General features: G+C 72.7%; 103 protein-coding genes, 1 tRNA gene and 1 pseudogene (2 of these 105 cut by a window edge). 41 read left to right on the top strand and 64 right to left on the bottom strand.

Translation table 11 applies throughout. The annotated features are described in order from the left end of the window. The 5 genes from ACIPN7_RS16220 to ACIPN7_RS16200 all read left to right on the top strand — a co-directional run. Positions 1-123 carry the end of an ABC transporter ATP-binding protein gene (locus tag ACIPN7_RS16220; protein WP_400544066.1) on the top strand. Its footprint begins 960 nt before the window's first position, so 123 of the gene's 1,083 nt are visible here — the last part of the coding sequence; its start codon lies off the left edge, out of view; the stop codon is at positions 121-123. Continuing rightward, a complete protein-coding gene (locus tag ACIPN7_RS16215; protein WP_400544063.1) occupies positions 116-1,318 on the top strand; it encodes an ABC transporter ATP-binding protein in 1,203 nt (400 codons plus the stop codon). The genes ACIPN7_RS16220 and ACIPN7_RS16215 overlap by 8 nt, the downstream gene beginning before the upstream one ends. Further along, on the top strand, positions 1,315-2,046 hold the full coding sequence (locus tag ACIPN7_RS16210) for a type 1 glutamine amidotransferase (RefSeq protein WP_400544060.1): 732 nt from the start codon (positions 1,315-1,317) through the stop codon (positions 2,044-2,046). Before ACIPN7_RS16215 ends, ACIPN7_RS16210 begins: the two co-directional genes overlap by 4 nt. A 22-nt stretch (positions 2,047-2,068) precedes the next feature. Then, positions 2,069-2,872, top strand: a complete 804-nt coding sequence (locus ACIPN7_RS16205) for a serine hydrolase (RefSeq protein ID WP_400544057.1) — start codon at positions 2,069-2,071, stop codon at positions 2,870-2,872. A 71-nt stretch (positions 2,873-2,943) separates the two neighbouring features. After that, complete coding sequence (locus tag ACIPN7_RS16200) at positions 2,944-4,581, top strand: AMP-binding protein (protein ID WP_400544054.1); 1,638 nt, start codon at positions 2,944-2,946, stop codon at positions 4,579-4,581. Between the two features lie 93 nt (positions 4,582-4,674). Here the strand turns inward: ACIPN7_RS16200 and ACIPN7_RS16195 are convergent, their stop codons facing one another. After that, on the bottom strand, positions 4,675-5,952 hold the full coding sequence (locus tag ACIPN7_RS16195; RefSeq protein WP_400544051.1) for a kynureninase: 1,278 nt from the start codon (positions 5,950-5,952) through the stop codon (positions 4,675-4,677). A 179-nt stretch (positions 5,953-6,131) separates the two neighbouring features. On the opposite strand from ACIPN7_RS16195, the gene ACIPN7_RS16190 reads away from it, so the two are divergent. Continuing rightward, on the top strand, positions 6,132-9,521 hold the full coding sequence (locus ACIPN7_RS16190; RefSeq protein WP_400544048.1) for a discoidin domain-containing protein: 3,390 nt from the start codon (positions 6,132-6,134) through the stop codon (positions 9,519-9,521). Between the two features lie 96 nt (positions 9,522-9,617). Here ACIPN7_RS16190 and ACIPN7_RS16185 read toward each other — a convergent pair whose 3' ends face one another. The 6 genes from ACIPN7_RS16185 to mfd all read right to left on the bottom strand — a co-directional run bounded on the left by ACIPN7_RS16185 (position 9,618) and on the right by mfd (position 17,838). Next, positions 9,618-10,457: a hydrolase gene (locus ACIPN7_RS16185; RefSeq protein WP_400544045.1), complete on the bottom strand. Its 840-nt coding sequence runs from the start codon at positions 10,455-10,457 to the stop codon at positions 9,618-9,620. A gap of 4 nt (positions 10,458-10,461) precedes the next feature. Further along, positions 10,462-11,322 (bottom strand): tryptophan 2,3-dioxygenase, encoded by an 861-nt coding sequence (kynA, locus tag ACIPN7_RS16180; protein WP_400544042.1) that lies wholly within the window; start codon positions 11,320-11,322, stop codon positions 10,462-10,464. A 46-nt stretch (positions 11,323-11,368) separates the two neighbouring features. Further along, positions 11,369-12,559, bottom strand: coding sequence for a type II toxin-antitoxin system HipA family toxin (locus tag ACIPN7_RS16175; RefSeq protein WP_400544039.1), 1,191 nt, complete (start codon positions 12,557-12,559; stop codon positions 11,369-11,371). A gap of 114 nt (positions 12,560-12,673) precedes the next feature. Next, the gene (locus ACIPN7_RS16170; protein WP_400544036.1) at positions 12,674-12,976 is read right to left on the bottom strand and encodes a helix-turn-helix transcriptional regulator; all 303 of its coding nucleotides are present in this window, start codon (positions 12,974-12,976) and stop codon (positions 12,674-12,676) included. 217 nt (positions 12,977-13,193) lie between these two features. Continuing rightward, positions 13,194-14,123, bottom strand: a complete 930-nt coding sequence (locus ACIPN7_RS16165) for an ABC transporter substrate-binding protein (protein WP_400544033.1) — start codon at positions 14,121-14,123, stop codon at positions 13,194-13,196. A gap of 115 nt (positions 14,124-14,238) precedes the next feature. Beyond that, positions 14,239-17,838 (bottom strand): transcription-repair coupling factor, encoded by a 3,600-nt coding sequence (gene mfd / locus ACIPN7_RS16160; protein ID WP_400544031.1) that lies wholly within the window; start codon positions 17,836-17,838, stop codon positions 14,239-14,241. 156 nt (positions 17,839-17,994) lie between these two features. Here mfd and ACIPN7_RS16155 point away from each other — a divergent pair, with 156 nt between their 5' ends. The 5 genes from ACIPN7_RS16155 to ACIPN7_RS16135 all read left to right on the top strand — a co-directional run bounded on the left by ACIPN7_RS16155 (position 17,995) and on the right by ACIPN7_RS16135 (position 24,146). Next, a complete protein-coding gene (locus ACIPN7_RS16155) occupies positions 17,995-19,071 on the top strand; it encodes an acyltransferase family protein (RefSeq protein WP_400544028.1) in 1,077 nt (358 codons plus the stop codon). A 147-nt stretch (positions 19,072-19,218) separates the two neighbouring features. After that, positions 19,219-20,877: a Coagulation factor 5/8 type domain-containing protein gene (locus ACIPN7_RS16150; protein ID WP_400544025.1), complete on the top strand. Its 1,659-nt coding sequence runs from the start codon at positions 19,219-19,221 to the stop codon at positions 20,875-20,877. A 104-nt stretch (positions 20,878-20,981) separates the two neighbouring features. Continuing rightward, entirely contained in the window at positions 20,982-22,349 is a 1,368-nt protein-coding gene (locus tag ACIPN7_RS16145; RefSeq protein WP_400544022.1) for an MFS transporter, read from the top strand. Beyond that, positions 22,346-23,371, top strand: a complete 1,026-nt coding sequence (locus tag ACIPN7_RS16140; protein WP_400544019.1) for a hypothetical protein — start codon at positions 22,346-22,348, stop codon at positions 23,369-23,371. The genes ACIPN7_RS16145 and ACIPN7_RS16140 overlap by 4 nt, the downstream gene beginning before the upstream one ends. Before the next feature lie 4 nt (positions 23,372-23,375). Continuing rightward, positions 23,376-24,146, top strand: a complete 771-nt coding sequence (locus tag ACIPN7_RS16135; RefSeq protein WP_400544016.1) for a hypothetical protein — start codon at positions 23,376-23,378, stop codon at positions 24,144-24,146. Positions 24,147-24,206: 60 nt separating this feature from the next. On the opposite strand, the gene ACIPN7_RS16130 is transcribed toward ACIPN7_RS16135, so the two are convergent. From ACIPN7_RS16130 to ACIPN7_RS16100, 7 genes are all read right to left on the bottom strand, one after another. Continuing rightward, positions 24,207-28,157: a DUF4082 domain-containing protein gene (locus tag ACIPN7_RS16130; protein WP_400544013.1), complete on the bottom strand. Its 3,951-nt coding sequence runs from the start codon at positions 28,155-28,157 to the stop codon at positions 24,207-24,209. A gap of 177 nt (positions 28,158-28,334) precedes the next feature. Next, complete coding sequence (gene pth, locus ACIPN7_RS16125) at positions 28,335-28,940, bottom strand: aminoacyl-tRNA hydrolase (RefSeq protein ID WP_400544010.1); 606 nt, start codon at positions 28,938-28,940, stop codon at positions 28,335-28,337. Between the two features lie 204 nt (positions 28,941-29,144). Then, complete coding sequence (locus ACIPN7_RS16120) at positions 29,145-29,756, bottom strand: 50S ribosomal protein L25/general stress protein Ctc (protein ID WP_400544007.1); 612 nt, start codon at positions 29,754-29,756, stop codon at positions 29,145-29,147. 220 nt (positions 29,757-29,976) lie between these two features. Further along, entirely contained in the window at positions 29,977-31,182 is a 1,206-nt protein-coding gene (locus ACIPN7_RS16115; RefSeq protein ID WP_400544004.1) for a GtrA family protein, read from the bottom strand. 78 nt (positions 31,183-31,260) lie between these two features. Continuing rightward, on the bottom strand, positions 31,261-32,244 hold the full coding sequence (locus ACIPN7_RS16110; protein WP_400544001.1) for a ribose-phosphate diphosphokinase: 984 nt from the start codon (positions 32,242-32,244) through the stop codon (positions 31,261-31,263). Next, complete coding sequence (glmU, locus tag ACIPN7_RS16105; protein ID WP_400544401.1) at positions 32,244-33,806, bottom strand: bifunctional UDP-N-acetylglucosamine diphosphorylase/glucosamine-1-phosphate N-acetyltransferase GlmU; 1,563 nt, start codon at positions 33,804-33,806, stop codon at positions 32,244-32,246. The genes ACIPN7_RS16110 and glmU overlap by 1 nt, the downstream gene beginning before the upstream one ends. 94 nt (positions 33,807-33,900) lie before the next feature. Further along, positions 33,901-33,975, bottom strand: a tRNA-Gln gene (locus tag ACIPN7_RS16100). 222 nt (positions 33,976-34,197) lie between these two features. On the opposite strand from ACIPN7_RS16100, the gene ACIPN7_RS16095 reads away from it, so the two are divergent. The 3 genes from ACIPN7_RS16095 (at position 34,198) to ACIPN7_RS16085 (ending at position 36,629) form a co-directional block, all read left to right on the top strand. Continuing rightward, entirely contained in the window at positions 34,198-34,800 is a 603-nt protein-coding gene (locus ACIPN7_RS16095; RefSeq protein WP_285105724.1) for a TetR/AcrR family transcriptional regulator, read from the top strand. A 697-nt stretch (positions 34,801-35,497) separates the two neighbouring features. Continuing rightward, positions 35,498-35,806: a hypothetical protein gene (locus ACIPN7_RS16090; protein WP_400543997.1), complete on the top strand. Its 309-nt coding sequence runs from the start codon at positions 35,498-35,500 to the stop codon at positions 35,804-35,806. A gap of 148 nt (positions 35,807-35,954) precedes the next feature. Beyond that, the gene (locus ACIPN7_RS16085) at positions 35,955-36,629 is read left to right on the top strand and encodes a class I SAM-dependent DNA methyltransferase (RefSeq protein WP_400543994.1); all 675 of its coding nucleotides are present in this window, start codon (positions 35,955-35,957) and stop codon (positions 36,627-36,629) included. A gap of 24 nt (positions 36,630-36,653) precedes the next feature. Here ACIPN7_RS16085 and ACIPN7_RS16080 read toward each other — a convergent pair whose 3' ends face one another. Then, positions 36,654-37,697, bottom strand: coding sequence for a maleylacetate reductase (locus tag ACIPN7_RS16080; protein ID WP_400543991.1), 1,044 nt, complete (start codon positions 37,695-37,697; stop codon positions 36,654-36,656). A 101-nt stretch (positions 37,698-37,798) separates the two neighbouring features. Between ACIPN7_RS16080 and ACIPN7_RS16075 the strand changes: the two genes are divergently transcribed. Next, complete coding sequence (locus ACIPN7_RS16075) at positions 37,799-38,302, top strand: MarR family winged helix-turn-helix transcriptional regulator (protein WP_400543988.1); 504 nt, start codon at positions 37,799-37,801, stop codon at positions 38,300-38,302. 28 nt (positions 38,303-38,330) lie between these two features. On the opposite strand, the gene ACIPN7_RS16070 is transcribed toward ACIPN7_RS16075, so the two are convergent. After that, entirely contained in the window at positions 38,331-38,747 is a 417-nt protein-coding gene (locus tag ACIPN7_RS16070) for a hypothetical protein (protein ID WP_397398325.1), read from the bottom strand. A 158-nt stretch (positions 38,748-38,905) separates the two neighbouring features. Between ACIPN7_RS16070 and ACIPN7_RS16065 the strand changes: the two genes are divergently transcribed. Then, on the top strand, positions 38,906-40,120 hold the full coding sequence (locus tag ACIPN7_RS16065) for a CynX/NimT family MFS transporter (RefSeq protein ID WP_400543985.1): 1,215 nt from the start codon (positions 38,906-38,908) through the stop codon (positions 40,118-40,120). 56 nt (positions 40,121-40,176) lie between these two features. Beyond that, positions 40,177-41,484 (top strand): L-lysine 6-transaminase, encoded by a 1,308-nt coding sequence (lat, locus tag ACIPN7_RS16060; protein ID WP_400543982.1) that lies wholly within the window; start codon positions 40,177-40,179, stop codon positions 41,482-41,484. A gap of 84 nt (positions 41,485-41,568) precedes the next feature. On the opposite strand, the gene ACIPN7_RS16055 is transcribed toward lat, so the two are convergent. The 3 genes from ACIPN7_RS16055 to ACIPN7_RS16045 form a co-directional block, all read right to left on the bottom strand. Continuing rightward, positions 41,569-42,252 (bottom strand): hypothetical protein, encoded by a 684-nt coding sequence (locus ACIPN7_RS16055; protein ID WP_400543979.1) that lies wholly within the window; start codon positions 42,250-42,252, stop codon positions 41,569-41,571. Position 42,253: 1 nt separating this feature from the next. Continuing rightward, a complete protein-coding gene (locus ACIPN7_RS16050) occupies positions 42,254-42,784 on the bottom strand; it encodes a peptidoglycan-binding domain-containing protein (protein ID WP_357486118.1) in 531 nt (176 codons plus the stop codon). Between the two features lie 131 nt (positions 42,785-42,915). Beyond that, on the bottom strand, positions 42,916-43,635 hold the full coding sequence (locus ACIPN7_RS16045) for an SDR family NAD(P)-dependent oxidoreductase (RefSeq protein WP_400543976.1): 720 nt from the start codon (positions 43,633-43,635) through the stop codon (positions 42,916-42,918). A 54-nt stretch (positions 43,636-43,689) separates the two neighbouring features. Here ACIPN7_RS16045 and ACIPN7_RS16040 point away from each other — a divergent pair, with 54 nt between their 5' ends. Further along, positions 43,690-44,220, top strand: a complete 531-nt coding sequence (locus tag ACIPN7_RS16040) for a MarR family winged helix-turn-helix transcriptional regulator (RefSeq protein ID WP_400543973.1) — start codon at positions 43,690-43,692, stop codon at positions 44,218-44,220. Positions 44,221-44,272: 52 nt separating this feature from the next. After that, positions 44,273-45,199, top strand: coding sequence for an LD-carboxypeptidase (locus ACIPN7_RS16035; protein ID WP_400543970.1), 927 nt, complete (start codon positions 44,273-44,275; stop codon positions 45,197-45,199). 42 nt (positions 45,200-45,241) lie between these two features. On the opposite strand, the gene ACIPN7_RS16030 is transcribed toward ACIPN7_RS16035, so the two are convergent. Beyond that, a complete protein-coding gene (locus tag ACIPN7_RS16030) occupies positions 45,242-45,709 on the bottom strand; it encodes an Lrp/AsnC family transcriptional regulator (RefSeq protein ID WP_377227827.1) in 468 nt (155 codons plus the stop codon). Then, the gene (locus tag ACIPN7_RS16025) at positions 45,706-47,565 is read right to left on the bottom strand and encodes an ABC-F family ATP-binding cassette domain-containing protein (protein WP_400543966.1); all 1,860 of its coding nucleotides are present in this window, start codon (positions 47,563-47,565) and stop codon (positions 45,706-45,708) included. The genes ACIPN7_RS16030 and ACIPN7_RS16025 overlap by 4 nt, the downstream gene beginning before the upstream one ends. Before the next feature lie 103 nt (positions 47,566-47,668). Between ACIPN7_RS16025 and ACIPN7_RS16020 the strand changes: the two genes are divergently transcribed. Together ACIPN7_RS16020 and ACIPN7_RS16015 are read left to right on the top strand one after the other, a co-directional pair. Beyond that, on the top strand, positions 47,669-48,658 hold the full coding sequence (locus tag ACIPN7_RS16020; RefSeq protein WP_400543963.1) for an acetylxylan esterase: 990 nt from the start codon (positions 47,669-47,671) through the stop codon (positions 48,656-48,658). Between the two features lie 86 nt (positions 48,659-48,744). Then, entirely contained in the window at positions 48,745-49,554 is an 810-nt protein-coding gene (locus ACIPN7_RS16015; protein WP_400543960.1) for an acetylxylan esterase, read from the top strand. 12 nt (positions 49,555-49,566) lie between these two features. Here ACIPN7_RS16015 and ACIPN7_RS16010 read toward each other — a convergent pair whose 3' ends face one another. From ACIPN7_RS16010 to ACIPN7_RS15965, 10 genes are all read right to left on the bottom strand, one after another. After that, positions 49,567-50,517, bottom strand: a complete 951-nt coding sequence (locus ACIPN7_RS16010) for a 4-(cytidine 5'-diphospho)-2-C-methyl-D-erythritol kinase (RefSeq protein ID WP_400543957.1) — start codon at positions 50,515-50,517, stop codon at positions 49,567-49,569. Continuing rightward, a complete protein-coding gene (gene rsmA / locus ACIPN7_RS16005; protein ID WP_400543954.1) occupies positions 50,514-51,431 on the bottom strand; it encodes a 16S rRNA (adenine(1518)-N(6)/adenine(1519)-N(6))-dimethyltransferase RsmA in 918 nt (305 codons plus the stop codon). The genes ACIPN7_RS16010 and rsmA overlap by 4 nt, the downstream gene beginning before the upstream one ends. Before the next feature lie 108 nt (positions 51,432-51,539). Continuing rightward, complete coding sequence (locus ACIPN7_RS16000; RefSeq protein ID WP_400543951.1) at positions 51,540-52,742, bottom strand: ubiquitin-like domain-containing protein; 1,203 nt, start codon at positions 52,740-52,742, stop codon at positions 51,540-51,542. A gap of 524 nt (positions 52,743-53,266) precedes the next feature. Then, positions 53,267-54,610: a transglycosylase family protein gene (locus ACIPN7_RS15995; RefSeq protein ID WP_400543948.1), complete on the bottom strand. Its 1,344-nt coding sequence runs from the start codon at positions 54,608-54,610 to the stop codon at positions 53,267-53,269. Positions 54,611-54,828: 218 nt separating this feature from the next. Further along, entirely contained in the window at positions 54,829-55,998 is a 1,170-nt protein-coding gene (locus ACIPN7_RS15990) for a ubiquitin-like domain-containing protein (RefSeq protein ID WP_400543945.1), read from the bottom strand. A gap of 93 nt (positions 55,999-56,091) precedes the next feature. Then, on the bottom strand, positions 56,092-57,027 hold the full coding sequence (locus ACIPN7_RS15985; protein ID WP_400543942.1) for a TatD family hydrolase: 936 nt from the start codon (positions 57,025-57,027) through the stop codon (positions 56,092-56,094). Between the two features lie 8 nt (positions 57,028-57,035). After that, positions 57,036-58,661: a methionine--tRNA ligase gene (metG, locus tag ACIPN7_RS15980; RefSeq protein WP_400543939.1), complete on the bottom strand. Its 1,626-nt coding sequence runs from the start codon at positions 58,659-58,661 to the stop codon at positions 57,036-57,038. Positions 58,662-58,723: 62 nt separating this feature from the next. Further along, positions 58,724-59,380 (bottom strand): nucleotidyl transferase AbiEii/AbiGii toxin family protein, encoded by a 657-nt coding sequence (locus ACIPN7_RS15975; protein ID WP_400543937.1) that lies wholly within the window; start codon positions 59,378-59,380, stop codon positions 58,724-58,726. Further along, positions 59,380-59,745 carry a hypothetical protein gene (locus tag ACIPN7_RS15970; RefSeq protein ID WP_400543934.1) on the bottom strand — a complete coding sequence of 122 codons (366 nt, stop codon included), beginning with the start codon at positions 59,743-59,745 and terminating at the stop codon, positions 59,380-59,382. Before ACIPN7_RS15970 ends, ACIPN7_RS15975 begins: the two co-directional genes overlap by 1 nt. A 109-nt stretch (positions 59,746-59,854) precedes the next feature. After that, entirely contained in the window at positions 59,855-61,099 is a 1,245-nt protein-coding gene (locus tag ACIPN7_RS15965) for a PQQ-dependent sugar dehydrogenase (RefSeq protein ID WP_400544398.1), read from the bottom strand. 148 nt (positions 61,100-61,247) lie between these two features. Between ACIPN7_RS15965 and ACIPN7_RS15960 the strand changes: the two genes are divergently transcribed. After that, the gene (locus ACIPN7_RS15960) at positions 61,248-61,844 is read left to right on the top strand and encodes an isochorismatase family protein (RefSeq protein WP_400543931.1); all 597 of its coding nucleotides are present in this window, start codon (positions 61,248-61,250) and stop codon (positions 61,842-61,844) included. A gap of 21 nt (positions 61,845-61,865) precedes the next feature. Here the strand turns inward: ACIPN7_RS15960 and ACIPN7_RS15955 are convergent, their stop codons facing one another. Next, positions 61,866-63,638 (bottom strand): dolichyl-phosphate-mannose--protein mannosyltransferase, encoded by a 1,773-nt coding sequence (locus ACIPN7_RS15955; RefSeq protein WP_400543928.1) that lies wholly within the window; start codon positions 63,636-63,638, stop codon positions 61,866-61,868. A gap of 33 nt (positions 63,639-63,671) precedes the next feature. On the opposite strand from ACIPN7_RS15955, the gene rsmI reads away from it, so the two are divergent. Beyond that, positions 63,672-64,547: a 16S rRNA (cytidine(1402)-2'-O)-methyltransferase gene (gene rsmI / locus ACIPN7_RS15950; RefSeq protein WP_400543925.1), complete on the top strand. Its 876-nt coding sequence runs from the start codon at positions 63,672-63,674 to the stop codon at positions 64,545-64,547. 55 nt (positions 64,548-64,602) lie between these two features. Here the strand turns inward: rsmI and ACIPN7_RS15945 are convergent, their stop codons facing one another. Together ACIPN7_RS15945 and ACIPN7_RS15940 are read right to left on the bottom strand one after the other, a co-directional pair. Beyond that, positions 64,603-66,225: a family 20 glycosylhydrolase gene (locus ACIPN7_RS15945; RefSeq protein ID WP_400543922.1), complete on the bottom strand. Its 1,623-nt coding sequence runs from the start codon at positions 66,223-66,225 to the stop codon at positions 64,603-64,605. Between the two features lie 48 nt (positions 66,226-66,273). Further along, positions 66,274-67,917: a hypothetical protein gene (locus ACIPN7_RS15940; protein ID WP_400543919.1), complete on the bottom strand. Its 1,644-nt coding sequence runs from the start codon at positions 67,915-67,917 to the stop codon at positions 66,274-66,276. Positions 67,918-68,055: 138 nt separating this feature from the next. Here ACIPN7_RS15940 and ACIPN7_RS15935 point away from each other — a divergent pair, with 138 nt between their 5' ends. The 3 genes from ACIPN7_RS15935 (at position 68,056) to ACIPN7_RS15925 (ending at position 70,517) form a co-directional block, all read left to right on the top strand. Then, positions 68,056-68,640 carry a TetR/AcrR family transcriptional regulator gene (locus tag ACIPN7_RS15935; protein WP_400543916.1) on the top strand — a complete coding sequence of 195 codons (585 nt, stop codon included), beginning with the start codon at positions 68,056-68,058 and terminating at the stop codon, positions 68,638-68,640. A 164-nt stretch (positions 68,641-68,804) separates the two neighbouring features. Continuing rightward, positions 68,805-69,233 (top strand): organic hydroperoxide resistance protein, encoded by a 429-nt coding sequence (locus tag ACIPN7_RS15930; protein WP_400543913.1) that lies wholly within the window; start codon positions 68,805-68,807, stop codon positions 69,231-69,233. Between the two features lie 171 nt (positions 69,234-69,404). Then, positions 69,405-70,517, top strand: coding sequence for a DNA alkylation repair protein (locus ACIPN7_RS15925; RefSeq protein WP_400543910.1), 1,113 nt, complete (start codon positions 69,405-69,407; stop codon positions 70,515-70,517). Between the two features lie 5 nt (positions 70,518-70,522). Here the strand turns inward: ACIPN7_RS15925 and ACIPN7_RS15920 are convergent, their stop codons facing one another. Continuing rightward, a complete protein-coding gene (locus ACIPN7_RS15920) occupies positions 70,523-71,095 on the bottom strand; it encodes a TetR/AcrR family transcriptional regulator (RefSeq protein ID WP_400543907.1) in 573 nt (190 codons plus the stop codon). Between the two features lie 81 nt (positions 71,096-71,176). Between ACIPN7_RS15920 and ACIPN7_RS15915 the strand changes: the two genes are divergently transcribed. Beyond that, positions 71,177-71,575 carry a PaaI family thioesterase gene (locus ACIPN7_RS15915; RefSeq protein WP_400543904.1) on the top strand — a complete coding sequence of 133 codons (399 nt, stop codon included), beginning with the start codon at positions 71,177-71,179 and terminating at the stop codon, positions 71,573-71,575. Positions 71,576-71,638: 63 nt separating this feature from the next. On the opposite strand, the gene ACIPN7_RS15910 is transcribed toward ACIPN7_RS15915, so the two are convergent. Then, positions 71,639-73,447, bottom strand: coding sequence for a cytochrome c biogenesis protein CcdA (locus tag ACIPN7_RS15910; RefSeq protein ID WP_400543901.1), 1,809 nt, complete (start codon positions 73,445-73,447; stop codon positions 71,639-71,641). Positions 73,448-73,622: 175 nt separating this feature from the next. Here ACIPN7_RS15910 and ACIPN7_RS15905 point away from each other — a divergent pair, with 175 nt between their 5' ends. After that, the gene (locus ACIPN7_RS15905) at positions 73,623-74,306 is read left to right on the top strand and encodes a fasciclin domain-containing protein (RefSeq protein ID WP_400543898.1); all 684 of its coding nucleotides are present in this window, start codon (positions 73,623-73,625) and stop codon (positions 74,304-74,306) included. Positions 74,307-74,387: 81 nt separating this feature from the next. On the opposite strand, the gene ACIPN7_RS15900 is transcribed toward ACIPN7_RS15905, so the two are convergent. The 12 genes from ACIPN7_RS15900 to ACIPN7_RS15845 form a co-directional block, all read right to left on the bottom strand. After that, positions 74,388-75,251 carry an anti-sigma factor domain-containing protein gene (locus ACIPN7_RS15900; RefSeq protein WP_400543895.1) on the bottom strand — a complete coding sequence of 288 codons (864 nt, stop codon included), beginning with the start codon at positions 75,249-75,251 and terminating at the stop codon, positions 74,388-74,390. Continuing rightward, entirely contained in the window at positions 75,244-75,825 is a 582-nt protein-coding gene (gene sigK / locus ACIPN7_RS15895; RefSeq protein ID WP_400543892.1) for an ECF RNA polymerase sigma factor SigK, read from the bottom strand. The genes ACIPN7_RS15900 and sigK overlap by 8 nt, the downstream gene beginning before the upstream one ends. Before the next feature lie 96 nt (positions 75,826-75,921). Further along, positions 75,922-77,136, bottom strand: a complete 1,215-nt coding sequence (gene manD, locus ACIPN7_RS15890; protein WP_400543889.1) for a D-mannonate dehydratase ManD — start codon at positions 77,134-77,136, stop codon at positions 75,922-75,924. A 44-nt stretch (positions 77,137-77,180) separates the two neighbouring features. Next, entirely contained in the window at positions 77,181-77,996 is an 816-nt protein-coding gene (locus ACIPN7_RS15885) for a carbohydrate ABC transporter permease (RefSeq protein ID WP_400543886.1), read from the bottom strand. Further along, positions 77,993-78,955, bottom strand: a complete 963-nt coding sequence (locus ACIPN7_RS15880) for a carbohydrate ABC transporter permease (protein WP_400543883.1) — start codon at positions 78,953-78,955, stop codon at positions 77,993-77,995. Before ACIPN7_RS15880 ends, ACIPN7_RS15885 begins: the two co-directional genes overlap by 4 nt. Next, positions 78,955-80,274: an extracellular solute-binding protein gene (locus ACIPN7_RS15875; RefSeq protein WP_400543880.1), complete on the bottom strand. Its 1,320-nt coding sequence runs from the start codon at positions 80,272-80,274 to the stop codon at positions 78,955-78,957. Before ACIPN7_RS15875 ends, ACIPN7_RS15880 begins: the two co-directional genes overlap by 1 nt. Before the next feature lie 308 nt (positions 80,275-80,582). Continuing rightward, the gene (locus ACIPN7_RS15870) at positions 80,583-80,963 is read right to left on the bottom strand and encodes a winged helix-turn-helix transcriptional regulator (protein WP_400543878.1); all 381 of its coding nucleotides are present in this window, start codon (positions 80,961-80,963) and stop codon (positions 80,583-80,585) included. Positions 80,964-81,067: 104 nt separating this feature from the next. Next, entirely contained in the window at positions 81,068-81,844 is a 777-nt protein-coding gene (locus ACIPN7_RS15865; protein WP_400543875.1) for a FadR/GntR family transcriptional regulator, read from the bottom strand. A gap of 30 nt (positions 81,845-81,874) precedes the next feature. Next, positions 81,875-82,711 carry an endo alpha-1,4 polygalactosaminidase gene (locus ACIPN7_RS15860; RefSeq protein ID WP_400543872.1) on the bottom strand — a complete coding sequence of 279 codons (837 nt, stop codon included), beginning with the start codon at positions 82,709-82,711 and terminating at the stop codon, positions 81,875-81,877. A 40-nt stretch (positions 82,712-82,751) separates the two neighbouring features. Beyond that, entirely contained in the window at positions 82,752-83,396 is a 645-nt protein-coding gene (locus ACIPN7_RS15855; RefSeq protein WP_400543869.1) for an SDR family oxidoreductase, read from the bottom strand. Between the two features lie 59 nt (positions 83,397-83,455). Beyond that, entirely contained in the window at positions 83,456-84,265 is an 810-nt protein-coding gene (locus ACIPN7_RS15850) for an SDR family NAD(P)-dependent oxidoreductase (protein WP_400543866.1), read from the bottom strand. 129 nt (positions 84,266-84,394) lie between these two features. Continuing rightward, positions 84,395-84,892 (bottom strand): pyridoxamine 5'-phosphate oxidase family protein, encoded by a 498-nt coding sequence (locus ACIPN7_RS15845; RefSeq protein WP_400543863.1) that lies wholly within the window; start codon positions 84,890-84,892, stop codon positions 84,395-84,397. Between the two features lie 88 nt (positions 84,893-84,980). Between ACIPN7_RS15845 and ACIPN7_RS15840 the strand changes: the two genes are divergently transcribed. The 6 genes and pseudogenes from ACIPN7_RS15840 to ACIPN7_RS15815 all read left to right on the top strand — a co-directional run bounded on the left by ACIPN7_RS15840 (position 84,981) and on the right by ACIPN7_RS15815 (position 88,408). Continuing rightward, positions 84,981-86,069 (top strand): phosphotransferase family protein, encoded by a 1,089-nt coding sequence (locus ACIPN7_RS15840; RefSeq protein WP_400543860.1) that lies wholly within the window; start codon positions 84,981-84,983, stop codon positions 86,067-86,069. A gap of 68 nt (positions 86,070-86,137) precedes the next feature. Further along, positions 86,138-86,305, top strand: coding sequence for a hypothetical protein (locus ACIPN7_RS15835; protein WP_400543857.1), 168 nt, complete (start codon positions 86,138-86,140; stop codon positions 86,303-86,305). Then, positions 86,305-87,012 (top strand): DsbA family oxidoreductase, encoded by a 708-nt coding sequence (locus ACIPN7_RS15830; protein ID WP_400543854.1) that lies wholly within the window; start codon positions 86,305-86,307, stop codon positions 87,010-87,012. Before ACIPN7_RS15835 ends, ACIPN7_RS15830 begins: the two co-directional genes overlap by 1 nt. Continuing rightward, entirely contained in the window at positions 87,009-87,584 is a 576-nt protein-coding gene (locus ACIPN7_RS15825; protein ID WP_400543851.1) for a TetR/AcrR family transcriptional regulator, read from the top strand. Before ACIPN7_RS15830 ends, ACIPN7_RS15825 begins: the two co-directional genes overlap by 4 nt. Before the next feature lie 76 nt (positions 87,585-87,660). Continuing rightward, positions 87,661-88,269 (top strand): annotated as a pseudogene (locus ACIPN7_RS15820) (HAD-IA family hydrolase); the annotation flags it as partial. Between the two features lie 13 nt (positions 88,270-88,282). Beyond that, a complete protein-coding gene (locus ACIPN7_RS15815) occupies positions 88,283-88,408 on the top strand; it encodes a hypothetical protein (protein WP_400544421.1) in 126 nt (41 codons plus the stop codon). Between the two features lie 114 nt (positions 88,409-88,522). On the opposite strand, the gene ACIPN7_RS15810 is transcribed toward ACIPN7_RS15815, so the two are convergent. Together ACIPN7_RS15810 and ACIPN7_RS15805 are read right to left on the bottom strand one after the other, a co-directional pair. After that, complete coding sequence (locus tag ACIPN7_RS15810) at positions 88,523-89,362, bottom strand: enoyl-CoA hydratase/isomerase family protein (protein WP_400543849.1); 840 nt, start codon at positions 89,360-89,362, stop codon at positions 88,523-88,525. A 22-nt stretch (positions 89,363-89,384) separates the two neighbouring features. Then, positions 89,385-90,137 carry an SDR family oxidoreductase gene (locus ACIPN7_RS15805; RefSeq protein WP_400543846.1) on the bottom strand — a complete coding sequence of 251 codons (753 nt, stop codon included), beginning with the start codon at positions 90,135-90,137 and terminating at the stop codon, positions 89,385-89,387. A gap of 129 nt (positions 90,138-90,266) precedes the next feature. Here ACIPN7_RS15805 and ACIPN7_RS15800 point away from each other — a divergent pair, with 129 nt between their 5' ends. The 4 genes from ACIPN7_RS15800 (at position 90,267) to ACIPN7_RS15785 (ending at position 95,061) form a co-directional block, all read left to right on the top strand. Next, positions 90,267-91,085 carry a hypothetical protein gene (locus tag ACIPN7_RS15800; RefSeq protein WP_400543843.1) on the top strand — a complete coding sequence of 273 codons (819 nt, stop codon included), beginning with the start codon at positions 90,267-90,269 and terminating at the stop codon, positions 91,083-91,085. 9 nt (positions 91,086-91,094) lie between these two features. Further along, positions 91,095-92,069, top strand: coding sequence for a Dyp-type peroxidase (locus ACIPN7_RS15795; protein WP_400543840.1), 975 nt, complete (start codon positions 91,095-91,097; stop codon positions 92,067-92,069). 86 nt (positions 92,070-92,155) lie between these two features. Next, positions 92,156-94,522, top strand: a complete 2,367-nt coding sequence (locus tag ACIPN7_RS15790; protein WP_400543837.1) for an arylsulfatase — start codon at positions 92,156-92,158, stop codon at positions 94,520-94,522. A gap of 11 nt (positions 94,523-94,533) precedes the next feature. Next, the gene (locus ACIPN7_RS15785) at positions 94,534-95,061 is read left to right on the top strand and encodes a hypothetical protein (RefSeq protein ID WP_400543834.1); all 528 of its coding nucleotides are present in this window, start codon (positions 94,534-94,536) and stop codon (positions 95,059-95,061) included. Here the strand turns inward: ACIPN7_RS15785 and ACIPN7_RS15780 are convergent. Beyond that, positions 95,058-95,810, bottom strand: coding sequence for a helix-turn-helix domain-containing protein (locus ACIPN7_RS15780; protein WP_400543831.1), 753 nt, complete (start codon positions 95,808-95,810; stop codon positions 95,058-95,060). The two genes, ACIPN7_RS15785 and ACIPN7_RS15780, sit on opposite strands and share 4 nt — an antisense overlap. A gap of 244 nt (positions 95,811-96,054) precedes the next feature. Between ACIPN7_RS15780 and ACIPN7_RS15775 the strand changes: the two genes are divergently transcribed. Then, a complete protein-coding gene (locus ACIPN7_RS15775) occupies positions 96,055-96,720 on the top strand; it encodes a DUF4097 family beta strand repeat-containing protein (RefSeq protein ID WP_400543828.1) in 666 nt (221 codons plus the stop codon). A gap of 135 nt (positions 96,721-96,855) precedes the next feature. Continuing rightward, positions 96,856-97,665, top strand: coding sequence for an alpha/beta fold hydrolase (locus ACIPN7_RS15770; protein ID WP_400543825.1), 810 nt, complete (start codon positions 96,856-96,858; stop codon positions 97,663-97,665). Here ACIPN7_RS15770 and ACIPN7_RS15765 read toward each other — a convergent pair whose 3' ends face one another. The 10 genes from ACIPN7_RS15765 to ACIPN7_RS15720 form a co-directional block, all read right to left on the bottom strand. Continuing rightward, positions 97,666-98,772, bottom strand: a complete 1,107-nt coding sequence (locus ACIPN7_RS15765; RefSeq protein ID WP_400543822.1) for an enolase C-terminal domain-like protein — start codon at positions 98,770-98,772, stop codon at positions 97,666-97,668. Between the two features lie 9 nt (positions 98,773-98,781). Continuing rightward, positions 98,782-99,573 (bottom strand): IclR family transcriptional regulator, encoded by a 792-nt coding sequence (locus tag ACIPN7_RS15760; protein ID WP_400543819.1) that lies wholly within the window; start codon positions 99,571-99,573, stop codon positions 98,782-98,784. A gap of 24 nt (positions 99,574-99,597) precedes the next feature. Beyond that, positions 99,598-100,515 carry a carbohydrate ABC transporter permease gene (locus ACIPN7_RS15755; RefSeq protein ID WP_400543816.1) on the bottom strand — a complete coding sequence of 306 codons (918 nt, stop codon included), beginning with the start codon at positions 100,513-100,515 and terminating at the stop codon, positions 99,598-99,600. A gap of 1 nt (position 100,516) precedes the next feature. After that, positions 100,517-101,461, bottom strand: coding sequence for a carbohydrate ABC transporter permease (locus ACIPN7_RS15750; RefSeq protein ID WP_400543813.1), 945 nt, complete (start codon positions 101,459-101,461; stop codon positions 100,517-100,519). A 1-nt stretch (position 101,462) separates the two neighbouring features. Continuing rightward, positions 101,463-102,794 carry an ABC transporter substrate-binding protein gene (locus ACIPN7_RS15745; RefSeq protein ID WP_400543810.1) on the bottom strand — a complete coding sequence of 444 codons (1,332 nt, stop codon included), beginning with the start codon at positions 102,792-102,794 and terminating at the stop codon, positions 101,463-101,465. 176 nt (positions 102,795-102,970) lie between these two features. Then, positions 102,971-104,323, bottom strand: a complete 1,353-nt coding sequence (locus ACIPN7_RS15740) for a dipeptidase (RefSeq protein ID WP_400543807.1) — start codon at positions 104,321-104,323, stop codon at positions 102,971-102,973. Continuing rightward, positions 104,320-104,769: a hypothetical protein gene (locus ACIPN7_RS15735; protein WP_400543805.1), complete on the bottom strand. Its 450-nt coding sequence runs from the start codon at positions 104,767-104,769 to the stop codon at positions 104,320-104,322. Before ACIPN7_RS15735 ends, ACIPN7_RS15740 begins: the two co-directional genes overlap by 4 nt. Then, a complete protein-coding gene (locus ACIPN7_RS15730) occupies positions 104,766-106,259 on the bottom strand; it encodes an APC family permease (RefSeq protein ID WP_400543803.1) in 1,494 nt (497 codons plus the stop codon). Before ACIPN7_RS15730 ends, ACIPN7_RS15735 begins: the two co-directional genes overlap by 4 nt. Before the next feature lie 109 nt (positions 106,260-106,368). Then, positions 106,369-106,668, bottom strand: coding sequence for an SHOCT domain-containing protein (locus ACIPN7_RS15725; RefSeq protein WP_400543801.1), 300 nt, complete (start codon positions 106,666-106,668; stop codon positions 106,369-106,371). Continuing rightward, positions 106,668-107,150 carry a DUF6325 family protein gene (locus ACIPN7_RS15720; RefSeq protein WP_400543799.1) on the bottom strand — a complete coding sequence of 161 codons (483 nt, stop codon included), beginning with the start codon at positions 107,148-107,150 and terminating at the stop codon, positions 106,668-106,670. The genes ACIPN7_RS15725 and ACIPN7_RS15720 overlap by 1 nt, the downstream gene beginning before the upstream one ends. Before the next feature lie 147 nt (positions 107,151-107,297). Here ACIPN7_RS15720 and ACIPN7_RS15715 point away from each other — a divergent pair, with 147 nt between their 5' ends. Further along, positions 107,298-108,095 (top strand): hypothetical protein, encoded by a 798-nt coding sequence (locus ACIPN7_RS15715; RefSeq protein WP_400543797.1) that lies wholly within the window; start codon positions 107,298-107,300, stop codon positions 108,093-108,095. On the opposite strand, the gene ACIPN7_RS15710 is transcribed toward ACIPN7_RS15715, so the two are convergent. The 3 genes from ACIPN7_RS15710 to ACIPN7_RS15700 form a co-directional block, all read right to left on the bottom strand. Beyond that, positions 108,092-109,729, bottom strand: a complete 1,638-nt coding sequence (locus ACIPN7_RS15710) for an MFS transporter (protein WP_400543795.1) — start codon at positions 109,727-109,729, stop codon at positions 108,092-108,094. The two genes, ACIPN7_RS15715 and ACIPN7_RS15710, sit on opposite strands and share 4 nt — an antisense overlap. 13 nt (positions 109,730-109,742) lie before the next feature. After that, positions 109,743-112,373: a LuxR C-terminal-related transcriptional regulator gene (locus tag ACIPN7_RS15705; RefSeq protein WP_400543792.1), complete on the bottom strand. Its 2,631-nt coding sequence runs from the start codon at positions 112,371-112,373 to the stop codon at positions 109,743-109,745. 154 nt (positions 112,374-112,527) lie between these two features. After that, positions 112,528-112,560, bottom strand: the 3' portion of a protein-coding gene (locus ACIPN7_RS15700; protein WP_400543789.1) for an SAM-dependent methyltransferase. 672 nt of this gene lie beyond the right edge of the window; the window shows 33 of its 705 coding nt (coding positions 673-705); its start codon lies beyond the right edge, outside the window; its stop codon occupies positions 112,528-112,530.

Genomic DNA, 112,560 nt, shown 5'->3' with positions numbered 1-112,560 from the left:
ATGTCGGCGTGCCACTTCGCGTCGGACATCATGGCCGGACGGGAGCCGGCCCCCGAGGCCGGCGTCACGACGTCGGCGTCCGGCACCTCGGTGCCCGAGCCGAAGGGAGACTCCGATGACTGAGTCGCGACCGGCGGGAGCCGGGCTCGTCGACGAGCTGCCCGCGCCCGGCGAGTCCGTGCTCGAGGTGCGCGACCTCGTCAAGCACTACCCGGTGCGCTCCGGGCTGCTGCGCCGCTCGGTGGCCGCGGTCAAGGCGGTCGACGGCGTCTCGCTCACCCTGGACCGGGGCCGCACCCTGGGCCTGGTCGGCGAGTCCGGGTCGGGCAAGTCGACGCTCGCCCGCGTGCTCGTCGGCGTCGAGACGCCGACCAGCGGGCAGGTGCTGGTGGACGGCGAGGACGTCACGGGCCGGTCCCGGGCGGGCCGCAAGCAGCTCCGCCGGGACGTGCAGATGGTCTTCCAGGACCCGTACACGTCGCTGAACCCGCGGATGTCGGTGAGCGAGATCGTCGGCGAGCCGTTCGCGATCCACGGCATCGACCCGGCGGGCGGACGGCGGGCCGCGGTGGGCGAGCTGCTGGAGCTCGTCGGCCTGGACCCCGACCACGCCAACCGGTACCCGCACCAGTTCTCGGGCGGGCAGCGGCAGCGGGTCGGGATCGCCCGCGCGCTCGCCCTGCGGCCCAAGATCCTGGTCTGCGACGAGCCGGTCTCGGCGCTCGACGTGTCCGTGCAGGGCCAGGTGATCAACCTGCTGGAGGACCTCCAGGACGAGCTGGGCCTGTCCTACCTGTTCGTGGCGCACGACCTCGGCGTGGTGCGGCACATCGCCCACGACGTCGCCGTCATGTACCTGGGCCGCATCGTCGAGCAGGGCCCCGAGGCCCAGGTGTACGACGGCGCGCAGCACCCGTACACGCAGGCGCTGCTCTCCGCGGTGCCCGTGCCCGACCCGTCGGTGCGGCTCGTCCCGGCGGGCGCGGCCGTCGGCCCGGGCTCGTCCGGCGACGCGGGGGCCGTCGCCGGGCAGCCCGGCATCGGCGGGATCGTGCTGGAGGGCGACCCGCCCTCCCCGGTGGACCCGCCGTCGGGCTGCCCGTTCCACACGCGCTGCTGGCTCGCGCCGACGCTGCCGGAGGCGGGGCGCGCGGCGGACGCCGGCCTGCGGATGGTCCCGCACGCGTGCGAGACGGACGTGCCCGCGCTGGTCGCCCGCGGTACGACGGCCACGAGACCGGCCGGCGCCGGCGCCGCGGCGCACGTCGCCGCCTGCCACTTCGCGCGCGAGCTGACCGCGCCCGGGAGCGGCGCATGACGCGCGTCCTGGTGGTCCGGAACTCGTCCACCAGCTCCATGGGCCGGCTGGAGCAGTGGCTCCCCGAGGCCGGGCTCGACCCGGTGCTCGTCCCGGGCGCGGAGCTCCCCGAGACCCTCGACGGCTTCGGGGGCGTGGTGCTGCTGGGCGGCGGCTTCATGCCGGACGACGACGTCGGCCACCCGTTCCTGGCCCGCGAGCGGGCGCTGACGCGCCAGGCCCTGGCCGACGGCGTGCCGCTGCTCGGGCTGTGCCTCGGCGGGCAGCTCCTGGCGCACGTCACGGGCGGCGGCGTGACCGCGCGGTCCGGCGAGACGGAGCGCGGCATGTGCGCGCTCACAGCGCTGCCGGCCGCGGCCGACGACCTGGTGTTCGGCGACCTGCCGGGCGTGTCCGGTGCTGCCGGCGTGCCCGACGGGCCGCTGTGGATGATCGAGAACCACGAGGACTCGGTGACCGCGCTGCCGCCGTCGGCCACGCTGCTGGTGACGAGCGCGGCCTGCCGCAACCAGGCGTTCCGGGTGGGCGAGGCGGCCTGGGGCCTGCAGTTCCACCCCGAGGCCCGGCCGGAGCGGGTCGCGACCTGGGACGAGGCCGCGCTCTCGGAACAAGGCATCGACCGGGCGGCGCTGGCCGAGGCGGCGCTGACCCGTGCGGCGGAGAACGAGGCCCAGTCGGGCGCGCTGGTGCGCGCCTGGGCCGACGTCGTGCACGCCACGGCGAAGTGACGACGAGAGGACGAGCACGCACATGGTGTCGACAGGGACGCACAGCGACGGGGTGCCGGTGGTGGCCTACCGGGTGGCGCGGGCCTCGGGCGAGGTGCTCGCCGCCCGCCAGGACGACCTGGACTTCTACGCCGCCTCGACCGTGAAGCTCGCGGTGCTGGTCGCGGCCGCGCGCGAGCTCGACGCCGGCACGGCGCGCCTCGACGAGGCCTGCACCGCGACCCGGACCTTCACGTCCCAGGTGCCCGGTGCGGGCGAGTACACGATCGAGCCCGACGACGTCGACGAGGGCCTGCCGCCCGACGGCACGCCGATGCCGCTGGGCGACGTGATCGACCGGATGGTCACGGTCTCCTCCAACGAGGCGACCAACATGGTGGCCGAGCGCGTGGGCCTGCCCGCCGTGAACAAGGTGCTGGCCGACGCCGGGGCCATGCGCTCGACGTTCGGCCGCAAGTACTCGGACCTGGCCGCCGAGCAGGCCGGCGCCTCGCACCGCACGACGGCGGCCGACCTGTGCCTGCTCATGTCCGGCGTGGTCACGGGCGCCCTTGCGAGCCCGGAGCGGACCGCCTGGATGTGCGAGCTGCTCGGCCGGCAGACGGACCGGCAGCTCACCGCCGCCGTCCCCGGCCCGGGCGAGCCGGGCGCCGTCCCCTTCGGCTCGAAGTCCGGCTGGGTGGACGGCATCCGGCACGACGTCGCGTTCGTGGGCGAACCGGGTCCGGACGCCCTGGTGATCGCGGTGTGCACGCGCGGCTACGACGAGCAGGCCGCCGAGGAGACCCTCAAGTCCCTGGGCGCGCTGGCGGTCGCGCTCAGCTGACCCGAGGGTTGCCTCCCGCACCCGTTTCCTATTGAATGCGGGTGCAATAGTGGCGAGCCACAGGGGGCGACGTGCTGACCACCAGTACCGCGGAGGTCCGCGCCGGCGGCCTCGCGCAGGTCGACCGCAAGGAGAACCTGCTCAACCAGGGCTTCTACCTCGTCAGGTCGGGCGTCCTCGCCCCAGGCCTGCGCGTCCATCGCGACGTCGGGGCGATCTGGCAGCTCGTCACGTGGGGCCCGTCGATCGCCGGCGGTTACCGCGCCAGCACGGTCCGCGCCCCGCACCAGACGGCGTTCGCCGACGAGCAGCGCAGCGTGACCTTCCGCGAGCTCGACGAGCGCGCGAACCGGCTGGCCAACGCCCTGCGCGACCACGGCGTCGGCCTGCGCACGCCCGTCGCCGTGCTGTGCCGCAACCACGGCGGCCTCATCGAGACCATGGTGGCGCTGGCCAAGCTCGGCGCGACCACGCTGCTGCTCAACTCCGGGCTCTCCCCCGCGCAGGTCACCGCCGTCGTCGCCGAGCAGGGGCCCGCGCTGCTCCTCGCCGACCAGGAGTTCCTGGACCAGGAGCCCGACCTGCCCGCCGACCTGCCGGTCGTCACCACCTGGGCCGACGACGGCGCCACCGGCCTCGCGGAGCTCGTCGCGAACGGCGACCCGGCGCGGGTGCCGATCCCCGAGAAACCGGGCCGGACCGTCGTCATGACGTCGGGCACCACGAGCACCCCGAAGGGTGCCCGCCGCCCGCAGCCGCACGGCCTGAGCGAGGCCGCGTCGCTGCTGTCGGTCATCCCGCTGCGCGCCGGCGACCGGATGATGATCACCACGCCGATCTTCCACACGTGGGGGCTCGCGGCCCTGCAGCTCGGCATGGCGCTGCACGCGGAGCTGGTGCTGCCGCGCCGGTTCGACGCCGAGCAGACGCTCCGGATGATCGCCGAGCACCGGGTGACGGCCCTGATCGCGGTGCCGGTCATGCTGCAGCGCATCCTCGACCTGCCCGCCGAGGTGCGGGCCCGGTACGACACGTCGTCCCTGCGCGTCGTCGCCTACTCCGGCTCGGCCATGCCTGCCGACCGGATCACCCAGTTCCTCGACGAGTTCGGCCCGGTCCTGTACGGCCTCTACGGTTCGACGGAGGCCTCCTGGGCCTCCATCTCCACACCCGAGGACCTGGCCGCCGAGCCGACGACGGCCGGACGACCCCCGCTCGGCACCCGCATCGGCATCCTGGACGACGCCGGCCGGCCCGTCCCGCAGGGCGACGTCGGCCAGATCTGCGTGGGCAACGGCATGCTGTTCGAGGGGTACACCAACGGCACGGGCAAGCCGATGTTCGGCGACCTGATGGCGACGGGCGACCGCGGCCGCCTCGACGCCGAGGGCCGGCTCTACGTGGTGGGCCGCGCCGACGACATGATCGTCTCGGGCGGCGAGAACGTGTTCCCGCGCCCGGTGGAGGACGCGATCACCGCCCTGCCCGAGGTCGCGGACGTCGCCGTGTTCGGCGTGCCCGACGAGCGGTTCGGCCACCGGTTCGCCGCCTACGTGGTGCTGCGCGAGGGCGCGACGCTCACCGCCGAGGCCCTGGTCGACCGCCTCCGGGACACGCTCCCGCGCTTCTCGCTCCCCCGCGACGTCCACTTCTTGCCCGAACTCCCCCGCAACCCCACGGGCAAGGTGGTCCGCCGGGAGCTCCCCTGACCTCGCCGCCTGCCGCCCACCCATCACCTTTGAGGCCCGGGTTTCTCCGCTTTCAGCCCACGCAATGCGGAGAAACCCCGGCTTCGAAGCGGATCAGGCCCCGGCCAGAAGGTCCCGGATCGTCCAGAGGCCCTCGGCCACCTCGGTGAAGCTGGTGCTCAGCGGGCTGAGGCCCACGCGGAGGCCTTGCGGCGGGCGGAAGTCCGGGATCACGCCCCGCTCCCAGGCCTGCGCGACCACGCGCTTGAAGTCCGGGTGGTCGAGCATCACGTGGCTCCCTCGGCGCTCGGGGTCACGCGGTGAGGCAACGCGCACGCCCGGCAGGTGCTCGTCGGCGACCTCGATCGCGAAGGCGGTCAGCGCGAGCGACTTCTCGCGCACGGCCGGCATGCCGGCCTCCTCGATCAGGGCGAGCATGTCGCGCATGGGCAGCATGCCGATCACGGGCGGCGTGCCGCTGATGAGCTGCCGGACGCCGACGGCGGGCTCGTACTCGGGGCCCATCGCGAACGGGTCGGCGGCGCCCATCCACCCCTGGACCGGCTGGCGCACCTCGCCCTGCAGGTCGGCCGCCAGGTACGCGAAGGCCGGCGAGCCGGGCCCGCCGTTGAGGTACTTGTACGTGCAGCCGACGGCGATGTCCACGCCGTCCGCGTCCAGGTCCAGCGGCACCGAGCCGGCCGAGTGGCACAGGTCCCACAGGACCAGCGCCCCGGCGTCGTGCACGACCCGCGTGATCGCGGGCAGGTCCGCGACGTAGCCGGACTTGTAGGCGACGTGGCTGAGCAGCACGAGCGCCGTGTCCGGGCCGACGGCGGCCGCCACCTCGTCGACCGTCACGCCCGCCTCGGCGTCGGGCGTGATCCAGCGAAGCTCCAGGCCGCGCTCGGCCGCGATGCCCTGCAGCACGAACCGGTCCGTGGGGAAGTTCTCGGTGTCGGCGACGATGACGCGGCGGCCCGGCCGCGCGTCGACGGCGGCGCGGGCCAGCTTGTAGAGCAGCACGGTCGTGGAGTCCGCGACGACGGTCTGCCCCGGCGCCGCACCCAGCGCGACCCGGCCGAGCGTGTCGCCGAGCTCTGTCGGCGCGTCCATCCAGCCCTCGTCCCAGGACCGGATCAGGCGCGCGGCCCAGGGTCCGTCCACGAACGACGCCAGCCGCTCGCGGGTGGCGGTCAGCGGCCGGCCCAGCGAGTTGCCGTCGAGGTAGGCGATCAGGCCCTCGCTCGGGGCGAAGAGGTCGCGGTAGCGCGCCAGCGGGTCGGCGGCGTCGAGCGCGGCGGCGCGGTCGCGCAGGGCTGCGGGCAGCGCTACGGACAGGGCGTCGGACGGCGGCGCGGGCAGGTCGGCGGACGGTGCGGTGTCGGTCACGGAGGCTCCAGGTCGATCGGTTCCGGCCCGAGCGTACGTCCTGTGCGCCACCGACCTGGCGGAACCCTTGACGCCCCAGCCCCGGCATCAGTAATGTCCGTGCCAATCAAACGCAAGAATTCGACAAGAATATGCGTTTTTACGTACAGAACCATGGCAAGTACCCAAGGTCAATCCTGGTGACGACGCCCGTCGACGACGACGGGAGATCGGGGACGATGATGTTCCGCTCCGCCACGCGCCATGCACCACGACGAGGGCTCGCCCCCGGGCTCCTGTCAGCACTCACCGCCGCGGCCCTCGCCGCCGTGGTCCTCGTACCGACGCCGGCCGCCGCCGCGCCCGCCGTCCTGTCCGCGGGCGCGGCCGCGGCGGCCAGCAGCGCCAATGCGCCCTACCTCGCCGACAACCTCACCGACGGCAACCCCGCCACCTACTGGGAGTCGACCAACAACAGCCTGCCGCAGTGGGCCCAGGTCGACCTCGGCTCCGGCGCCACGGTCGAGGAGGTGGTGCTCAAGCTCCCCGCCGGCTGGGAGGCCCGCACGCAGACCCTGTCGGTCCAGGCCGGCGCCGACGGCTCGGCCTTCACCACGCTGTCCGCGAGCGCCGCCCGCCGGTTCGACCCGGCGTCGGGCAACACGGTGACCATCGACGTGCCGAACACGGAGGCCCGCTACGTGCGGGTCGCCATCACGGCGAACACGGGCTGGCCGGCCGGGCAGCTCTCCGAGCTGGAGGTACGCGGCACGCGGGACGCCCCCGACCCGGAGGAGCCGGTGGACGGCACGGATCTCGCGGCGGGCCGTGCCATCGCGGCGTCGTCGACGGAGTGGACGTACGTCGCGGCCAACGCCAACGACGGCAACACCGCCACCTACTGGGAGGGTGCGGGCGGGCAGTACCCGAGCACCCTGGCGGTGACGCTGGAGTCCGCGGCGGAGCTGAGCGACGTCGTCGTGAAGCTGCCGCCGGCCACGGCGTGGGGGCCGCGCACGCAGACCTTCGAGGTGCAGGGCCGGACCGGGTCCGGTGACGCGTGGGCCACGCTCGCGCCGTCCGCCGCACGCGCCTTCTCGCCCGCGACGGGCAACACCGTGACCGTGCCGGTCACGGGTACCGCGCGGGAGGTGCGCCTGCGGTTCACCGCGAACACGGGCTCGGGCAACGGTCAGGTGGCGGAGCTGCAGGTGTTCGGTGTGCCCGCGGCCAACCCGAACCTCGTGGTCACCGGCGTCACGGCCAGCCCGGCGTCGCCGACCGAGTCGGACGCCGTGACCCTGTCCGCCGTCGTGAAGAACATCGGTACGCAGGCCTCGACGGCCACGGATGTCGCCTTCACGGTCGACGGCGACGAGGTGGCGACCGGCCAGGTGGGCGCGCTCGCCACGGGCGCCCAGGCCACGGTCACCGCGAACATCGGCGCGCAGCCCGCCGGGTCGTACGAGATCGGCGCGGCGGCGGACCCGTCGGGTGCCGTGGCCGAGCAGTCGGAGACCGACAACGGCTACACGCGGCCGGACCCGCTGGTGGTCACCGAGATCGCCAGCTCCGACCTGGTCCCGACCGTGTCGTGGACGCCCACCACACCTGCGGCGGGCGAGACCGTCACGTTCTCGGCGACGATCGCCAACCGGGGCACCGTCGCGGCGTCGTCGGGCACGCACGGCCTGACCGTCGTGCTGCGGAACGGTTCCGGCGCGGTGGTGCGCACGCTGACGGGCTCGGTCTCCGGGGCCATCGCACCGGGTGCCACCAGCCAGAGCGTGAACCTGGGTACCTGGCCGGCGGCCGACGGCTCGTACGACGTGACCGTCACGGCGGCGCCCGACCCGACCGAGGTCGCGGCGAAGCGGGCGAACAACGAGGTGACCCGGTCGCTGTTCATCGGCCGCGGCGCCAACCTGCCGTTCGACACCTACGAGGCGGAGGACGGCGCTGCCGGCGGCGGGGCCACCGCGATCGGGCCCAACCGGGTGGTGGGCGACCTGGCCGGGGAGGCGTCCGGCCGCAAGGCCGTCACGCTCAGCCAGACCGGCTCCTACGTCGAGTGGACCACGCGGGCAACCGCCAACTCCCTGGTGGTGCGCTTCTCGATGCCCGACGCCGCGGGCGGCGGCGGCACCAACGGCTCGCTGGGGGTCTACGTGGACGGGCAGTTCGTCAAGAACATCGACCTGACCTCGCGCTACGCCTGGCTGTACGGCAACGAGGCGAGCCCGGGCAACCAGCCCGGACAGGGTGCCCCACGGCACATCTACGACGAGGCGAACGCCCTGCTCGGGCGGACCGTCCCGGCGGGCTCGACGATCCGCCTGCAGAAGACGGCGAGCAACCCCGGGCCGTACACGGTCGACTTCGTGGACCTGGAGCAGGCGACGGCGCAGGCCAACCCGGACCCGGCCCGGTACGTGCAGCCCGCCGGGTTCACGCACCAGGACGTGCAGAACGCGCTCGACCGGTTCCGGATGGACACGACCGGCAACCTGGCCGGCGTCTACCTCCCCGCGGGCGACTACCAGACCGCCAGCAAGTTCCAGGTCTACGGCAAGGCCGTCGACATCGTGGGCGCCGGGCCGTGGTTCACCCGGTTCCACGCCCCGGCCGGACAGGAGAACACGGACATCGGCTTCCGGGCCGAGGGGACGGCGAACGGCTCGACGTTCCGCGACTTCGCCTACTTCGGCAACTACACCTCGCGGATCGACGGGCCGGGCAAGGTCTTCGACTTCGCGAACGTGTCGGACATGACGATCGACAACATCTGGGTCGAGCACATGATCTGCATGTTCTGGGCGGCCAACATGGACGACTCGGAGATCAAGGACTCGCGGATCCGGAACACGTTCGCCGACGCGCTCAACATGACCAACGGCAGCGCGAACAACCACGTGCACAACAACCAGGCGCGCGGCACCGGTGACGACTCGTTCGCGCTGTTCGCGGCGACCGACGCCGGGGGCAGCGGCCAGCGGGGCAACCTGTTCGAGAACCTGACGTCCACGAACACCTGGCGGGCCGCGGGCCTGGCCGTCTACGGCGGGCAGGACAACACGTTCCGCAACATCTACATCGCGGACACCCTCGTGTACTCGGGCGTGACGATCAGCTCGCTGGACTTCGGGTACCCGATGGAGGGGTTCGGCCCCGCGCCGACCACCTTCGAGGGCATCTCCGTGGTGCGGTCCGGCGGGCACTTCTGGGGCGCACAGGTGTTCCCGGCGGTGTGGCTGTTCTCGGCGTCGAAGACGTTCACCGCCATCCGGGTGAACGACCTCGACATCGTGGACCCGACGTACTCCGGGATCATGTTCCAGACCCAGTACATCGGCGGGCAGCCGGTCAACCCGGTCCAGGACACCGTGTTCACCGACGTCTCGATCACGGGTGCCCAGCGCAGCGGTGACGCGTACGACGCCAAGTCGGGGTACGGCATCTGGGCCAACCCGCTGCCGGAGGCGGGCCAGGGCCCGGCGGTCGGGTCGGCGACGTTCAACGGGCTGACGTTCGGGAACAACTTCCGCGACATCGAGAACCCGACGTCGACGTTCACGATCAACCGCAACTAGTTCACGGACCACCCCGCTGACTCGCCGAATCCCGTCGGTCGAGTCAGCGGGGTGGTCCGACTACCCGTCTGACTCGCCGTCCGGGGGGGCGGCGAGTCAGTGGGGTAGTCGGGTGGACGCGCGGAGCCAGGCGATCAGGTTGGGCGCCGTCTGCGGGGCCGGGAGCGGCGCCTCCAGCGCGGGGGCCGACGGCGGGCCGAGGACCGCCTGGAGCAGCGGCTCCCCCTCGAGCACCCTGCCGAGCAGCTCGATCTCGCGCTCGTTCACCCCGGCCGGCGCGGGCCCGTTGCCCAGGTCGGTGCCGTACACGAGCCGCCCGCCCGCGGCGACGAACCGGCGGGCGTTGTCGAGCGCCCGGTCCAGACCGGCCGAACCGCCGGGCGCGTCGTGGATCGCGAAGGTCGAGATCCAGGTCATGTGCGTGGCGCGGGCGATCACCCCGTCCGGCAGCGGTTCCGTCCACGGCACGTGCACCAGCGTGTCCGCGCCCGCGTCGATCGCCCGCTCGGCCTGGCCCGCACCCTCGGCGTGGACGAGGACCGGCAGCCCCGCCGAGCGCGCCGCGTCGACGAGGGCGCGCAGGACGTCGTCGGGCAGCAGGGACATGCCCGCGTGGAGGGCGACCTTGACCGCGAAGCCGCCCGCGGCGACGACGTCGGCCACCGCCCCGGCCGCCTCACCCACCGAGGCGACGTGCCGCACCGCGGCGTCCGGCGCCCACGACCGGCCGGTCGGGTACCCGCCGGGCGCGGTGTGGAACGGCCCGGCGTACCGGATCCGCAGGCCCGACGGCGGTGCGGCCGCCCAGGCGGCCACCTCGCGCGGGTCCCAGCCGAGGTCGTGCACCTCGACGACCGGCCCGTCGGCCAGGGGCGCGCGGTCGACCAGGCCCAGGTGCACGTGGTGGTCGACGACGCCGGGGAGCGTCGTGCGCACGCGGTCAGGCACCGAGCGGGCCGTCGATCTCGGTGCGGACCGAGATGAGCTCGGGGAAGAACGTCAGGTCCAACGCGCGCTTGAGGAAGCCGACGCCGCTGGAGCCGCCCGTGCCGGTCTTGAACCCGATGGTGCGCTGCACGGTGCGCAGGTGGCGGAACCGCCAGAGCTGGAAGGCGTCCTCGATGTCGACCAGGTCCTCGCACGCCTCGTAGAGCTCCCAGTAGGCGTGCGGGTCCTCGTAGATCGTCTTGAAGACCTTGATCAGCTCGGGGTGCTCGGTCCAGGCCTCGGTGACGTCGCGGTCCAGGATCTCGGCCGGGACCGCGTGGCCACGGCGCGCCAGCAGACGCAGGAACGCGTCGTAGACCGTGGGCTCCTGAAGCAGCTGCGCGAGCTGGGCGTGGATCTCGGGCTTGTCCCGGAACACCTGGAGCATCCCGGCATGCTTGTTGCCGAGCAGGAACTCCACGGCGCGGTACTGGTGGGACTGGAATCCGGAGGACTGCCCCAGCGAGCCCCGGAACTCCGCGTACTCGCTCGGGGTCAGGGTCGCCAGAACCGACCACTGCTCGGTGATGGTGCGCTGGATGTGCTTGACCCGGGCCAGGCCCTTGAGGGCGCGGGGCAGGTCGTCGGTGTCGAGGAACCGCCGCACGCCGCGCAGCTCGTGCACCACCAGCTTGAGCCACAGCTCCGTGGTCTGGTGCTGGATGATGAACAGCAGCTCGTCGTGGTGCGGCGGGTCGCTCACCGGGTGCTGCGCCGAGAGGAGCGCGTCGAGCCCCAGGTAGGAGCCGTAGTCCATCTCGTCGCGGAAGTCCGTGCGGATGGAGGCCTCGATGGGCCGGGTGTTGCCGCTCATGGGCCGAGCGTAACCCCGCGCGCCGCCGGGCCGGACCGCCCGGTGGTCAGGCTGCCTGGGCCTCGTCCCGGTTCGGGTTCTCGAACGCCTCCGCCATCAGCGCGATCTCCTCCGGCGGCAGCGACATGTCGCGCGCGATCCGCGACCAGCTCGACGTCGCGGCGGCCACCTCGGCGAGCACGCCCCGCGCGTCGTCCTGCCGCAGGCCGTAGGAGTCGGCCGTGGCCAGCAGCACGCGCACGTCCCGGTCGATCCGGGTGCCGCCCGGCCGCAGCGGCGTGGACTCCACGACGGCGAACGGGTTGGGGTTCACGTCGAACAGCGGGGACAGCGACCAACCGTCCGCGCGGCGCAGGAACCCGTGGTTCTTCATGTGGTCGTCCACGTTGCGCACGAGCAGCGTGAACGCGACGCGGCGGAACAGGTCGTGCCCGTCCGTGGCGGGTCGCCCCGAGTGGTCCGCCAGCGTCTCCGCGAGCGTGCGGTAGTCGATGACCTCGAAGAACGCCTTCTGCGTGAGGCTGTCCGCGGACAGGAAGCCGATCCGCCCGCGGTCGGGCCGCCGGTCGAACCGGCGGGTGAGCAGGATGGAGCGCGACGGGCCGATCCGGTGGAGGCGGGCTACCGGCACCTCGATGCCGGCGTCCGAGGCCAGCCGCAGCGTCAGGTACTCCCAGGCCTGCACGTCCCACCGGTCGCCGGTCTCGGGCAGCTTGGCCATCCACAGGTCGCCCTCGGCGTCCTTGACGGTCACCTTGGGGCGGGCGCCGCCCATGGAGGTCCCGGCCGCGACGAGCAGCCGCACGTCGTGGTCGGTCTCCCGGTGCTGTGCGACGGCGTCCGCGGCGTCGGTCAGCGAGGGCAGGTCCACCAGGTCGGGGACCTCCGCCCGGGGCGGGCCCATGAACGTCTTGCCGTCGTCGAGCGAGAAGCGCAGCGCGCCCAGCCGGGTCTCGTCCTGCACGCCGAGCAGGAAGTCCACCTCGGTCAGCGTCATGAAGCCGCGGCCGTCCGCGCGGGCGGCGCGCCGCTCCGCGTTGAACAGCAGGGTGCGGCCCCACTGGTCGGGCTGGCAGTCGGCGAGGACGCCGAAGAGGGGCCGGTCGCTGCCCGACGGGATGTTGCCCGGCGTCAGGGGCAGCTCGGGACACAGCGGGTACGCACGCGGGTCGCGGAGGTACGCGGCGTCGTAGCGGAACGTGCAGCCGACGAGCGCGCCGCCGCGGTTGAGATGCATGTCGAGGTCACCGGCGGGGACCTGTCCACCGCCTGGTAGCTCGACCTCGACACGTATCGACAACGGCGATCACCCTCTCGGTTCGTTCGGGCTGCCCGGTCGGCCCGGGCTGTCTCAGTTGGGGACTCTCACCCGCTGCGGCAGGGCACGTTCCGCGTGGAACCGGCCCATCTCGGTGGTCAGGGGGTCGCTCGCGCCGACGACGGCGTCGGCCATGCCGAGCACCCGCAGCACCGCGAACGTGTTCTCGAGGCTGACCGTTCCCGTGCCGGTCTCGATGGCTCGCAGCGTCGTGCGCGTGATGCCCGCACGGTCGGCGACGAGCTGGGCCGTGAGGCCGTGGATCTTGCGCCAGGCGCGCACGTGGTCGCCGAGCGACGTGAGATCGCGCTGGGTGCGGAGGGATGTTCTGGCCATGACTTTCTCCTTTCGGTTATCAGGCTAGCCGACGGGCCCCCTAACGGTCACCAGGGTGGCCGTTATTTCGCGATGCGGAGCGGGCGGTCCGAGGAAGGAATCGCGACGGCCGGTTGGCGCAGGGTCGCGGGAGCGCACGGGCGACCTCCCGGAGACGCAGAACGGGCCGCCCCACGATGTGTGGGACGGCCCGCTCGGTGCGGCGATCAGCGGTGCGTCACGGCTGGTTGTTGATCGTGGCCGTCGTCAGGGCGCCGACCGAGAGGTCGTGCTTCTCCAGGATCTCGGCGTAGGTGCCGTCGTCGATGATGCTCTGGACCGCGGCCTGGTAGGCCCGCACCATCTCGACGTCGCCCTTGAGGAACCGGAACCCGAGCGGCGTCGGGTTGATGATCTCGGTGTTGGCCACCTCGAAGATGTCGCCCGAGCCGACCTGCTTCGCGTTGTAGGCACCGGTCGACCACTGGGTGAGCTCGGCGTCCGCCTTGCCTGCCTGTACCTGGGCCAGGGCATCCGCGTCGGTGTCGAACGGCATGACCGTGATCGGCTTGGCCTGGCACTCCGCCTGATTCATCGTCTGCAGCGCAATCTGCTGCGTTGAGTCGCCGCCGAGCACCGCAACCTTGCGGCCGCACAGGTCGGCGAGCGTCTTGATGCCCTGCGGGTTGCCCGCCGGGACCATGATCGCGTCGCTGTCGTTGTAGTAGTCCACGAAGTCGGACTCGATCTGACGCTCAGCAGTGTCCGACATCGCCGCGGCAACGACGTCGACGTTGCCCGCATACAGCTCGTCGATCAGCGAATTCCATGGCATGTCCACGAAGTTGTACTTCAACCCCAGCCGCTTCGACGCGGCGTCGAACAGGTCGATCTCGAAGCCGACGATGCGCCCGGCCTCGTTCGTGTACTCGAAGGGCGGGTAGCCCGACTCCGTGCCGACGGCGATGCGAGCGGACTCCGCCCGCAGCTCACCCGGCAGCATGGCGCGCAGCTCCGTGCGCACCTCGACCGTCTGAGCACTGCCCTCCGCCGACTCGGCAGAATCGGTCGCGCAGCCGGTCAGCAGGCCGCCGAGCGCGGTCAGCGCCGCGATCGAGCCGATGACCGCGCGTGCACGGTGTCCACGCACGCGATGTCCGAGTGCCATGCGGTGTCCTCCACGAAACGACATGATGAGCGGGTTACGCGGGTGGAGCCTATACGGTCCGGGTGAGTTGCCGTGAATTCGAGTTTCACCTATCCCACGGACGCGAGGCCTGGGGTCACGAGCGTGTGCCGACCTTAGCGGCAGCCCCCACGTCCGCCAGAATCACCGCGTCGATGAGGCCCCGGGCCCACTCCAGCACCTCGGTCCCGCGCAGCGGCCGCCCGCCGATCCGCGCCGTCGTCGGGAACGGCACGAGGATGGCCCGGATGGCCGGCTTGAGGATGGTGCCCGGGTAGAGCCGCTTGAGCCGCAGCTGCGCCGACTCCGGCAGGTTGACCGGCGCGAACCGGATGTACTTGCCCTGGGCCGTGATGTCCGAGAGCTCGGCCTGCCGCGCGTGGTTGCGGAAGTCGGCGACGTCGAACAGCGCGCCCGCGACCTCGGGCAGGACGCCGTAGCGGTCGGTGAGCTCGGCGCGGACCTCCGCGAGCGCCCCGGCGTCGTGCGCGGCGGCGATCTTCTTGTATGCCTCCAGCCGCAGCCGCTCGGTGGCGATGTATGCCTCGGGCAGGTGCGCGTCGACGGGCAGCTCGATGGTGACCTCGGGCGCCTCCTCCTCGGTGTCCCCGCGGAAGGCGGACACGGCCTCGCCCACCATGCGCACGTAGAGGTCGAAGCCGACGCCGGCGATGTGGCCGGACTGCTCGCCGCCGAGCAGGTTGCCCGCGCCGCGGATCTCGAGGTCCTTCATGGCGATCTGCATGCCCGCGCCGAGGTCGGTGTGGGCGGCCATGGTGGCCAGCCGGTCGTGCGCGGTCTCGGTGAGCGGCTTCTCGGGCGGGTACAGGAAGTAGGCGTAGGCGCGCTCGCGCCCGCGGCCGACGCGCCCGCGGAGCTGGTGGAGCTGGGACAGGCCCAGCATGTCGGAGCGCTCCAGGATCAGGGTGTTGGCGTTGGAGATGTCCAGGCCGGTCTCGATGATCGTGGTGCACACCAGCACGTCGAGCTCCTTCTCCCAGAAGGCGCGGATGACCTGGTCGAGCTGGTGCTCGCTCATCTTGCCGTGGGCCACGCCGATCCGGGCCTCGGGCACGAGCTCGCTCAGGCGGGAGGCGGCACGCTGGATGGTCTCCACCTTGTTGTGCACGTAGAAGACCTGGCCCTCGCGCAGCAGCTCCCGGCGCAGGGCGGCCGCGATCTGCTTCTCCTCGTACGCGCCCACGTAGGTGAGCACGGGGTGGCGCTCCTCCGGGGGCGTGGCCAGCGTGGACATCTCGCGGATGCCGGTCACGGCCATCTCCAGCGTGCGCGGGATCGGGGTGGCGGACATGGCCAGCACGTCCACGTTGGTGCGGAGCTGCTTGAGCGTCTCCTTGTGCTCGACGCCGAAGCGCTGCTCCTCGTCGATGACCACGAGGCCCAGGTCCTTGAAGGCGACGGACCCGGTGATGAGGCGGTGGGTGCCGATCACGATGTCGACGCTGCCGTCCTTGAGCCCGGCGAGCGTCTCCTCGGACTCCTTGGCCGACTGGAAGCGGCTCAGGGCGCGCACGGTCACGGGGAACCCGGTGTACCGCTCGGAGAAGGTCTCGAAGTGCTGCTGCACCAGGAGCGTCGTGGGCACCAGCACGGCGACCTGCTTGCCGTCCTGCACCGCCTTGAAGGCGGCCCGGATGGCGATCTCCGTCTTGCCGTACCCGACGTCGCCGCACACCAGGCGGTCCATGGGCACGGACTTCTCCATGTCGGCCTTGACCTCGTCGATGGTGGCGAGCTGGTCGGGCGTCTCGACGTAGGCGAACGCGTCCTCCAGCTCGCGCTGCCACGGGGTGTCGGGGCCGTAGGCGTGGCCCTCGGTCGCCATGCGCGCGCTGTAGAGCCGGATCAGCTCGCTCGCGATCTCGCGCACGTGCTTGCGGGCCTTGGCCTTGGTGTTCTTCCAGTCGGCGCCGCCCATCTTGGACAGCGACGGCGACTCCCCGCCCGTGTACTTGGTGACCTGGTCGAGCTGGTCGGTGGGCACGAACAGGCGGTCGCCCGGCTGGCCGCGCTTGCTGCTCGCGTACTCGATCACGAGGTACTCGCGGGTGGCCCGGTTGCCGCCGGTGCCCATGGTGCGCTGGGCCATCTCGACGAACCGGCCGACGCCGTGCTGCTCGTGCACCACGTAGTCGTCCGCCTTGAGCTGGAGCGGGTCCACGACGTTACGGCGCCGGCTGGGCATCCGGCGCATGTCGCGGGTGTTCGCGCCGGCGCGACCGGTCAGGTCCTGCTCGGAGAAGACGGCGAGCTGGAGCTCGGGCGCCACGAAGCCCTTGCCCACGCCACCGGCCAGCACGTGCACGACTCCGGGCTCGGGCTCCTCCTCCAGCGACACGGCCAGCCGGGCCGCCGTGCCGGCCGCGGAGAGCTGCTCGGTCATGCGCTTGGCGGGCCCGTGCCCCTCGGTGGTCAGCACGAGCCGCCAGCTCGCGACCTGCAGCCCGTGCACGTCGTCGAGGGCACGCGCGAGGTCGCCGCGGTAGGACTCGACGTCGCGCGCGCTGATCGTGAACACGGTCTCGCCGGCGCCCGCCGACGCGTCGTCGGACCCCTCGGTGAGCTCCGTGTCCTGCGTGAACGCGGACAGGGTCCACCAGCCCAGGCCGCGCCGGGCCGCGATCTCGCGCACCTCGGCGAAGGTCTCGAACGAGGCCGCGGACAGGTCGATGGGCGCCGCGCCGCCGGCGACCGCGCCGGTCCAGGCCGCGGCGAGGAACTCCTCGGTGGTCGCCACCAGGTCGTGCGCGCGGCGCCGCACGCGCTCGGGCTCGTTGACCACGAGCAGCGCGTCGTCGGGCACCAGCTCCAGCACGGGGACCATGCGGTCCACCAGCACCGGGGCGAGCGACTCCATGCCCTCCACGGCCACGCCGGCGGCGAGCTTGTCGAGCATCTCGACCGCGCCCGGCAGCGTCTCCACCAGGTCCGCCGCGCGGGCCCGGACGGCGTCCGTCAGGAGGATCTCGCGGCACGGCGGCGCCCAGACGCCGTGCTCCGCGATCTCCAGGCTGCGCTGGTCGGCCACGGCGAACCAGCGGATCTCCGTGACCTCGTCGCCCCAGAACTCGCACCGCAGCGGGTGGTCCTCCGTGGGCGGGAACACGTCGAGGATGCCGCCGCGCACCGCGAACTCGCCGCGCCGCTCGACCATGTCGACCCGGGTGTAGGCAGCGGCGGTGAGCCGCTCGGCGACGTCGGTCAGGTCGGCGGTGGTGCCGGTCTCGAGCTGGACGGGCGCCAGCTCCCCCAGGCCCTCGACGACGGGCTGGAGCAGGGCCCGGACCGGCATCACCAGCAGCCGGATCTCGCTCGCCTGCCCGTGCCCCTCGGCCGGGTGCGCGAGCCGGCGGAACACGGCCAGGCGCTTCGCGACGGTGTCCGCGCGCGGGCTGAGCCGCTCGTGCGGCAGGGTCTCCCAGGCGGGGAGCACGGCGACCTCGTCGCCCCGCTCCTCCGGGAGGTAGCCGCGCAGGCTCGCGGCCAGGTCGTCGGCCTCCCGGCCCGTCGCGGTCACCACGACTAGGGGGCGCCGCTCGGCCGCGGCCACCAGCAGCGGCGGACGCACCCCCACCGGGCCCACCACGTCCGCGAAGCCGCGGGTGCGCACGTGCTCCACGGCGGCGGACGCGCCAGGATCGCGCAGAAGTGTGGGGAGGAGGCCGGTGAGGTTCATAGATCTGTTCCTTCGAGGGCGCACGACGACGGGCCCTTCACGGGCATGACCCGGGGAGGGGTCATGTGGTGAGGGGCTGGGTCCCAGGCTACTCCTGGGCACCGACACCGCAGTTTGCGGTGCCTTCCGTCCCGCTCTGTCCTACGATGACCGGCGATGTTCACCCCCTCCGGTCCCCCGCGGCACGGCACACCCACGGCGCGCGACGCCGCCCTCGCGCGCCGCGGCGCCGTCCGCCTCGCCTGGCCCGACGCCGCGCGCGGCCTCGCCATCTCACTGGTGGTGCTCTACCACGCGACCAACTGGACATGGTCCACGGGCTACGAGGTGAGCGTCCTCCGCGAGGTCAACGAGACGCTGCGCAGCCTGCGCATGCCGCTGTTCTTCGCGGTGGCCGGCATGTTCGCCGGGAAGTGGACGGCGGTGCCGTGGTCCCGGCTGGCCCGCGGCAAGCTGCTCCACTTCGCGTGGGTCTTCGTGCTGTGGGAGCCGATCTCCCTGGTGGTGCGCCTGCTCACGGGCTACTACCAGGTGGCGGACGCCGACTGGGGCACCCTCGCGCACGACCTCGCCTGGTCGCTGCTGGTCCCCCGGTCGGAGCTGTGGTTCCTCTGGACGCTGGCCGCGTTCTTCGTGCTCGCGCGCCTGCTGCGCCGGGTCCCCGTGCCGCTGCAGCTCGTGGCCGCGGCGGCCGTGAGCGGGTGGGCGCTGGCCGGCTGGGAGCCGGAGAGCATCGCGTGGCGCGGCACGGCGCAGTTCGCGGTGTTCTTCCTGGCCGGCCTGCACCTGCGGCCCCTGCTCGAACGGTTCGCGGAGCGCGTCACCTGGCTCTGGGCTCTGGTCGCCGTCGGCCTCTGGCTCGGCATCCAGGTCACGGTGCGCGACCTCGGCCTGGCCGACGTCCCCGGGCTGTACCTGCTGGCCAACGTGGCCGGCGTGCCGGCCGGGGTGGCGGTGAGCGTGCTGGTCTCCCGGGTGCCCGGCGCGCTCGGGCTGCGCTGGATCGGCGCGCGCACGCTGCCGGTCTTCGTCACGCACACGTCGGTGGTGCTCGCGCTGCTGTACCTGCTGTACAGCAACGGGGTCTGGATCCCCGCGCCGCAGTCGCAGTGGCTGCCCGTGGTCCTCTGGGCGGCGGCGATCGCCGTCGGGCTGGGGCTGGGCGCGCTCGCGCCCCGGATCGGCGCGCGCTGGCTGTTCGCCCCGCCCCGGTGGCTGGCGGACGGCCGCTGACGGTTCGGCCCGGGCGGGGTGCACAGCGGGGCGTGACGGATATCTACCCCATGAGGGACTTGCCTGTTACTGTTTCACCCTCAGTACGGCGACGGCGCCGTCCTGACGGCGGAGCCGCGGCCTCGCCCTGACCCTCCGGGAGGTCTCGTGCGGCGCATCCGACGAACCGCGGTCCTCGTGACCGCGCTGCTGGCCCTGGGCCTCGGCGGCACCGGGCTGGTCGTGCCGGCGTCGGCCACGGGCGGCGGGACCCGGGCGCTGCCCGGGCCCACGCTCCCCACCCCGGAGTCCGAGGTGAACGTGACCGGGACGCCCTTCACCGGCACCCGGCCCGACGGGACGGTGTACGGCCTCATCGACGCGCACAGCCACCTGTTCATGCAGGACGGCATGGGCGGCGCCGCCGTCTGCGGCAAGGTGTTCTCGGAACAGGGCATCGAGACGGCGCTGCGGGACTGCCCGTCGCACGAGCCGCACGGGCTGGGCGCGCTGCTGGAGAACCTGACGCGGGACGGCTCCCCGATCGGCACGCACGACACGACCGGCTGGCCCACCTTCGCCGACTGGCCCGCCCACAACTCCCTCACCCACCAGCAGATGTACTACCGCTGGGTCGAGCGGGCGTGGCGCGGCGGGCAGCGCGTGCTCGTCAACGACCTGGTCACCAACGGCCTGCTGTGCTCGATCAACCCGGGCACCTACCAGAGCTGCGACGAGATGACGGCGATCCGCCGCCAGGCGCAGGACACCTACGACCTCCAGGACTACGTCGACGAGCAGTACGGCGGACCGGGCCGCGGCTGGTTCCGGGTGGTGACCAGCAGCGCGCAGGCGCGGCAGGTGATCGAGGAGGGCAAGCTCGCCGTCGTGCTCGGCGTGGAGACGTCGGAGCCGTTCGGCTGCAAGCAGACCCTGCGCATCCCGAGCTGTTCCAGGGCGGACATCGACGCCGGGCTCGACGAGCTCTACGACCTCGGTGTGCGCTCGATGTACCTGTGCCACAAGTTCGACAACGCGCTGTGCGGCGTGCGGTTCGACCAGGGCACCCTGGGCACCGTCATCAACGCCGGCCAGTTCCTGTCCACGGGCACCTGGTGGGACGCGCGCTCCTGCCCCGCGGACCAGCCGCACGACAACAACCCGGGCAACGGCGAGCTCCCGCCCGCGCTGGAGGACGACCTGCCGCCCGTCCTGCCCCTCTACCCGCCGGGCACGGTCTGCAACACCCGCGGCCTGACGGGGCTGGGCGCCTACGCCGTCCGCGGCCTGGTCGAGCGCAACATGATGGTCGAGGTCGACCACATGAGCGCGAAGGCCGCCGGCCAGACCCTCGACCTCCTGGAGGACGAGGACTACCCCGGCGTGCTGTCGACGCACTCCTGGATGGACGAGAGCTACCTGGACCGGCTGTACGCGCTGGGCGGGTTCGCCACGATCTACGGCCACGCCACCGAGGAGCTCGTCGCGGAGTACGAGCGCACCGCGCCCGTCCGCGACCGGTACGGCGCGGGGATCGGGTTCGGCTTCGACATGAACGGGTTCGGCGGCACACCGCCGCCCCGCGCGGACGCCGCCGCGAACCCCGTCACGTACCCGTTCCGGTCGTTCGACGGCGGGACGCTGCTCGACCGGCAGACCACCGGCGAGCGCACCTGGGACGTCAACGTCGACGGCGTGGCCCACTACGGGCTGGTGCCCGACTACGTGGAGGACCTGCGGCTCGTGGGCGGCCAGGACCTCGTCGACGACTTGTCGCGCGGCCCGGAGAGCTACCTGACGACGTGGGCCGGGGCGGAGGCCCACTGAGCGCCGGCACGTGCGAGGACGGGCCCGCCTCACCCGGGTGAGAAACCCAGTTCACCCCTGCCTGAGCGGTCGGGACCCGGGCCCCCGGCCGTAGCCTGAGCGACATGTCAGGGCTCCTCCGCGCTGCTCCGGGAGGGACCGGCACACCGACCGGAACCCCGTCCCCCGAACGGCCGGGCGCGCGACCACCCGCCCGGCAGGACGCCGCACGCCGCCGCGCCGGACGGGTGTCGTCCACCGTGGTCACGCTCGGCGTGGTGAGCTTCCTGACGGACGTCTCGTCCGAGGCGGTCACCGCGATCCTGCCGCTGTACGTCACCGCTTCGCTCGGCCTGTCGGTGGTCGCGTACGGCGTGGTCGACGGGCTCGTCCAGGGTGCCGGCGCCCTGGTCCGGGTGGCCGGCGGCTGGGCCGCGGACCGCACCGACCGGCCCAAGTGGGTCGCCGCCGTCGGCTACGGGCTGTCAGCCCTGACGCGGGTCGGCCTGCTGTTCGCCGCGGGCCTCCCGGCCGTCGCGAGCCTCGTCGTCACCGACCGGGTGGGCAAGGGCGTGCGCACGGCCCCGCGGGACGCCCTGATCGCCGCGTCCGCCAACCCGCGCAACCTCGGGCGCTCCTTCGGGGTGCACCGCGCGCTGGACACCGCGGGGGCCGCCCTCGGCCCGCTGCTCGCGTTCGTGGTGCTGTGGGCCATCCCGGACGGCTACACGACGGTCTTCGTGATCTCGCTCGGCGCCGCCGTGCTGGGGGTCGGCGCCCTCGTGTTCCTGGTCCCGGACCTCCGGCCCCGGCAGGCCGCCTGGCTGAAGACCCACCGCACCCGCGAGTCCCGCGGGCTGCCCAAGTGCAAGGGCTGCACGTGCGAGGCGCCCGGCGGCCTCCAGCTCACCGGACGGCCGTTCTCCTGGAGCTTCCTGCGCCGGGGCGCCACGGTGCGCCTCCTCGTCGTGGCCGGGCTGCTGGGCCTGCTGACGGTCGGCGACGGGTTCGTCTACCTCGCCCTGCAGGACCGCGACGGGTTCGCGACCCAGTGGTTCCCGCTGCTGTTCGTGGGCACGAACGCCGTGTACATGCTGCTCGCCGCGCCCGTGGGCCGGTTCGCCGACCGGTTCGGCCGGGCGCGCGTGCTGGTCTGGGGGCACGTGCTGCTCGCGGCCGCGTACGCGTGCGCGGCCGCCCCGTTCGCGGGCACGACGACGACGGTGGTCGCCCTGGTCCTGCTCGGCGCCTTCTACGCCGCGACCGACGGCGTGCTGTCCGCGCTGACCAGCGCGCTGGTCCCCGTGGCCGCGCGCGGCACCGCGATCGGCACCGCGCAGACGGTCACGGCCGTCGCGCGGATGGCCGCTTCCGCCGGGTTCGGCGTGCTCTGGTACGCGACCGGCCGGGTCGACGCGCTGTGGATCGCGACGGGGGCGCTCGTGCTGGCCGTGCCGGTCTGCGCCTACCTGCTGCGGAGGTCGCCCGCATGAGCCCGCACGCGACCCGGCGCACGGCGTTCGGCGCGCTGGCCGTGGTGGTGCTGGCCGGCACCGGCTGGTACGTCACCAGCGAGGTGCTGCGCGCCCGGGCCGAGCAGGCCGCCCCCAGCGCGGTCGAGGTGGCCGAGGACGTGCTGGACGGCCCGCACGTGCTGTTCCGCGGCACCGCGCCCGGCGAGCTGTACGGCAGGGTGTCCGCCGTCGCGCTGGACGACCTGTCCGGTCCCCGCGAGGTGACGCCCGCCGTCTGCGACCGCGTCGACTCCGACGGCGAGACGACGGTCTGCCTGCACACCCGCCGCGGCGTCGTCACCACCTACGAGGCCGAGGTGCTGGACGACGCGTGGCAGTCCACGGCGAGCTGGCCGCTGCCCGGCGTCCCGAGCCGCACCCGGCTCTCGCCGGACGGCCTGGTGGCCACCACCGCGTTCGTGACCGGCCACTCGTATGCCACGACGGGCTTCTCCACGGAGACGACGGTGCACCGCGCCGACGGCTCCGACGTGTCCGGCAACCTCGAGGACTTCACGCTGCTCGTCGACGGCGAGCCGGTGGCCCCCGTGGACCGGAACGTGTGGGGCGTGACCTTCGTCGACGAACGGACCTTCTACGCGACGGTCCAGTCGCAGTCGCTCGGCCGCACCTGGCTCGTCCAGGGCGACCTGGACGACCGCACCCTCGTCACGCTGCTCGACGGCGTGGAGTGCCCCTCGCTGTCGCCGGACGGGACCCGGCTGGCCTTCAAGCACGACGCCCGCGAGCCAGGTGCGGCCACGCCGCACTGGACCCCTGCGGTGCTCGACCTCGACACGATGGCGATCACCGTGCTCGACACCGAGGAGCGGAACGTCGACGACCAGATCACCTGGCTCGACGACACGACGATCCTGTACGGGCTGCCCCGCGCCGACGAGCCGGGCACCACCGACGTCTGGGCCCTGCCCGCGGACGGTTCGACGGCTCCGGCCGTCGCGATCCCGCAGGCCTGGTCCCCGAGTGTGGTCAGGGGATGACACCATGCGCACGAACCGTAGGAGTACCGCGGCGAGGAGTATCGCGTCCAGGAGCGCCGCGGCCGCACCGCTGCTGGCCGCGGCCCTGGTCCTGACCGGCTGCACCGGCACGCCCGAGGCGAGCCGGACGCCCGACGACGGCACGGCCTCGGCAACGAGTCCCGGCACGGCCCCGGCCACGCCGTCGTACGAGCCGGACGACGCCGGCACCGGGTCGGCCGAGCCGAGCACGGAGCCAGGCGCCAGCGCCGAGCCGAGCGCCGAACCCGGGGCCGAGCCGAGCAAGGCCGGGGCGACGGCGCCCGCGCCGGACGGACGCAGCGGCGGCCAGAGCGGCGGCGACGGCAGCGAGGTGATCCCGCCCGTGGCGCAGGACGGGTCGCCCGCGAACGGCCTGGGCGGCTCCACGGGCCCGGCCGCCGGCAGGCTCGGCTCCGGACAGCAGACCGGCAGCGGCTCCGGCCTCGTGGCCGGCTTCCCGCAGGACGTCGTCCTGGTGTCGAAGGGGGCCGACGTCGACTCCAGCTCCGTGACCGGGGCGGACGGCCGCTTCCAGGTCACGCTCGACGCGACCGTCGACGCCGCGTGCACCGACGTGCTGCTCGACTACCGCTCCTGGTTCACCTCCGGCGGCTTCGCCGAGAAGGACACGACGAACCGGCCGCGCCGCACCACCGTCGACCTCGCCCGCAAGGGCGAGAGCGTGGTGCTCACCACCGTCCGCGACGGCGACGGGTGCGCGGTCACGGTGTTCGCCACGCTGTCGGCGCGCTGAGCGGCCGCACGGTGAGGCGGACGCCGCCCGCACGGCGGCGTCCGCCTCACCCGCGTCGTCCTACTGGTCGGTGAACACGGGGTCCACCCAGTACCCGGTGCTCTGCCAGGTGAACTGCGGGAACCCGCCGCCGTAGAGGTAGGTGCCGGCGTTCGCGGGCGCCGTCAGCGGGCCGACGGTGCGCGCCTGGGCGAAGTACCCGGACCCTGCCGCGTAGCCGCCGTTGGGCGCGAGGTAGGACACGGTGTACGTGCTCCCGGCGGTCACCGCCACCCGCTGGGGCAGCGTGACCGTCTGCCAGCCGTCGCTCCCGCCCGACGCCGCCTGGGCCGTCGCCACGCGCGTGCCCGCGGAGTTCCACACCGACACCGTCTGGGTGCCGGTGTTCGCCGGCCCGCGGTAGAAGCGCACGGCCGTGACGAAGCCGTTGCGGCTCGCCGTGAACCGCGTGCCGAGCTCCACGGCCGCGCCGTCGTCGGCAGACGCGACCGGCGGCACCGCGGCGCCGAAGATCGTGCACGGGCACTGGCCGTCGGCCGCCTTCGTGGTGAACGACCACGAGGTGGGCCCGAGCGTCTGCCCGCCCGTCGTCCTCCCGGTGAACGCCGCCGTGTAGGCCGTGCCGGGCGTCAGCGCGCTCCCGGGTGTCAGCGTCGCCGTCGTGCCGGAGACGGCGAGGCTGCCGGCCACCGCCTGCCCACCGGGGCCGGTCAGCGTCAGCGTCGTGCCTGCGGTCGCCAGCGTCTGCGACGCCGTGACCGAGACCTTGGTGCTCGTCGCCACGTCGACCGCGGCGGCGGACGGCGTCCGCGACGTGATGGTCGGAGCGGCGGCGGCCGGCTCGAACTGCACGTCGACGAGGTAGGACGAGGACGTCTGGGTGGTCGGGCGACCGGAGCCGTAGAGGTACACGCCCGCGTTCTGCGGCGTGCTCAGGTCCCCGACCGTCCGGGTGGCGCCGAGCGCGCCGAGCGTCACCGGGTAGCGGCCCGACGGCGCGCGGTAGCCCACCGTGTACTCCTGGCCGGCGGTGACGTCGGCGGGCGTGTCGAAAATGACGTCCTGCCACCCCTGCGGCACCGGGTCCGAGACCGTCTTCTGCGCGACCACCTGGCCGCCGCTCCCCCACAGGGTGGCCACGAACGGCCCCGTCATCTGGGTCGACTTCCAGAACTGCAGCCCGGTGACCTTGCCGGTCACCCGCGGCGTGAAGCGCATGCCCAGCACGACGGCGGCGTTGTCGGCCGCTGCCGTGACGCCCGGCACCGTCGTCTCGTCGAACAGGCCGCAGGGGCACGTCGTGGACGGCGGGCGGAGGGTCCGGAAGCTCCAGGTGCCGCCGTCGGACAGGGTGGTGCCCTCGGTCGTCCGGGCCGAGACCACCATCTTGTAGGTGGCGAACCCGGCCAGCGGGGCCGACGGCGTGAAGGTGGCCGTGCGGGTGGCGGCGTCGTACGCCACGGTCCCGGGGGCCGCCGTGCCGGCCTGGTCGGTCAGCGACATGCTGATCGACGACGCCACGACGCTCTTCGAGAACGTGATCCGCACCGGGGCGTCCAGGCGCACGCTGACCTCACCGGGCACCGGGGTACGCGAGGAGGCGACCAGCGGCGAGCTGTCGTTCGCCGTGTACACCGCGTCCACCCAGTAGGCGGCGTTGTCCCAGTTCTCGGTGGGGACCGTGCCGGGCGCGCCGTAGAGGCCGGCCGGCGCGGCGCTGAACCCGCCCTCGACGGTGAGCGGCCCGGCCTCGCGCCCCTTGGTCTGGAAGGCCCACGGGGTCGAGGTGTAGCCGCCGTTGGGCGCGGTGTAGGACACCGTGTACGCCTGCCCCCCGACGACGGGGACGGGGCTGGTGAACGACGCCTCCTGCCAGCCGCTCGCCGTCTCACCGGTGAACTGCACCCGGCCGAGCTGCTCGCCGGACGCGCTCCACAGCGACCCGAAGTGGGTGCCCGTGTTCGCCGACGTCTTGTGGAACCGCACGCCGCTCACGTAGCCGCTGTCCGTGGGCACGAAGCGCATGCCCAGCTCGACGGCCGACGGGTCGTCGGCCGGGCCGTTCGGCGGCGTCGTGGTGCCGAACACGGTGCACGGGCAGGTCACCTGCGCGCCCACCGTCGCCACGGCCCCCGTGTTCGCGGAGTCGTCGATCGCCCGGGCGCGCAGCTGCGTCGCGCCCGACCCGAAGGCCTGGCCGGTGTACCTCCAGCTCGCGCGGCCCTCGGCCGGGTGCCAGGACTTGCCGCCGTCGAGCGACACCTCCACGCCGGCTACCTTGCCGGCGGCGTCCGTGGCCGTGCCCGTGACGGTGACGCTCGCCCCGCCGCGGTACGTCTGCCCCGCGGCCGGGCTCGTGATCTGGGTGGTCGGCCCGGTGGTGTCGGTCGTCCGCGCCGCCGGGGTGATGCCCGAGGCCAGGGTGCCCGGCTGGACGCCCATGTCCGCGAAGAGGTTGACCGTCGCCTGGCGCATCCGCGAGTCGGCGGGCGCGCCGTTCCCGTCGTGCTCCTGGTCCAGGCCCCAGGCCCACTGCACCGTCCCGGCGGAGAACACCAGGGCGCCGCTCGAGGCCTTGTACAGGGTGATGGTGTGCTTCGTGACGCCGGGCGCCACCGTGTTGCCGAAGTCCTGCAGGTACTCCGGCACGTTGCCCACCGTCGTCGACATCCGGATCAGGCCCGCCGGTCTGAAGCCGTTGTCCAGGTCCTCGTTCGACTCGTACCCGACCGTGTGCTGTGCGAGCGCCTGCGAGGACCCCGCGGGCAGCGAGCCCAGGGTCGTCCCCCGCCAGATCCGCAGCTTGCCGTCCTCGGCCGTGACCGTGAGCGGCAGGTCCGAGTAGTTGGTCGTGTACAGCGTGCCGATCACGCCGTTCTCGGGGCGTCCGGCGCCCGCGGCCGAGCTCGCGTACCGGGGGTCGCGCCAGGTCCCGGTCCACTCGCTGGACGGGTCGATCTTGTCCCGGCCCCAGGTCTCCTTGTACGAGACGAGGGTGCGGTGGTCGGACGGCTGGCCGGCGGCGGACGGCTCCCAGCGCGTGCGCCAGTACATGTCGTTCCCGGCGAAGAAGCCGAGGTGCACCCCGGCGTCGCGGGCCCGTTCGACGGCGGCCCGCTGCGGGCCCGACCAGTACTCGTCGTGGCCCACGGACAGGAACGCCTTGTGGTTGAGCAGCCGGGCCCCGTCACGGTCGGTGTCGACACCCGCGATGTAGGTGACGTTGTAGCCGTTCTGCTCCATGAACCGGACCATCGCGTACTCGGCGCTGAAGTAGAAGTCGCGGCCGTTCTCCAGCCCGCGCGTCGCGAACGGGCGGTTGTAGCTGAGCTTGTACGCGCGCCCGTTGGCACCGCCGGTGTAGAAGCTGGACCCGCCGTAGGTGTTGTAGGCCTGCCACGTGGTGTCCGACGTCTGGAAGACGACGTCGGAGGTGGAGCCGTCGTCGCGCACGACGAACGTGATGTGGCTCTGTCCGCCGGTGTCCGTCCTGGTCAGCAGCGCGATGTAGACGCCGGACACCGCGGTGGACGGCACGTCCCAGCCCGCCGAGACGCCCCAGCCGCCGCAGTCGACCAGCTCGGTGGTCACGTCCCAGGCGCACTCCGGCTGCCGCTGCGGCAGCGTGGCGCTCGGCGTGACCGACGTGATCTTGCGCGCCCCGAGCCCCTGGTACCAGCCGGTCCGGTAGATGTCGATCGTGTAGGCCCGGGCGTCGGTGTCGACCTTGAACGAGACCCGCTTGCCCGTGTCCACGCTCATCTCGGTGGCGAAGCCCTGGATGCTGGCATCACCGGACCGGTCGATGTCCCACACCTCCGGGGACGTGCCCGGCTTCGAGTTCTCGCAGACGACCGGGTTGCTCCCGGGCGCGCACGGGTCGGCCGCGTTCGCCGCGGGAACCACCGCCAGCAGTGCCGACGAGGCCGCGAGGACCGCGACCACGAAGGCCGCGAGGGGGCGACGGCCCCGGCGGGTCCGGCGTGACGAGACTGCGAAGGTGCTGCCCACATCGCCACCCTAGGAGCGACCATGCCGGTCGGGCCCGGCCAGGACGGCATGATCACCCCCGGTTCACCCGGTTGGCTACAGCGCTGTCAGACCCCGCCGGACACGGCAGATCCCCAGGTCACACGAGCGACCTGGGGATCCGGCACATGGAGCGAGACGTACGGCGGAGCGGCCGCCTCAGGCCTTGGCCACGTGGTACTTGCCCTGGGCCGCGAGCAGCCCCTCGGTGAGCAGCAACTCGACGGCGTCGGCGGCGTCGTCGACCAGGATCGGCAGGTCCTTCTTCTCGGTGCCGCTGAAGTCGCGCAGCACGTAGTCCGCCGTGTCCATCCGGCCGGGCGGGCGGCCGACGCCGACGCGCACCCGGTGGTACTCCTTGGTGCCGAGCGCCTTCGTGGTGTCGCGCAGGCCGTTGTGGCCGCCCTCGCCACCGCCGACCTTGAGCTTGATGGTGTCGAACGGGATGTCCACCTCGTCGTGCACCATGACCACGTGGTCGGGCTCGACGTCGTAGTACTTCGCAAGGGCGCTGACCGGGCCGCCCGAGGTGTTCATGTACGTGGTCGGCTTCGCCAGGATCACGCGGGGACCGGGAGCCCCGCCGGGCAGCACCCCCAGCCGGGCCTCCGCGACGACGGCCTGGGCCCGGGCGTGCTTCGAGAAGCGTGCGCCGGTGCGCTCGGCCAGCAGGTCCAGCACCATCTGCCCCACGTTGTGCCGGTTGCCGGCGTACTTGGGGCCGGGGTTGCCGAGCCCGACGACGAGCCAGGGCCGGTCGCTCATGTCATGTCCCTTCACGACGGCGTTCACGGGGGCGGACTGCCGCACCATGCCGGGGACGGCACGGCGGAGACAGGTCGGGCCGAGGTGGAACCCGCGCCGCGCACGATCCTCTCGTGCGCGCGTCAGGACGTTCCACCTCGGCCCGTCGTGCCTGGACCCGGTACGTCCGGCTCAGGCCGGGACGCTGCGGGTCGCTGGAGGGGCTCAGCCCTCCGCGGGCGCCTCGGCGGCCGACCCGGCGGACTCCGCCGACTCCTCGGCCTCGTCCGGGCTGGCCTCGCCGCGCGGCTCGGTGATGAGCACGACGACCGCATTCGGGTCGGTGAGCAGCGTCGAGCCGGCCGGCAGGGCGACCTCGCCGGCGTGGACCTGCGCGCCGGACTCGAGGCCCTCGATGGAGACCTCGACCGACTCGGGCAGGTGCGTGGCCTCGGCCTCGACCGACAGGGTCTGCTCCTCGACCAGGTGGATGGTGCCCGGGGCCGACTCGCCCACGATGTTCACCGAGATGTCAACGGTGATCTTCTCGCCGGCGCGCACGACCTGCAGGTCGATGTGCTCGATGACGTTGCGGACCGGGTCGCGCTGGATGTCCTTGGCGACGGCCAGCTGGCCCTTGCCGTCCAGCTCGATGGAGAGCAGCACGTTGGTCTGGCGCAGCGCCAGCATCGACTCGTGGCCCGGCAGGGTCACGTGCACCGGGTCGGTGCCGTGGCCGTACAGGACAGCGGGGATCTTGTTGTCGCGGCGGATGCGGCGGGCCGCACCCTTGCCGAACTCGGTGCGGGGCTCAGCGGCGAGCTTGATCTCGGCCATGGGAACTCACTCCTGGAAGATATGTGTGCAACTCGAAGATGGCGGCTGCGTCGGCGCGGGACACGTGACGGGCGCGGAGCGGGCACGCGGGGCGAGGTGCTGGAGGGGTACTCCGCCCGGGGCCGCCGACGGCCGCCCAGTCGATCACGGACGCCGGCCGAGTGCTTGCGGGATCAGCTCCCGCCGCGGCCGTCAGGCGTCCCTCGCCGAGGCAACCTGACTACTGTACCCGCTCGTCGGCACGATCCGCACCGAGGGGCGGTGTGACGCCGATCGCCGGCTGCGTGCGCCGGGGCTTGTAGACCACCTGGACGTGGAACACGAACCGCAGCAGGAACGCGACGACGAGCGTCACCGCCTGCACCAGCACGGGCCACATGCCCGTGTGCTCGACCAGCCACCACAGCACGGGCAGCCGGATCGCCGCCTCCGTGCCGTTGAACGCGAACGAGTGCGCGAACCGAGACCAGACGCCGCGACCCTCGTCGCGCAGGTCGCGGAACACGAAGCGTTCCTGCAGCAGGAAGTTGATCAGGATCGTCACGACGGCGGAGATCACCGCCGCCTGCACGTAGTGCACGCTCAGCGCGGTGAGCAGCCACAGGATGAGGATGTTGAGCACGGCCCCGAAGCCGCCGATGATCGCGAACCGCGACATCCGCCCGAACCGCAGGGCCGCGAGCTGCTCCAGGTAGCGCAGGCCCGTCCTGAAGGTCGCCTTGGAGTGCCCCGCGTACCGCTCGCCGAACACGAACGGCTCCTCGCCCACGGCCAGGGAGTTGCGCGCCAGCAGCTCGAGCAGGATCTTGAAGCCCCGCGGGTGCAAGGCGTCGAGGTCCAGACGCTCCACGCGGGCGGCGAAGAAGCCGGTGAGCGGGTCGGTCACGTTCCGCAGCCGGACCGGGAACATGGAGCGCGCCAGCAGGGCCGACGCGATCGAGACGCCGTGCCGCCACCAGCCGTCCAGGCCCCCGGCGTCGCCGTCGCCCGTGTACCGGGACGCCACCACGAGGTCGAGGCCCGACTCCCGCCCGCGCGTGACGAGGGCGGGCACGAGCTCCGGCGGGTGCTGCAGGTCGCCGTCCATCACCACGGCCCACTCGGTGTCCACCGTGCGCAGCCCGGCCACGACGGCGCCGCTGAGCCCGCCCTGGGGTGTGTCGCGGTGCAGCAGCCGCACCGGGACGGGCGCGGTGGCCGCCACCTCGCGGATCCGGTCGGGGGTGTCGTCGGTCGAGTCGTCGACGAAGAGGATCTCGGCCAGCTCCGGTGCCCCCACCGGAGCGGGGCCGCCCTCGGGTCCGCTCGGGACGCCGGAGCGGCGACCGTCGTCGGGCAGCACCCCGAAGGCGGCGCAGAGCCGCTCCGTGAGCGCGGCGACGTTGGGTCCCTCGTTGAACGTCGGGACCACGACGGTGACGGTCACTGACCCTCCCAGATCGATGTCAAGACACGGTCCACCGTTGGCCGGGTCTGAGTCAAGTGTCCCGCTCGGCGCTCCGGATCAGGAGTTGCCGTCGAACAGCGAGGTCACGGACCCGTCGGAGTGGACCTCGTTGATCGCAGAGGCCAGCAGCGGCGCGATCGAGAGCACCTTGAGGGTGTCGAACCGGCGGTCCTCCTCGATCGGCAGCGTATCGGTGACCACGACCTCGCGCGCCCCGCACTCGGTGAGCCGCTGCTTGGCCGGACCGGACAGCACGCCGTGCGTCGCCGCGACGGTCACGGACTTGGCGCCCGCCGCCATGATCACCTTGACGGCCTCGGCGATGGTGCCGCCGGTGTCGATCAGGTCGTCCACCAGCACGCAGTCCCGGCCCTGGACGTCGCCCACCACGCGGTTGGCGACGGACTGGTTGGGCCGCGTGACGTCGCGCGTCTTGTGCACGAACGCCAGCGGGCCGCCGCCCAGCTTGGAGGCCCAGATCTCGGCGACGCGGATGCGGCCGGCGTCGGGCGACACGACGGTGACGTTCTCGACGTCGACGCGGGTGCGCACGTAGTCGACCAGGATCGGCATGGCCCACAGGTGGTCCACGGGCCCGTCGAAGAAGCCCTGGATCTGCGCGGTGTGCAGGTCGACGCTCATCAGGCGGTCCGCGCCCGCCGTCTTGAACAGGTCCGCGATGAGACGGGCCGAGATCGGCTCGCGGCCGCGGCTCTTCTTGTCCTGCCGGGCGTAGCCGAAGAACGGCGCGACCACGGTGACGGAGTGCGCCGAGGCGCGCTTGGCCGCGTCGACCATGAGCAGCTGCTCCATGATCCACTGGTTGACCGGCATGGTGTGCGACTGGAGCAGGAACAGGTCCATGCCGCGCACGGAGTCGCTGAAGCGGACGTAGGTCTCGCTGTTCGCGAAGTCGTACGCGGACACGCCCAGGAGGTCGATGCCCAGCTCCTTCGCGACGTTCTTCGCCAGCTCAGGATGCGCTCGGCCCGCCGCCAGGACGAGCGGGTGGCGGTTGGGTCCGGGAACGGTGCTGGACATCAGTGCGACTTTCCTTCCTCGTCGGCCCCCGGGACGGGGGCCTGGTCGGCCGGTACGGCCTGCGGGGCCGTGGGAGCCCCGGCTGCATTCTGTTGGGCAAGCTGTCGCTGTGCCTGGTCACCGAGGCCGGACGGCGCGCTGGCCGACGCCGCGGCGTCCGCCGCGGCCGTGCCCGGCCGGCGACGGCCGACCCAGCCCTCGATGTTGCGCTGCTGCCCGGCGGTGACCCCGAGCGCGCCCGCGGGCACGTCCCGGCGGATCACGGAGCCGGCAGCCGTGTACGCGCCGTCACCCACGGTCACGGGTGCGACGAACATGTTGTCCGCGCCGGTGCGCGCGTGCGAGCCGATCACCGTGCGGTGCTTGTGCACGCCGTCGTAGTTGACGGTCACCGACGCGGCGCCGATGTTGGTGTGCTCGCCGATCGAGGCGTCACCGACATAGGAGAGGTGCGGCACCTTGCTGCCCTCGCCGATCTCGGCGTTCTTGGTCTCGACGAAGGTGCCGATCTTGCCCTTGCGACCCAGCTTCGTGCCGGGGCGCAGGTAGGCGAACGGGCCGACGGAGGCGCCCTCGCCGATGACGGCGAGCGACCCGTGCGTGCGGACCACCGTGGCGTCCGCGCCCACCTCGACGTCGGTCAGCGTGGTGTCCGGGCCGATCGTCGCGCCCGTGGCGACCACGGTGGCGCCCTTGAGCTGCGTGTTCGGCAGGAGCGTGACGTCGGGGGCGAGCTCGACGTCGACGTCGATCCACGTGGTGGCCGGGTCCTGGACCGTCACGCCCGCGCGCTGCCACTCCTCGACGACACGGCGGTTCATCTCGCGGGCGAGGACGGAGAGCGCAACACGGTCGTTGACGCCCTCGACCAGCATCGGGTCGTCGGCGAGCAGCGCGCGCACGTGCAGGCCCTCGGAGCGGGCGAACGCGACGACGTCGGTCAGGTAGACCTCGCCCTGCGCGTTCTTGCTGTCCAGCCCGTTCAGCCCGCGGCGCAGGGTGGCGGCGTCGAACACGTACACCGACGAGTTGATCTCCAGGATCCCGAGCTGGTCCGCGCTCGCGTCCTTGTGCTCGACGATCTCGAGCACGTCCCCCGTGTCCTTCTCGCGGACGATCCGGCCGTAGCCGGTCGCGTCCGCGACCTCGGTGGTGAGGATGGTGACGGCGTTGCCGTCCGCGTGGTGCGCGGCGAGGAGCTGGCCGAGCGTGGCGCCGTCGAGCAGCGGGACGTCGCCCGCCACGACGACGACCGGCCCCTCGATGCCCTCACCCACGACCTCGCCGTCGGCCAGGCCCGCCGCGGCGGACGCCGCCTGGGCCTTGGAGTCGAGCGCCGCCAGCGCGCACTGCACGGCGCGGCCGGTGCCCGGGATGTCGTCCTGGTCCACGAGGATCGCGCCGGGGTCGAGCTGCCCGACGGCCTCGGCGACCAGGTCGCGCTCGTGCCGGACCACCACGGCGACCTGCGCGGGCTCGAGCTCGCGAGCCGCAGCCAGCGCGTGCCCCACCATCGGCTTGCCGCCGAGGGGGTGCAGGATCTTCGGCAGCGCTGACTTCATGCGGGTGCCCTGGCCGGCGGCAAGAACGATGACTGCTGCCGGCTGAGGTGTCTCGGTCACGAGTGCTCCGATCGGTGGGTTCGTCAGATCCGGATGGCTCCGCCCCCAGGATTCGAACCTGGACTAAAGGCACCAAAAACCTCTGTGCTGCCGATTACACCAAGGCGGACCGGGCGCGCGGGAGGCTCCGTCGTGACCCGAGGCGGGCGTGTGCCACCGTCGCACGTCCGTGAACAGTCTGCCAGGTCCCGGGGCATGCCCCATGCCGGACCGGTCGAGTCGTCAGCCACATCCGCGCCGCGGGCCGGCCCGGCCGGGACACGCCCCGAACGGCCGCTCGGGCACAATGAACCCCATGGCCGCCGAAAACCGACGTACCCATCGACCTCGCATGACGGCCAGCCAGCGGCGTGAGCAGCTGCTCACGGTCAGCCGCGGCCTGTTCGCCCAGAAGGGCTTCGAGGGCACCAGCGTGGAGGAGATCGCGGCCCGGGCCGAGGTGTCCAAGCCCGTGGTCTACGAGCACTTCGGCGGCAAGGAGGGCATCTACGCCGTGGTCGTGGACCGCGAGGTGCAGGCCCTGACCCACGCCCTGACCGGGGCGCTCGGCTCCGGCGGCCACCCGAAGGTGCTGCTGGAGCGGACGGCGCTCGCCCTCCTCGACTACATCGAGTCGTCCGAGGACGGTTTCCGGATCCTCGTGCGCGACTCCCCCGTGGCGCAGGCGACGGGGACCTTCTCCAGCCTGATCGGCGACGTCGCCACCCAGGTCGAGGCGATCCTGGAGCCGCAGTTCCGGGAGAACGGGCTGGACACCAAGGCCGCCCCGCTCTACGCGCAGATGCTGGTCGGGATGATCGCGCTCACGGGCCAGTACTGGCTGGACGCGCGCAGCCCCAGGAAGACCGAGGTGGCGGCGCACCTGGTGAACCTGGCCTGGAACGGCCTGCACAACATGGAGAAGAAGCCGGCTCTGACAAAGATGTCGCGCTGACTCCCGGACCCTCCACACATTGACGGAGCGTCAATACCGGCGGCAAAATGCCGCGGACCACTGAAATGCCCGGACTCGTCAAGTCAGTTTGCGCGGACGCAACAATGTCTGCGTCAGCGCAAAAGAACGAACGCCTCCTGCGTTTTGTACGCAGGAGGCGTTCGCTTTGGCTGGGGATGTTGCTCACGCCGCTATAGCGGCGTATTCCCTGCTCAGAGACCCAGAAGGACGCGGATCTGCGCCAGGGTGATGCCGAGGGAGTCGAGCAGGGTCGAGACGATGTCAACAACAGACATGGTGCTTTTTCCTTCCGGAAAACGGGAATCACAGGATGATCACCTGCGAGCGGAACAGTGTTCGCGTTCCATACATTAAGCACACGACACGGACGCTGCAACGGGAAATGGATATTCGGCTTTAATGCGCACCCGGTTTCACCCTGTGATATTGGGGGTGAAACTGAACCATGGTCCGCCATGAAGCGGACATATTTCTGAACGAGAGTCAGTTGTCCCTGGGCGCCGGTCAGCACCTGCCCGGCCCGCGAGCACTTCGCGGCCGTCGACTCCCAGGCGGCGCACATCTGACCGGGCACCAACTCCGGCCTCGCGGGCGACGCAGCGTTCACTTCAACGGGGCTCGGGACGAGCTTCGCCACGCCGTACTGGACGTCCTGGTCGCGCACGAGGTCACGGCGATGGTCGTGCAGGCCACCGGGCGGCGCGGCCTGCAGCAACGAGAGACGTGCGTCCGGAAGCTTGCCCAGTGCTGCGTGGCGGTGGAAGCCGGCGTGGTCGTCCTGGATCTCGACGAGAGCGTCGTCGGTAAGGACCGCCGTTGGCTGTACGAGGAGCTGCACAAGAGCGAGACCCGCTACGACCATCTGCACCGCCACGAGGAACCATTGCTCTGGGCAGCGGATGCGGTCGCGTGGGCGTGGCAGCGGGTCGGTTCGTGGCGTGACCGGGTGCGCCCGATGGTCGCCCAGCTCCACGAGGTGCCCTGACAGCGCGAAGCCCGGGCCACCCACCTGAAGGGTAGGCTCCCGGGCTCACTTCTCGGGGCTAGTGCCCCTCGCAACAAGAATTCTACCGACATCCCCGTGCTCGGCAAGCACTGACGATTGCCGCCGGTGTCGAACTAGGCTGCGCCGCGTGACGTCCTCCGAGCAGCTCGCGACCGTCCGCGACGACTACGACGACAAGGCCGAGGCCTACACCGCGTTCATCGGCGAGGCGTTCACCGGGCAGCCCCTGAACCACGTCATGCTCCAGGCGTTCGCCGACCTGGTCCGGCAGTCCGGCGGGCAGTCAGCCGGCGGGCAGGTGGCCGACGTCGGCTGCGGCCCCGGGCACGTCACCGCGTTCCTCCGGGACCGGGGCGTCGACGCGTTCGGCGTCGACCTGTCGCCTCGGCTCGTGGAGCATGCCCGCGCGGCCTACCCGGGCGTGCGGTTCGACGTCGGCGACATGGGCGACCTCGGCGCGCTCGGTGTCGCGACGGGCGGCCTGGCCGGGGTGGTGGCGAACTACTCCGTCATCCACACGCCGCCGGACGCGCTCCCGGCGACGCTTGCCGAGCTGAGCCGCTTCCTGGCCCCGGGCGGGTACCTCCTGCTGTCGTTCCAGGCGCTCGACGCCGCGGGCGGCCCGGCCGAACCCTTCGACCACAAGGTGTCGCCCGCCTGGCGGTACTCGCCCGACCATGTCGTCGGCCTGCTCGGCCGGAACGGCGTGGCCGAGGTCGCCCGCCTGGTGATCGCGCCGGGCGAGGACCCGGCGCGGGGGTTCCCGCAGGCGCACCTGCTGGGACGCAGGACGGCCGGCTGAGACGCACGCGGCCGACCACGCTGCTCACCACGCGGCGAGCAGCAGCTCCTCCACCGCGTCGGCGGTGACCTGGCGCGGGTTCGGGTAGGGGTCGGCCGCCACCCGCTCGGCCGCCTCGCGCAGCGCGGTGCGGGGCAGGCCGAGCGCGCCGAGCGTCGTCGGACCGTCGTGCCGGGCCGCGAGCGCCGCCACCGCGGCCGCCGGGTCACCGTTCGCGACGCGCGTCAGGCGCGCGGCCGCGTCCGGGGCGGCGACCAGGTCGAACCGCATCACGTGGGGCAGCAGCAGGGCGTGCAGCTCGGCGTGCGGCAGGCCGTAGGTGCCGCCGAGCACGTGGGCGAGCTGGTGGTGCAGCCCCATCCGCGCCTGCGCCAGGCACGCGCCCGCCAGCCATGCCGCCTCCTGGAGCCGGCCCCGCGCGTCGACGTCGGACAGCCGGTCCAGCACCACGGGGAGCGCGGACAGGATGCCGTCCGCGGCCTCGACCCCGTACGCGCGGGTCGCCGCGCTCGCCCCGGTGTCCCACAGCGCCTCGACCGCGTGGGCCAGCGCGTTGAGGGCGGAGGTCAGCGTGAGCCCGTGGGGCATCGACAGCGTGAGCTCCGGGTCGTAGACGACGGTGCCGGGCGCGAGGGCGGGGTCGCGCCGCGTCGTCTTGACGCCGTTCTCGGTCTCCCCGAGGACGGGCGTCGCCTCCGAACCCGCGTAGGTGGTGGGCACGGCGACCTGCGGCATGCCGGTCCGGATCGCGAGCGCCTTGGCGAGCCCGATCGCCGACCCGCCGCCGATCGCCACGAGCGCGTCGGCGCGCACCTCCCGCGCGACGGCGAGCGCCTCGGCGGTCACCTCGACGGGGGTGTGCTGGGCCGGGCGCCCGAAGGTCGCGGCATACCGCTCCCCCAGGTTCGTCGCCAGGTCCTGCGCCACCTCGGCCGACGAGGGCGCCGCGACCACCAGCACCCGCAGCGCCCCGAGCCGTTCGATCTCGTCCGGCACGAGGGCTCGCGCCCCGGCACCCTGTAGCACTCGTCCGGCGTAGACCTGGTGCACCCTGATGTCTGTTCCCACGATGCCTGAGCCTACGGTCGTCGCGCCGTCGCCCACCACGGTACGCGCGCCACGCGTCCGGTCGAGATTCTTGATATCGAGACATCCGGTAGCCTCTCGCCATGGAGCACACAGGTCCCGCCGACGAGGTCGACCGCATCGTCGCCGCGTGGCACCACGTGCGCCCGGACCTCGAGCTCGAACCCCTCACGGTGTTCAGCCGGGTGTCCCGGCTGGCCCGGCACCTGGACCTCGCCCGCCGCACGGCGTTCGCGCGGCACAGCCTGGAGACCTGGGAGTTCGACGTGCTCTCGGCGCTGCGCCGCGCCGGCGAGCCCTATCGCCTGTCGCCGGGCACGCTCGTCACCCAGACCCTGGTCACGAGCGGCACCATGACCAACCGGATCGACCGGCTGGAGTCACGCGGGTTCGTCAAGCGGCACCGCTCCCCGGACGACCGCCGCGGTGTGCTGGTCGAGCTCACCGACGAGGGGTTGGCGCGGGTCGACGCCGCGATGAGCGACCTCCTCGACATCGAGGCCAAGGTGCTGACCGCCCTGTCCCCCGCGGAGCGCCCGCAGCTCGCGGCCCTGCTCCGCACGGTGACCGCCCAGTTCGACGAGTAGGACCGGCCGGCCCGGCGACCGACGCGGGTCAGCGGTCCCGGCTCACCATGATCTTCTCGCGGCCCACCTGGTCCGGCAGGAAGAAGAGGTCGTCGGCGTCGGCCACGTACAGGGGCAGCTCGCCGAGCTTCGCCGGCATGCCGTCGGCGTCGGTGACCGTCAGCTCGACGTGGTCCGCGGAACTCTTCGAGTTGTACTTCCAGGTGCCCTCGATCTCGGCGGGTACGTCGCTGCCCGCGCCGTCGAGCAGCTCGTCCGGGACGCCGACGGCCGTGAACGTCCGGTCCTCGCCGAGCGCCACGACGGTCCCGGCGCCGTCACCCACCCAGGAGCCGACGAACTCGGGCTCCGTGTAGTCCACCTTGCCGAGATCGAACCCGCATCCCGACAGCATGAGTACGCCGACGAGTGCTCCCACCGCGGGGAAGACCTGCCGCTGGTTCATTCCACACCTCAGTTGTTCCAGTCGTGACCGGTCGCCCAATCTAGCGGGAAAGCCGCAATCCCTCCTGGGGGAACCGGGGTGTCGAGCAGCACATCGTGTGGTGATGCGATGGACGCCCGACGCAACCAACTGCCGCCGTCGCGCACAATGAACGCATCATGAGCAACATCCGCGCGGCGGCGGGCAGCTCCGCGCTGCTCGTCGCGGTACTCGTCTTCGCCCTGAACCTCCGCACCCCCATCACGTCTCTCCCGCCGGTCATGTCCGACGTCGCCGCCGGGCTCGGCCTCGACCAGACCCTGGCGGGCCTCCTCGTGGGCATCCCGGCGCTCTGCTTCAGCGTGGTGGCGCCTGCGGCGTCGACCCTGATCGCGCGGGTCGGGCCGTACGCGGCGGTCACGGTCGCCCTGGTCGGGGTGATCGTGGGCACGCTGATCCGGTCGGCCGGGTCGGGCACCGTGGGTGTGGTGGCGGCCTTCACGGGGACCGTCGTGCTGGGCGCGGCCATCACCGTGGGCAACGTGGTGGTCCCGGTCATCATCGCGCGGGACTTCCCGGCGCGGACGGCGTCGGCCACCGGCCTGTACTCGTCGGTGATGAACCTCGGGTCGGTCTTCGCGACGTCGCTCACCGCGCCCCTCGCCGCCCTGCTCGGGTGGCGGGGCGCCATCGCGTCGTGGGCGATCGTGGCGGTGGTCGCGCTCGTGTGGTGGAAGATCACCACCCGCCACCTCGTCGACCGGCCCGCCGCCACGGCCGCTCCGCACGTGGCGGAGCGGCCCGAGGAGACCTGGGCCGGCGTGCTGCGCCGTCCGATCACCTGGGTGCTCACCGTCGCGTTCGCGGGCCAGTCCTTCTCCTACTTCGCGGTGACGGGGTGGCTGCCGGAGCTGCTGCGCGACCTGCTGGGCGTGTCGGTGACCACCGCGGGCAACGCCGCCGCGCCGTTCCAGGGGCTCGCCATCGTGGGCAGCGTGCTGGTGCCGCTCGCCCTGGCCGCCCGGGTGCCGATGCGCGGCGCCGCGGTGGTGATGGCCCTGCTCTGGGTCTCGCTGCCGGCCGGCCTGCTGCTCGCGCCGCAGTGGTGGCTGCTGTGGGTGAGCCTCGCGGGGATCGCCCAGGGCGGGAACTTCGTGGTGATCTTCACGGTGGTCGCGCAGCGGTGCCGCACCGTCGCCCAGACCCGGCGGACGGTCGCGGCCGTGCAGGCCTTCGGCTACGCCGTGGCGGCGTCCGCGCCCGCGGTGATCGGCGCGGTGCATGCGGCGTCGGGCGGCTGGACCGCGGCGCTCGTGGTGATGCTGGGGTCCACGCTGGCGCTCGGGACGGCCGAGCTGGTCGCGACCCGGCGTCGGGGGCCCGGACGGCCATAACAGGAACTTTTCCATACTCGTTGAAACTTGGCAGGATCATTGCCAATCTTTCCAGCATGACGACACACCTTGAGCCCACCGCAGTGCTCCCCACCCTCCGCGAGCACCTCCTCGTCGACGGGTTCGACCTCGTCCTCGACCTCACCCGGTCGCACGGCTCCACGCTCGTCGACGCGCGGGACGGTCACGAGTGGCTCGACCTGTTCACGTTCTTCGCCTCCTCACCCCTCGGCATGAACCATCCCGCCCTGGCCGACGACCCGGCCTTCCGCGAGGAGCTCGCCAGCGCCGCGATCAACAAGCCGTCCAACTCCGACATCTACACGGTCGAGATGGCGCGGTTCGCCGACACGTTCGCGCGGGTGCTGGGCGACCCGGCCCTGCCGCACCTGTTCTTCATCGACGGCGGGGCGCTGGCCGTCGAGAACGCGCTCAAGGTCGCGTTCGACTGGAAGTCCCGCCACAACGAGGCGAACGGCCGGTCCCCGGAGCTCGGCACCCAGGTGATGCACCTGGAGCACGCGTTCCACGGCCGGTCGGGCTACACGATGTCGCTCACCAACACGGAGCCGGGCAAGGTCGCCCGCTTCCCCAAGTTCGACTGGCCGCGCATCCCGTCCCCGTACCTCGCCGAGGGCAAGGACATGGACGCCGCCGAGGCCGCCGCGCTCGGGGCCGCCCGCGCGGCGTTCGAGGCCAACCCCCACGACATCGCGGCCTTCATCATGGAGCCCGTCCAGGGCGAGGGCGGCGACCACCACTTCCGCCCCTCGTTCCTCCAGGGCATGCAGGCGCTGTGCCAGGAGTTCGACGCGCTGTTCGTCATGGACGAGGTCCAGACCGGCGCCGGGATCACCGGCACCACGTGGGCCTACCAGCAGCTCGGGGTCACGCCCGACATCGTCGCGTTCGGCAAGAAGACGCAGGTCTGCGGCATCATGGCCGGCGGCCGCGTGGACGAGGTGCCGGACAACGTGTTCGCCGTCTCCTCGCGCATCAACTCCACCTGGGGCGGCAACCTCACCGACATGGTGCGCTCCCGCCGGATCCTGGAGACCTACGAGGAGGAGGGTCTGGTCGACCGCGCCCGGACCATGGGCAAGCAGCTCAAGGACGCGCTCACCGAGCTCGCCGCGCGGCACGACGGCGTGACCGACGTGCGCGGCCGCGGCCTCATGTGCGCGCTGACCCTGCCCTCGCGCGAGGTGCGCGACCGGGTGCTGGCCGCGCTCACCGAGCGGAGCGTGCTGCTGCTGGGCTGCGGCGAGCGGTCGGTCCGCTTCCGCCCGGCCCTGACGGTGCCGGCCGAGGCGCTGGAGGCCGGCGTCCAGGCCCTGGACGAGGCGCTCACGGCCGCCCTCTGACAGCTCGGCCGCCCCGTCCCGGGCGGCCCCTCGGACCGACCGGTCAGGCGCCCGGGTGCCCAGAAGACCCGGGCGCCCGGCCGGTCACTCGTCCTCGGCGGCGACGCTGTCCGCGATCCGGATCAGCTCGGCGACCGAGGGCCCCGCGTTGGCCGTCGGCGTGCGGCCGATCGTGGCGAGCAGCAGGTAGGAGCCCACGTCGTCGGTCCACTCGACCCGGACCGGGCCGAACCCGTTGTTGTCCACCCGGGTCACGCGCGCCTCCAGGCCCGACTCCTTCAGGTCCTGCCACTCGACCGTCACGGTGTCGCCGGACAGCTTGCCGGACAGCTCCTCCGACCCCGGGTACGCCACGTAGACGATGGCCGACGCCGGGTGGTACGCCCCGCTGCGGACCTCCTCCTCGGGCCACCCGGCGCCCGGCCGGCCGCGGAACGTCTCCGCGTTCTCGGGGCCGTCCAGCGGGTAGGTGATCCAGGTGCCGAGGTGGTCCTCCGCCGTCGTGCGGCCCATCCCCGCCGAGATCTCGGCGGGGCACTCCGCCACGGCCCGGCGCACGTCGTCGGGGACCCAGTGCGGCTGGCGCAGGTCGGCGGCGCAGGTGTTCGCCGTGAGCTCCGTGGCGTCCGCCGGGACGAGGACGGGCTCGTCCTCGCCCGCGCCGAGCACCATCGTGACCACCACGATGATGATGGCGCCCAGCAGCGTCACGGCCCCGCCGAGCAGCCACTCGGGCCGGATCTTCGGCTCGTCGATGGTGGTGACCACGTCAACCCCCGCACTCGATCTCGGTGACCGCGTCCCGCGAGAGCGCGATGACCTTGTTCGAGGCGACCGGGCTCCGCGCCACCCCGGGCAGCACGTAGGAGCCCCAGTCGCAGTCGTTCTCGGCGAGGTAGGCGTCCCGCGCCCCGCCCGGCGCGGCGTAGCGGATGCGGTGGTCGGGGCCCTGGCAGCTGTAGTCGGGATCGCACAGCGAGATGGCCAGCGCGCGCATGGTGACCCAGGTGCTGGTGTCGACGCAGCCGTCGACGGGCAGCCCGTTGTACGCCTGGAACGCCCTGGTCGCGGCCTCCGACTGGCTGTCCCAGGTGCCGTCCACGGTCTCCAGCCCGGTCGCGGCCGACAGCACGTTCTGCGCCGCGACCACCTGGCCGCCGGACGTCTTGCCGCACTCGCCGACCGGGTCGTTGGACACCCAGGTCGCGCTCGAGTTGGCCGCCTGCACCACGGCGGCGACGATCAGGGCAAGGACCACGGTGCCCCCGCCCGCCTGCAGCCAGGTTCGGGTGGTGGGCATTTCCTCGCGCTCCTTCGTGTGCCCGACGGCGGAGCCGGGCGCGGGTGCTGGCTACCGCGAGCGTAACAATTCGCACTTACACGACGGAAGCGGCGCACCGGCAGAAACCGGATCTCATGCGTTCCGATGGGCTAACGGGTCGTGCGCGCGCCGCCGTTCACGTGCAGCGTCTGCTCGGTGATGTGCCGCGCGGCCGGCGAGGCCAGGAACGAGACCAGCCCGGCGACGTCGTCCGGCGTGCCGGGGCGCTTGTCGTGCGTGGCCGCGACCAGCCGGCTCAGGCGCTCCTGCGTGAGCCGGCCCTTGAAGTACCCGGTGTCCTCGATGTACCCGGGCGCCACGCAGTTCGCGGTGATCCCGCGCGGCCCGACCGTCGCGGACAGACCGGCCGTCCACGCCTGGACGGCCGCCTTGGCCACGCCGTAGGACGTGCCCGCGTACTCGGCGCCGATCGAGCCGACGGTGACGACGCTGCCGCCGGCCGGCATCCGGTCGAGGACGGCGGTCACGACCAGCACGGTGCTGATCAGGTTCGCGTCGAGGTTGGCGCGCCAGCCGTCGGCCACCTGCGCGAGGCCCGCCGGCTCGGGTCCGTCGAAGTCCGTGTTGCCGCCGGCCATGGCCACCAGCACCTCGACGGGCGCGCCGAGCTGCGCGAGCAGCGCCTCGACGTCGTCCGGCCGCCCGACGTCGCAGCGCACCCCGCGCGCGCCCGTCGCCTCCGCGGCCCGGTCGAGCCGTTCCGTGTCACGGCCGGTGATCACGACCTGGCGCCCCTCCTCGACGAACCGACGCGCCACCGCGCTGCCGATACCGCCCGATCCGCCCGTGACGAGTACGAGTCCGGACATGCCGCTACCTCCTGGGGACGTGTACGTTTAGATCTAAACGTACAGGAGGTCAGAGTGACCGAGTACCCCTTCGACTCCACGGCGGCCGTTCCGCCCGAGGCCATCGCCGCAGCGTGGGAACGTGAGCTGCCGGGTGTCCCGGTGGCGTCGATCGGCGTGATCACGCCGCTGTGGCGCGCCGCCAAGACCCTGGCGGACGAGCGGCGCCGGACGCTGCGCCGGATCGGCATCGACCCCGCGACGCTCGACCTGCTCAGCACCCTGCGCCGGTCCGGGACGCCCTGGTCGCTGACCACGCGCGAGCTCGCGGCGCACACGCTCGTCACCGCCGGCGCGATCTCGCAACGGGTTGCGCGGGCCGAGCGCGAGGGCCTCGTCGTGCGCTCGTCGTCCGACGCCGGACGGCGGGCCGTGGCCGTGACCCTGACCGACGCCGGGCACGCCCTCGTCGAACGTGCCGTCCGGGAGCTGCTCACCCACGAGGAGGCGCTGCTGGCCGGGCTGCCGGCCGAGGACCGCCTGCTGCTGTCGGGACTTCTCACCCGGCTCACGACCACGCTCCGGGGCCAGATTTCAGATGAGTGAAAGAAAGCACCACCAGCGGGCGCACGACGGTCGGGCAGGTAGTGTCGGCGGCATGCTGCGGCCCCTGATCAGCCCGCCGCGACTGCGCCCTGGCGACACGGTCGCCGTCGTCGCCCCGTCCGGCCCCGTCCCGGCCGAGCGGCTCGACGAGGGCGTCGCCCACCTGCGGGACTGGGGCCTCGACGTACAGGTGATGCCCCACGTGCTGGACACGCACCCGGACCACGCCTACCTGGCGGGTCACGACGAGGCGCGCGCCGCAGACTTCCAGGAGGCCTGGCTCGACCCGGACGTCCGGGCGATCGTCACGGCGCGCGGCGGCTACGGCGCCGCACGGATGGTCGAGCTCGTCGACTGGGACGCGCTCGCCGCCACGGACCCCAAGGTCCTCGTCGGGTACAGCGACTGCACGGTGCTGCACCAGGCGGTCGCCGCGCGGCTCGGCCTGGTGTCGCTGCACGGGCCCATGTCCGGGACCATGTCGTTCCTCAAGTCCGACCTCGCTCGTGAGCACCTGCGGCGCACGCTCTTCGAGCCGGAGGCCACGCAGGTGCTCACCGGCCCGGACGCGCACACCCTGGTGGGCGGCACGGCTCGCGGCGTCACGACCGGCGGCTGCCTCTCGCTCCTGACGACGTCCGTCGGGACCGGCCCCACGACACCCTCGGCTGCGGGCGGAATCGTGCTGCTGGAGGACATCGAGGAGAAGGCCTACCGGATCGACTCGTTCCTCACGCACCTGCTGCGCGCGGGCTGGTTCGACGGCGCGGTGGGCATCGTGCTCGGGTCGTGGCAGGGCTGCGAGCCGGTCGAGCCGGTGGTCCTGGACCTGCTGGGCCCGCTCGGCATCCCGATCCTGGGCGAGCTCGGGTTCGGCCACGGCCCCGACCCGCTCACCGTGCCGTTCGGCGTCACCGCGGAGCTGGACGCCGACGCCGGCACGCTCGCGCTGGACCACCCGGCCCTGGCGCGGCGCTGAGCCAGGCGGGGCTGAGACCAGGCCGGGCTGAGCCAGGCCGGCTCAGTCGAGCTCGGCCGTCTGCCCCTCGAAGTACGTCTGCAGCACCACCGTCGTGCGCGTCGAGACCTTCGCCGTGCGCCGGATCTTGCCGAGCAGCTCCTCCAGCGCCCGCGGCGACGCCACCCGCGCGGTGAGCAGGTAGTTCGCGTTGCCCGCCACCGAGTAGCAGGACTCGATGCCGGCCATGCCGCGCAGCCGTTCGGGCGCGTCGTCCTCCTGTGCCTGGTCCAGGGGCGTGATCTCGATGAAGGCGGAGAGCGGCAGCCCGACCGCCTCCGGGTTCACGACCGCCCGGTACCCCGTGATGACGCCGCGCGCCTCCAGCTTGCGCACCCGCACCTGCACGGCGGACAGGGAGAGCCCCGAGATCTCGGACAGCACCGCCAGCGTGGTGCGCCCGTCCTTGCGCAGTGCGTCGACGAGCGCCCGGTCCACCCCGTCGAGCGGTGTCAGATCGTTGTCGGTCATCCCGCCACCTCCGCGGCTTCCAACCAGGCCGCCTCGAGCTCGTCCCGTTCGCTCACCAGGTCGCGGAGCTCCGCGTCCAGCCGCGCGACGGCCTGATAGTCCGTTGCCTGCCGCGCGATGTTCTCGTGCAGCTCAGCCTCTTTCTGGGCAATCTTCGCAAGTTGCCGCTCGATCCGGGAGACCTCCTTCTTCGCGGCGCGGATGTCACGCTGGGAGAGCTCCTCGCCGCCCGCCGCCGGGGCGCCCGCCGTCGCCCCGGCCGCACCCGCGCCGGGCCCCGGGGCAGCCCCGGGACCGCCGTCCGAGCCGGAGGTGCCCCGGGTGCCCGCCGCCTTGGCCGCCGTCCGCAGCCGCAGGTACTCCTCGACGCCCCCGGGCAGGTCGCGGATGGTCCCGTCGCCGAGCAGCGCGACCTGCCGGTCGGCGACCCGCTCCAACAGGTACCGGTCGTGCGAGACGACGATGAGCGTGCCGGGCCAGCCGTCCAGCAGGTCCTCGACGGCGGCGAGGGTGTCGGTGTCGAGGTCGTTGGTGGGCTCGTCGAGCAGCAGCACGTTGGGCTCGGAGACCAGCAGCCGCAGGAGCTGGAGCCGCCGCCGTTCGCCACCGGACAGGTCCCGCACCGGCGTGTACGCGCGCTCGCGCGTGAACCCGAGCTTCTCGGTGAGCTGCGCGGCGGTGAGCTCCTTGCCGTCGACGACGACCCGGCCCTTCTCCTGCTCGATCACCTCGACGGCCTTCAGGGTCCCGAGCTCGTCGAGCTCGGCGACGTCCTGCGAGAGCTCCCGCACGTGGATGGTCTTGCCGCGCTTGACGCGGCCCGAGTCCGGCTCACGGCGACCGGCGAGCAGCGCGAGCAGCGTCGTCTTGCCGGCACCGTTGACGCCCACGATGCCGTACCGGTCGCCGGGGCCGAGCCGCCAGGTCACGTCGTCGAACAGGACCTTGCCCGGTACGGCGACCGACACGGACTCGAGGTCCAGCACGTCCTTGCCGAGCCGCCGCGTCGCCATGCGGGTGAGCTCCATCGAGTCGCGCGGCGGCGGCTCGTCGTCGATCAGGGCGGACGCGGCGTCGAGCCGGAACTTGGGCTTCGACGTCCGGGCGGGCGCCCCGCGGCGCAGCCAGGCGAGCTCCTTGCGCAGCAGGTTGTCCCGCTTCTCGGCAGCCGTCGCGGCCTGCCGGGCCCGCTCGGCGCGCGCCAGGATGTAGGCCGCGTACCCGCCCTCGTACCCGTCGACGGCGCCGGTCCCGTCGCCGCGCACCTCCCACATGCGGGAGCAGACCTCGTCGAGGAACCAGCGGTCGTGCGTCACGACCACGAGCGCGCCCGTCGTGCCCGGGCGGCCGTACCGCTCGCGCAGGTGGGCGGCGAGCCACGCCACGCCCTCGACGTCGAGGTGGTTGGTGGGCTCGTCGAGCAGCAGCACGTCCGGGTCCTGGACGAGCAGGGCCGCGAGCGCCACACGGCGGCGCTGGCCGCCCGACAGCTTCGCGACCGGGGCGTCCCAGGGGAGGTCGGCGATCAGGCCGTCGTGCACCTCGCGGACGCGGGCGTCCGAGGCCCAGACGTGGGTCTCGGCGTCGCCGTGCACGAGGTCGAGCACGGTGGCGTCGTCGGGCAGCTCGTCGCGCTGGTCCAGCAGGCCCAGGGTGGAGCCGCCCACCCGGGTGACGCGGCCGCCGTCGGGCAGCGTGGCGCCCGCGAAGATGCGCAGCAGGGTGGACTTGCCCGCGCCGTTGGGGCCCACGATGCCGACGCGGTCGCCGTCGTCGAGCCCCAGCGAGACGTCCGCCAGAAGGGTCCGGGTGCCGATGGTCAGCGCGATGCCGTCTGCGCCGAGAAGATGTGCCACCTACCAAGGGTAGTCGCGCGCTACGCTCACCCCGGCCGACGGCGACCGCACAGGAAAGACTTCGCCACCGGCACAGCACAAGACGACGCCGAGGAGCATCCACGTGGCCCAGTTCGACATGCCGCTGCCCGAACTCGAGAAGTACACCCCGGAGGTCGACGAGCCCGCCGACTTCGACGAGTTCTGGTCGACCACCCTGGCCGAGGCCCGCACGTTCGACGACGCGCCGCAGGTGGAGCGCATCGACGTGGGGCTCACCGAGATCCTGGTCGACGACGTCACGTTCGCCGGTTTCGGCGGGCACCCGGTCAAGGCGTGGCTGACGCGTCCCGCGCACGCGCCGGGCGACCTGCCCGTCGTGGTCGAGTACCAGGGCTACGGCGGCGGGCGGGGCCTGCCGCACGAGCGCATCCAGTGGGCCGCCGCGGGCTACGCGCACCTCATGATGGACACGCGCGGCCAGGGGTCGGGCTGGGGCGCGGGCGGGGACACGGCGGACCCGGTGGGGTCGGGCCCCGCGTCCCCCGGGTTCATGACGCGCGGCGTGCGCGACCCGCACGACCACTACTACCGCCGCGTCTTCACCGACGGCGCCCGCGCCGTGGACGCGGTACGCGCGATCCCGGGCCTGGACCCGGCGCGGGTGGCGCTGAGCGGCGGCAGCCAGGGCGGCGGCATCACCATCGCGGTCGCGGGCCTCGTGCCCGACGTCGTGGCCGCCATGCCGGACGTGCCGTTCCTGAGCCACTACCGCCGCGCCGTGCAGATCACGGACAACCTGCCGTACAACGAGATCACCCGGTACCTCTCCGTGCACCGCGACCCGGCGGTCGAGGAGCAGGTCTGGCGCACCTTCTCCTACCTGGACGGGGTGTCGTTCGCCCGGCGCGCCCGCGCGGCGACGCTGTTCTCGGTGGCGCTCATGGACGCCACGTGCCCGCCGTCCACGGTGTACGCGGCGTACAACGGCTGGGGCCCGGGCGGGGCCGGCGCGGTGAGCAAGGAGATCGACGTCTACCCGTACAACAACCACGAGGGTGGCGGCGACTACCGCTTCCCGCGCAAGCTCGCATGGCTGAACAAGATCATCTGACGGCCGGGGGTCGTGGACCGGCGTCCGGACTGTCGGACACGGGCGGTACGCTCCGAGCGCACGCCCAAGACCCGGAGGTACCGCCCGTGCCCGAGTACGACCTGCCGCTCGTCACGGTGGCACCGGCTGCTCCGCCCGCCACCGACGAGCCCACGGACTTCGACGCGTTCTGGGCGGCGAACCTCGCCGCGCACCGGGACATCGAGGTCGCGCCGGTCCTGACCGCGACGTTCGCCCGCTCGCGGGACCTCAACGCGGAGACCGTGACGTTCGCCGGTTTCGAGGGCCGCCCGGTGACGGGCTGGCTCGTCATGCCGGTCGGGGCCGCCGCGACGCTGCCCGGCCTGGTCGAGCTGCGCCCGGCCGGCAAGGCCGCGGCGCGCGACCTGGAGTGGCTCGCGTCCGGCGGGTTCGCCCACCTGGTCGTCGAGGTGCCGCAGGACGACCTGGACGACCCGTACAACCGCGGCGTCTTCACCGACGCGGTCCGGGCGGTGCAGGCCCTGCGCACGCTGGCGAGCGTGGACCCGTCGCGCATCGCGGTGCTCGGCACGGGCCCGGTCGCGGCGGCGGCCGTCGCCGCGGCCGGCCTGCTGCCCGACCTCGCGTGCGCCCTGGTCGAGGGCGACATCCCGGCGGCGCACAAGGACTCCCTGGTCGCGTTCGCCCGCCGGGCGAGCACCCCGCTGCAGCTCACGCAGGGCGCGGGCGCCCAGGTGCTGCTGGAGGAGTGGGGCCGCAACGCCGCCCTGGCGCTCAGCGCCATGACGGGCACCGTGGAGCGGGTGGTCGAGTGCGTCCTGACCGCCGAGAGCAACCTGGCGACGCGGCGCACCCGCTGGGTCACGCGGCACACGCACCTGACGAACGTCTTCGTGCCGCAGGTCGCGTACTGACCCGGTGCGCGCTCAGGCGCGCATCGGGGTCACGATCTGCGTGCCCGGGGCGGGCCCGGTAGCACACCAGACCGCGTCGACGACGTCGGCCGCCGTCCACGCCGCGCCCAGCGCCAGCGCGTGCTGCCGGGACCGGCCGAGCGCGGCGACCGTGGGGCCGGACCCGGACACGACGACGCCCAGCGCGCCGGACTCCGTGGCGACCTCCAGCACGCCGGCGAGCTCGGGCCGCAGGTCGAGCGCCGGACCCTCCAGGTCGTTGTGCAGCGCCTTGCCGAGCGCCACCGCGTCACCGGCGCGCAGCGCGTGCATGATCGCCGTGTCGTCGGTGGGGGCCACGCGCGGCGTCGACGGGCCGGCGAGCTCGTCGAACCGGCGGAACACGGTGGGCGTCGAGAGGCCCTCCCGCTGCGTCGCGAAGCACCAGTGGAACTCGCCACGGGTCATCGCGGGCGTGAGCAGGTCGCCCCGGCCCGTGCCGACGGCAGTGTGCCCCAGCAGCGAGAACGGCACGTCCGCACCGAGCTCGGCGGCCAGCTCCACGAGGTCCGGGCGGGGTATGCCGGCCTCCCAGAGGGCGTCGCAGGCCACGAGCGCGGCGGCGGCGTCGGCGGACCCGCCCGCCATGCCGCCGGCGACCGGCACACCCTTGGTGAGGTGGAGCTGGACGTCGGCGGGCAGGCCCGTGCGCTCGGCCAGCAGCGCAGCGGCACGCCACGCGAGGTTGGTCTCGTCGGTCGGGACGACGTCGGCCTGCGGGCCCGAGACCGTCAGCGAGATGCCGGCGCCGGGTGCCACCTGGGTCGCCGTCACCTCCTCGAACAGGGAGACGGCCTGGAAGATCGTCGCGAGCGGGTGGTAGCCGTCGTCGCCGACGGGACCGACACGCAGCCCGAGGTTGACCTTGCCGGGCGCGCGGACCCGGACCGACGGCGGCGGGGCCGCTGCGAGACGCGGGATCACTCGTCCCCCTCCTGCTCTGCGGTGCCGGACGCAGGGGTCACCCCGGTGACCTGGGTGTCCGGCAGGTCGGGGAGCTGCTCCGCGATGCGCGCGAACTGCTCGACCACGAGCGTCTCACCCCGGGCGCCCGGGTCCACGCCGGCGGCCCGGAGCGCCGTCTCGGCGGCGACGCCGGAGCCGAACACGCCGGACAGGGCGGCGCGCAGCGTCTTGCGGCGCTGCGCGAACGCGGCGTCCACGACGGCGAACACCTGCTCGCGCGAGGCGGTGGTCGAGGGCGGGTCGCGCCGCTCGAGGTAGACGAGCGCGGAGTCGACGTTGGGCGCGGGCCAGAAGACGTTGCGCCCGATGGTCCCGGCGCGGCGGGCCGACGCGTACCACGCGGCCTTCACCGACGGGATGCCGTAGATCTTGGAGCCCGGGACGGCGGCGATCCGGTCGGCCACCTCGGCCTGCACCATCACGAGCACGCGTTCGAGCGAGGCGAACCGTTGCAGCATGGTGAGCAGCACCGGGACGGCCACGTTGTACGGGAGGTTCGCGACGAGCGCCGTCGGCGGCTCACCGGGCAGCGCGGTGACGTCCAGCGCGTCGGAGAGCACCACCTCGAAGTCGGCGCCCGGGACCCGGGTCCGCACGGTGTCGGCGATCTGCCCGGCCAGGACCGGGTCGATCTCGATCGCCACGACGGAGGCGCCGGCCTCCACGAGGCCCAGCGTCAGGGAGCCCAGCCCGGGCCCGACCTCGACCACCCGCTCGCCGGGCCGGAGCCCCGCGGTGCGCACGATCTTGCGGACGGTGCCGCCGTCGTGCAGGAAGTTCTGGCCGAGCGTCTTCGTTGGCCGGACGCCCAAGCGCCCTGCCAGGTCGCGGATCTCCGCGGGACCGAGCAGGGCGCTTGAGGTGTCGTTCATGCAGGTGAGCCTAACTGGAGCGTTCGTGCGGAGCGTACTCGGAGGTGGGACGCGGCGAAGCAAGTCCCGCCGGAGAGGGCGCGGAGCACGAGAGCGACCATGGCTCTGTCAGTACCAACCCACCGACTCCGAGTGGCCCCACGCACCGCACGGCGTGCCGTAGCGGTCCGCGATGTAGCCGAGGCCCCACTTGATCTGCGTGGCCGGGTTGGTGGCCCAGTCCGAGCCCGCCGAGCCCATCTTGGAGCCCGGCAGCGCCTGCGGGATGCCGTAAGCGCCCGACGACGGGTTGGCCGCCTGGTAGTTCCAGCCGGACTCGCGCTCCCAGAGGGACTCGAGGCAGGTCCACTCCGAGCCGGTCCAGCCGCGGGCGGCGGCCAGCTGCTGGCCGATCTCCTTGACCGAGCCGGACGGCGCCGGGGTGCTGCTCCCGGTGCTGGTCGCCTCGACGGTGGCCTTCTTCTCCACCGGGCGTTCCTTGGTGCCCTCGACGATCACGCGGGTGACCGGCTTCTTGGTCACCTTGTTCGAGAGCTCCTTGCGGGCGACGACCTCGCCGTCGACCGTACGGAGCTGGACGATGCGCGTGCGCACGCCGTCCCTGCCCGCGGTGCGGACGTGGTCTCCCTCGTCCGTGTAGCGGTCCTTGTCCTGGACGGTCTTCGTGTCGTGGTCCAGGTCGAACCGCTGTGTGACCTTCTTGGTCTCGACCCGCTGCACCTGGACGGCGACGTCGGCACCGGCCTTCGTGGCGGACTTGGCCGACTTCGCGTCGATCGCTTTGTCCTCGGCCAGGGTGGCCACCGGCACGATGTTCACGAGGTCGTCCTTGTCGAGCTCGACCTTCAGGCCGTTGAGCACGCTGTCGACGCCGTCGGCGCGGTCCTCGACCACGCGCGTCTTGCCGTCCGCCACCACGGCGACGGGGCCGTCGTCGTTCAGGCGGAGCGGGAGCGAGGCACGGTCGCCGGAGCGGGACGCCACCAGGGAGACGTCGCCGCCGCGCTCGGCGAGGGTCGTCAGCGCCTCAGCGGCATCGGTCACGGTGACCCAGACGTCGCGCTCGTCGCCGCCGTCGGACATGGTGACCTGGCGGGCGTAGCGGACGACCACCTGGTCGCCGTCGGACAGCTTCGCGTCGGTGCCGGGGGCGACGACGTCGCGCTCGCCCAGACGGACGCCCTGCGACTCGAGCATGCCCTGCACGGAACCGGAGTAGGTGGTGATGGTCTTGGTGCTGCCGTCGACGTCGAGCGTGACGGTCTTGCGCGCCTCCGCGAAGGCGACGGAGCCGGAAGCGGCGATCGCCACGGCTGCGAGGCCGGCGATCAGGGGCCAGCGACGGCGACGCTTCGAGAGGGTCGTCTGAGGGTCGGGGGCCTCGGACTCTGAGTTGATGCTGGGGATGGAGCCAGAACTCTGCTGCTCAGAACGGGGGTTCACTCGTGTCCAGTCGTCGGACGTCCCGGGCACGGGCGGCGAGCCAGGGGCCACGCGCTCGCGCGAGCGTCCCCACCACGATTCGGCCTGGGGGCCTGGCGACTCTTGCGAGCCGTCGCGGTCTCGACCGGCCGATCCGGCGGTCTCGCACTGATCACGAGGTTCCGTTCTCAGCGCTGCCCTGCCACTGTTCGGGCGCTGTGGCCTACACCACTTCGCGCCCTCCCGCCAGCGAGGACAACCGAACGTAACTGATCCGTTATCGTCCGGCCAAGTTTCTCGGTGCTTTCAGGCTGTGTTATCGCTCACTCGTCTAGGACAACCGTCCAACTCACTCCCCGTGTCAGACGCACAGGCCACTCGGGTGACCTGTACGTCTGACATGTCGGGAGGGGTCAGAGCAGGCCGAGCTTCGCGGCACAGCCGGGCCACTGTCCCCAGCCGGACTGCGCCTGGAGCTTCTGGGCCCGCATGGTCTGCTCGGCGGCCGAGGCGTCCGACGGGAGGCCTGAACCGCCCATCGCCACCCAGGTCTGCTGCGAGAACTGGTACAGGCCGTAGTAGCCGTTGCCCGTGTTGGTGGTGGGATCGCCGCCCGACTCGCACTGCGCGAGCTGGGCCCAGACGCCGCCGGTCGCCACCACGTCGGCCTCCGGCTCGGGCGCGGCCTGCTGGGCCGGCTCCTTCGCGACGGGTTGCGGTTCCGGTTCCGGCTCCGGTTCGGGCTTCGGTGCCGGCCGGTCCTTGGTCCCGTACACGGTCACCTGGTCGACGGGCTTGCGCTCGACCTTCGAGGTGCGCTTGTCCCGCTTCACGACCTCGCCGTCCACGGTCGTGACGTCCCAGGTCGTGACGCGCTTGCCCACGACACCCTCGGTCGCCACGTACGGGTCGAGGTCCTCGTACCGGTCCGGGTCCGCGGTCCGCACCTTGTCGAACGACAGCCGGGTGACGGTCTTCTGGACCGAGCTCCGGACCTTCTCGACGACGACGGACAGCGTCGCGACGCCCGGGTCCGCCGACGCGTCGGACGCGCCGTCCGACCTCTCGACGGTGACCCGGTCGTCCGCGTCGACCGCGACGTCGTGCTCGGCGAGCAGGTCGTCGAGCTGCGCGGCACCGTCGGCCACCCGCTGGCTCTTGCCGCCGACGACCAGGTTCACCGGGCTGTCGGCGTCGAGCCGCAACGGGAGGGTCACGCGGCCGCCGGAGCGGGACGGGACCAGCGCGACGTCGCCGGCCCGCTGGGAGAGCGTGGCGAGCGCCTCGTCGGCGTCGAGCGCGGTGACCCACGTCGTGCGCCGCTCGCCGTCGGCCTGCAGGGTGACCTGGTGGCCGTAGCGGACCACGACCGTGCCGCCGTCCCGGAGGGTGCCCCCGGGCGTCACCGCGTCGCGGTCGGTGACGTCGACGTCCTCGTCGGCCAGGAGGCCGGCGACGTCGCCCTGGAAGGTCTCGACGGTCGTGACCTTGCCGTCCACGTCCAGCGTGACGGTCTTGTGGGCCGAACCGTAGGCGGTGATGCCACCGGCGCCGGCGACCGCGATGGCCGCGGCCCCTGCGAGGAGGGCGGCTCTGCGGTGGCGCTTACGGGGCGGGGCCGGCTGGGGGTCCGGCGGGGTGAGGGGGTGAACCGTTGTCGGCGGTTCGAAGATCTCGGTGATGCCGACGTCGGAGCCGGCCTCAGGGGTGGGGGGCAGTTCGCTGGGGATGCCCTGAGCTGGGTGGGGAGATGACACGCGGGTCCAGTCCTCGCGCGGTCCGGGCACGGAGGCCGGGACGGTACGAGTCGCACGCACCTCCCGCGCGGGGGCGCGGGCCCGACCGGCCGATCCGGCGGTCCCAGAGACCGTAACCCTGCCGTTATCAAATGCAAGCCTATCCGCGAAATACACCTTGGAAAGGTCGGGATAGATCCTTAAATATCCCAAATGTTCCAGGGTGAAAAACGCCCCGCTCAGTACCAGCCGATCTCCACCGAGTGCGCCCACGCACCGCACGGTGTGCCGTAGCGACCGGAGATGTAGCCCAGTCCCCACTCGATCTGGGTGGCCGGGTTGGTGAGCCAGTCGCTGCCGACCGTGGCCATCTTGGAGCCCGGGTTCGCCTGGGCGATGCCGTACGCCTGGCTGCTGGGGTTGTCGGCGTTCCAGCGCCAGCCGCTCTCCTTCTGCCAGAGCTGGTCCAGGCAGGAGAACTCGTCGGCGCCCCAGCCGCGCTCGGCGGCCATCGCCTGGCCCAGGGCCCGCGCGGAGCCCGGGTCCACGGGCGCGGTGGCCACGTCCATGGTCCCCACCACGAGCACCTCGTTCACGGGCTCACGAGTGACCTTGCGGTCCACCACGGTGCGCTCGACCACGGCGCCGCCCACCGTCTTGACCTCGTACGTCACTTTCGCCTCACCGGCGACGCCGGCGGTGCGGATCGACTCGTAGCCCTCGGGGAGGCTGGAGTCCTCGACCGTCTCGGTCTCGAACGGCACCACCTCGGTCACCGTGCGCGACGACGACGCGTCGCGGCTGACCATGATGATCATCCCGTCCACGGCGGCGGCGTCGAGCGGCACGGACGTGACGTCGCCGTCGGCCAGCGCGATCCCGGCCTCGTCGAACACGGAGCGCACCGTCGACCGGGTGGTGCTGAACTCCAGCACCGAGCCGTCCACGGCGATGTTGACCTTCTTGACCGTGGAGAACCGGACCGGGTCGCGGTCGAGCTGCGTGGTCCGGGAGGCCGTGGCGAGGGCGCCGTCGCCACGCGGCCCGAGAGCCGCCAGCAGCTCGCCGACCGTGCCCGCGGTGGTGCGCAGCGTGATCACCTGGCCGTCGAGCTCGACCGTGACGTTCCGGCTGGTGCGGACCACCACGGTGTTGCCGGTGCCGACACCGGACGTGGCGGACGGCTGCACCACGTCGTCGGGCTGCAGCTCGATGTGCTGCGACGCCAGCGCCTCGGCGACCGTGTCGCCGTAGACGCCGAGCGTGCGGACGTCGCCGTTGTAGTCGATCGTCAGGGTCGTCGCGTTGGCCGTGTACATGCCGGCGACGCCGACGAGCACGCCGACGACGGCACCACGAACCAGCCAGCGGGCCGGTCTGCTCGCGAGCCACGGCCGTGCGTACCTCACCACGAGCACCAGACCGTAACGGAACAAACCTCGCAGCAAAAGGCGTGGGGATATGAAATCAAATGCCGCTTTCTTCCGCCCAATGCGCCATTCTTACCAGGTGCCGTAGACGCGCTCCGAGTTGGCACCGATGTCGGCGCACAGCACCGCGAGGTCTTCCCCCAGGTGGGCCGCCATGCCGCGCACCGTGTGGGCCGCCGCGAACGGGGCGTTCGGCTGCCCCCGGTACGGGTGCGGCGTGAGGTACGGGGCATCGGTCTCCAGGAGGATCAGCTCACGCGGCGCCACGGCCAGGGCCGCGCGCAGGTGGTCGTTGGCCTTGAACGTGACCGGTCCGGCGAACGACAGGTACCAGCCGTGCTCGGCGCAGACGCGGGCCATCTCGGCGTCGCCGCTGTAGCAGTGGAAGACGGTGCGCTCGGGCGCGCCGTCGGCCAGCAGGACCTCGATGACCTGGGCGTGCGCGTCGCGGTCGTGGATCTGCAGGGCCAGGCCCAGCTCCTTGGCCAGCGCGATGTGCGCGCGGAAGGCGTCCCGCTGCGCCCGCTCGCCGCGCGGGCCCGTGCGGAACAGGTCCATGCCCGTCTCGCCGATCGCGCGGATGCGGTCGTTGCCCTTGGCCAGGTCGGCGATCTCGGCGACGGCGTCGTCCAGCCCCACCGCGTGCCGCTCCTCCGGCTCGGGCGTGAGTCCGTCGGGCCCCACCTCGTCGATGCCCGCGTGCAGGGTGGCCTCGTTGGGATGGATGGCGACGGCGCCCAGCACCCGCGCGTCCTGGCGGACGAGGGCGTCGGTCCAGCGCGCCGACGGCAGGTCGCAGCCCACCTGGACCACCCGGTCCACGCCCGCGGCCGAGGCCCGGTCCAGGTGGTCGGTGGCGGACGGCGGCCAGTCGCCCCGCTCGCCCTCCGGCGCCGTGCCGGGGAGCACGGCGGCGATGTGGTCGAGATGCGTGTGGTTGTCCACGACCGGGACCGGCAGCGGCTCGGGGGCGGCCGGGAACCCGCGCTCGCGTGTGCGCTTCGCCATCGCCGGGCTCAGGCCGCCGTGTCGTCGAGGCGCGGGAACAGGGCCGCGCCCTTGGTCACGGTGGTCCCCACGGGGAGCGCCCCGAACGTCGCCGCGCCGCCGAGCGGCTGGGCGTCGAGCGTCCCGAGCGAGGCCTCCGCGCCGAGCAGCTCCCAGAGCCCGGCCGCCGCCTTCGGCGTGATCGGGTTGAGGAGCACCGCGAGCGACCGCAGCGCCTCCGTCGCGGTGACGAGCGACGTCGCGAGGCGGCCGCCGTCCACCCCCGCGCCGGCCTCGTCGGTCTCGCCCGGCTCCTTGGCGAGCTTCCAGGGCTGTGTCTCGGCGAGGTACCCGTTCGTGGCGTCCACGAGCGTCCAGACCGCGGAGACCGCGTCGTGGATGGCGAGCCGGTCGATCGCCGCCTCGGCGTCGGCCACGGCCTGGGCCGCCACCCGGGCGAGCCCGGTCTCGGCGTCGGTGAGGGCGCCCGGGGCGGGCAGCGAACCGCCGAAGTACTTGCCGATCATCGCGGCGGTCCGGGACGCGAGGTTGCCGAACCCGTTGGCGAGCTCGCCGTTGTAGCGGGCGGTCATGTCCTCCCACGAGAACGAGCCGTCGCCGCCGAACGCGATGGTGCGCATGAAGTAGTAGCGGAACGCGTCCGAGCCGAAGGTGTCGATGATGTCGGACGGCGCGATGCCGGTGAGCTTGGACTTGCTCATCTTCTCGCCGCCCACCAGGAGCCAGCCGTGCGCGAACACGGTCCTGGGCAGCGGCAGGCCGGCGGCCATGAGCATCGCCGGCCAGATCACCGCGTGGAACCGCAGGATGTCCTTGCCCACGAGATGCACGTCAGCCGGCCACGTCCGGGCGAACTGCTCCTTGCGCTCCGGGTCGTCGCTGTCGAGGCCCACGGCCGTGGCGTAGTTCAGGAGCGCGTCGAACCAGACGTAGAGCACATGGGAGGAGTCCCACGGGATCGGCACGCCCCAGTCGAACGTCGAGCGCGAGATCGAGAGGTCCTGCAGCCCCTGCTTCACGAAGCTCACGACCTCGTTGCGGGCCGACGCCGGCTGCACGAACTCGGGGTGCTCCTCGTAGAGCGCGAGCAGCCGCTCCGCGTACCCGCTCATCTTGAAGAAGTAGTTCTGCTCGGAGAGCATCTCGACGGGCCTGCCGTGGATGGAGCACACCTTCTGCCCCTCGTACTCCCCCGTGCCGTCGAGCAGGTCGCCCGGGAGCTTGTACTCCTCGCAGTCCACGCAGTACGGCCCCTCGTAGGAGCCCTCGTAGATCTCGCCCTTGTCGTAGAGGCCCTGGAGGAACGCCTGCACGGCGGTCTCGTGCCGCTCCTCCGTCGTCCGGATGAAGTCGTCGTTGCGCACGTCGAGGGTCTCGAGCACAGGCTTCCATGCCGTCTCGACCAGCCGGTCCGCCCAGTCCTGCGGGGTCACGCCGTGGGACTCGGCGGTGCGCAGCACCTTCTCGCCGTGCTCGTCCGTGCCGGTGAGGAACCAGACGTTCTCCTGGCGCTGACGGTGCCAGCGCGTCACGACATCTGCGGCGACCGTCGTGTACGCGTGCCCGATGTGCGGGGCATCGTTCACGTAGTAGATCGGCGTCGTGAGGTAGAAGGTCTTCTCGGCTTCCGGCATGGGTCCATCGTAGGTGCGCGGTCCAGCCCGATCGCTGCGCCCGGGGCGCCGTGGCGGCGCGCTCAGCGGACGACGGCGGGGTCGATCTCGTCGGCCCAGTCGAGGAAGCGGCCGACGATCTCCTTGCGCCCGTCCTCGCCCACCTCGTACGCCTCGAACGACTCCGGGCTCTTGTCCTGGACCGATCGGAAACGATCCGCCAGCATCGCCCGGTCGAACGGCAGCGACTCCTGCTCGTCCCCGATCGCCAGGACCTCGTCACGGGTGAAGCGCCCGGAACCCACCACCGCGTCGATGTCGATGAAGTCACGCGTCTCACCCCTGGACCACAGGGCGCTCATCTTCCCGGCGACTGCGTCGCGGACGTCGAGCACCGGCCCGACAGCCAGCCGCGAGGGCTGGAACGCGCGGTAGTTCGCGCCGATCTGGACGTCGCTCGACTCGCCCGTGACGGGATCGGTGACGTTGACGTCGGCGAACGTCCGCCCGATCAAGTTGTCACGCACGTCCAGGCCGGCGGCCAGGAACGCCGCACGAAGCTTCGCCACCGAGACCACGAAGACATCGGGCTCGAACACGTTCGTGAACAGGTCCACGTCGTTGGACGGCCGGTCGCCGATGCCGTTCGCGGAGATCGCGTAACCGCCGGCCAACGCGAAGCCATAACCCTCCAGCGCCTCCAGGCCGATCGTGGCGAGGCGCTCGTGGAACGGGAGCATCAGGCGGCTCCCGTGACCTTCGACCTGGCAGCCAGCTCAGGGAACTTCGACTCCCACACCGCACGGCACCGACCAGGAAGATTGAGGAACGGCCAGAGCCGCAGCAGCTCGGACCGGTTCAGGACGGCCCGGTGGTCCGGCACGAAACCGTCGCGGACGGTCGCGCTGTACAGCTCCAGCTTCCGCGCTCTGCGACCGAGGTCGTACGTCGGGTCCAGGCTCGTGTCGATGTGCGGTCCCACGGTGACGACCCCCGTGCTGGGCCCTCGCAGCTCGGCCAGGGACTCCGGGGTGACGTACGGGATGTGGTCGGCGTAGACGTAGCCGCGCGGCACCGTCCGGTACGCGCCAGGTTCTGCGGACATCCTGTTCACCCCTCTCGATCGGCAGTGGTTCGAGCCTACGACGCGGCCCCTTCCCGCCGATCAGGATATCCACAGCCCTAGACGTCTGCCAGTGGATACCCGCCGCTGGTCACCCGGCAGGTGTCAGCGTGACCCGCAGCAGCCGGTCGTCGACCACCCGGCCGTCCTCGGACGCAGGCTGGCCCCGGCCGTCCGTGTTACCGGTCAGCACGTACAGCTCACCGTCCGCCCCGGCCTGGACCGCGCGCAGCCGCCCGTACTCCCCGGCCAGCAGCTCCTGCGGCTCCCCGAAGCCCGGGCTCTCGCCGTCGGCGACGTCCTGCGCCGTGCCGAGCAGCGGCACGCGCCACAGCCGCTCCCCGCGCAGCGCCGCCAGGTACACGGCCTCGTCGGTGACGGCGATACCCGACGGCGACGCCTCCGACGTCGGCCACCAGGCCACCGGGTCGACGAACCCGGCGCGCTCCCCCGGACCCTCGACGTCGGGCCAGCCGTAGTTGCCGCCCGCCTCGATCACGTTCAGCTCGTCCAGCTCGTTCTGCCCGAACTCGCTCGCGAACATCCGGCCGCTCGCGTCCCAGCCCAGTCCCTGCACGTTGCGGTGCCCCAGGGACCACACCGGCGAGCCGGGGTCCGGGTTGCCCGGCGCGGGTTCGCCGTCGGTCGTGACGCGCAGGATCTTGCCGCCCAGCGACTCCGGGTCCTGCGCGTTCGCGGGGTTCCCGGCGTCGCCGGTCGCGACGTACAGGTACCCGTCCGGGCCGAGCGCGATCCGGCCGCCGTTGTGGTTGGACGCGCTCGGGATGCCGTCGAGGATCGTCGTGACGTCGCGCAGCGTCATGCCGTCCAGGTCGAGCTCGGCGCGCAGCACGGCGTTGTCCTCCGCGCCGGTGCGGTACAGGAAGACGGTGAACGTCGGCCCGCTGTCCTCCGGGTCCACGGCCACGCCGAGCAGTCCGCCCTCGCCGCCGGGCGTCGTCTGGTCGGCCAGCTCCTGGGCGCCGCCGGACGCGTCGAGCGGTGCGACGTCGCCGTTCGGGTGCACCACGGCGAGCGCCGCGTCGTCCCGCATCGTGACCAGGAACCGCCCGCCGGGCAGCGGGGCGATGCCCCACGGGACCGGGAGCTCCTGAGCCACCACCTCGGTCTCGGCGGTCACCTCGCCGTCCCCGGGATCCGTCCCTTCCGCCCCCGACGGCGCCGCCGCGCTCGCCGACGCGGACGGGCTCGAGGACACGGTCGGGCTCGGCGACACCACCCCGGGCTCGGCCGACCCGCCACACCCGGCCAGCCCCGCGACCAGCACCGAAGCGGGCAGGACGAGTGCCCGTACCCCCCACCGACGTAGCGCCATGACATCCACGCCCCCATCCAAGCACCGCAGGGAGCGGAGCGGTCGGCAGAACGTCGGGTGATCGGCAGTCCGGGCTGCCGATCGTGTGACGAACTACCGACCACCCGGGGGTACCTCGTCCCACCCACGCAGTGGAAGAGTGAGTCCCATGAGCCTTGCCGAGTCCTCGCCCGAGCTGCGGGCCCTCATCGTCGTCGACGTGCAGCCCACGTTCTGCGAGGGGGGTGAGCTCGCCACGGAGGGCGCGAACGAGATCGCGCACCGCGTCGCCGCCTACGCCGCCGCCCACCGGGACCGGTACACGACCGTCGTGACCACGCAGGACTGGCACATCGACCCGGGCGAGCACTTCAGCGACACCCCGGACTTCGTCGACTCGTGGCCGCCGCACGGCGTCGCCGGCTCACCGAACGCCGAGCTGCACCCCGCGCTGGCCGACCTCGCGCCGGACGCCAAGCTGCTGAAGGGCCAGTACTCGCACGGGTACTCCGGCTTCGACGGCGCGGACGAGCACGGCCGCAGCCTCGCCACGGTCCTGTCGGACGCCGGGGTCACCGCCGTCGACGTCGTGGGCCTCGTCCAGTCGCACTGCGTGAAGCACACCGCGCTCGACGCCCGCCGCGCCGGGCTGCACGCCCGGGTGCTGACCGACCTGACGATCCCGGTCTCCCCGGAGCAGGGCGCGGCCGCCGAGAAGGAGCTGACGGCCGCGGGCGTGGACCTCCGCGACTCCTCGGCCCTCTAGCCCCCGCCCGTCACTCCCGCGCTAGATCCAGCTCGGGAGCACCATGAGCCGCTGCCAGTACTCGTACGGCACCGGCATCGCCGTCCAGATCGGGTAGTAGAGCACGCTCACGCCCACGATCAGCACCACGAGCACCGCGGCCAGCCAGCACACGATCCGCCGGTCCGCGCTCCGGCGCGACGTCCGTTCCAGCCCGACCGCCAGCACGTACACGAGCGTGAGGATCACGAACGGCGTGAACACGATCGAGTAGAACGTGAAGATGGTGCGGTCCGCGAGCGGCCACGAGTACAGGAACCACGGCAGCCAGCCCGCGGCGATCCCCACGAGGGCGGCGGTGCCGCGCCAGTCGCGGAACTTGATCACGAGCACCAGGACCACGGGGATCGCGAGGGCGCCGAGCCACCACAGCAGCGGGTTGCCGAGCGACGTGACGGCGGTGGCGCAATCGCCCGCGGAGTCCGCGGGGCACGGGCCCTGGCCCGGGGCGAACTTCTCCCAGAAGAACGACGTCGGCCGCCACTGCACGATCCAGCCGAGCGGGTGCGACGCGTAGTTGTGGTCCGAGTCCAGGTTGGTGTGGAAGTCCCACATCATGTGGTGGTACTCCCACAGCGACCGGCCTGCCTCCCAGGCGCCCTGCGCCCAGCCCCAGTCCGGCCACCAGCCCGGCGGCGTCACGCCGTTCACCACCGCCCAGTCGCGCAGGTACGACTTCGGGTGCGCGAACCAGGCCGACCACGACGCGACGTATACCGCGAGAACGGTGGGCAGCATGACCAGGGCGGCCGGGACGGCGTCGACCACCAGGGCGTCCTCCCACCACCGCCCGATGCCGGCCGTGCGGCGGGCCGTGAGGTCCCAGACCACGGTGAGCAGGCCGAACGCTGCGACGAAGTACAGGCCCGACCACTTCACGCCACAGGCCAGGCCCAGCGACACGGCCGCCGCGAGCCGCCACCACCGGAACCCCAGCCGTGGCCCGTACCGGCCGATCGCCCCACCGGCCTCGACGATCTGCGCCACCCGGTCGGCAAGCCGGCGTCTGGCCCACTCGCGGTCCATCACCAGGCAGCCGAACCCGACGAGCACCCAGAACATGAGGAACTGGTCCAGCAGGCCGGTGCGCGAGTGCACGATCGCCTCGCCGTCGACCGCGAGCAGCAGGCCCGCGACCAGGCCGAGCAGCGTGGACGAGAACATGCGCCGCGCGATCCGCACCAGGAGGAACACGGCGACCACGCCGATCACGGCACTCGCGATGCGCCAGGCCATCGGGTCGGTCGCACCGCCCATGAGGCGCATCCCGATGGCGATCATCCACTTGCCGACGGGCGGGTGGACCACGTACTCGGCCTCGTCGGTCTTGTACGAGCTGACGTCGCCGGCCTCGAACGCCGGGTTGGGCTTGTCGGGCCACGCGGCCTCGAAGCCGAGGCTGGCCAGCGACCAGCCCTCCTTGACGTAGTACGTCTCGTCGAAGACCAGCTTGCCCGGGCGGCCCAGCGCGTACAGCCGTGCACCGGCAGCGATCGCCGTCACGACCAGCGCGCCGAAGATGCCCCAGAAGCGGTCCGAGGCGCGGCGGCCGAGAGCGAGCCGGCGCTCGCCCAGCAGGTCGCGGAGGAGGCGGTCGCGCACCGGCGGCTCGGCCGGGGGGACGGCGGGGAACGAGCCCGTCGGCGTCATCCCGGCATCGACCGCCTCACGGCGCACGTGCGCCCCGTAGGTTCCAGGCAGGGCCTGCTGCACTGCGGCGTGATGCGCTCCGGTGGCTTCAGGCTGCTGAGACACCGGGCCAGCATAGAGCGTGGGACCCTGTGGTTCATGACCGACTCGTCCCCGGTTCCCGGGCCCGCGCCCGAGGCCGGCACTCTCGTCCTGGCAGCCACCCCGATCGGCAACGCGGAGGACGCCTCACCCCGGCTGCTCCGCCTGCTGACGGACGCCGACGTCGTGGCCGCCGAGGACACCCGCCGCCTGCACGCGCTCGCCGGACGGCTCGGGGTCGAGGTGCGCGGCAAGGTGACCAGCTACCACGAGCACAACGAGACGGCCCGCGCGGACGAGCTCCTCGACGTCGTCGCCGACGGCGGCACCGTGGTGGTCGTGACCGACGCCGGCATGCCGTCCGTCTCCGACCCGGGGTACCGCGTCGTGGAGCGGGCGATCGAGCGCGGCCTGCGGGTCACGACCGCACCCGGGCCGAGCGCGGTGCTGACGGCGCTGGCGCTCTCCGGCCTGCCGACCGACCGGTTCACGTTCGAGGGGTTCCTGCCGCGCAAGGCCGGCGACCGCTCCCGGACGCTCGCCGCGCTGACCGCCGAGCCGCGCACCATGGTGTTCTTCGAGGCACCGCACCGGATCGCCGAGACGCTGGGCGCCATGGCCGCGGCGTTCGGCGACGCCCGCCCGGCCGCCGTCGCGCGCGAGCTGACCAAGACGTACGAGGAGGTGCTGCGCGGCCCGCTCGCGGACCTCGCGGAGCGCGCCGCGGCCGAGCAGCTCCGCGGCGAGATCTGCGTGGTGGTCGGCGGGGCCCCGGCGGTGCAGGCGAGCGTGGACGACGTCGTGGGCGAGGTCCTCGAGCGGGTCGCCGCGGGCGAGCGGCTCAAGGCCGCGGTCGCCGAGGTGGCCGACGCCGCGGGCGTGGCCAAGCGCGACCTCTACGCGGCCGCCCTGGCGGCACGCCCCGCCAGGTAGCGCATGTCAGACGGACAGGTCCCCCGCGTGACCTGTACGTCTGACACGGACGGGGTTACCAGTCGATCTGGGGCGTGGGGTGGTAGCTGGCGCCGTCACGCCGCCAGGCGCCGGCCTCGACCGCGATCCGGCCCCGGAACGACTCCCAGTCCTTGGCGCCGGGCTGCGACCACGCCGCCTCGGCCACCGCCGCGAGCCGGGGCAGCAGCATCGAGAACAGGTGGTCGCGGTTCAGCAGGGTCTCGGTCCAGACCGCGGCCGAGACGCCCTCGATCGCCGACTCCGGCAGCCCTTCGACGAGGGTCGCCGGGTCCCAGTCGTAGGAGTCGTGCAGCTCGACGAACGCGGCCCACTGCTGGCCCAGCGGGTGCTCGGGCGTGTACTTCATGTCGAGGTAGGCCCGGTCGGCCGGGGACATCACGAACTTCGCGCCGGCCTGCGCGGCCCGCAGGAAGGGCGCCGGGTCGGGCCGGGTGTCCCAGTACTGGAGCACCGTGCCGGGTTCGACCAGGGCGGGCGCCTCGCTGTCGGGCGCGCCTGCGTGAGCCGCCGGGTCGTCGTCCGCGGAACCCGTGCCGGCGTCCGAACCGGCCAGCGCCGCCACCGCCGCCTGGTCGCCGTGCGCGGAGCCGGCCGCCTCCTGCCAGGCGACGGGGATCTTGCCCGCGCCTGTGATGATCTGCTGGCAGAGCACCACGAACCGGCCGAACTCCTCGGGCTGCATCACCAGCACCTCGTCGCCGCCGAAGTGCACCCACGGCCCCAGCGTCATGCGCGCGACGTCGGTGAACACGTCCCGCAGGAACGGCTCGGTGGTCGGCAGGTCGAAGTGCAGCTTCGAGAAGCCCACCTCGATCCCGTCGTAGGCGTCGGTGGCCTCGCCCGACGGCGTGAGCTCGCCGTAGGCGTGGGTCGCCGCGTTGACGTGCCCGGGTACGTCGATCTCCGGGACGATCACGATCTCCCGCTCGGCCGCGTACTCCTGCAGCTCGCGGTACTCGTCGGCGGTGAGGAACCCACCGGTCGCGCCCGACACGGCGCCCTGCGACGACTTCTCGGTGAGCGCGGGCCGCGACGGGATCTCCAGCCGCCAGCCCTGGTCGTCGGACAGGTGCAGGTGCAGCCGGTTCATCTTGTAGGAGCCCACGAGGTCCACGACCGCCCGCAGGTCGGCCGGCCCGAACCAGTGCCGCACCACGTCGAACGACAGGCCGCGCCACGAGTACCGCGGCTCGTCGCGGACCACGACGGCGCGCACCTCGAGCGGCGTTTCCGCCGCCCCGCCGTCGCCGTCCGCGCCGAACCGGCCCGCGTTGACGAGCTGGCGCAGGGTGCGGACGCCGTGCAGCAGGCCGGAGCGCTCGGGTGCCGCGACGGACACCCCGTCGGCGGTCACGGTGAGCGTGTAGCGCTCGGGGTTCCGGGAGCCCGCGGGACCCGCGGCGGGGTCGACGGTCAGCGTGACCGCCGCGGCGCCGTCCGCCCCGACGGCGTCGCCCGCCGCGACCGCGGCGCCCGCGCTCGTGAGCAGCTCGCCCGCGAGGCGCGCGGTGACGGCGTCGGGCGCGTGCACGGTGACGGACCTGAGGTCCAGCACCCCCTCATCCGCGACGAGCTCGACCGGTACGGGAATGATGGCGTCGGCGACGACGGCCGCGCCGCTGCTCACGGTGGTCACGATTGTTAGGGCCCCTTCGCTCCGATGGATGCCCGCAGTTTGGCAGGTTCAGCCGGCGGAGACCAGGCCCAGGAGCGGTTCGGTGGGCAGGATGCTGGTCGCGTCGGCGGGCACCTCGCTCGGCGCGGACCAGCCGAGCACGGCGTGGGCGGGCAGGTCGTTCGCGACGTCGGCCCAGACACCGCCGGCCGTCGCCTGGCCCGCGGCCGGGCCTGCGGCGGTGAAGACCACCGCGACCTGTGACGGGATCCGCAGGTCCGACCGGTCCACCACGGACGCGGCCGTGGACTGGTGCACCTCCAGCATGATCTGCGGCAGCCCCTGCGCTGTGGCGATCCTCGCGAGCCGGTCCACGACCTCCTGGAGCTCCGCCACGGGGACGGACCCCGACTCCGCGCCGTTGCCCGCGACCCGGAACTCGGGGTGCACGGACAGGCCGACGCCCGGCTGCGTCAGCAGCGGTTCGAGGTCGTCGAGCTGCGCGGCCAGCGGCTGGACGCCGGGCGCCACGTCGAGCAGCACGATCTGCCCGGCGTCGCGGATCGCCTCGACGGCGGGCGTGAGCAGCTCCAGCGGCTGCTCGTCCACGTAGTCACCGTCCCCACCCGGCGCACTCGACCGCACGCTCGCCGTGACGGTCACGAGGGGCGCACCGCCCAGCAGCTCGCCGTTCGTGGCGGCCGCGTTCACGGCGCGGACGGCGTCCGCCGCCGGGTCCGCGATGCCGGCGGGCACGGTGTACGACGTCGACACGTAGCGGCCCGGGAAGAGCTGCAGCGAGCCGTCCGGCAGCGTCGCGCCCGACGTCGCCACCGCGACCTGCCAGCCCAGGTCCTCCGCGGCGCCGAACTCGGCGCCGATCCCGACCACGCCGAGCGGCTTGAGGGCACGGATCGTCTCGACGGTGCCCGCGTGGGCCGCGACGTCGCCGCCCGGCACCTCGACCGGCACGGCGCCGGCCGCCAGGGCCGTGCCGATGGCGGCCTCCTGCCCCGGCTTCGGGTCGACGGCGACGAGGACCTCCTGCAGCAGCTCCGGGTCGCTGACGTCGGGGATGTCCGCGCGCAGCCCGGCCAGGTCGGCCGCGTGCAGGCGGTCCGCCGTCGGCAGCTCGACCTTGGCGTCGTCCTTCGTACCCGCGTCGCCCTTCCCTGCCTCGCCCTGGCCCGCGTCACCCTTGCCCGCGGAGGCGGCGGCCTCGGCGGCCGCGCTCAGCGCGCCCGGGTCGAAGCGGACCACCTCGGCCTCGCCCGCCGCGGGCCCCACGTCCGCGACGGCCTGCTCGTCGCCGACGACGACGACCGTGCCCGCCCCGAGCCGCTCGAGCTCGGCCACGACGTTGGTGTCCGAGACGCCGCCGTCGGTCAGCAGCACCGGCGCGGTGACGGCGGCGCCGGTCGCCGCGGCGGTCGCGCGCGCGTCGACGTCGTCCGCCGAGGCGAGGACCGCGATCGGGGAGGCATGGAAGAAGGCCTGGCTCGCCGTGAGGGCAAGCTCGGCGGGGTCGGTCGAGTCGAGCACCAGGGCCGGCCCGGCGGGGTCCCTGACCTGGAACTTCTCCCCCGTCTTGCCGTCATCGCCCTCGGCCGTCGGCACCGTACAACCGGCCAGGACGAGGGCGCCGACCGCGAGCAGGGCCGCGACGGACACAGGTCGGTGGTGCGGGACGAATCGGGCGTTCCGGATAACCACGGATCACATTCTCCCCCACGGAACGACGAAGTGGAAACCCCGGGGTCCGGGCCGCCGAGGTAGACGAACACGTCAGTACACATGCGGGTAGACTCTTCTCCTCAGACCGTCGGAACGAGTACGGAAGCAGGTGCGCACATGAGCACGACGCCGGCCCCATCCACCCGGGACCGCATCCTCGACGCGGCCACCGAGCTGTTCTACGCCCACGGGATCCGGGCGGTCAGCGCGGACAAGATCATCGAGCGCGCCGGGATCACCAAGGTCACGTTCTACCGGCACTTCCGGACCAAGGACACCCTGGTGGTGGCCTACCTGGAACGGCAGGCGGCCCGTGAGCGCGGCTTGCTCGACGAGCTGCGCGCGTCGGCCGGCGACGACGGGGCGCTCCGCCGGTTCGCCGCGACCGTCGGCACCGAGGCCTGCAAGCCCGGCTTCCGGGGCTGCTCGTTCATCAACGCCGCGGCCGAGTACGCCGAGCCGGGAAGCGAGGTGCGGAAGGTGGTCGCCGAGCACCGGACCTGGTACCGGCAGACCTTCGCCGCGATGGCCTCCGGGCTGGGCGTGGCCGACGCCGAGCAGGCGGCCGAGGAGCTGATGATGCTGCGCGACGGCGCCATGCTGTCGGGTTACCTCGACGACCCCGACCACGTCGGGAGCGCCCTGGAGCGCGCGATCTTCGCCGTCATCGACGCAAGCCAGGCCGCCAGCTCCCCCGCGTAGTCGCACCCGCTCGGGCCTGACCGGAGCCCGTCGCCGCCTCGCCGTGGCGGCGGGCTCTCGTCGTCGGTCGCTTGTGCCGGCTGGATCGGGTGCTAATGTAGACGTACTAGTTCGTCTACATTGTTGGGACGTTCCGTTCCCGGCCTCGAGAAGGAGCACATCCCATGGCTGACAGCATCTACACCGCCGTCGCGACGTCCACCGGCGACGGCCGCGCGGGAGGCCGCGCGGTGAGCGACGACGGCCTGCTGGACCTCAAGCTGGCGATCCCTGCCGACATGGGCGGGCCGGGCGGCGCCACCAACCCCGAGCAGCTGTTCGCCGCGGGCTGGGCCTCGTGCTTCCACAGCGCGCTCAAGGCGGTCGCCGCGGCACAGAAGGTGACGGTCAGCGACTCCGCCGTGGTCGCCGAGGTGAGCATCCACCCCTCGGACGGCGGCGCGTTCAACCTGAGCGCCGCGCTGCACGTCGAGCTCTCCGGTGTGGACCAGGCCACCGCCGACGGCCTGGTCGAGGCCGCGCACGCGGTCTGCCCGTACTCGAACGCGACCCGGGGCAACATCCCGGTGACGGTCGACGCCACTGTCGCTTGAGCCGGAGGTGCAGCGGAGGGTAGGGGCCGAGGAACGAGGCACCTGCCCGCAGCGGAACCGCAGGCTCAAGCGACAAAGGGCAGAGCCTGAGCTCGCGCGAAAACCGCAGTGTCAGACGCTCAGGTCACCATGGTGACCTGAGCGTCTGACACATCCCGAGCAAGGAGCCCCATGCCGTTCGCCGACGAGCTCATCAGCGACACCACCGCCGCGACCCTGACCCGCGCGGTCCGGGCGGCCGCCCCCGGCGCCGGCCTGCGGGCGCTGCCGGCGACCGCGGGGCAGCTCGCCGACCTCTCGCTGCGCGAGCGGGCGGACCTCCTGCGGGACGCGCTGCTCGCCGACCTGCCGGGTACCTACGCGGACCTCGCCGCGGTGGTACGCGCCGCGCGCGACGGCACGGAGCCGTTCGGGGGCTGGCTGATCTGGCCGGTCACGAGCGCCGTCGCGGCCCGGGCCGTCGAGGAGGGCACGGACGCGGCCTTCGACGACGCGATGGCGCTCCTGGCCGACCTCACCGGCCGGCTCACCGCGGAGTTCGCCGTCCGCACCCTGCTGCGGCACGACCTGGACCGCGCCCTCGCCACGGCCACGGCCTGGGCGGGGTCGGACGACGTCGACGTGCGCCGCCTGGCCAGCGAGGGCACCCGCCCGTACCTGCCCTGGTCGGTCCGCGTGCCGGAGATCCTGGCCCGCCCCGGGGTGACGGTGCCGGTGCTCGACGCCCTGTACCGGGACGAGAGCGAGTACGTGCGCCGCTCGGTGGCCAACCACCTCAACGACCTCAGCCGCGACCACCCGGAGCTCGTGGTCGCGACGGCCGGGCGCTGGCTCGCGGACCCTGCGCCCACGACGCCGGCCCTCGTGCGGCACGCGCTCCGCACGCTGGTCAAGCGCGGGGACCCGGGCGCCCTCGCGCTGCTCGGGTTCGGCCCGGCGACGCTGGAGATCGCCGGGCCGGTGCTCGACGTCGCCCGTGTGCCCTTCGGCGGCGCGGTCCGGTTCACGGCCGCGGTCCGCAATGTCGGGGCCGACGAGGCGCGGCTGGCCATCGACTACGTGGTGCACCACCGGAAGGCCAACGGGTCGCAGACGGCCAAGACCTTCAAGCTGACCACCCGGACGCTCGCCCCGGGCGAGCAGGTCGAGCTCAGCCGCGAGCACTCGTTCCGGCCGATCACCACGCGCCGCTACTACCCGGGGCCGCACGCCGTGACGCTCCAGGTCAACGGGGTCGCGACCGACCCGGCGACCTTCGAGCTCGAGGCACCCTCGGGCGACTGAGCCGCTCAGCGCAGCGACGTCCGGACGATCCCGGCGACCACGTCCGCGAGGTCCGCCGGGATCGGCCTGCCGGCGCTCAGGTAACGCCGTACCGCGGCGTACGGCAGGTCGACGACGACCAGGAGCAGCTCCGTGGTCGAGACCGAGGTCTCGGCACGGACCCGACGGGTCAGGCCACGGATCGCGTCGTTCCAGCGTGCGCTCTCGGTCGCCTCCGTGTCCCGGGCGGTCCCGGGCCAGGCCTCGGCCTCGAACCGCGCACGGCCTGCGAGGAGCGCGTGCGCGTGGGCGGGCTCGGCCTGGCACCACCGCACGGTGTACGCGGCGAGCGCGGCCGCGGCGTCGACCGGGTCCCCCTCGAACAGCGGGTAGGCGTCCCGGTGGTAGCTCTCGATCGCGCCGTTCCACAGGGCCGCGAGCAGGGCGGGCCGGTCGGGGAACCGGTAGTAGAGCGACCCGCTGGGCACGCCGGCCTCGCGGATGACCGCCGCCATGGTGACCTTCGCCGGCCCGCCCTCGCCGAGGATCCGGCCCGCGGCGTCGAGGATCGTCGAGGTGTCGTGGGTGGGCCGGGCCATGCGTTGACGGTACTGCAGCACGTCGTTAGAGTCCCGTCTCTAGAGAGAGATCTCTACAACCGCGAGCCGAGAGGAAACCTCATGACACCGACCGCGGACGACGTCTATGCGGCAGCACCGTTCGTCAGGACGCTCGGCGTCGAGCTCGACCGGATCACGCCGGAGGCCGTCGTCGGGCGGCTGCCGTACTCACAGCCGCTGTCCACCGTGGGCGGCGGCCTGCACGGCGGGGCCCTGATGGGGCTCGCCGACGGGGTCGCCGCCGTCTGCGCCTCGGTCAACGGCGCACCGGGCGCGCTGCCCGCGACCGTCGACTCCACCACACACTTCCTGCGCCCCGTCACGGGCGAGGCGACCGCCGCGGCCGTGCCGGTCCGGGCGAGCAGCCGCCAGGTGCTCGTCGAGGTCAGGGTGACCGACGAGACCGGCGAGCTGTGCGTGCACGTGCTCCAGACGGTGCGCCTGGTCTACCCGGGGTGACAGCACGGACCGGGCGAGCCCCCTGCGCTCTCCCGGTCCGGCACGCTGTCACGACGGCGGAGGTCAGCCGAACGTCATGGTGAAGACCTGCACGCCGGCCGGCACCTTCAGGTCGACGAGCCCCTTGGTCGGCTCGTCCCCCTCCAGCACGGGATAGAGCCGCGGGTTGCCGGAGACGTCGATGTCGCGCGTCTGCTCCTCGCCGTCGGCCGTGACCGTCGCCTCGACGGTCCCCTCGCCGCCGAGCACCACGAAGACGTCGGTCGAGCGGTACGCGAGGCGCACGCGGGCGTCGTCGGACACCGCCTCCGCACCCTGGAAGTCGACGTTCCACGTGCCGCCGAGCGAGAACGTGTCCTGCTCCTGCTCGTCCGCGAGCGTGAACTCCTCGCGGCCCGCCGCATACTCGGGCTCGCCCGAGTAGTTGATGACGCGCTTGATGGAGAAGTACGTCTCGGGCGTGATCTCGTCGAGCGGGGTCGCGTCCCGCACCGTCGTCGCTGCGGGCAGCTCGACGCCGGGGTTGGCGTCGGCGAGCAGCTCGCGGATCAGGTTCTCGGTGCGCTGGTACCCGCCCTCGCCCAGACGGATGTGCCGCACGGTGCCGTCCGCGTCGATGAGGTACTGGGCGGGCCAGTAGCGGTTCCGGTACGCCGTCCAGGTCGCGTACGAGTTGTCCTGGGCGATCGGGTAGGTCACGCCGAGGTCCTTCGCGCCCGCGATCACGTTGCGTGTCTCGCGCTCGAACGCGAACTCCGGCGTGTGCACGCCGATCACCTCGAAGCCCTTGCCCACGTCGGCGTACTTGTCGTACCAGGCGTTGATGTGCGGGATGGACCGCTGGCAGTTGATGCACGAGTAGGTCCAGAAGTCGATGAGCACCACCTGGCCGCGCATCGCCTCGAGCTGGAGCGCCCTGCCGTCCGGCGTGTTCAGCCACCGGTCGATGCCGCGGATCTCCGGCGCCGTGCCGCAGTCCTCCAGCACCGGCGCGCCGTTCGAGCAGTTGGACAGCTCACGGTTCTCGTCGGTCACGAGGCCCCCGAGGTCGAGCGCCTCACGCACCGTCTCGGAGGAGTCGATGCGCTGCTGCAGCGCGCCCGTGTAGTCCGGGAGCAGCCGCTGGATCGCGGCAGGCACGTTGAAGGCGAGCGCGATCGCCAGGAGGATGACGACGATGCCGCCACCGGTGCGGATGGCCTTGGTGTGCCGCTGGAAGGCCTGCACCCGCTCGGCGATCCGCCGTCCGGCCAGGGCGAACAGGAGCAGCGGGAGCGCGGCGCCGACGGCGAACGACACGGTCAGAGCGACCGTCTCGACCCCGATGTTGCCCGTGGCGCCGGCGACCGTGATGGCCGCGAGCACCGGTCCGGCGCACGGCACGTAGAGCACGCCGAGGCCGAGGCCGAGGATGAACGCACCCCGGTCCTGCCGGGCCGCGCCGCGCTTGGCCCCGAAGGCGGCGATGCGCTGGAACGGCCGCTCCAGGATCATCTCGAACCGCGGCACGATCATGCCGATGCCCAGCAGCACCAGCAGCGTGATCCCGGCCCAGCGCAGCAGGTCCTGCGGCAGGCCCAGCACCGACAGCAGCAGGGAGCCGAGGAGCGTGAAGAAGCTGAAGCTCAGGACCAGGCCCGCGATCACGATGTAGGGGCGCAGCGACGGGCGCGTGCGGACGGCGGCGTCCGGCGTCGCGGTGGCGACGGCGCCCCCGCCAGGGGCCCCCTCTGGTCGTGCTCCACCACCGCCGCGGTTGCGCGCCCCCTGCACGCCGCCCGCGAAGAAGACGGTCGGCAGCATCGGGAGGATGCACGGCGAGATTCCGGTGATGAGGCCGCCGAGAAGGCCGATGACGATGAGGGTTCCCATGTGCCGGGTTCGGCGCGCGGCCCGTTCCGGATGGGTTTCCGGAAGGGGTCGTGGCCGGACGCCGGACCCCGCCAAAACTGATGTGAACCGACCCCCATCCGGGGAGCCGCCCGCTCCGAACCCCGGTCAAGACGCCCCGTGAGACGCGGGGTGACGCCACACCGAGGAGAGACCGATGAACGCTCGAACCCGCACGTCCTACGCCGTCGCCGGTATCGCCACGCTGGCCATGCTCGGCCTCTCGGCCTGCAGCATGGACTCGTCGGGCGGAGACACCGGGTCCGAAGACACCTCCGCGTCCGAGGAGGCGACCGACTCGATGACCGAGGAGTCCCCCGCCGAGGACGACGCCATGGCCGACCCCGCCGCGAACCTCGTGGGCCCCGGTTGCGCCGACTACGCCGAGCAGGTGCCGGACGGCCCCGGCTCGGTCACCGGCATGTCCACCGACCCGGTGGCCGTGGCGGCCTCCAACAACCCGCTGCTGACCACGCTGGTGTCGGCCGTCAGCGGTGAGGTCAACCCCGACGTGGACCTCGTCGACACCCTCAACGGTGACGAGTTCACCGTGTTCGCCCCGGTGGACGACGCCTTCAAGTCGATCGACGCCGAGACGATGGACACGCTGTCCACGGACGCCGACCTGCTGACCACGATCCTCACGTACCACGTGGTGCCCGGCCAGCTCACGCCCGACCAGGTGGTCGGCGAGCAGACGACCGTCGAGGGCGACACCCTCGAGGTCACCGGCAGCGGAGACGACCTCAAGGTGAACGACGCGAACGTGATCTGTGGTGGCGTCATGACCCAGAACGCGACCGTCTACCTCATCGACTCGGTGCTGATGCCCCCGATGTGATCCACCCCGCCGCACAGCAGAGCGCCTGTCCCGATGTCGGGACAGGCGCTCTGGTGTGTGCGTGCTTCCGGAGGGAAGGGCTCAGGCGCCCAGGACCACGATGGGCGCCGACGTCGGCTGCTCGGAGCCGGACTCCGGCTCCACCGAGACGGCCATGCCCACTCCGTGCCGGCCCTGGACGAGCGACGTCGCCTGGCCGTCCTGCAAGGCGAGCAGACCGGCCGACGAGACGCTGCCGTCGCCCTCCACCACCCAGAGCTGGTACGCCTGGTCCGCGTCGAGGTCCGGGAGGCCCTCCGCGCGGAAGAGCATGTCGTCGCCGGCGACCAGCACCGACGCCTCGCCGCCGCCCTCGACGGCCCCGCGCAGGATCGCGCTGTCCGGGTCGGCCAGCATCTCCGACACCACCTGTGCCTGCTCGCGCAGGCGGTCGCGCTCGGCGGTCACCTGCACGGCGATCGTGGTCGGCACGGCGATCGCGACCGCCGCGGCGACGGCGGCCACCGCCGTGCCCCAGCGCCGGCGGCGCCGGCGGGCGGCAAGGTCCACGACGTCAGCGCTGCCCGACGACGGAGCCGTGCCCGCCGTGGCCACCACGGAACCCCGCCCGGACGACGGGTCGGCCGGCGGCGCGGCGGGAGCGGCCGGCGAGGCGGCGGGGGCAGAAGGCGCCTCCGCCGTCAGCCCCTGGACCTGCGGCGTGCCTGCCACCTGGGCGAGCACCCCGGCTCGCAGCGCGGCGGGCGGCTCGGCCTCGACCACGAACGCGGCGACGACGTCGCGGTACTCGTCGAGCGCGCGCCGTGCGTCGGCGTCCGACGCGAGCAGCCGCTCGACCGCCTCGCGGTCGGCGTCGTCCAGGGCGTCCAGCGCGTATCCGGGCAGCAGGTCCCAGACGTCGCCTGCCACGCCGTCAGCTCCGGCACCGGTCGTCCCGTCAGCCACGACGCACCTCCAGGCAGTCCCGGAGCCGGTTGAGGCCGTCACGGATCCGGCTCTTGACGGTGGGCAGGGCCTTGTCGAGCCGCTCGGCGACCTCGCGATAGGTCAGGCCCCCGTAGTAGGCGACCACCACCGCCTCGCGCTGGGTCGGGGTGAGCCCCTCGATGCAGCGGCGCACGGCGGAACCCTCGAGGCGCCGTTCGACGTCCTCGACGACGACGTCGCGCGCCGCCTCGTTGGTGCGCAGGTCGGTGTCACGCTGGTCCCGGTCCCGGTGCGCCTGCTCCGACCGGACGCGGTCGACCGCACGCCGGCGTGCCAGCGTGGCGACCCAGGTGCGGGCGGAGCCGCGTGCGGCGTCGAACCGCGAAGCCGTCTGCCACACCTCCACCATCACCTCCTGAGTCACCTCTGCCGCATGGTCGGGGTCGCGCAGGACGCCGAGCGACGCGCCGTAGGCTACCGGCCCCAGCGCGTCGTACACGGGCGTGAACGACGCCGGGTCGCCCCCTGCGCACGCCGTGAGCAGTGCGTCGACGGTGTCCCGTGACGAGGTCCGGACAGGTGGTGAGGCCACCGAACCAGTCTGCCCCACAACGGCCTCCGATCGTGTCTGCACCAGTGGTTCGGCGCGGTCGCGCTCCCGGATGGGACGACGTGGGGGTGACCCGCGTCACCAGTCGTGGACGGACCCGTCCTGGAGCCGGTTGACCGGCAGGTACCCGGGCTCGTACGGGTGGGCGGCCGCGAGCTCCTGGTCCAGCTCGACGCCGATGCCGGGGGCCTCGCCCGGGTGCAGGTGGCCGTCCGCGAAGGTGTACGCGTGCCGGAAGACCTCGTTGGTCAGGTCGGTGTGGCCCGAGTACTCCTGGATGCCGAAGTTGTGGATCGCCAGGTCGAGGTGGATCGCGGCGGCCATGCCCACCGGCGAGATGTCCTCCGGCCCGTGGATCGCGCTCTTGATCCCGCGCTGGCCCGCGTAGTCGAACAGCTTCCTCATGGGGCTGACGCCACCGAAGTGCGTGACGGCGGAGCGCACGTAGTCGATGAGCCGGTCGTCGATCAGCGTCTGGTAGTCGAAGACGGTGTTGAACACCTCGCCGATCGCCAGCGGCGTGGTCGTGTGCTGCCGCACCAGGCGCAGCGCCTCCTGGTCCTCGGCGGGCGTGCAGTCCTCCAGCCAGAACAGGTCGTACGGCTCCAGGTCCTTGCCGAGGCGGGCCGCCTCGATCGGGGACAGCCGGTGGTGCGCGTCGTGCAGCAGCGGCAGGTCCGGGCCGAACTCGTTGCGCACGGCCTCGAAGACCTTGGGGATGTAGCGCAGGTAGGCGGCGGTGTCCCAGTCCTCGACGGCCGGCCGGGCCAGCACGTCGGGCGCCGAGCCGTCGTCCGACGTCGTGGTGTGCACGCCGTAGACCGACTTGAGGCCCGGCACGCCGCTCTGGATACGGATGCTCTGGTAGCCGCGCTCCTGCAGCGCCCGCACGGAGTCGAAGATCTCGGGCAGGCTGGAGCCGTTCGCGTGCCCGTAGGCGCGGATCCGGTCGCGGCTGGCGCCGCCCAGGAGCTGGTACAGCGGCAGGCCCGCGACCTTGGCCTTGATGTCCCAGAGGGCGACGTCGACAGCGGCGATCGCGGCCATCGTCACCGGGCCCCGGCGCCAGTAGGCGCCCCGGTAGAGGTACTGCCAGGTGTCCTCGATGCGGTGCGGGTCGCGGCCGATCAGCAGCGGCGCGACATGGTCGCGCAGGTAGCTGACGACGGCCAGCTCGCGGCCGTTCAGGGTGGCGTCGCCCAGCCCGGTCACCCCGTCGTCCGTGGTGATCTGGAGCGTGACGAAGTTGCGGCCGGGCGAGGTGACGACGACCTTCGCGTCGACGATCTTCATGCGGAAACCTTCTGTCGGTGGTGGGAAGAGCAGGAGTGCGGGCGTCAGCCCTTGGTGGCGCCGGCGGTGAGCCCAGCCACGAGGAAACGCTGCCCGAAGATCGCGGCGAGCAGGACGGGCACGGTCATGAGGGTCGCAGCCGCCATGAGCCCGCCCCAGTCGGTGCTGGCGTAGGACATGAAGTTGAACAGCAGCACCGGCATCGTCATCGTGCGCTCGTCCGCGAGGATCAGCGCGAAGATGAAGTTGTTCCAGCTGAAGATGAACGCCAGCACCGCGGCGGACGCCGTGCCGGGAGCCGCGAGCGGCAGCGCGATCCGCAGGAACGCCCCGAAGGCGGACAGTCCGTCGGTCCGTGCGGCGTCCTCCAGCTCGACCGGCAGACCCTCGAAGAAGCCGATCATGATCCACAGGATCAGCGGCACGGAGACGAACATGTGGCTCAGGATCAGCACCAGGTGGCTGCCCACCAGGCCGAGCTGCGCGAACATGTAGTACCAGGGCACAAGCAGCGAGATGGCCGGGATGATGCGGGCCACGAGGACCGTCGAGCCGGTGCGGCGCATCCGGAACCGGCCCACCGCCCAGGCGGCCGGCACGGCGATGACCACGCTCAGCGCCGTCGAGACGACACCGATGATCAACGAGTTGAGCAGCGAGTGCGCCAGGGCGCCGTCGGCCAGGACGTTCCGGAAGTTGTCCCAGGTGGGTGAGAAGACCAGGCCGACCGTCGGGTCGGTGACCTGCACGTTGGTCTTGAAGGCGGCCGCGATCATCCAGATGATCGGCAGCGCGATCACCGCGCACACGACGGTGATCAGCACACCGCGCAGCACGCGGAAGGTGGTGGTGGCGCTCACGAGGCGCTCCTCTCGGTGCGGCGCCGCAGCACGACCACGATCGCGACGATGAACAGCGTGAACAGGACCAGCACGGCGGAGGCCAGGCCGTACTCCTGGTAGTCGAAGGTGAGCCCGTAGGCGTAGACGTTGAGCGTCTCGGCCTCGAAGTCCGAGCCGCCGCCCGGCCCCTTGGTCGCGTAGATGAGGTCGAACGTCTTGAGGGCGTCGACGCCACGCAGCACCAGGGCCGTCAGGATCGTGGTGCGCAGCATCGGCAGGATGATGTGCACGAACCGCTGCCACGCGTTGGCGCCGTCGACCCGGGCGGCCTCCTCCGGCTCCTCGGGCAGCGTGGTCAGGCCGGCCAGCAGCAGCACGGTCATCATCGGGGTCCACTGCCACACGTCGATGAGCATGAGGGTGGGCAGCGACTGCGACACCGAGCCCAGGAACTCCTGCGGCGGGATGCCCACGAACCCGAGCAGGTGGTTGGCGATGCCGTTGGTCGGGTCAAGGATGAGCATCCACAGGATGCCGATGGCGACCGGGGTGGCCAGCAGCGGCACCATGAGGATGGTGCGGACGATCTCCATGCCGCGGAACGCCTTGCGCATGAGCATCGCCAGGGCCAGGCCGAGCACGGTCTCCAGCACGACGGCGCCGAGCGTGAACGTCACGGTACGGCCGACGGCGGGCCAGAACCGGCGCGTGTCCGTCAGGGCATCGGCGAAGTTCTGCAGGCCCACGTAGGAGCTGCCGGCGTTCACGGCGCCGAACGCGTCGGTGAGGCTGAGGTTGATCGTGAAGACCAGCGGGAACGCGATCATCAGGCCGACGAAGCCCAGCGCGGGCGCGAGCAGCGCCCACTTGAGGCGGCGGTTGGCCTGCTCGAAGGTCACGAACGGCTTGCCTGACGGCGGCGTGCGCCGGGCGGGTGCGACGCCGGCGGTGGCAGCGCGAGTCGTTGTCGTCGTCATCAGAACTCCTGCTGACGGTTGTCACGGACGAGGAAGTCGTTGAACTCGGCGTCGGCGTCCGCGGCCACGGACGCGACGTCCTCGCCGACGATGCCGGAGACCAGCGGGCGGCCGACGATGTCGCGGGCGCGGCCCACCTGCATCACCTCGGGGCGGTCGTGCCCCACGCCGTTGGCCGCGTTGATCCGCATGGCCTCGGCGAGGTCGGCGGGGAAGGACGCCAGCGTCGCCGGGTCGTCCCAGACCGACTGGCGCGCGCCCGGGATGCCCTCGGACTGCAGCCGCGCCACCATCTCGGGGCTGGAAGCCCAGCGGAGGAACTCCCACGAGTCGTCCCGCAGCAGCGAGAACTCGTTGATCGCCAGGCTCCACGACGGGATGTTGTGCGGCACGGAACCCGCCTGACCTGCGGGGAAGGGTGCGAAGCCCACGGTGTCGGTGACGGTGGAGATCGACGTGTCGAGGAAGTTGCTGTAGATCGCGTCGGCGTCGACGTACATCGCGGCCTTGCCCTGCGCGAAGATCGGCATGGCCTGTTCGAGGCTCATGTTGGTGGCCCCGGGCGGTCCGGCGTCGTGCAGCAGGCGGCCGTAGAACTCGTAGGCGGCGACCGCCTCGGGCGTGCCGATGCCCGACCGGCCGTCGACCGTGAAGTCGCCGCCGAACGAGTAGAGGAAGCTCGACCACTGGGTGACGGCGCCGGCCCGCTGGCCGCGGCCGACGAACCCGAAGAAGCCCTCGGTGCGGCGCTGGGTCTCCAGGGCTATGTCGAGCATGTCGTCGAGGGTCCGCGGCGCCCCGCCGAACTCCTCGAGCAGGTCCTTGCGGTAGTACAGCGCGGGACGCTCCGTCACGACGGGGACGCTGACCGCGGCGCCCGCCGTGATCGACCGCTCGCGCGGGGCGTCCTGGAAGTCGGTCCAGCGGTAGTCGGCGTCGCCCTCGACCTGGTCGGTGAGGTCGGCGATCCAGCCGTTGCGCGCGAACATCATCTGGTCCTGCAGCGGCCGGATCGTCATGACGTCGATGTCGGTGGCCGACGCGTTGAGCTTGACGTTGAAGCTGGAGGTGAGCTGGTCGGCGGTGAGCATCCGCAGCGATACCCGGCGGCCGATCCGCTCCTCGAGCTCGGGGAGGTAGCGGCTGATCGCCTGCGTCCAGACGTGGTTGATCGCGAGCACCCGCAGCGGGGCGTTCGGGCTCGCTGTCCGCGGGCTGCCCGAGCAGGCGGCCAGCACGGACGCCGCGGCGAGCACGCCGAACGACCTCCGGCTCAGCTCGATGCCCCGCGCCTCACGCGGCCTGAGTACGTGTGTCATGACGTTACGTCACACCTCCATGTGTGCCCGGCCCGTCGAGTGCGGGATCTTCGCCCTCTCAGCGGCTGGAAAGGGCGCAGATCCCGCACTCAACAGAGGACGGATCGTCAGTGGTCCAACTGGTAGGACCAGTTGGACGGTAGCACGGCGCTAAGGGCGGTTCCAAAGGCGCTGGTGGCGTTTCGCGTCGAGGTACCAGTCACGAGCATCCCGGACGAGCCGGCGCCGACCCGCCGACGCAAGCAGCGCCCAGCGACCTCTCGCCGGAGATCGCCGCCAGTGCCGCAGCATGCACCTCGTCGCGCGGCTCACCCATGCGCATCGAGGATCTGGTCCACCTCGGACTCGGTCAGAAATCCACCGTCAAGCAGCGCCTCGACGTCCTCCTCGGACGAGCCGGGCAGTACACCGTCGACAGGGTCGACCCGGCGGGGAACCCAGGCCTCGGTCGCACGGAGCCGCGCGAGCATCTGCTCGGTCGAGATCTTGCCCGCGTACCGCTCCAGCACGATCTCCTCGACGGACTCGCCGACCCCCAGCACCTTCGCCCTGGCCACGAGTCGATGGACGCTGGCCTGGGACAGGTGCACGGCCCGGGCGATGTCCCGCTGAGGCATCCCGCCTTCAGCCGCCAGGTACACGCGCCGGGTCCGTTCGATCTCGGCCAGGCGAGCGCGCACGTAAGCCATCTTCAGATCCGACTCGCCGACGGCAGCAACGTGATTCGACATGGCGACCCCCTGCGACCAGGCCAGGTGGTGATTCAGTTTGAATCAAGCCGCGCCGGCCGGCCTTACCGCTCCAGCAGTGTCTCGATGTGGCGGGACGCCATCAGGTCGAGGCCCACGTCGAGGTCCGCGCCGTAGGTGCGCAGGCCGAGCGCGAGGTGCTCGCGCATGCGCTCCCGGGCGAGCGCGACGTCGCGCGCCTGGATCGCCTCGACGATCTCGGGGTGGTGCGGCACGCCCGGCTCCCCGATCCGCGGGTCGGAGTTGGAGCGCAGCATCATCTCGAACATCATGCCGCCGATCGACGACAGCATGATGCGCAGCACGGGGTTGCCGCAGGCGGCGGCGATGGTGTCGTGGAACCGGAGGTCCTCGCGCGCCTTGTCGACGACGTCGCCGGCCGACTCCACCCGGTCGAGCGCCTGCACGATGGCGTCGACCTGCTCGTCCGAGGCCCGCTCCGTCGCCAGCCCGGCGATCTCGACCTCGAGCGGGATCCGGGCCTCGATGAGCTGCCGGACCGTCGGGCGCTCGGTGCGGTAGAGGGCGTCGTAGCCCCGCGCGTGGGCCGACGACTGCTCGGTGACGAACGACCCGCGGCCCGGCGCCACCTCGATCAGGTCGGTGGCCTCCAGGCGGCGCAGCACCTCGCGGATCACGTTCCGGCTGGCCCCGAACTGCACCGCGAGCTCGCGCTCGGACGGCAGCTTCGAGCCCACGGCCCACTCGCCCGTGCGGATCTGCTGCTCGAGCTGGCGCGCGATGTGCTCGGTGAGCAGGCCCCTGCGGCCGGTCGTTCCCGTGTCACGGGGATCCGGCGGCGGCGCGAGGGGGGAAGTCATGCGTCGAGGATAAGCACCGGCGGGACCAGGTCAGCACTGCTCGTAGGCGTACGCCTCGTCGTCGGGGCCCACCAGGTCGCGGTCGCGCAGGATCGCGAGCGGGGCGCGGTCCGGGTCGGCGCAGACGGCGCCGAACCCGTCCGGGAGGTTGTCGGTGTACTCGATCTGCAGCACGTTCTGGCCGTAGACGCCGGTGTAGGCGCCGCACTCACCGTAGGCCGCGCACTCCTCGGTCACGGCGAAGTCGAACCCGAGGTCACGCCCCACCGTCGTCGCCTCGGCGGCGTTCTTCTGCCCGATGGCGAGGCCCGCCTGGTGCGCGAGGTCGATGTACGCGCCGGCCAGGGCCAGGGCGGCGTCCTTGTCGATCAGGCCGGTGCCCGGTTCGGTGAACCGCGTCCAGGTGTCGAGGTTGTCGATCTCGACGCCGGCGAAGCCCGCGTCAACGCACCCCGTGATCACCGGGCCGAGCAGGTCGAGGATGCGGCCGCGCTTGTCGTCGGTCGACGGGTCCAGGACGTACTCGTCGGGCCAGTCCGGGTCGACGACGAGCTCCCCCGCCGCGTCGTGGAGCAGCAGGTCCTCGTTGTCGCCGAGCCAGAGATCCGCCTGGTCCGGCTGGGTCTGGAAGCCGTTGACGTAGCAGATGCCGTAGGCGCCGTCCGCGGGTTCGGCCGTGGCGTCGCGCACGACGACGTCGAGGCCGCCGTCCAGCTCGTAGGCGGTGCCGAGCTGGTAGTCGAACCGCCCGGACGTCGGCGGGAGGGTCACGGCCGCGGTGCTCTCCGCCTCCTGCCCCGCGGTCGGGCTGCTCTGGCAGCCCGTGAGCACGAGGGCGAGAAGAAGGGCGACGATCAGCGGGGGCATCCGCCGATCGTAACGAGCACCGCCGCCGGCGGAGGGCCGGTCAGCCGGCGATCGCCTCCGCGATCGGCGTGCCGCCGTTGCCGAACGCGATGGTGCGCCCCACGGTGCCGTCGTCGAGCAGGACGGCGGCGATCACCCCGGCGACGTCGGCGCGCGCGACGCGGCCGTCACCCGGCTCGGCCACCTCGATGAGCCCCGTCGGCTCCTCCAGGGTGAGCGGCCCCGGGGCGAGGATCGTGTAGTCGAGCCCGGTGCCGCGCAGGTGCTCGTCCGCGGCAGTCTTCGACTCCGCGTAGGCGAAGAACGAGTTGTCCTCGGGCACGCCGTGGTCGGGGCCGGCGCCCAGGTAGGACACCATCACGTAGCGCGCGACGCCCGCCGCCTTCGCGGCGTCCATCGACCGGATCGCGGCGTCGCGGTCGACGGCGTAGGTGCGCGCCGGGTTGCCGCCGCCGGCACCCGCCGACCAGACGACGGCGTCCTGCCCGCGCACCAGGTCCGTGAGACCCGCGGTGTCGAGCTGCTCGACGTCGGCGACCAACGGCGTCGCCCCCGTGGCCGCGACCTCCTCCTGGTGGTCCGGGTTGCGGAAGACGCTGGTGACCTCGTCACCCCGCTCGACGAGCAGGGGCGCGAGCCGCAGCGCGATCTTTCCGTGGCCGCCGATGATGAGAACGCGGGACATGGTGCTTCCTTCCGTCAGGGTGCGCTCCAGGCTATGCCGGATCGCTCGGAGCAGAGCGCTCACGACAGGTGCGGCCGCAGCGCCCCGAAGGCATAGTCCATGAGCGCCCGCCCGAGCCGGGCGTCCCGGGCCTGGGCGCTGGGCTCGACCAGCTCGCCGTCGTCGAAGTAGTCGCCCGCGCGGACGGGCCCGGTGACCGCGGCCAGGACGTTGTCCGCCCCGTGCCGCACCGACACCCCGCCGATGTTGAACATCGCGTGCAGCAGCGGCGTGCTGATCACGCCGGGGCTGAGGCTCACGGGTGTGACGCCGTCGTCGGCCAGGCGGTCCGCGAGCCACCGGGTGTAGAGGATGATCGCGAGCTTGGACCGCGCGTAGGCCCGCACGGCGTCGTAGCCGCGCTCCAGCTCGATGTCCGCCAGGTCGAGGTCGGTCATCTCGTGGGTGGCCGACGCGAGGTTGACGACGCGGGCGTCGTCCGCGAGCGCCGGCAGCAGCCGCTCGGTGAGCAGCACCATCGCGAGGAAGTTCACCTGGAGGGTGCGTTCGTGCTCGTCCTTCGTGGCCTGCCGGGTCATCGCCCCGGGGACGCCCGCGTTGTTGACGACGGCGTCGATCGGCCCCGCGGCCAGCGCGGTCATGGTGTCGGCGGCGTCGGCGACGTCCGCGAGCGACTCGAAGTCGCACCGGACGTAGCGCACCTCCGCGGTGCCCTCGCCGAGCACCTGGAGCGCCGGGCGCACCGTGGTCTCCGGCTCGGGGCCCTGGACGATCACCCGTCTGACCCGGCCCACGAGCTCACGCGCGGTCTGGAGCCCGATGCCGCCCGTCGCACCGGTGACGATCACGGTCGATTCCTCGGAGATCATGCCGCTCCTCGTGGCTCACCTGCGACGAGCGTAAGCAGGCGAGCGCCCGGTGGTAACCCCCGTTTCGCCTGTTTCACCCGGTGCGTCCGGGCGCGGTCGGGATGCACCACCTCGACGCCGCGGCCGCGGTCACGCGCCCTGGCGCGCGGCCTGCCTCCGGAGCAGCTCCTCGACCGCACTGGGCAGGGTCGTCTCGAAGTCGATCAGCTTGGCCCAGGTCGGGGTCACCACGACCCGGACCATGCCGTCGTAGAGCGCGCGCACGCCGACCTCCCACTCGGCGCGCTGCTCCGGCGTCATCTCGTAGCTGGTGTTCGCCTCCATGTACTCGTCCGGGATGCCGTCGACGACGTCCAGCTCGGCCCGGCCGCGGACCAGCAGGATCGTGGGCGGGTGCACCTCGGTGTCGATCGTCAGGGCGACCATCGGGTTGGCCCGCAGGTGCGGGAGCTTCGGCGCGTTCGTCGGGGTGCACATCACGATCTCGGTGCCGTTCCAGGAGAACCCGATCGGCACGGTGCGGGGCGTGCCGTCCGTGGCGACGTACGCCAGGCGCGTGATGTCGCGGGCCAGCAGCTCCTGGCTGAGCGGCCGGTTCAGGATCTCGGTGACCTCGTTCGGTTCCATCGGTATCACTCCAAGCATTCGCGCTGCCCGTGTGGCTGCTGGTATCCCTGGGACGGAGCCGCCGCCACGTTCTCGACATCGAGGGAAGATGATGAACGCACCTGGCCTGCCCGACGCCGAGACGATCGAGACCGTCCTTGCGTCCCGGGAGGGCGCCTGGGGTCCCGGGGCGCGCGTCCTGTCGGTGCGCGACCTGTCGCAGGGCCTGAGCCGGGCCGCCGTGCTCCGGGTCTGCGTGGCGGTTCCGCACGCGGAGCCGTCCGCCTGGATCGTCAAGGTCCCGGGCTGGGGGCAGCCCTCCCTGCTCGACTCGCGCGACGGCGGGCTGGACCACCGCGAGGCCCGCTTCTTCCGGAGCGGCGTCCCCGGCCTCCTCCCCCGCGGCACGACGACGCCGCCCCACGTCACCGTGGTCGGGCACAACGGGCTCGACTGGATCGTCATGCGCGACGTCGACGCCGTGCTGCAGCAGAGCTGGACGCCCGCGGCCGCGGCCGTCGCCGCCGAGCGGGCCGCGCTGCTGCACGTGCCCGGCGACCTGGAGCCCGGCCTGTTCGCCGCCCCCTGGCTGGAGGCCGCGGGCTACGCCGCCTACGCCCACCACGTGCCGGACGGGCACGACAACCTCGACGCCCTGCCCGGCGACCCGCGGCTCCGGAATCTCTTCACGCCCGAGCAGGTCGACGCGCTGCACGCCGGGCTGGACGCCGCGGACGAGCTCGCGGCACGCGCGGCAGAGCTGCCGACCACCCTCGTCCACGGCGATCTCACGCCGCGCAACGCCGGCCTGGGTGCCGACGGCGCCCTGGTCCTCATCGACTGGGAGCACGTCGGCGTGGGGCCTGTCGGCTACGACCTCGGCACGTTCGTCTCCATGTACCGGGCCTTCGGCGGCCACGGCGAGCTGGACGAGCCGGCCGTGCTCGACGTCTACGCCGAGGCCGTCAGCGCCTTGGCGGGCACCAACCTGCGCCCGGCCGCAGCCCTCGGCTTCGCCGTCGCCCACCTCACGTGGGGGCTGCACCTGCGGCTCGGCCCGGGGCTGACCGCCGTCCGCCAGGGCCTGAACAGCCACGCCCCGGCGCGGCTCGCCGCGCACCTCGACGACATCCGTTCGGGGTGCCTGCGCGCGCTGTCCTGGGCGCCGGTGACCCAGGCCGTCACCGCGGGCCGCTGACCCCCGCCCTCGACACGCGCCGGGGGGAAGTTGACGGGGGGTTCAAGTTAGACCTACCGTCCTTGACCATGAAGACAGGTGACGCGGTCGTGCAGGCCGCCCCCGTGGTCGAGGCCGTGGTCCCGGCCCCGGCAGAGGTGACCCCCGACGCCGCCCCGGCCGCCCCCTCCCCGTTCGAGCTCCTGCCCGTGGGCGAGGCGTTCGGCGTCTGCTCCGTGGACGGGGTGTGCTCCTGATGGCCGGTGCGTTCGGCCGGGCCGCCGACAAGCTCGTGATCGACGTGTGGAGCGACGTGATGTGCCCGTTCTGCTACATGGGCGACGCGCTCCTGGAGCAGGCCCTGGAGCAGTTCCCGCACTCCTCCCAGGTCGAGGTGCGGTACCACAGCTTCCTGCTGATGCCGCAGCTGACCGACGACGTGCCGGTGGACCTCATGGACCTGCTCGCGGCCGAGCGGGGCTTCCCGCGCGAGCAGGCGGCGGCCATGCACGAGCAGATCGCGGAGCGCGGCCGACAGCTGGGGCTGGACTACCGCTTCGAGCAGGCGAAGGCCGTCGGCACGCGCACGGCACACCAGCTCAGCCACTTCGCGGCCCGCCACGGCAAGCAGCACGAGATGGTCCAGCGGCTGTTCCAGGCCTACTTCACGGACGGCCTGAACGTCGCGGACCACCAGGTCCTGGGCGGCCTGGCCGCGGAGGTCGGCCTGGACCGCGACGCCGCCCTCGCGGCCCTCGCCTCCGAGGAGTTCGCCGACGCCGTCGAGGCCGACATCCGGCAGGCCCGGCAGTACGGCATCACGGGCGTGCCGTTCTTCGTGTTCGCCGGCAAGTACGCGGTCTCCGGCGCGCAGCCGGTGGAGTCGTTCCTACGGACGCTGGAGACGAGCTGGAACGAGACGGTGGGCTCCCCCGCCGCCACCGGGGCGGCGATCGGTCGATGACCTCGGACCCGCCGCGACTCCGCGCCGACGCGCAGCGCAACGTCGAGGGCATCCGGCTGGCCGCCCTCGACGTGTTCCGCGCGGGCGGGCTGAACAGCCCGCTGGACGAGGTGGCGCGGGCCGCGGGGGTCAGCAAGGGCACGATCTACCACCGCTTCGGGGGCCGGCAGGGCCTGATCGACGCGGTGGTCGAGGAGCTGTTCGCGGAGCGCATCGCCGGGATCATCACCGAGGTCGGCGCCATCGAGGACCCCGTCGAGCGGTTCGAGGGCTACCTGCGCCAGATCTGGCTGGTCGCGTTCGACGAGCCCGCCGCCAACGACGTGCTGCTGCGCACCCAGCCCGGCTCCGGGGCGCTGACGGCGCTGTGCGAGCGCGCCAGCGAGGTCGCCGGCGGGTTCCTCGCCGACGCCCAGGCGACCGGCGCGATCCGGGCCGACCTGACCGCGGCCGACGTGTACGTGCTGATCTGGGAGCGCGGCATCATCGCCCGCGCCTGCGAGCCGCAGCACCGGGAGGGCTTCGTCCGCAGCTTCGAGCACACCCTGCGGGGCCTGCACAGCGCCCCGTAGCCCCGCCGGGTTCGGCGGTCCGGACTTCGACGTCGGCAGTTGGCATCGAGGTCGGCACAGGCCTGTGCCGACCTCGATGCCAAGTACCGACCTCAAGGAAAGACTGCCGACGTCGGCGGCTAGCGTGGGGCCCATGCAGCCTGCCCTGGAGCGGACAGCCCGGCCGACCGTCGTCCTCGACGTGCTCGGCACCCTCGTGGACCAGGCCGGGAGCCTGCGGCGGCGCGTCGCCGAGGCCACCGGGTCCGACGCCGACGCCGCGGCGGACGTCGTCGGGCGCTGGCTCGACCACGTCGCCGCGCAGGAGCGGGCGATCGTCGAGGGCAGCCGGCAGTTCGCCCCCAGCCACGTGCTGGACCGCGAAGCCCTCGCCGCGCTGGTCGGCCAGGGCCTCCTGTCGCCCGACGCCGCCACCGCACTGGCCGACGCCGCAGAACGGCTGGAGCCCTGGCCGGACACGGTGGCGGGCCTCGACCGGCTCGCCGCCGACGTCACGGTGCTCGGCCTCTCGAACGCGAGCCGCCGCGCCCTGACCGGGCTGAGCGCGAGCGCCGGGCTGCGCTGGCACCAGGTGCTGTCCGCCGAGGACGCGGGCACGTACAAGCCGGCCCCGGAGATCTACGAGCTCGCCCTGGGCAGCGTGCCCGCGACGTCGGGCCCGCCGTTCATGGTGGCCGCGCACGCCTGGGACCTGCGTGGTGCGGCAGCAGCCGGCCTGCGGACGGCGTACGTGCCCCGGCCCGACGGGCGACGCGCCCGGCCCGGACGACACGTTCGACCTGTACGCGACGGACCTGAAGGACCTGCACGCCCAGCTGCGGTAGCGCAGCCCCGTTCGTTCGGCAGTTGGCATCGAGGTCGGCACAGGCCTGTGCCGACCTCGATGCCAACTGCCGACGCCAAGGACAGACTGCCGACCGCGCCGGGCAGACTGCCGCTCAGGACCCGCCCTCGCCCTGCCGCAGCCGCCCGATCGCGGTGCCGAGGTCGGCCTCGACGCCGTCGGGCCGCTGGAGGCCGTGCTCCAGCAGCAGGCCGACGAACGGCCGGTGCTCCGGGCGTCCGGCGGTGGCGAAGTACGCCTCGAGACCACGGGCGAGCTCGGCGTCGGCAGGCAGGGTCGCCACATCGACCAGCTGCTTGATGCCCGCCACCGCCACCTTGTCGAAGGCCGCGATCCGGCGGGCGAACGCGTCGGTGACCTGCTCCAGCTCGCCGTCGGGCACGAGCCGGTTCACGTAGCCGTACTCGGCGGCCCGCGCGGCCGGGACGTCCTCACCGCCGAGCAGGATCTCCAGCGCCCGGCCCCGGCCGACCAGCCGACCGAGCCGCGCCATCGGCCCGCCCCCGGGGACGGCGCCGACGCCGACCTCGAACTGGCCGAGCACCGCCTGCTCGGACGCGAACCGGATGTCCGTGGCCAGGACGAACTCGCTGCCCGCGCCGCGGGTCCGGCCGCGGATCTCCGAGATCGTCGCCACCGGCACGCGGCTCAGCCGCACGAAGTTGTCCAGGTACGGGTGCAGGCCGGTAGGCCCGGGCCGCATCGCCACGACGCGAGCGGTGTCGGACAGGAAGTCCCAGTGCGCCATGAAGTAGCCGGGCGTCTCGCTGCGGAACACGACGACCGTGAGGTCGGGTGCCATCTCGATCCGGTCCACCAGTGCCCCGAGCTGCTCGACGGTGTCGGGATCCAGCAGGTTGACGGGGCCGTTGTCGAAGGTCACCCGCCAGTAGGACGGTGAGACCTCGTGGACGTGGAACTGCTCCGCGCTCATGTCGTGCTCCTCACCGGGCGGGTCACCAGACGAACTGCTGACCGCCGTCGATGTCGTAGGTCGCGCCGGTCAGCGCGGTGTTGCTCATGAGGTGGACCGCGAGCGCAGCGACGTCGGCCGGGCCGACCACCCGTCCGATCGGCAGGGTGTCCCGCAGCTCGGCGCGGCGCTCGTCCAGCCGGTCGCCGAGCAGCGACGCCGACAGCGGGGTGTCGACGAAGCCCGCGGCGATGAGGTTGACCCGGACCGGTGCCAGCTCGAGCGCGAGTGCCGCTGTGAACGACGGCAGGGCGGCGGTGGTGGCCGAGGCGATCCCGAGGCCGTGGCCGACCCGCCGCGCCCCGGTACCGCCCATGAGCAGGAGCGTCCCGCCGGGCCGCAGCCGGCCGGCGACGTTGCGTGCCACCTCCAGGGCCACGACCATGTGGTCGCTGAGGGCGTCGCGCAGCTCGGCGGCGCCCATCTCCAGCAGGGGCCCGTAGTGCGGACCGCCTGCGGTGATCAGCACGTGGTCGACCGGATCGGGCAGCTCCGCGAAGAACCGCGCGAGGGCGGCGGTGTCGGTGGCGTCGAAGGCGGCGGTCTGCCGCGCTCCGACGTCGGCCGCGGCGCGCTCCAGGCGGGCCGGGTCCCGGCCGGTGAGGACGACGTCGGCACCCTCGGTCCGGGCGCGGCGCGCGGTCTCGAGCCCGATGCCCGCGCTGCCGCCGATCACGACGACGGTCTGGCCGGCCAGCTCGGGTTCGCGCGGGGCGGGCGTGCCGGTGGTGCTCATCGTTCCTCCGTCGCCGCGGGGTGGGTGCGGAGACTCTGCGCCGCCGCGATTCGACGGTACGCCCGCCGACCGGCCTGCGCCCCGTGGGTGCGGGCGAGTTCCGAGACCAGGGCCACTAGGCTCCCCCGGGTGATCGTGACCGAGCTCGACGGCCTGCCCGTACACCTGCGCGCACCGCACGACCTGTCGTTCTCGGCCCGCTGGGGCACCGTGTTCGCGGTGCTCGACCAGCAGGACTCCGGCAACCTCTGCCTGGGTGTCGAGGGGCCCGCGGGCCGGGTGTTCGTCAAGTACGCGGGCGCGCCGACCCTCCGGTACGACGGTGACGTCGACACGGCCGCCGCCCGGGCCCGCCGGGCCGCCGAGGTCTACCGGGCGCTCGCCCACCCCACGCTCGTGACCCTGCGCGAGGCCGTCGACGTCGGGACCGGCCACGCCCTGGTGTTCGACTGGACCGACGCGACGCCGGTCGGCCGGCAGTTCGAGCAGTCGCACGTGGTGCGGTCCCTGGACCTGGCAGTCCGGGTCGACGCGGTGCGGCAGGTCTACGACTTCCACGCGCACGCGGCCGCGCGCGGCTGGGTGGCCGTCGACCTGTACGACGGTTCGGTGATGATCGAGCCCGGGACCGGGCGCGTGGTCCTGTGCGACCTCGACTTCTACGAGCACGCTCCCCTGGTCAACCGCATGGGGCGGATGTGGGGGTCGTCGCGCTTCATGTCGCCCGAGGAGTACGTGCTCGGCGCGCCGATCGACGAGGTCACCAACGTCTTCGCGCTCGGAGCGCTCGCGCACACCTTCCTGGGCGACGACGCGACGCGGTCGCCCGCGGCCTGGTCCGGCTCGGCCGCGCAGCTCGCAATCGCCGACCGCGCGGTGCACCCCGACCGGGAGGAGCGCTGGCCGTCGGTCGCGGCGCTGGCCGAGGCCTGGCGGGCGGCGCTGTAACCTTCCGGCATGCCGGACAGCAAGAACAGCGGAGACACCGCCCCTTCGACCTACGGCGCGCCCGTCTCGCCGCAGGGCGTGGACGCCCCGCTGCGCCGGTCGGCCGTCTTCCTCACGCTCGTCGTGGCCGACGGCGACGAGGCGATGAGCACCGTCCGGGACGTGCTCGCCGACCTCGGCGGGCTGGTCAAGACCGTCGGCTTCCGCGACCTGGCGAACCCGGTCTCGTGCACCGTCGGCATCGGCAGCCGGATCTGGACGGGGCTGACCGGGCGGGAGCAGCCGGCCGAGCTGCACCCGTTCCGGGAGATCGTCGGCGCCACGCACACGGCGGTCTCCACCCCTGGTGACCTGCTGTTCCACATCTGGTCGGACCGTCAGGACCTCTGCTTCGAGCTGGAGCGCCTGCTGCTCGCCGCACTCGGCACCGCGGTCACCACCGCCGACGAGGTGTCGGGGTTCCGCTACTTCGACACCCGCGACCTGCTCGGCTTCGTCGACGGCACGGCCAACCCGGTGGGCGCGGAGCTGCCGGAGTCCACCCTGGTGGGTGACGAGGACCCGGCGTTCGCCGGCGGCAGCTACGTCGTCGTGCAGAAGTACCTGCACACGCTCGCCGCCTGGCAGGCCCTGACGGCCGAGCAGCAGGAGCGGATCATCGGCCGCACCAAGGCGGACGGCGTCGAGCTCGACGACGCGGTCACCGGCCAGAAGTCCCACAAGACCCTCGCGACGATCACCGACGAGGACGGCGAGCACGACATCCTGCGCGACAACATGCCGTTCGGCCGCCCCGGCCACGGCGAGTTCGGCACCTACTTCATCGGCTACTCCCGCCACCTGTGGGTCATCGAGCGGATGCTGGAGCGCATGTTCGTCGGCGACCCGCCCGGCCTCCACGACCGGATCCTCGACTTCTCGACCCCGCAGACCGGCACCACGTTCTTCGTGCCGCCCACGTCGGTTCTCGACGCGCTGGCCTGACGAACTCACCTTTTTTGTGGGAAGGCGCGGCGTCGCCGCCGTCCTAGCGTGCAAAGGGCCCCTCACTGCGACGAAGCGGAGCCCCCATGCGTCCCGACACGCACGCCCGCACCATGCTGCCGATCCCGGACCGGCCGCCGTCGGGCCTGACGACGTACGACGCGAAGGATCCCGACACGTCGTACCCGCAGATCGAGCCGCTGCTGCCCCCGCCCGGTGCGCCCAACGTGCTGGTCGTCCTGCTCGACGACGTCGGGTTCGGGGCGTCGAGCGCGTTCGGCGGGCCCTGCTCGACGCCGACGGCCGAACGGCTCGCCGCGGGCGGCCTGCGGTTCAACCGGTTCCACACCACGGCGCTGTGCGCACCGACGCGGCAGGCGCTGCTGACGGGCCGCAACCACCACTCCGTGGGCATGGGCAGCATCACCGAGACGGCCACGTCGGCGCCCGGGAACAGCTCGCTGCGCCCCAACACGAAGGCCCCGCTGGCCGAGACCCTGCGGCTGAACGGCTACTCGACCGCCCAGTTCGGCAAGTGCCACGAGGTCCCGGTGTGGCAGTCGTCGCCGATGGGTCCGTTCGACGCGTGGCCGACCGGGGGCGGGGGCTTCGAGACGTTCTACGGGTTCATCGGCGGCGAGAACAACCAGTGGGCCCCCGCCCTGTACAACGGGACGACGCCGGTCGAGCCCCCGGCGACCGCTGAGGAGGGGTACCACCTCACCGAGGACCTCGTGGACCACGCGTGCTCGTGGGTGCGGCAGCAGAAGGCCCTGATGCCCGACAAACCGTTCTTCGTCTACCTCGCCCCGGGCGCGACGCACGCCCCGCACCACGTCCCGCCGGAGTGGATCGAGAAGTACCGCGGGCGGTTCGACGACGGGTGGGACGTGCAGCGCGAGCGGACGTTCGCGCGGCAGAAGGAGCTCGGGGTCATCCCGCCCGAGGCCGACCTCACCGCGCGGCACGACGAGATCCCCGCCTGGGACGACATGCCCGACGACCTCAAGCCCGTGCTCGCGCACGAGATGGAGGTGTACGCGGGCTTCCTGGAGCACACCGACGTCCAGGTCGGCCGGGTGATCGACACGCTGGAGAACCTGGGCGTCCTCGACGACACGATCGTGTACTACATCATCGGTGACAACGGCGCCTCGGCCGAGGGCACGGTCAACGGCGCCTTCAACGAGATGGCGAACTTCAACGGCATGGCCGCCCTGGAGACACCCGAGTTCATGCGGTCCAAGATGGACGAGTTCGGCTCGCCCAGCTCCTACAACCACTACGCGGTGGGCTGGGCCTGGGCCATGGACACCCCGTACCAGTGGACCAAGCAGGTCGCCTCGCACTGGGGCGGCACCCGCAACGGGACGATCGTGCACTGGCCCGGCGGCATCACCGAGCGCGGCGGGCTCCGCACGCAGTTCGCCCACGTCATCGACGTCGCGCCCACGATCCTCGAGGCCGCGGGGCTGCCGGAGCCGACCACCGTCAACGGTGTGCTGCAGGCGCCGATCGAGGGCACCTCCATGGTCTACGCGTTCGGCGACGCCGCCGTACCCGAACGGCACGACCTGCAGTACTTCGAGATGTTCGGCAACCGAGGGATCTACGACCGCGGCTGGAGCGCCGTCACCAAGCACCGCACACCGTGGGCGATGACGGGTGCTCCGCCGCCCGCGTTCGACGACGACGTCTGGGAGCTGTACGACGGCACGACGGACTTCAGCCAGGCGCACGACCTCGCCGCCGAGCGGCCCGAGGCACTCGCCAGGCTCCAGCGGCTGTGGCTCATCGAGGCCACGAAGTACAACGTGCTGCCGATGGACGACCGCACCGCCGAGCGGCTCGTCCCCGAGCTCGCCGGCCGGCCCACCCTCATCCGCGGCGACTCCCAGCTCTTCTTCCCCGGTATGGGCCGGCTGTCGGAGAACAGCGTGGTCAGCGTCAAGAACAAGTCGTTCTCCGTGACCGCCGAGGTCGACGTCGCCCCGGGCGCCGCCTCCGGCGTGCTCATCGCACAGGGCGGGCGGTTCGGCGGCTGGTCCGTGCACACCACGGGCGGCCGGCTGACGTTCACCTACAACGTGCTCGGCATCCGCACGTACGACGTCGCCGCCGACGAGCCCGTGCCGTCCGGCAAGCACCAGCTCCGCGCGGAGTTCGCCTACGACGGCGGCGGGCTGGGCAAGGGCGGCGACGTCACCCTGTTCCACGACGGGACGCCCGTGGGGCGGGGCCGGGTGGAGGCGACGCAGCCGCTGGTGTTCTCGGCCGACGAGACCACCGACATCGGCTACGAGTCCGGGACGAGCGTCTCCGGTGCCTACGGCACCGGCACGAGCCGGTTCACCGGCCGCATCGAGTGGGTGCAGATCGACCTCGGCAGCGACGACCACGACCACTACATCAGCCCCGAGGAGCGACTCCGCGTCGCCATGGCACGACAGTAGGCGCGGACACCGTGCGTACCGACGGACCGCGGCCACGCCACGCCGCCGCAGACCCCGGGCCCGCCGAGCGGGGCGAGTCGCTCAAGGAGCGCGCCGCGTACCTGTACGGGCTGGTCATCACGGGCTCCGTGCTCGCGTCCGCCCCCGCGGACCTGGGGCTCGTCCGGGTCGCCGGGCTGCTGGGCGGCACGCTGCTGGTCTACTGGTGCGCCGAGTCGTACGCGCACCTCATCGCCGCCCGGTCCATCGCGCGGCGCCCCCTGCACCCCGACGAGCGCCGGCACGTGCTCGCCGAGGGGCTGCCGCTCATCGCGGCCTGCACGGCGCCCGTCGTCGTGCTGCTGATCGAGGCGGTGCTGCGGGTGCCGGCCGACGTCGCCGTCGACATCGCCCTCCTGGTCAACCTCGCGCTGCTGCTGGTCGTGGGCTGGCGCATGAGCACCGACGGCGGGCTGACGGGCAGCCGGCGCCTGGCCGCGACCCTGGCGGCGGGGCTGCTGGGCGTCGCCATGATCGGGCTCAAGCTGGCGTTGCACTAGCTGTCGCGGGGCGCGGCTCCGGCGTCGTCCGGCGTCTGCACGGGACCGGTGTGCAGGACCTCGCGGGCCTGCTCGGCGGCGCGGACGATGCTCTCGCTGATGAAGTCGAGGAACCTGGCGATGTTCTCCAGGCGCGCCGCGGCGGGCGTGCTCGCCCCGAGCACGACGACGCCCTGCCGGGCGGTCTCGGCGAGCTGGTCGTTGGCCCGGGCGCTGGCGATCGTCGACTGGTACCAGACGTCGTTGTCCGCGACGTACCGCTCGCGGCGGCCCTCGTCGCGTTCCCGCCGCACCAGGCCCTGGCCCTCGAGGAACGTGATGGCCTTGGAGACGGACGCCGGGCTGACCTGGAGGCGCTGGACGAGGTCCGCGGCGGTGACGCTGCCGGCGTCGGTGGTGAACAGGCAGGTCAGCACGCGGGCGGTCATCTTGGGCAGGCCCGAGGCCATGAGCACGGTGGTGAGCGTCTCCTCGAAGTCGGCCACCGCCGCGGCGTCGCGGCCGTGCGCCTGGGGCAGTGCCTGGGCACCGCGGGGCGTGGCCTGCCGGCTCCGGTGGGCGCGGCGTTCCGTGGCGCGGTGGGCCAGCTCCGCGCGATAGCCCCCCGGGCCGCCGTTGCGCAGCACCTCGCGCGTGACCGTGGAGGTCGGGCGGTCGAGGCGCCGGGCGATCTCGGCGTAGGACAGGTCGTCTGCCAGGCCCAGCGCGATCTGCTGGCGCTCCTGCTTGGTGAGTCTGCCTCCCGGCATCGCGATCCCTCCGTAGCCCTCGTGATGTCCCCTGCCTGCCCAGCATAGCGTTCACTGCAGAGCCATTGCAATGCTCACAGTGCGTTGCGTTGCATTACTTTCCGAGCCGTTGCAACATTTTGTGCGCTCTGACCTGCTCTTATATGTGTACAACGCAACAACCATGTTGCCTCGATCTGGAAAGCAACGTAGCGTTTGCGATGTCAGAAACACCGGGAAGCCACCAGCACAGGAGCCGATCACCATGCAGAACTTCGCCACCCCCGCCCCGATCTCCACCGTCATCGAGATCCCCGCCGGCCGGGTCCAGCTCATCGCCGCCGACCGCGCCGACACCACCGTCGAGGTGCGGCCCACCAACCCCGCCAAGAGCCGCGACGTCCAGACCGCCGAGCAGACCACCGTCACCTACACCGACGGCGTGCTGCAGATCCGGACCGCCGAGCCCCGCAACAAGCTCGTCGGCCACGCCGGTTCGGTCGAGGTCACCGTCCAGCTCCCCGCGGGCTCGGGTCTCGAGGGCACGTCCGAGGCCGCCGAGCTCCGCGCCGTCGGCCGCCTCGGTGCCGTCGTCTTCGAGGGCGCCTACCAGCAGATCAAGATCGACGAGGCGGCGAGCCTGCGCCTCACCGCGATCGACGGCGACGTCGAGGTCGGCCGGCTCACCGGTCCCGCGGAGATCAGCACCGCCCGCGGCGACATCCGGATCGCCGAGGCCACCAGCGGCTCGGTCGTGCTCAACACCCAGGCCGGCGACATCACGGTCGCCGCGAGCGCCGGCGTCTCGGCCACCCTCGACGCCGGGACGACCCTCGGCCGCATCAGCAACACCCTCAAGAACGACGGCGCCGCCGTGCTCGACCTCCGCGCGACGACCGCCTACGGCGACATCTCCGCTCGCAGCCTCTGAGCGGGGCGGTGCCGGCCCGGGCCGACCGGGCCGGCACCACAGGCACGACGGCACGACGGCACGACGGCACCACGCGACTAAGCACCACGCACCGACCAGCACCACTCCCGCACCACGAACCGACAGGTGGAGAACATGAAGAACGACAGCGCTTCCTCGACCAGCACCGCGTGGTCCGGCCTGGTGCCGGTCGACGACACGGCCCTGGCCGTGACCGACACGGGCGGCACGGGCCTCCCGGTCGTCTACCTGAACGGCCAGTTCGCCACCCAGGGTTACTGGCGCAGGACCATCGCCGACCTGGGTACCGGATACCGGCACATCACGTTCGACGAGCGCGCCCGCGGCAAGAAGTCCGGGACGTCCGCGGACTACTCGTTCGAGGCGGCCGTGCGCGACGTCGACGCCGTCCTCGCCGCCCGCGGCGTGGAGAGGGCGCTGGTGATCGGCTGGTCCTACGGGGCGGTCGTCGCGGCGCACTGGGCGCAGCGGAATCCGGGACGCACCGTGGGCGCGGTCCTGGTCGACGGCGCCTTCCCGCACGACTGGCTCGACGACGCGATGGAGGTCCGCATCCGCAAGCTGTTCCGCCGGATGAGCTGGTTCACCGTCCCGCTGCGGATCACGGGCATCACGCCGCGGATGACCGCCGCGGAGCAGGCCGAGAGCAACATCGAGCTCGGCAAGCTGTCCCGCGAGAGCGCCCTGGCGCCGGTGCTGAACGGCATCAGCGTGCCCGTGCGGTACGTGGTGGCCTCGGGGACGTCGCTCGGCAGCAAGGGCGACGAGCAGGAGCAGATCCGCGCCGGCCTGGCGGCGACGACCGCGGGCAACCCGAACATCGAGATCAGCGCCAAGGTGCCCAGCAACCACGGCGCCATCCTCAACAAGGACTTCCGCGCCGTCGCCGACGCCGTGCGGGAGGTCGCCGCCCTCGCGAGCTGATCAGCCGATCGGGCGCAGGTGGGCGTCGTCCGGCACCGGGATGCCGAAGCCGGGCGCGTCACCCAGCCGCAGCACGCCGTCCACGGGCGTGAGCAGTCCGGGGTCGACGCCGGCCACGGTGCCCGGCACCCCCTCGACCACCTCGACGTTGCCGAGGCCGGCCGCGAGGTGCGCGGCGTAGCGGGTCTTGAGCGGTCGGCCCCAGGCGTGCGGCGAGCCGTGCACGCCGTCGGCCCTGAGGCGGGGCATCAGGGTGCGCCAGGCGGTCAGGCCGTACGACATCACGTCCATGAGCAGCACGTCGATCGAGCCCGCCGCGGCCACGGGCAGCAGCGCGGTGACGTCGGGCGACGTCTCCCCCTCCGCGATCCGGGTGTCCGGCGAGTGCGCGTCGAGCCAGGCGCGCAGCGCCTTGAGGTCGTCGGCGTCGTCCAGGAACGGCTCCTCGACCCAGTACAGCCCCACGTCGGCGACGGCCTCCAGGTACGCGACGAACCCGTCGCGGTCGTAGCCGTCGTTGGCGTCCACCAGGATGCGGGCGTCCGGGAACGCGTCCCGGACGGCGCGGGTCACCTCGATGTCGCGGGCGTCGCCGGCCGCGCGGGAGAGCCACTTGTTGCCGCGGCCGATCTTGAGCTTGAAGTCGCGGAAGCCCAGCGCGGCGTCGGCCCGGCACTCCTCGATCAGCACGCCGACGCCGCGCGGCGCGTCGTCCGGGTCGAGGTCGTCGAAGTAGATCGCGCCGTCGTAGACCGCCACGTCCGTGGCGCCCCGCCCGCCGAGCAGCGCGTGCACCGGCGCGTCGTGCACCACGCCGAGCAGGTCGTGCAGGGCGATGTCGAGCCAGTGCTCCGCGGCGTCGAGGATGCCCGTTGCGGGGTCGATCAGCTCCGAGAGCAGGCGCCCCTCGACCCGCGCGACGTCGCCCGGCGGCCCCTCGAACAGTCCCCAGCCGGCCCGGCCGTCGTCGGTGACCAGCACCGCGACGTGCGAGTCGGGTCCGGCGCCATGGCTGCCGAGCCGGGCGTTGCGGCCCACGGTCCGGGGGTAGCGGGTCTCCAGCGAGGCGAGCCGGACGGAACGGATGCGGGGGTCTGCGGAGGCCATGGGGTCCAATCAGGTCAGGTCGGGCGGTGGTGCCGCGCCGAGCGCGACGGAGAGGCGGGCGGCGGTGCGACGCACGGCCGCCACGATCGAGGGCTGGGCCGCGACGATGCGGTCCCGGGGCCCGGCCGCGCTGATCGCGGCGACCGGGAGCTCGCCCGCACCGAGGATCGGCGCGGCGACGCAGCGCACGCCGGGCTCCCGCTCGGCGTCGTCGAGGGCCCAGCCGCGGTCGCGGATGTGGTCGAGCTCCGCGTGCAGCGCGGGCGCGGTGGTGAGGGTGGTCGGGGTGTAGCCGGTCAGCGGGATGCGGTCGACGATCGCCCGGGCCTCGGACGGCGGGAGCGCCGACAGGTAGGCCTTGCCGAGCGCCGACGCGTGCAGCGGGGCGCGGCTGCCCAGCTTGGAGACCACCTTCACCACCTGCGGCCCCTCCTGCTGCATCACGTAGCACATCTGGTCGTCGTCGAAGATGGCGATGAACGCCGTCTCCTCGGTCTCGGCGACGAGCTCGCGCAGATGGTCGGGCCCCACGGCGTGGACGTCGAGGCCGTCCAGCGCCTGCAGCCCCAGGCGCATCACCACGGGGCCGAGCCGCAGCTCGGTCTCGCCCACCACGTAGCCGCGCTCCCGCAGCGTGCCCACGATGCGGTAGGCGGCGCTGCGGCTGAGCCCGAGGTCCGCGGCCAGCCGCTGGACGGTCAGGCCCGGCGTCGCCGCGATCCGTTCGACGAGGTCCAGGCCGCGTGCGAGGGTGCCGGCGGCCCCGCCGTCGGCGGGGGTCCGGTTGCTCGAGTCAGTCACGCTGCCATTCTGCACGGCACCTGCTCATCCCTTGAGACCAGAGCGGGCGACGCCGGCGATCACGTAGCGCTGGACGAACGCGAACAGGATCAGTACCGGGACGCTCGCGATCGCCGCTCCCGCCATGACCGCCGGGAAGTCGGTGGCGTAGGCGCCGCGCAGCGTCGCCAGGCCCGCGGGGAGCGTGAGCTGCTCCGGGTTGAACAGCACGTACAGCGGCCAGAGGAAGTCGTTCCAGCTCCCGAGGAACGACAGCAGGCCGAGCGTCGCGAGCGGCGCCCGGGACAGGGGCAGCACCACGCGGACGAAGATCTGCCAGCGGTTGGCGCCGTCGATGAGCGCCGCCTCCTCGAGCTCCGCCGGGAGGCTCTGGAAGAACTGGACCAGGAAGAACACGCCGAACGCGCTCGCCGCGCCCGGCACCACCAGCGCCCAGACGCTGTCGAGCCAGCCCAGCCCGTCCACGATCAGGTAGTTCGGCATGAGGAACACGAAGCCGGGGACGAACAGCGTGGCGATGATCAGCCCGAAGATCAGCCGGCGGCCGCGGAACCGCATCCGGGCCAGCGGGTACGCGGCCGCCGACGCCGTGGCGAGCACCAGCACCGTGTGCAGCACGCCGACCAGCACGGAGTTGCCGAGCCAGCGCAGCAGCGGGGCCTGCGCGTCGGCGAACAGCCGGGTGTAGCCCTCGACGCTGGGCGTGGGCGGGATCCACTGCGGCGGCAGGGCCGTGGCGTCGCCCGTCGTCTTGAACGACGTCGAGAGCATCCACAGCAGCGGGGCCAGGATCAGAACGGACAGGATGAGCAGCATCGCGTACAGCAGCAGCGTGCCGACGACGCCGCGGCCGGTCGCCTCGTCGCGCCGGCGCCGGGGCGCCGGCTGTCGTGTCGTGGGCGGGCGGGTGGTGCTGCCGGGGGGAACGACGGTGGTCGCCACGTCAGCTCTCCTTCTGTCGCAGGAACAGGAAGTTCAGGGCACTGACGGCGATCAGCAGCAGGGCGAGGAGGTAGCTCATCGCGGCGGCGAGGCCCATGCGGAACTGCTCCAGGCCCACCTCGGCGATGAACATGATGGCCGTGCGCGTCTCGTTCGACGGGTTGCCCGCGGTGAGCAGGTAGGACTGGCCGAACATGTTCGCCGAGGCCAGCACCGTCATCGTCAGGACGAAGAGGATGACGGGCCGCAGCTGCGGGATCGTCACGTGCACGAACTGCTGCCAGCGGCCGGCGCCGTCGACCTTGGCGGCGTCGTAGAGCGCCTCGTCCACGTTCTGCAGGCCCGCAAGGTAGACCACGGAGTTGAAGCCCATGGTCCACCAGATCGTGACGCCCACCAGCGAGACCCAGACCCACGGCGTCGTCGTCAGCCACGGCACCGCCTCGGTGACACCGAGCTCCGCGAGGTACCCGTTGATCAGGCCGGTGTTGCCGTTCAGCAGGTACTGCCAGAGCAGGCCGACCACGCTGACGCCCAGCACGTACGGGGCGAAGAAGACGGCCCGGAAGAAGGTGCGCCCGCGGAACCGCTGGTTGAGCAGCAGCGCGAGGCCGAGCGGGATGGCCATGAGCAGCGGCACCGAGAGCACCACGAACAGCCCGGTGGCCCGCATGCTCTCCCAGAACTGCTGCGCCACCAGCGCGTCCGGGGTGAACAGGTCCACGTAGTTCTGCAGGCCCACGAACGGCCGGTCGGGCAGGAAGAAGTCCCAGTTGTGCAGGCTCATCCAGAGCCCCGACACGGCGGGGACCAGCACGAACGTGCCGAATATCAGCAGGAACGGCGCGAGGAAGAGGTAGGGCGTCCAGGGTCGCGGCCGGCTGGGTGAGACGACGGCGGAGGTGGTGGCGGCCCGGCTGACCGGGCGGACGGCAGTGGCGGTCATGTCAGGCCCTCCCGTACTTCTCGGCGTTCTCCTGGAGCAGGAAGGACGCCTGGGTCGTCGCGGTCCCGAGGGCCGCTGCGGGGTCGCCGAGCGAGAGCAGGGCGTCGCCGATCGCGGGGTACAGGATGGTCGTCTGCACCTCCGCGATCCCCGGCACCAGCGGGTAGAACCGGATGTGCTCCACCCCCTCGGCCACGTGTGACTGCGCTGTCAGCTCAGCCAGCTCGGGCGAGTCCAGGATCGGCAGGCGGGCGGGAACCGGCCCCGCGGTGGCCCAGCCGATCGAGTTCGCGAGGATCCACCCGAGGAACGTCACGACGGCGGCGAGGCGGTCGGCGTCGAACCGCGGCTGGCGCGCGACCACGAACTGGTGCGAGCCGGAGAACGCCGCTCGCCCGCTGCCGATCTGCGGCAGCGGCGCGACGTCCCAGTCGAGCCCCTCGACGGAGCCGAGGTCGTTGATGAGGGCGCCGGGGCCACCCCAGAGGAACGCGTTCTGGTCGTTCTTGAACGCCATCGAGGCGTCCGAGCCGCTGACGTTCCGCGGGCTCCAGCCGGCCCGGATGAGGGACTGCTGCCAGGTGAGGGCGTCCACGCCGGCCTGCGCGCCGAACGTCGCGGCCCTGCCAGCGCTGTCATAGTGCTCGCCGCCGAACTGCCAGAGCAGGGAGTCGAAGCCGCGCCCCACGCCCTGCGGGTCGACGGCGGGCAGCCAGTGGCCCTGGATCCCGGCCGACGCCAGCGCGTCGAGCGCGTGCTCGTACGCGGCGCGGTCCGTCGGCGGCGCGTCCGGGTCCAGCCCGGCCTGCTCCAGCACCCGGCGGTTGTAGAACAGCGAGTCGGGCCACATGTCCAGCGGCAGCGACCACCGCTGGTCGCGGTAGACGCCGGAGCCCCAGACGACCGGGAGGTAGTCGGACTCCACGAGGCCGACCGTCTCCAGGACGTCGTCGACCGGCATGATCACCTTCCGCGCGGCGTTGGTCGCCACCTGGAAGTTGTGCATGAGGGCGAAGTCCGGCGCGAGCCCGCTCGTCACCGCGGCGGGGAACTTCTGGTAGAAGTCGCCCCACGGCAGGGCGTACATGTCGATGCCGATGTGCGGGTGCTCCCGCGTGAACTGGTCGATCAGGGTCCGCATGACCGGCCCGTCGCCGCCGGTGAGACCGTTCCAGAACTTCAGCGTGACCGGCGGCCCGTCGTAGGCCGCGGGGACCCGCGGCAACCGCGCCGTCCCGATCGTCGGCGCGCAGCCCGCGATCGTCGCCGCGACGCCGGCGAGCCCGGCCGCGCCGATCGCCCGCAGGACCGCGCGGCGCGTGAGCGTACTCATCTCCACATCCCCACCTCATTGTGTGCTGTCCCGATCATCGGGACTGCTGTGTCGATGAGCGGGACACTATCGAAAGGGATGGAACGTGCGCAAGGGTCCGCCGCGAAAAGGTGCTCGCGCAGGCTCTCGACGTCGAGGGCCTGCGCGAGCACCGTCCGGGAGCGGACGCCGGACGGTCAGTGGGCGGCGGCCTCCGCGTAGCGCTGGAGGAAGCGGGCCGTGCCGCGCGCCATGTTCGCGATCTCGGTGGGGTCCACGCTCTCGTTCGGGGCGTGGATGGCCGCGAGCGGTTCCTCGACGCCGACCAGCAGGATCTCCGCCCCGGGGTAGGTTTCCGCGAAGACGTTGCAGAGCGGGATCGACCCGCCCTGCCCGAGCCGGGCCATCGGCCTGCCGTAGGCCTCCTCGAGGGCGCCGGCCAGCGCGTGGAACGCGGGGCCGTCGACCGCCGCGAGGAAGGGTTCGCCCTCCGCCTCGACCGTGATCTGGACGGCGACGCCCCAGGGCGCCGCCGCGCGGAGCTGGCGCTCGAGCGCCGTCCGGGCCTGGTCCGCCGTGGTGCCGGGCGGGATCCGGAGGTTCAGCCGGGCGGAGGCCCGGGGTGTGATCGCCGAGGCGGACCCCACCACCGGCGGGCAGTCGATGCCCAGGATCGTCAGCGCGGGCCGCGCCCAGAGCAGGTCCGCGACGCTGCCGTCGCCGAGCAGGGAGACGCCCTCCAGCACGGTCGCGTCCCACCGGAACCGATCGGCGGGGTAATCCTCACCGGGCCAGGTCCCGCGGTGGTCGAGCCCGGCAATCGTGGTGTCCCCGTTGCCGTCGCGCAGGGTGCTCAGCACCGCGACGAGGGCCGCCAGCGCGTCGGGGGCGGCGCCCCCGAACATGCCGGAGTGCACCTCCGACCCGAGCGCCTGGAGCGTCAGCACCACGTTGACCATCCCGCGCAGGCTGACGGTCGCCGCGGGCTGCCCTACGGCGGCGTTGCCGGTGTCGCACACGAGGACGGCGTCGGCGCGCAGCAGGTCGGCATGCTCGGGCACGAACGCCTCCAGGCCGCCCGTGCCCTGCTCCTCCGAGCCCTCGACGACCAGCTTGAGGTGCACCGGCGGCTCGCCGAGCGCCCGCAGCGCGGCCAGGAGCATGACGATGTTCCCCTTGCAGTCGGCGCTGCCGCGGCCGTACCACCTGCCGTCGGCGTCGGTGAGCTCGAAGGGCGGCGTGCGCCAGGCGGACTCGTCGAGCGGCGGCTGCACGTCGTAGTGCGCGTAGAGCAGCACGGTGGGCGCGGCCTGGTCGGCGCAGGGCCGCGAGCCGACGACCGCCATGCTGCCGTCCGCCGTCCGCTCCAGGTGCGCGTCCTGGAAGCCGACCTCGGCGAACCGGGCGAGCACCCACTGCGCAGCCCGGTCGCACTCCTGGGGCGGGAACTGCCGGGGGTCCGCGACCGACCGGATGGCGACGAGCTCGGCGAGCTCGGCGCGGACCCGCGGCATCTCCTGGTCGACCAGGGCGCGGAGGTCGGTGGTCACGAGCCCACCACGTCGTCGGTCGTGAGGTCGTCCACGTACTGCTGGAACTCCTCGAGCTCGTCGGGGCAGTAGATCTCGATGATCAGCAGCTGCCCCCGCAGGATGTTGCGGTCCGAGATCACGGGACGCGCACCTGGTCCGGCAGCCCCGTTCGCGAGCTGCGCCTGTAGCGTCGCCCTGCTCAGGGCGTCGTTCGGGTTGGCGCAGACCGCCCCGCCGTCGTCGCCGAGCACGTTCACGATCTGGTCCTGCGACGGCGTGACCATGGCTCCCGCGTCGTCGAGGGCCACGATCAGCTCGTCGGCTCTCGCCTCGGCGTCGCGGCTCTGGTCCGCCGAACGGTAGAGGATCAGGGCGAGGACCATCAGGACGCCGATCGCGGCGCCCACCACCACGTACAGGACCCGGCGTTCGCCCCGGGGCTGCGTCTCGTCGACCGTGCTCATGCCTCGGTCGCCTCCTCGGTCGGCGCGTCCTGCTTCCACGACGGCTTGCGCAGCCGGTAGAACAGGAAGGGGACGAGGAGCCCGAGCCCCAGGGCGCCACCACCCACGATGACGAAGTAGACGCCCGCGTTCCCGCCCCCGAACTGGGACGGTGGCACGAACCCGACGAGCAGGGCGGCGAGGGACGCGACGAAGCCGACGACGCAGAGTGTGCCCAGGATCGGCGCGCGGAAGCCGCGCGGATGGTCGGGGTACTTGCGCCGTAGCCCGAGGGCTGCGACGAACATGAGCAGGTACATGATCAGGTACACCTGCGTGGTGATGACCGAGAAGATCCAGTAGGCGCTCGAGACGTCGGGGATCAGCGCGTACATCAGGCCGATCACCGTCGTGACGATGCCCTGGACCACCAGGATGTTCTGCTGCACCCCGTTCTTGTTGAGCCGCTGCAGGAACGGTGGCAGGTAGCCCTCCTGCCGGGAGATCAGCAGCAGGCCCTTCGACGGGCCGGCGAGCCAGGTGAGCATCCCGCCGAGGGATGCCGCGACGAGCATGACGCCGACGATCGGGGTGAGCCACTGCGCCCCGAAGTTGGCGAAGACCGCGTCGAAGGCCTGCATCACGCCGGCGGTGAGCGACAGCTCGTCGGCCGGCACCACCCAGCTGATCGCCAGGGCGGGGAGGATGAAGATCAGCAGCACCATCCCCATCGCCAGGAACATCGCCTTCGGGTACTCCTTGCCCGGGTTCTTCAGCGACGAGACGTGCACCGCGTTCATCTCCATGCCGGAGTACGACAGGAAGTTGTTCACGATCAGCACGAGGCTGGCGAGCCCCGCCCACACCGGCAAGATGTTGTCGGCCGTCATCGGCGCGGCCGACTCGTTGCCCTGGCCGAGAAACACGGTCCCAAGCAGCACGAGCACGACGCCGGGGATCAGGGTGCCGATGATCAGGCCCCAGCTCGCAAGACCTGCGACCCCCTTGGTCCCGCGCGACGAGACCCAGACGCCGCTCCAGTAGACGATGATGATCACCGCGGCGGTCCACACGCCGCTGCTCGCCAGCTCCGGGTTGATGACGTAGGCCAGTGTGCTGGCGACGAAACCGAGCAGGCTCGGGTAGTAGAAGATCGTCATCGCGAACTGGCACCACACGGCGAGAAAGCCCATGGGCTTGGAGATACCGCGCGCCACCCAGTTGTACACACCGCCCTTCCAGCCGGAGGCGAGCTCCGCGGAGACGAGCGACGTGGGCAGCAGGAAGACCACGGCCGGCACCAGGTAGAGGAACACGCAGGCCAGCCCGTAGACCGCCATGGTCGGCGCGGCCCGCAGGCTCGCCACCGAGCTGGTGGTCATCATGGCGAGCGCGACCCAGGAGATCCACGCCGTCGCCGGCACCTTCGCCCGGGCCCGCGCCTCGGCCCGGGTCGGCGGCTCGGCCGAGGATTCGACCCCGGCTTCGTGAGAAGCGTCCATCGCACTCATCAGTTGCCTCCGTCTCGGGACAGCTTCGCCGCGACGCGGTAGAACCTCCCGGGCGGGCGCGGCGGCTCCCACCCCTCGGCCGGCAGGGCCACGCCAGCCGGCAAGGACCTCAACCGGCGAGGAGCCTGGCTTTCTGCGCGCTGAACTCGGCGTCGGTGAGGACGCCGTCGTCCCGCAGCTTGCCGAGCCGTTCGAGCTGCGCGATGACGTCCTCCGACGCAGCCGGCGCAGGCGGCGGGGGCGCCGCGTAGGCCTGCTGCGGGGGCGCCGCGTAGGTCTCCTGCGGCGGCGGTGCCGCCTCCTGCTGCCCGGCCCAGCGGTTCGCCTGCCGCCGGGAGACCCGGTTGGACACCGCGGTCGCGGTACCTGCCACGACAGCGGTACGTGCCACACCTCGGAGAAGTCCCATCACGTCGTCCCTTCAGGCTGTGTCGTCGGTGTCGTCGACGGGGCCGTCTGCTCCGCCTCCAGCGCGTCGAGCGCCGCGACGACGTCCTCGACCGGGATGCGGCCCGTGGCGATCACCTGCGCCCCGGCCTCCCGCATGGCCGTCACGAACGGGCCGGCCCACGTGTTCTCGTACACGATGAGGCCGACGGCGTCGCCGGGGGCCACCAGCGCGACGCTCTGCGCCAGGTCCTCGTCGTCGAGCAGCCCGGAACCCACGCCCTCGAACACGGCGAGGTCGAGCGTGCCGTCGTGGTCCAGGTCGGTGAGCGCGACGGCCACGATGTCGCCCTCCTCGGTCCGTCTCGCGACCCGGAGGTCGAGGATCCGGATGATCCCGCGTTCGACGAGGTCCAGCAGCGCGGCCAGGCCCTTGCCCTGCAGCCTGCTTCCTGGGAACTCGACGGCAAGGTAGTCGATCGGTCCGACGTCCAGCTCGGTCATCTCCGGACCTCCTGCGGTGACGGGCGGATACAGCGGTTCCCACCAGACTCTGGCAGCACCAGGGGTGGTCGCGGCCCACCCCCACCGGGGTGGACCTGCGCCACCCGGTCCCGGGGCATGATCGGGAGACATACCCCGGAGGCCCCCATGTCCGCCATCCCCACGTACGACGCCGACCAGCTCGCCGGCATGCTCGCGATACTGCCCGACGTGGACTCGGTCGAGCTCAAGCTCACCGTCCCCGACGACTTCCAGCGCTCCGCCGTACGGGCCCTGGGCATCGACCCGCTGGACGCGGTCCTGCGCCAGGTCGCATTCGTCGACACCCCCGACCTGCGGCTCTCGTCCGCCGGGGTGGTGGTGCGCGCCCGGCGGACCCAGCGCAAGCCCGGCGACCTGACGGTCAAGCTCCGCCCCGCCATGCCGCACGACGTGCCCGAGGGCTACCGCGGCCACGACGGGTTCAAGGTCGAGCTGGACGCCTCGCCCGCGGGATACACCTGTTCGTGCTCGCTGACCGTCCAGGCGCCCGACCGCAAGGTACGCAAGCTGATGCTCGGCGCCCGCAGCGTCCACGGCCTGCTCGACGACGACCAGCGGGCCCTGCTGGGCGAGCGTCTGCCCGAGGACGTCGAGGTCGACGACCTCACCGTGCTCGGTCCCGTCAACCTGCTCAAGTGCCGGTTCCGGGCCGAGGGGTACGCCGGTCGCATGGTGGCCGAGCTCTGGGTGCTGCCCGACGGCACCCGCATCCTGGAGCTGTCCACGAAGGCGCCGCCGGCGCAGGCGTTCCAGACCGCCGCGGAGACCAAGGCCCTCCTGGCCGGCAAGGGCCTCGACCTCAGCACCCCGCAGGAGACCAAGACCAAGGCTGCGCTCGCCGCGCTGACCGCGCCGGGCGCCGGAGGCCCCGAGGCAGGCGGCCGGACCGAGGCAGGTGCCTAGCCTGAGGCCGCGCGGTCGTCCGGGGACTCGCGACTGCCCGCCGGGCGGGTCGGCAGCAGGCGGGTGAGGAAGATCGCGACGGCGGCCAGCACGGCGAGCACCCCGAGGCTGGTGCGCAGGCCGTCGACGCGCGCCGTCGCGTTCTCGTCGACGATGGCGTCGACCTGGTCCTCCGGCAGGCCGGCGTCGGTCAGCCCGTTGCGCACCTGGTCGTCGGAGAGGAAAGGAACCCCTCCTGCGAGCTGGACCGAGGCGGTCGCGGAAAGGTCGTCCGGCACGGCGGGATCGCCCTCGATCCCGAGGAGAAAGCTCGTGGTGAGGGCGGTGATCAGCACAGAGCCGGCGACGGCCGTGCCCAGCGAGGCCCCAAGGTTGGTCGCCGTGTTCTGCAGACCCCCGACGTCGCCGCTGAGCCGGTCGGGGACGGCGGAGACGGTGACCGCGCCGAGCTGGGAGGACAGGGCGCCCACACCGAGGCCGGCGAGCAGGAGGGGCAGGGTCACGATCTCCGGACCGGCACCCAGGTCGAGCGCCAGGATCAGCGCGATGATCCCGGCCATGAGGGCACCCAGGCCCACGGCGACCACCCGGCGTGGCGACGCGTTCGGCCAGAGCTTCGGGACGGCGACGGCCGCAGCGAGCAGCGCCACGGACAGCGGCAGCAGGCGGACGCCGGTCTCGAACGCGCTCAGCCCGAGTGCCACCGAGAGGTAGAGGGGGATGGTGAAGAACAGACCGGCCTGGAGCAGGAACTGGAACAGGAACATGACCAGGCCGCCCGTGAGCTGGGCGTTGCGCAGCAGCGCGACGTCGACGAGCGGCTCGCGACCGCGAGCCGTCCTGCGGGCTTCCCACCAGAAGAAGGCCCGGACCACCAGCAGGCCGACGAGGACCAGCCACAGCGTCGCCGAGATGCCGCCGACGGCGGGCGCGCCGGGCTTCGCCTGGATCCACCCCCACTCGCTCGACCGGAGCACGCCGAACACGACCAGGCCGAGGCCGATCGCCGCCAGCACGGCCCCCATGAGGTCGAACGGCATGCGCCCGCCCGGTGCCGTGTCCTTGATCCGCCGGGCCAGCACGAGGATCACCAGCACGACCACCACCTCGCCGGCGAACACCAGGCGCCAGGTCCAGTAGGTCGTGACCGCGCCGCCGATCAGCGGCCCGGCCGCGACGGCGATCGCTCCGGCGGAGGCCACCAGGCCGTAGGCGCGGGGTCGGCCGCCGGGCTCGAAGTTCGTCGCCACCAGGGCGACGATCGCCGGCATGATGAGCGCCGCGCCGAGTCCTTCCAGCACCGACCACCCGAGGATGAGCACCCCGAGGTTGGGGGCGAGCGCCGTGGTCAGCGAGCCCGCCCCGTAGATCACGCAGCCGAGCGCGAACGCCCTGCGGCGGCCGATCATCGTGCCGATCTTGCCGCCCGTGATCATCATGGTCGCCATCACCAGCGTGTAGAGGGTGATCGCCGTCTGGACCCCGGTGACCGTGGTGCCGACGTCCTCCGCGACCTGGGCGATCGAGACGTTCATGACCGAGCTGTCGAGGGTCATGAGGAACTGACCGGAGGCCAGTGTCGGCAGCACGATGCGCGACGCGGCGGCCGCACGGCCCGCACTGTCAGCAGTCATGGTGTCGTCTCGTTCAGCGCCGCCAGGCGCCCGCGGGCTGACCGCGCCGGGGCCGGTTCATCAGCGCCCGGGCCAGCTCGGCCGCCTCGGCGCGGGACCCGCAACCGAGCTTGCGGTAGATCACCTTGAGATGGAACTTGAGCGTGTTCACCGAGATGAACAGCTCGTCCGCGATCTCCCGCAGGCTGAGCCGGCTCGGGAGCATCCGCAGGATGCCGAGCTGCCGGTCCGTCAGGTCCTCGACCAGCTCGACCACCGCGGTCCCGGGCGGGGACGCGCCGGAGAGCGGGACGCGGCGCAGCCGGTCCAGCCAGGGCCGCGGCACCTGCCAGGCCAGCCGCTCGATCGCCTCGACGACCTCCGTGCCCTCGGACGCGACCGTCTGCACGAGGCCGTGCGCGGCGGCGAGCCGCACCGCACGCGACAGGGCGGCCTCGGCCTCGTCCGCGTCGCGGGTCGTGCGGCTCAGCAGCAGGTCGAGGAGCACGTGGTGCCGCACGCAGCGCGGGGTGGCCGCGCGCAGCGCAGAGTCCGCCGCCCCGACGTCGCCCTCGGCGATGAGCACGCGGGCCGTCTCGACGCCGCCCCAGAAGGGGTCGTCGACCTCGGCGGCCCAGCGTCCGGCGTCGTCGAGGCGGTTCTCGGCCAGGGCCAGCAGGGTGCCCGTGCGGGCCAGGAGCGTGCGGCTGCGGGGGCCCGTGAGCTCCGTGTCGACCAGCTCCGTGGCGTCGCCGAAGGCACGCTCCGCCGCCGCGCCGTCCCCGGAGTCGACCGCTGTTCGCGCCAGCTCCAGGGATGCCAGCAGCCGGCAGTGCGGCACCGGGTCGCACGGGGTCTCGACCAGGCGCGACAGCACCGGCAGCGCGGCCGACTGCTCCCCGATCTCCCGGTTGGCCAGGGCCTCGGCGACCATCAGCTCGGTCTGCGCCGTCGTCAGGCTCGCCGCCTCGGACACCTGCCGGGTGCCGTACACCAGACGCAGCGCCTCGACCGGACGGCCGGCGAGGGCCACTCCGAGGGCGCGCGTGGCCTCGAAGGCGATCCGTCGATCGGGTGCCGGGCCGAGGACATGGGCGACGCGGCGCACCTCCGCGCCGGCGTCGTCCCACCGCTCCGTCAGGGCGATCTCGCGGGCCACGAGGTTCCAGCCGAACTTGCACAGCGGGTCCGCCTGCCACCGGTCCCCGATCGTCGCGAGGGCCCACCGGGCGGACCGGGCCCCGGCACTCCAGTCGCCCGAGACCGTCGCCGACGCCGCACGGAGCATCTCCAGGCGCGCCAGCAGCCACGGTTCCCGCCCACCGTCCTTGTCCGCCTGCGCCACGACGGTGTGCACGGTCTGCACGAAGCCGTTCCGGTCCGCGAAGAGCTGGCACCACGCGAGGTCCGTGGCCGCGGCCGTGTCGATCGCCGCGGCGCTCGCCGGGATCGCGGAGAGCATGCGCCGGACGGTGGCTTCGCGCCCGCTGTCGTAGAGCTCGGGAACGCAGGACGCCAGCAGCCGGAGCGCCTCGCGGTCCTGGCCGGCGCGCAGCAGGTGCTCGAGCGCCGCAACTGGCTGCCCGACGTCCTCGAACCACCGCGCCGCGCGCCGATGGAGCTCTGCCACCCGCTCGGGATCGCGCCGGCCGAGCTCGGCCAGCAGGGCCTCCCGCACCAGCGCGTGCGTCTCGTACGCGCCGGAGGGCTCGATCCGCGCGGCGAACAGCCCCCGCTCCTCGGCCCGCTCCAGCAGCTCGGGGGCGTCGGGCCGGCCGGAAAGCACCCGGGCCAGGCCTGGCTCCACCCGGTCCACCACGGACACCGCCATCAGCACGTCGACGACGTCGGCGGGCTCACCGCTGAGCACCTCGTGCCAGACGTAGTCGCCGACGTAGCGTTCGACGTCGTCCTGCCGCGGCGCATCCGGGGCCGCGCGGGCATCGGCAGCCCGGGCCGCCAGCGCGGCGAGCTGGATGCTGGCGGCCCAGCCGCCGGCGTGGCGCGCGGCCCGGGCCACGCGCTGCGGCGGCAGGGCCGGGGCCAGCCGGGCCAGCATCTCGGTCGCCTCGTCGAACGAGAACCGCAGCTCGGGGAACCGCACCTCGCCGAGCAGCCCCCGCGCGCGCAGCCGGTCCACCGGGAGGGGCGGGACGTGCCGGCTGACCAGCACGACGCGCAGCCACCGCGGCAGGTGCTGGACGAACATCGTCAGCGACCCGCCCGCCACCGCCTCGTCCACGACCTCCAGGTCGTCGATCACCAGAACGCGCGGGCCGTACCGCCGCGACTCCAGGTCGTCGAGCAGCGTCCCCACGGCGTCGAGCAGCGCGTGCCGACGCCGGATCAGGTCGGCGGCGGGCTCGGCGCAGCCCGGGGCGATCCCGTCGAGCGCGGCGAGGATGCTCAGCCAGAGCTGCGCGGGGTCCCGGTCCGACTCGTCGACGGACAGCCAGGCATGGGGCAGGTCGGTCCAGCCCACCCAGTCGCGCAGCAGGGAGGTCTTGCCCGAGCCCGCCGGCGCGACGACGAGGGTGAGCGGCGACTCGACCGCGGTGTCGAGCAGCTCGATGAGCCGGGGCCGCCGCACGAGGTACTCGGGGTTCACGGCCGGCCGCAGCTTCGCCTGGTAGACGAGCATGTTCCCGCCGAACGAGTCGCTCATGTCCGACTCTCCTAGGTGCGCCTGACCGCCGTGTGGGCACGACACCACGCAGTCGACCACTCCCGCGTGCGGTGGCGTTCACCCGGTTCGGGCGAAGTCCCGGGGCGCACGGCGGACGGCGCCACCAGGCTCCCGTGCGCCCGGTCAGCCCCCGTCAGCGGCGGAACAGACCGGCGTTGAGGACGTC

This window comes from Promicromonospora sp. NPDC090134 (assembly GCF_044746965.1).
Lineage (GTDB): Bacteria > Actinomycetota > Actinomycetes > Actinomycetales > Cellulomonadaceae > Promicromonospora.
This window is presented reverse-complemented; position numbering and strand designations above follow the sequence as displayed.

Excerpts from the sequence above, each read along its gene's own strand:
- ACIPN7_RS16215 (WP_400544063.1), top strand. The coding sequence starts at position 116 with ATGACTGAGTCGCGACCGGCGGGAGCCGGGCTCGTCGACGAGCTGCCC.
- ACIPN7_RS16210 (WP_400544060.1), top strand. The coding sequence starts at position 1,315 with ATGACGCGCGTCCTGGTGGTCCGGAACTCGTCCACCAGCTCCATGGGC.
- ACIPN7_RS16205 (WP_400544057.1), top strand. The coding sequence starts at position 2,069 with ATGGTGTCGACAGGGACGCACAGCGACGGGGTGCCGGTGGTGGCCTAC.
- kynA (WP_400544042.1), bottom strand. The coding sequence starts at position 11,322 with ATGAGCGGCAACACCCGGCCCATCGAGGCCTCCATCCGCACGGACTTC.
- ACIPN7_RS16175 (WP_400544039.1), bottom strand. The coding sequence starts at position 12,559 with ATGCATCTCAACCGCGGCGGCGCGCTCGTCGGCTGCACGTTCCGCTAC.
- ACIPN7_RS16170 (WP_400544036.1), bottom strand. The coding sequence starts at position 12,976 with ATGGCCAGAACATCCCTCCGCACCCAGCGCGATCTCACGTCGCTCGGC.
- ACIPN7_RS16165 (WP_400544033.1), bottom strand. The coding sequence starts at position 14,123 with ATGGCACTCGGACATCGCGTGCGTGGACACCGTGCACGCGCGGTCATC.
- mfd (WP_400544031.1), bottom strand. The coding sequence starts at position 17,838 with ATGAACCTCACCGGCCTCCTCCCCACACTTCTGCGCGATCCTGGCGCG.
- ACIPN7_RS16155 (WP_400544028.1), top strand. The coding sequence starts at position 17,995 with ATGTTCACCCCCTCCGGTCCCCCGCGGCACGGCACACCCACGGCGCGC.
- ACIPN7_RS16145 (WP_400544022.1), top strand. The coding sequence starts at position 20,982 with ATGTCAGGGCTCCTCCGCGCTGCTCCGGGAGGGACCGGCACACCGACC.
- ACIPN7_RS16140 (WP_400544019.1), top strand. The coding sequence starts at position 22,346 with ATGAGCCCGCACGCGACCCGGCGCACGGCGTTCGGCGCGCTGGCCGTG.
- ACIPN7_RS16135 (WP_400544016.1), top strand. The coding sequence starts at position 23,376 with ATGCGCACGAACCGTAGGAGTACCGCGGCGAGGAGTATCGCGTCCAGG.
- pth (WP_400544010.1), bottom strand. The coding sequence starts at position 28,940 with ATGAGCGACCGGCCCTGGCTCGTCGTCGGGCTCGGCAACCCCGGCCCC.
- ACIPN7_RS16120 (WP_400544007.1), bottom strand. The coding sequence starts at position 29,756 with ATGGCCGAGATCAAGCTCGCCGCTGAGCCCCGCACCGAGTTCGGCAAG.
- ACIPN7_RS16110 (WP_400544001.1), bottom strand. The coding sequence starts at position 32,244 with ATGTCCAGCACCGTTCCCGGACCCAACCGCCACCCGCTCGTCCTGGCG.
- glmU (WP_400544401.1), bottom strand. The coding sequence starts at position 33,806 with ATGAAGTCAGCGCTGCCGAAGATCCTGCACCCCCTCGGCGGCAAGCCG.
- ACIPN7_RS16095 (WP_285105724.1), top strand. The coding sequence starts at position 34,198 with ATGACGGCCAGCCAGCGGCGTGAGCAGCTGCTCACGGTCAGCCGCGGC.
- ACIPN7_RS16090 (WP_400543997.1), top strand. The coding sequence starts at position 35,498 with ATGGTCGTGCAGGCCACCGGGCGGCGCGGCCTGCAGCAACGAGAGACG.
- ACIPN7_RS16075 (WP_400543988.1), top strand. The coding sequence starts at position 37,799 with ATGGAGCACACAGGTCCCGCCGACGAGGTCGACCGCATCGTCGCCGCG.
- ACIPN7_RS16070 (WP_397398325.1), bottom strand. The coding sequence starts at position 38,747 with ATGAACCAGCGGCAGGTCTTCCCCGCGGTGGGAGCACTCGTCGGCGTA.
- ACIPN7_RS16065 (WP_400543985.1), top strand. The coding sequence starts at position 38,906 with ATGAGCAACATCCGCGCGGCGGCGGGCAGCTCCGCGCTGCTCGTCGCG.
- lat (WP_400543982.1), top strand. The coding sequence starts at position 40,177 with ATGACGACACACCTTGAGCCCACCGCAGTGCTCCCCACCCTCCGCGAG.
- ACIPN7_RS16050 (WP_357486118.1), bottom strand. The coding sequence starts at position 42,784 with ATGCCCACCACCCGAACCTGGCTGCAGGCGGGCGGGGGCACCGTGGTC.
- ACIPN7_RS16045 (WP_400543976.1), bottom strand. The coding sequence starts at position 43,635 with ATGTCCGGACTCGTACTCGTCACGGGCGGATCGGGCGGTATCGGCAGC.
- ACIPN7_RS16035 (WP_400543970.1), top strand. The coding sequence starts at position 44,273 with ATGCTGCGGCCCCTGATCAGCCCGCCGCGACTGCGCCCTGGCGACACG.
- ACIPN7_RS16030 (WP_377227827.1), bottom strand. The coding sequence starts at position 45,709 with ATGACCGACAACGATCTGACACCGCTCGACGGGGTGGACCGGGCGCTC.
- rsmA (WP_400543954.1), bottom strand. The coding sequence starts at position 51,431 with ATGAACGACACCTCAAGCGCCCTGCTCGGTCCCGCGGAGATCCGCGAC.
- ACIPN7_RS15985 (WP_400543942.1), bottom strand. The coding sequence starts at position 57,027 with ATGGCGAAGCGCACACGCGAGCGCGGGTTCCCGGCCGCCCCCGAGCCG.
- metG (WP_400543939.1), bottom strand. The coding sequence starts at position 58,661 with ATGCCGGAAGCCGAGAAGACCTTCTACCTCACGACGCCGATCTACTAC.
- ACIPN7_RS15975 (WP_400543937.1), bottom strand. The coding sequence starts at position 59,380 with ATGCTCCCGTTCCACGAGCGCCTCGCCACGATCGGCCTGGAGGCGCTG.
- ACIPN7_RS15970 (WP_400543934.1), bottom strand. The coding sequence starts at position 59,745 with ATGTCCGCAGAACCTGGCGCGTACCGGACGGTGCCGCGCGGCTACGTC.
- ACIPN7_RS15965 (WP_400544398.1), bottom strand. The coding sequence starts at position 61,099 with ATGGCGCTACGTCGGTGGGGGGTACGGGCACTCGTCCTGCCCGCTTCG.
- ACIPN7_RS15960 (WP_400543931.1), top strand. The coding sequence starts at position 61,248 with ATGAGCCTTGCCGAGTCCTCGCCCGAGCTGCGGGCCCTCATCGTCGTC.
- rsmI (WP_400543925.1), top strand. The coding sequence starts at position 63,672 with ATGACCGACTCGTCCCCGGTTCCCGGGCCCGCGCCCGAGGCCGGCACT.
- ACIPN7_RS15935 (WP_400543916.1), top strand. The coding sequence starts at position 68,056 with ATGAGCACGACGCCGGCCCCATCCACCCGGGACCGCATCCTCGACGCG.
- ACIPN7_RS15930 (WP_400543913.1), top strand. The coding sequence starts at position 68,805 with ATGGCTGACAGCATCTACACCGCCGTCGCGACGTCCACCGGCGACGGC.
- ACIPN7_RS15925 (WP_400543910.1), top strand. The coding sequence starts at position 69,405 with ATGCCGTTCGCCGACGAGCTCATCAGCGACACCACCGCCGCGACCCTG.
- ACIPN7_RS15920 (WP_400543907.1), bottom strand. The coding sequence starts at position 71,095 with ATGGCCCGGCCCACCCACGACACCTCGACGATCCTCGACGCCGCGGGC.
- ACIPN7_RS15915 (WP_400543904.1), top strand. The coding sequence starts at position 71,177 with ATGACACCGACCGCGGACGACGTCTATGCGGCAGCACCGTTCGTCAGG.
- ACIPN7_RS15910 (WP_400543901.1), bottom strand. The coding sequence starts at position 73,447 with ATGGGAACCCTCATCGTCATCGGCCTTCTCGGCGGCCTCATCACCGGA.
- ACIPN7_RS15905 (WP_400543898.1), top strand. The coding sequence starts at position 73,623 with ATGAACGCTCGAACCCGCACGTCCTACGCCGTCGCCGGTATCGCCACG.
- manD (WP_400543889.1), bottom strand. The coding sequence starts at position 77,136 with ATGAAGATCGTCGACGCGAAGGTCGTCGTCACCTCGCCCGGCCGCAAC.
- ACIPN7_RS15880 (WP_400543883.1), bottom strand. The coding sequence starts at position 78,955 with ATGACGACGACAACGACTCGCGCTGCCACCGCCGGCGTCGCACCCGCC.
- ACIPN7_RS15875 (WP_400543880.1), bottom strand. The coding sequence starts at position 80,274 with ATGACACACGTACTCAGGCCGCGTGAGGCGCGGGGCATCGAGCTGAGC.
- ACIPN7_RS15870 (WP_400543878.1), bottom strand. The coding sequence starts at position 80,963 with ATGGCTTACGTGCGCGCTCGCCTGGCCGAGATCGAACGGACCCGGCGC.
- ACIPN7_RS15865 (WP_400543875.1), bottom strand. The coding sequence starts at position 81,844 with ATGACTTCCCCCCTCGCGCCGCCGCCGGATCCCCGTGACACGGGAACG.
- ACIPN7_RS15860 (WP_400543872.1), bottom strand. The coding sequence starts at position 82,711 with ATGCCCCCGCTGATCGTCGCCCTTCTTCTCGCCCTCGTGCTCACGGGC.
- ACIPN7_RS15855 (WP_400543869.1), bottom strand. The coding sequence starts at position 83,396 with ATGTCCCGCGTTCTCATCATCGGCGGCCACGGAAAGATCGCGCTGCGG.
- ACIPN7_RS15850 (WP_400543866.1), bottom strand. The coding sequence starts at position 84,265 with ATGATCTCCGAGGAATCGACCGTGATCGTCACCGGTGCGACGGGCGGC.
- ACIPN7_RS15845 (WP_400543863.1), bottom strand. The coding sequence starts at position 84,892 with ATGGAACCGAACGAGGTCACCGAGATCCTGAACCGGCCGCTCAGCCAG.
- ACIPN7_RS15840 (WP_400543860.1), top strand. The coding sequence starts at position 84,981 with ATGATGAACGCACCTGGCCTGCCCGACGCCGAGACGATCGAGACCGTC.
- ACIPN7_RS15835 (WP_400543857.1), top strand. The coding sequence starts at position 86,138 with ATGAAGACAGGTGACGCGGTCGTGCAGGCCGCCCCCGTGGTCGAGGCC.
- ACIPN7_RS15830 (WP_400543854.1), top strand. The coding sequence starts at position 86,305 with ATGGCCGGTGCGTTCGGCCGGGCCGCCGACAAGCTCGTGATCGACGTG.
- ACIPN7_RS15825 (WP_400543851.1), top strand. The coding sequence starts at position 87,009 with ATGACCTCGGACCCGCCGCGACTCCGCGCCGACGCGCAGCGCAACGTC.
- ACIPN7_RS15810 (WP_400543849.1), bottom strand. The coding sequence starts at position 89,362 with ATGAGCGCGGAGCAGTTCCACGTCCACGAGGTCTCACCGTCCTACTGG.
- ACIPN7_RS15805 (WP_400543846.1), bottom strand. The coding sequence starts at position 90,137 with ATGAGCACCACCGGCACGCCCGCCCCGCGCGAACCCGAGCTGGCCGGC.
- ACIPN7_RS15795 (WP_400543840.1), top strand. The coding sequence starts at position 91,095 with ATGCCGGACAGCAAGAACAGCGGAGACACCGCCCCTTCGACCTACGGC.
- ACIPN7_RS15790 (WP_400543837.1), top strand. The coding sequence starts at position 92,156 with ATGCGTCCCGACACGCACGCCCGCACCATGCTGCCGATCCCGGACCGG.
- ACIPN7_RS15780 (WP_400543831.1), bottom strand. The coding sequence starts at position 95,810 with ATGCCGGGAGGCAGACTCACCAAGCAGGAGCGCCAGCAGATCGCGCTG.
- ACIPN7_RS15775 (WP_400543828.1), top strand. The coding sequence starts at position 96,055 with ATGCAGAACTTCGCCACCCCCGCCCCGATCTCCACCGTCATCGAGATC.
- ACIPN7_RS15770 (WP_400543825.1), top strand. The coding sequence starts at position 96,856 with ATGAAGAACGACAGCGCTTCCTCGACCAGCACCGCGTGGTCCGGCCTG.
- ACIPN7_RS15765 (WP_400543822.1), bottom strand. The coding sequence starts at position 98,772 with ATGGCCTCCGCAGACCCCCGCATCCGTTCCGTCCGGCTCGCCTCGCTG.
- ACIPN7_RS15750 (WP_400543813.1), bottom strand. The coding sequence starts at position 101,461 with ATGACCGCCACTGCCGTCCGCCCGGTCAGCCGGGCCGCCACCACCTCC.
- ACIPN7_RS15745 (WP_400543810.1), bottom strand. The coding sequence starts at position 102,794 with ATGAGTACGCTCACGCGCCGCGCGGTCCTGCGGGCGATCGGCGCGGCC.
- ACIPN7_RS15735 (WP_400543805.1), bottom strand. The coding sequence starts at position 104,769 with ATGAGCACGGTCGACGAGACGCAGCCCCGGGGCGAACGCCGGGTCCTG.
- ACIPN7_RS15730 (WP_400543803.1), bottom strand. The coding sequence starts at position 106,259 with ATGAGTGCGATGGACGCTTCTCACGAAGCCGGGGTCGAATCCTCGGCC.
- ACIPN7_RS15725 (WP_400543801.1), bottom strand. The coding sequence starts at position 106,668 with ATGGGACTTCTCCGAGGTGTGGCACGTACCGCTGTCGTGGCAGGTACC.
- ACIPN7_RS15720 (WP_400543799.1), bottom strand. The coding sequence starts at position 107,150 with ATGACCGAGCTGGACGTCGGACCGATCGACTACCTTGCCGTCGAGTTC.
- ACIPN7_RS15715 (WP_400543797.1), top strand. The coding sequence starts at position 107,298 with ATGTCCGCCATCCCCACGTACGACGCCGACCAGCTCGCCGGCATGCTC.
- ACIPN7_RS15710 (WP_400543795.1), bottom strand. The coding sequence starts at position 109,729 with ATGACTGCTGACAGTGCGGGCCGTGCGGCCGCCGCGTCGCGCATCGTG.
- ACIPN7_RS15705 (WP_400543792.1), bottom strand. The coding sequence starts at position 112,373 with ATGAGCGACTCGTTCGGCGGGAACATGCTCGTCTACCAGGCGAAGCTG.